General features: G+C 67.0%; 91 protein-coding genes, 1 tRNA gene, 1 pseudogene and 1 riboswitch (2 of these 94 cut by a window edge). Of the genes and pseudogenes, 56 read left to right on the top strand and 37 right to left on the bottom strand.

Annotated elements, in window-relative coordinates:
• From clpX to Q3866_RS03650, 3 genes are all read left to right on the top strand, one after another.
• On the top strand, positions 1 to 915 hold the 3' portion of the coding sequence (gene clpX / locus Q3866_RS03660) for an ATP-dependent Clp protease ATP-binding subunit ClpX (RefSeq protein WP_301829701.1). The gene continues 459 nt to the left of window position 1, outside the view; only the last 915 of its 1,374 coding nucleotides appear in the window; its start codon lies off the left edge, out of view; it ends in the stop codon at positions 913 to 915.
• Between the two features lie 3 nt (positions 916 to 918).
• Positions 919 to 1,650 carry a trimeric intracellular cation channel family protein gene (locus tag Q3866_RS03655; protein WP_301829699.1) on the top strand — a complete coding sequence of 244 codons (732 nt, stop codon included), beginning with the start codon at positions 919 to 921 and terminating at the stop codon, positions 1,648 to 1,650.
• Between the two features lie 226 nt (positions 1,651 to 1,876).
• Positions 1,877 to 2,776: a YitT family protein gene (locus Q3866_RS03650; RefSeq protein WP_301829697.1), complete on the top strand. Its 900-nt coding sequence runs from the start codon at positions 1,877 to 1,879 to the stop codon at positions 2,774 to 2,776.
• Positions 2,777 to 2,937: 161 nt separating this feature from the next.
• Here Q3866_RS03650 and Q3866_RS03645 read toward each other — a convergent pair whose 3' ends face one another.
• From Q3866_RS03645 to Q3866_RS03635, 3 genes are all read right to left on the bottom strand, one after another.
• A complete protein-coding gene (locus Q3866_RS03645) occupies positions 2,938 to 3,621 on the bottom strand; it encodes an SDR family NAD(P)-dependent oxidoreductase (RefSeq protein WP_301829694.1) in 684 nt (227 codons plus the stop codon).
• Entirely contained in the window at positions 3,621 to 4,358 is a 738-nt protein-coding gene (locus Q3866_RS03640; protein WP_301829693.1) for a VUT family protein, read from the bottom strand. Before Q3866_RS03640 ends, Q3866_RS03645 begins: the two co-directional genes overlap by 1 nt.
• Before the next feature lie 186 nt (positions 4,359 to 4,544).
• The gene (locus Q3866_RS03635) at positions 4,545 to 5,432 is read right to left on the bottom strand and encodes a LysR family transcriptional regulator (protein ID WP_301829691.1); all 888 of its coding nucleotides are present in this window, start codon (positions 5,430 to 5,432) and stop codon (positions 4,545 to 4,547) included.
• A 204-nt stretch (positions 5,433 to 5,636) separates the two neighbouring features.
• Here Q3866_RS03635 and Q3866_RS03630 point away from each other — a divergent pair, with 204 nt between their 5' ends.
• The 6 genes from Q3866_RS03630 (at position 5,637) to Q3866_RS03605 (ending at position 11,784) form a co-directional block, all read left to right on the top strand.
• Positions 5,637 to 6,518, top strand: a complete 882-nt coding sequence (locus Q3866_RS03630; RefSeq protein ID WP_301829689.1) for an SDR family NAD(P)-dependent oxidoreductase — start codon at positions 5,637 to 5,639, stop codon at positions 6,516 to 6,518.
• A gap of 122 nt (positions 6,519 to 6,640) precedes the next feature.
• Positions 6,641 to 7,900 carry an MFS transporter gene (locus Q3866_RS03625; protein ID WP_301829687.1) on the top strand — a complete coding sequence of 420 codons (1,260 nt, stop codon included), beginning with the start codon at positions 6,641 to 6,643 and terminating at the stop codon, positions 7,898 to 7,900.
• Positions 7,901 to 8,063: 163 nt separating this feature from the next.
• Entirely contained in the window at positions 8,064 to 9,098 is a 1,035-nt protein-coding gene (locus Q3866_RS03620; protein WP_301829685.1) for a Gfo/Idh/MocA family protein, read from the top strand.
• A 218-nt stretch (positions 9,099 to 9,316) separates the two neighbouring features.
• Positions 9,317 to 9,508: a hypothetical protein gene (locus Q3866_RS03615; RefSeq protein WP_301829683.1), complete on the top strand. Its 192-nt coding sequence runs from the start codon at positions 9,317 to 9,319 to the stop codon at positions 9,506 to 9,508.
• Between the two features lie 350 nt (positions 9,509 to 9,858).
• Positions 9,859 to 11,016 carry a double-cubane-cluster-containing anaerobic reductase gene (locus Q3866_RS03610; protein WP_301829681.1) on the top strand — a complete coding sequence of 386 codons (1,158 nt, stop codon included), beginning with the start codon at positions 9,859 to 9,861 and terminating at the stop codon, positions 11,014 to 11,016.
• Between the two features lie 9 nt (positions 11,017 to 11,025).
• A complete protein-coding gene (locus Q3866_RS03605; protein WP_301829680.1) occupies positions 11,026 to 11,784 on the top strand; it encodes an acyl-CoA dehydratase activase in 759 nt (252 codons plus the stop codon).
• Positions 11,785 to 11,893: 109 nt separating this feature from the next.
• Here Q3866_RS03605 and Q3866_RS03600 read toward each other — a convergent pair whose 3' ends face one another.
• Positions 11,894 to 12,694: a glucose 1-dehydrogenase gene (locus Q3866_RS03600; protein ID WP_301829678.1), complete on the bottom strand. Its 801-nt coding sequence runs from the start codon at positions 12,692 to 12,694 to the stop codon at positions 11,894 to 11,896.
• A gap of 284 nt (positions 12,695 to 12,978) precedes the next feature.
• Positions 12,979 to 13,060, top strand: a riboswitch (TPP riboswitch).
• 73 nt (positions 13,061 to 13,133) lie between these two features.
• Between Q3866_RS03600 and Q3866_RS03595 the strand changes: the two genes are divergently transcribed.
• From Q3866_RS03595 to Q3866_RS03580, 4 genes are read left to right on the top strand one after another with little or no spacing between them, the layout of a single operon-like run.
• Complete coding sequence (locus tag Q3866_RS03595; protein ID WP_293824812.1) at positions 13,134 to 13,442, top strand: MTH1187 family thiamine-binding protein; 309 nt, start codon at positions 13,134 to 13,136, stop codon at positions 13,440 to 13,442.
• Positions 13,443 to 13,446: 4 nt separating this feature from the next.
• Positions 13,447 to 14,217, top strand: a complete 771-nt coding sequence (locus tag Q3866_RS03590) for an ABC transporter permease (protein ID WP_301829675.1) — start codon at positions 13,447 to 13,449, stop codon at positions 14,215 to 14,217.
• Complete coding sequence (locus Q3866_RS03585) at positions 14,217 to 15,266, top strand: ABC transporter substrate-binding protein (RefSeq protein ID WP_293672992.1); 1,050 nt, start codon at positions 14,217 to 14,219, stop codon at positions 15,264 to 15,266. Before Q3866_RS03590 ends, Q3866_RS03585 begins: the two co-directional genes overlap by 1 nt.
• A 2-nt stretch (positions 15,267 to 15,268) precedes the next feature.
• Positions 15,269 to 16,099: an ABC transporter ATP-binding protein gene (locus Q3866_RS03580; RefSeq protein ID WP_301829672.1), complete on the top strand. Its 831-nt coding sequence runs from the start codon at positions 15,269 to 15,271 to the stop codon at positions 16,097 to 16,099.
• A 108-nt stretch (positions 16,100 to 16,207) separates the two neighbouring features.
• On the opposite strand, the gene Q3866_RS03575 is transcribed toward Q3866_RS03580, so the two are convergent.
• Positions 16,208 to 17,329: a Gfo/Idh/MocA family protein gene (locus tag Q3866_RS03575; protein ID WP_301829670.1), complete on the bottom strand. Its 1,122-nt coding sequence runs from the start codon at positions 17,327 to 17,329 to the stop codon at positions 16,208 to 16,210.
• A 184-nt stretch (positions 17,330 to 17,513) separates the two neighbouring features.
• Between Q3866_RS03575 and Q3866_RS03570 the strand changes: the two genes are divergently transcribed.
• From Q3866_RS03570 to Q3866_RS03560, 3 genes are all read left to right on the top strand, one after another.
• Positions 17,514 to 17,589: transfer RNA gene (locus tag Q3866_RS03570), tRNA-Thr, on the top strand.
• A 392-nt stretch (positions 17,590 to 17,981) separates the two neighbouring features.
• On the top strand, positions 17,982 to 18,650 hold the full coding sequence (locus Q3866_RS03565) for an HAD family phosphatase (protein WP_301829668.1): 669 nt from the start codon (positions 17,982 to 17,984) through the stop codon (positions 18,648 to 18,650).
• Positions 18,651 to 18,653: 3 nt separating this feature from the next.
• Positions 18,654 to 19,679 (top strand): DMT family transporter, encoded by a 1,026-nt coding sequence (locus Q3866_RS03560; RefSeq protein ID WP_301829666.1) that lies wholly within the window; start codon positions 18,654 to 18,656, stop codon positions 19,677 to 19,679.
• A 373-nt stretch (positions 19,680 to 20,052) separates the two neighbouring features.
• Here the strand turns inward: Q3866_RS03560 and Q3866_RS03555 are convergent, their stop codons facing one another.
• Positions 20,053 to 21,117, bottom strand: coding sequence for a low specificity L-threonine aldolase (locus tag Q3866_RS03555; protein WP_301829664.1), 1,065 nt, complete (start codon positions 21,115 to 21,117; stop codon positions 20,053 to 20,055).
• 243 nt (positions 21,118 to 21,360) lie between these two features.
• Between Q3866_RS03555 and hisS the strand changes: the two genes are divergently transcribed.
• The 3 genes from hisS (at position 21,361) to Q3866_RS03540 (ending at position 25,242) form a co-directional block, all read left to right on the top strand.
• Positions 21,361 to 22,683 (top strand): histidine--tRNA ligase, encoded by a 1,323-nt coding sequence (gene hisS, locus Q3866_RS03550; protein ID WP_301829662.1) that lies wholly within the window; start codon positions 21,361 to 21,363, stop codon positions 22,681 to 22,683.
• Positions 22,684 to 22,688: 5 nt separating this feature from the next.
• Entirely contained in the window at positions 22,689 to 23,414 is a 726-nt protein-coding gene (locus Q3866_RS03545; RefSeq protein ID WP_301829661.1) for an RluA family pseudouridine synthase, read from the top strand.
• Between the two features lie 199 nt (positions 23,415 to 23,613).
• Positions 23,614 to 25,242, top strand: a complete 1,629-nt coding sequence (locus Q3866_RS03540) for a 4Fe-4S dicluster domain-containing protein (protein ID WP_301829660.1) — start codon at positions 23,614 to 23,616, stop codon at positions 25,240 to 25,242.
• 209 nt (positions 25,243 to 25,451) lie between these two features.
• Here Q3866_RS03540 and Q3866_RS03535 read toward each other — a convergent pair whose 3' ends face one another.
• Both Q3866_RS03535 and Q3866_RS03530 read right to left on the bottom strand, forming a co-directional pair.
• Complete coding sequence (locus tag Q3866_RS03535) at positions 25,452 to 26,726, bottom strand: O-acetylhomoserine aminocarboxypropyltransferase/cysteine synthase family protein (protein ID WP_293824824.1); 1,275 nt, start codon at positions 26,724 to 26,726, stop codon at positions 25,452 to 25,454.
• A 279-nt stretch (positions 26,727 to 27,005) separates the two neighbouring features.
• On the bottom strand, positions 27,006 to 27,698 hold the full coding sequence (locus Q3866_RS03530; RefSeq protein WP_301829659.1) for an HAD family hydrolase: 693 nt from the start codon (positions 27,696 to 27,698) through the stop codon (positions 27,006 to 27,008).
• Positions 27,699 to 27,944: 246 nt separating this feature from the next.
• Between Q3866_RS03530 and Q3866_RS03525 the strand changes: the two genes are divergently transcribed.
• The 7 genes from Q3866_RS03525 to Q3866_RS03495 all read left to right on the top strand — a co-directional run bounded on the left by Q3866_RS03525 (position 27,945) and on the right by Q3866_RS03495 (position 42,312).
• Complete coding sequence (locus tag Q3866_RS03525; protein WP_301829658.1) at positions 27,945 to 30,692, top strand: phosphoenolpyruvate carboxylase; 2,748 nt, start codon at positions 27,945 to 27,947, stop codon at positions 30,690 to 30,692.
• Between the two features lie 538 nt (positions 30,693 to 31,230).
• Positions 31,231 to 32,004 (top strand): hydrogenase nickel incorporation protein HypB, encoded by a 774-nt coding sequence (hypB, locus tag Q3866_RS03520; RefSeq protein ID WP_301829657.1) that lies wholly within the window; start codon positions 31,231 to 31,233, stop codon positions 32,002 to 32,004.
• A gap of 70 nt (positions 32,005 to 32,074) precedes the next feature.
• Positions 32,075 to 34,858, top strand: coding sequence for an FAD-dependent oxidoreductase (locus tag Q3866_RS03515; protein WP_301829655.1), 2,784 nt, complete (start codon positions 32,075 to 32,077; stop codon positions 34,856 to 34,858).
• 84 nt (positions 34,859 to 34,942) lie between these two features.
• Positions 34,943 to 35,287, top strand: coding sequence for a hydrogenase maturation nickel metallochaperone HypA (locus Q3866_RS03510; protein ID WP_301829653.1), 345 nt, complete (start codon positions 34,943 to 34,945; stop codon positions 35,285 to 35,287).
• Positions 35,288 to 35,437: 150 nt separating this feature from the next.
• Positions 35,438 to 40,084: a glutamate synthase large subunit gene (gltB, locus tag Q3866_RS03505; RefSeq protein WP_301829651.1), complete on the top strand. Its 4,647-nt coding sequence runs from the start codon at positions 35,438 to 35,440 to the stop codon at positions 40,082 to 40,084.
• A 1-nt stretch (position 40,085) separates the two neighbouring features.
• Positions 40,086 to 41,567 carry a glutamate synthase subunit beta gene (locus Q3866_RS03500; RefSeq protein WP_301829649.1) on the top strand — a complete coding sequence of 494 codons (1,482 nt, stop codon included), beginning with the start codon at positions 40,086 to 40,088 and terminating at the stop codon, positions 41,565 to 41,567.
• Between the two features lie 226 nt (positions 41,568 to 41,793).
• On the top strand, positions 41,794 to 42,312 hold the full coding sequence (locus Q3866_RS03495; protein ID WP_301829648.1) for a hypothetical protein: 519 nt from the start codon (positions 41,794 to 41,796) through the stop codon (positions 42,310 to 42,312).
• 244 nt (positions 42,313 to 42,556) lie between these two features.
• Here the strand turns inward: Q3866_RS03495 and Q3866_RS03490 are convergent, their stop codons facing one another.
• Positions 42,557 to 43,693, bottom strand: a complete 1,137-nt coding sequence (locus Q3866_RS03490; protein ID WP_301829647.1) for a 5-methyltetrahydropteroyltriglutamate--homocysteine S-methyltransferase — start codon at positions 43,691 to 43,693, stop codon at positions 42,557 to 42,559.
• Between the two features lie 464 nt (positions 43,694 to 44,157).
• On the opposite strand from Q3866_RS03490, the gene Q3866_RS03485 reads away from it, so the two are divergent.
• Entirely contained in the window at positions 44,158 to 45,117 is a 960-nt protein-coding gene (locus tag Q3866_RS03485; RefSeq protein WP_301829645.1) for a hypothetical protein, read from the top strand.
• 263 nt (positions 45,118 to 45,380) lie between these two features.
• On the opposite strand, the gene Q3866_RS03480 is transcribed toward Q3866_RS03485, so the two are convergent.
• Together Q3866_RS03480 and Q3866_RS03475 are read right to left on the bottom strand one after the other, a co-directional pair.
• Positions 45,381 to 46,514, bottom strand: coding sequence for a 5-methyltetrahydropteroyltriglutamate--homocysteine S-methyltransferase (locus Q3866_RS03480; RefSeq protein WP_301829643.1), 1,134 nt, complete (start codon positions 46,512 to 46,514; stop codon positions 45,381 to 45,383).
• Positions 46,515 to 46,719: 205 nt separating this feature from the next.
• Positions 46,720 to 48,033, bottom strand: a complete 1,314-nt coding sequence (locus Q3866_RS03475) for an O-acetylhomoserine aminocarboxypropyltransferase/cysteine synthase family protein (RefSeq protein ID WP_301829641.1) — start codon at positions 48,031 to 48,033, stop codon at positions 46,720 to 46,722.
• 608 nt (positions 48,034 to 48,641) lie between these two features.
• On the opposite strand from Q3866_RS03475, the gene Q3866_RS03470 reads away from it, so the two are divergent.
• Positions 48,642 to 49,184 carry an aldo/keto reductase gene (locus tag Q3866_RS03470; RefSeq protein WP_301829639.1) on the top strand — a complete coding sequence of 181 codons (543 nt, stop codon included), beginning with the start codon at positions 48,642 to 48,644 and terminating at the stop codon, positions 49,182 to 49,184.
• 155 nt (positions 49,185 to 49,339) lie between these two features.
• On the opposite strand, the gene Q3866_RS03465 is transcribed toward Q3866_RS03470, so the two are convergent.
• A complete protein-coding gene (locus Q3866_RS03465) occupies positions 49,340 to 50,263 on the bottom strand; it encodes a LysR family transcriptional regulator (protein ID WP_301829636.1) in 924 nt (307 codons plus the stop codon).
• A gap of 181 nt (positions 50,264 to 50,444) precedes the next feature.
• On the opposite strand from Q3866_RS03465, the gene Q3866_RS03460 reads away from it, so the two are divergent.
• Positions 50,445 to 51,662 (top strand): iron-containing alcohol dehydrogenase, encoded by a 1,218-nt coding sequence (locus Q3866_RS03460; RefSeq protein ID WP_301829634.1) that lies wholly within the window; start codon positions 50,445 to 50,447, stop codon positions 51,660 to 51,662.
• A gap of 193 nt (positions 51,663 to 51,855) precedes the next feature.
• Here the strand turns inward: Q3866_RS03460 and Q3866_RS03455 are convergent, their stop codons facing one another.
• Together Q3866_RS03455 and Q3866_RS03450 are read right to left on the bottom strand one after the other, a co-directional pair.
• A complete protein-coding gene (locus Q3866_RS03455) occupies positions 51,856 to 54,324 on the bottom strand; it encodes an FtsX-like permease family protein (RefSeq protein WP_301829632.1) in 2,469 nt (822 codons plus the stop codon).
• 2 nt (positions 54,325 to 54,326) lie between these two features.
• On the bottom strand, positions 54,327 to 55,097 hold the full coding sequence (locus tag Q3866_RS03450; protein WP_301829629.1) for an ABC transporter ATP-binding protein: 771 nt from the start codon (positions 55,095 to 55,097) through the stop codon (positions 54,327 to 54,329).
• A 266-nt stretch (positions 55,098 to 55,363) separates the two neighbouring features.
• Between Q3866_RS03450 and Q3866_RS03445 the strand changes: the two genes are divergently transcribed.
• Complete coding sequence (locus Q3866_RS03445; protein ID WP_301829627.1) at positions 55,364 to 56,815, top strand: radical SAM protein; 1,452 nt, start codon at positions 55,364 to 55,366, stop codon at positions 56,813 to 56,815.
• 163 nt (positions 56,816 to 56,978) lie between these two features.
• Here the strand turns inward: Q3866_RS03445 and Q3866_RS03440 are convergent, their stop codons facing one another.
• The 3 genes and pseudogenes from Q3866_RS03440 to Q3866_RS03430 all read right to left on the bottom strand — a co-directional run bounded on the left by Q3866_RS03440 (position 56,979) and on the right by Q3866_RS03430 (position 58,824).
• Positions 56,979 to 57,146 (bottom strand): hypothetical protein, encoded by a 168-nt coding sequence (locus Q3866_RS03440; RefSeq protein WP_301829711.1) that lies wholly within the window; start codon positions 57,144 to 57,146, stop codon positions 56,979 to 56,981.
• A 34-nt stretch (positions 57,147 to 57,180) separates the two neighbouring features.
• Positions 57,181 to 57,264: pseudogene (locus tag Q3866_RS03435) on the bottom strand (acylphosphatase); the annotation flags it as partial.
• Positions 57,265 to 57,591: 327 nt separating this feature from the next.
• Positions 57,592 to 58,824 (bottom strand): iron-containing alcohol dehydrogenase, encoded by a 1,233-nt coding sequence (locus Q3866_RS03430; protein WP_301829625.1) that lies wholly within the window; start codon positions 58,822 to 58,824, stop codon positions 57,592 to 57,594.
• Between the two features lie 87 nt (positions 58,825 to 58,911).
• Between Q3866_RS03430 and Q3866_RS03425 the strand changes: the two genes are divergently transcribed.
• The 3 genes from Q3866_RS03425 (at position 58,912) to map (ending at position 61,468) form a co-directional block, all read left to right on the top strand.
• On the top strand, positions 58,912 to 59,229 hold the full coding sequence (locus Q3866_RS03425) for a hypothetical protein (protein WP_301829623.1): 318 nt from the start codon (positions 58,912 to 58,914) through the stop codon (positions 59,227 to 59,229).
• Positions 59,230 to 59,520: 291 nt separating this feature from the next.
• Positions 59,521 to 60,393, top strand: a complete 873-nt coding sequence (gene fba, locus Q3866_RS03420; RefSeq protein ID WP_301829621.1) for a class II fructose-1,6-bisphosphate aldolase — start codon at positions 59,521 to 59,523, stop codon at positions 60,391 to 60,393.
• A 190-nt stretch (positions 60,394 to 60,583) separates the two neighbouring features.
• Entirely contained in the window at positions 60,584 to 61,468 is an 885-nt protein-coding gene (map, locus tag Q3866_RS03415; protein WP_301829619.1) for a type I methionyl aminopeptidase, read from the top strand.
• 116 nt (positions 61,469 to 61,584) lie between these two features.
• On the opposite strand, the gene Q3866_RS03410 is transcribed toward map, so the two are convergent.
• Entirely contained in the window at positions 61,585 to 62,286 is a 702-nt protein-coding gene (locus Q3866_RS03410; protein WP_301829618.1) for a hypothetical protein, read from the bottom strand.
• 94 nt (positions 62,287 to 62,380) lie between these two features.
• Here Q3866_RS03410 and Q3866_RS03405 point away from each other — a divergent pair, with 94 nt between their 5' ends.
• Positions 62,381 to 62,968 (top strand): NUDIX hydrolase, encoded by a 588-nt coding sequence (locus Q3866_RS03405; protein WP_301829616.1) that lies wholly within the window; start codon positions 62,381 to 62,383, stop codon positions 62,966 to 62,968.
• A gap of 9 nt (positions 62,969 to 62,977) precedes the next feature.
• Here Q3866_RS03405 and Q3866_RS03400 read toward each other — a convergent pair whose 3' ends face one another.
• From Q3866_RS03400 to Q3866_RS03390, 3 genes are read right to left on the bottom strand one after another with little or no spacing between them, the layout of a single operon-like run.
• On the bottom strand, positions 62,978 to 63,517 hold the full coding sequence (locus Q3866_RS03400; RefSeq protein ID WP_301829614.1) for a methylated-DNA--[protein]-cysteine S-methyltransferase: 540 nt from the start codon (positions 63,515 to 63,517) through the stop codon (positions 62,978 to 62,980).
• A complete protein-coding gene (locus tag Q3866_RS03395) occupies positions 63,514 to 64,065 on the bottom strand; it encodes a DNA-3-methyladenine glycosylase (protein WP_301829709.1) in 552 nt (183 codons plus the stop codon). The genes Q3866_RS03400 and Q3866_RS03395 overlap by 4 nt, the downstream gene beginning before the upstream one ends.
• 3 nt (positions 64,066 to 64,068) lie before the next feature.
• Positions 64,069 to 64,233 carry a hypothetical protein gene (locus Q3866_RS03390; protein ID WP_301829612.1) on the bottom strand — a complete coding sequence of 55 codons (165 nt, stop codon included), beginning with the start codon at positions 64,231 to 64,233 and terminating at the stop codon, positions 64,069 to 64,071.
• Positions 64,234 to 64,368: 135 nt separating this feature from the next.
• Here Q3866_RS03390 and Q3866_RS03385 point away from each other — a divergent pair, with 135 nt between their 5' ends.
• Complete coding sequence (locus Q3866_RS03385) at positions 64,369 to 65,001, top strand: flavodoxin family protein (protein WP_301829610.1); 633 nt, start codon at positions 64,369 to 64,371, stop codon at positions 64,999 to 65,001.
• Positions 65,002 to 65,093: 92 nt separating this feature from the next.
• Here Q3866_RS03385 and Q3866_RS03380 read toward each other — a convergent pair whose 3' ends face one another.
• The 4 genes from Q3866_RS03380 to Q3866_RS03365 all read right to left on the bottom strand — a co-directional run bounded on the left by Q3866_RS03380 (position 65,094) and on the right by Q3866_RS03365 (position 69,591).
• On the bottom strand, positions 65,094 to 66,239 hold the full coding sequence (locus tag Q3866_RS03380) for an aldo/keto reductase (RefSeq protein ID WP_301829608.1): 1,146 nt from the start codon (positions 66,237 to 66,239) through the stop codon (positions 65,094 to 65,096).
• A gap of 94 nt (positions 66,240 to 66,333) precedes the next feature.
• Positions 66,334 to 66,972, bottom strand: a complete 639-nt coding sequence (locus Q3866_RS03375) for a TetR family transcriptional regulator (protein ID WP_301829605.1) — start codon at positions 66,970 to 66,972, stop codon at positions 66,334 to 66,336.
• A 213-nt stretch (positions 66,973 to 67,185) separates the two neighbouring features.
• Positions 67,186 to 68,589 (bottom strand): MATE family efflux transporter, encoded by a 1,404-nt coding sequence (locus tag Q3866_RS03370; protein WP_301829604.1) that lies wholly within the window; start codon positions 68,587 to 68,589, stop codon positions 67,186 to 67,188.
• Positions 68,590 to 68,667: 78 nt separating this feature from the next.
• Positions 68,668 to 69,591 (bottom strand): LysR family transcriptional regulator, encoded by a 924-nt coding sequence (locus Q3866_RS03365; RefSeq protein WP_301829603.1) that lies wholly within the window; start codon positions 69,589 to 69,591, stop codon positions 68,668 to 68,670.
• Between the two features lie 167 nt (positions 69,592 to 69,758).
• Between Q3866_RS03365 and Q3866_RS03360 the strand changes: the two genes are divergently transcribed.
• Positions 69,759 to 71,120, top strand: a complete 1,362-nt coding sequence (locus tag Q3866_RS03360) for a Na+/H+ antiporter NhaC family protein (protein WP_301829602.1) — start codon at positions 69,759 to 69,761, stop codon at positions 71,118 to 71,120.
• Positions 71,121 to 71,388: 268 nt separating this feature from the next.
• Here the strand turns inward: Q3866_RS03360 and Q3866_RS03355 are convergent, their stop codons facing one another.
• Together Q3866_RS03355 and Q3866_RS03350 are read right to left on the bottom strand one after the other, a co-directional pair.
• Complete coding sequence (locus Q3866_RS03355; protein WP_301829600.1) at positions 71,389 to 74,070, bottom strand: NTP transferase domain-containing protein; 2,682 nt, start codon at positions 74,068 to 74,070, stop codon at positions 71,389 to 71,391.
• 81 nt (positions 74,071 to 74,151) lie between these two features.
• Positions 74,152 to 75,717 carry an amidohydrolase gene (locus Q3866_RS03350; RefSeq protein WP_301829598.1) on the bottom strand — a complete coding sequence of 522 codons (1,566 nt, stop codon included), beginning with the start codon at positions 75,715 to 75,717 and terminating at the stop codon, positions 74,152 to 74,154.
• Positions 75,718 to 76,331: 614 nt separating this feature from the next.
• On the opposite strand from Q3866_RS03350, the gene Q3866_RS03345 reads away from it, so the two are divergent.
• From Q3866_RS03345 to Q3866_RS03305, 9 genes are all read left to right on the top strand, one after another.
• Positions 76,332 to 76,679, top strand: a complete 348-nt coding sequence (locus Q3866_RS03345; protein ID WP_293673037.1) for an Asp23/Gls24 family envelope stress response protein — start codon at positions 76,332 to 76,334, stop codon at positions 76,677 to 76,679.
• Positions 76,680 to 76,771: 92 nt separating this feature from the next.
• Positions 76,772 to 78,433 (top strand): DAK2 domain-containing protein, encoded by a 1,662-nt coding sequence (locus Q3866_RS03340; RefSeq protein WP_301829595.1) that lies wholly within the window; start codon positions 76,772 to 76,774, stop codon positions 78,431 to 78,433.
• Positions 78,434 to 78,505: 72 nt separating this feature from the next.
• Positions 78,506 to 80,650 (top strand): ATP-dependent DNA helicase RecG, encoded by a 2,145-nt coding sequence (gene recG / locus Q3866_RS03335; RefSeq protein ID WP_301829593.1) that lies wholly within the window; start codon positions 78,506 to 78,508, stop codon positions 80,648 to 80,650.
• Positions 80,647 to 81,222, top strand: coding sequence for a 16S rRNA (guanine(966)-N(2))-methyltransferase RsmD (rsmD, locus tag Q3866_RS03330; RefSeq protein WP_301829592.1), 576 nt, complete (start codon positions 80,647 to 80,649; stop codon positions 81,220 to 81,222). Before recG ends, rsmD begins: the two co-directional genes overlap by 4 nt.
• 3 nt (positions 81,223 to 81,225) lie before the next feature.
• Positions 81,226 to 81,759 (top strand): pantetheine-phosphate adenylyltransferase, encoded by a 534-nt coding sequence (gene coaD / locus Q3866_RS03325; protein ID WP_293673284.1) that lies wholly within the window; start codon positions 81,226 to 81,228, stop codon positions 81,757 to 81,759.
• Between the two features lie 187 nt (positions 81,760 to 81,946).
• Entirely contained in the window at positions 81,947 to 82,444 is a 498-nt protein-coding gene (locus Q3866_RS03320; RefSeq protein WP_301829590.1) for a MarR family winged helix-turn-helix transcriptional regulator, read from the top strand.
• Positions 82,441 to 84,264: an ABC transporter ATP-binding protein gene (locus Q3866_RS03315; protein WP_367881365.1), complete on the top strand. Its 1,824-nt coding sequence runs from the start codon at positions 82,441 to 82,443 to the stop codon at positions 84,262 to 84,264. The genes Q3866_RS03320 and Q3866_RS03315 overlap by 4 nt, the downstream gene beginning before the upstream one ends.
• On the top strand, positions 84,251 to 86,083 hold the full coding sequence (locus tag Q3866_RS03310; protein WP_301829589.1) for an ABC transporter ATP-binding protein: 1,833 nt from the start codon (positions 84,251 to 84,253) through the stop codon (positions 86,081 to 86,083). Before Q3866_RS03315 ends, Q3866_RS03310 begins: the two co-directional genes overlap by 14 nt.
• A 285-nt stretch (positions 86,084 to 86,368) precedes the next feature.
• A complete protein-coding gene (locus Q3866_RS03305) occupies positions 86,369 to 87,931 on the top strand; it encodes a C69 family dipeptidase (RefSeq protein WP_301829587.1) in 1,563 nt (520 codons plus the stop codon).
• A 58-nt stretch (positions 87,932 to 87,989) separates the two neighbouring features.
• Here Q3866_RS03305 and mnmA read toward each other — a convergent pair whose 3' ends face one another.
• The 3 genes from mnmA to Q3866_RS03290 form a co-directional block, all read right to left on the bottom strand.
• Positions 87,990 to 89,078: a tRNA 2-thiouridine(34) synthase MnmA gene (gene mnmA, locus Q3866_RS03300; protein WP_301829585.1), complete on the bottom strand. Its 1,089-nt coding sequence runs from the start codon at positions 89,076 to 89,078 to the stop codon at positions 87,990 to 87,992.
• Positions 89,071 to 90,264: a cysteine desulfurase family protein gene (locus Q3866_RS03295; protein ID WP_301829583.1), complete on the bottom strand. Its 1,194-nt coding sequence runs from the start codon at positions 90,262 to 90,264 to the stop codon at positions 89,071 to 89,073. The genes mnmA and Q3866_RS03295 overlap by 8 nt, the downstream gene beginning before the upstream one ends.
• 102 nt (positions 90,265 to 90,366) lie before the next feature.
• The gene (locus Q3866_RS03290) at positions 90,367 to 90,951 is read right to left on the bottom strand and encodes a hydrolase (protein ID WP_301829582.1); all 585 of its coding nucleotides are present in this window, start codon (positions 90,949 to 90,951) and stop codon (positions 90,367 to 90,369) included.
• Between the two features lie 149 nt (positions 90,952 to 91,100).
• Here Q3866_RS03290 and Q3866_RS03285 point away from each other — a divergent pair, with 149 nt between their 5' ends.
• Complete coding sequence (locus tag Q3866_RS03285) at positions 91,101 to 91,526, top strand: Rrf2 family transcriptional regulator (protein WP_293673277.1); 426 nt, start codon at positions 91,101 to 91,103, stop codon at positions 91,524 to 91,526.
• Positions 91,527 to 91,955: 429 nt separating this feature from the next.
• Here Q3866_RS03285 and Q3866_RS03280 read toward each other — a convergent pair whose 3' ends face one another.
• Both Q3866_RS03280 and Q3866_RS03275 read right to left on the bottom strand, forming a co-directional pair.
• Positions 91,956 to 92,243 (bottom strand): hypothetical protein, encoded by a 288-nt coding sequence (locus Q3866_RS03280; protein WP_301829580.1) that lies wholly within the window; start codon positions 92,241 to 92,243, stop codon positions 91,956 to 91,958.
• A 147-nt stretch (positions 92,244 to 92,390) separates the two neighbouring features.
• On the bottom strand, positions 92,391 to 93,836 hold the full coding sequence (locus tag Q3866_RS03275) for a cation:proton antiporter (protein ID WP_301829578.1): 1,446 nt from the start codon (positions 93,834 to 93,836) through the stop codon (positions 92,391 to 92,393).
• Positions 93,837 to 93,978: 142 nt separating this feature from the next.
• Here Q3866_RS03275 and Q3866_RS03270 point away from each other — a divergent pair, with 142 nt between their 5' ends.
• Both Q3866_RS03270 and Q3866_RS03265 read left to right on the top strand, forming a co-directional pair.
• Positions 93,979 to 95,415 carry a Sapep family Mn(2+)-dependent dipeptidase gene (locus tag Q3866_RS03270; RefSeq protein ID WP_301829576.1) on the top strand — a complete coding sequence of 479 codons (1,437 nt, stop codon included), beginning with the start codon at positions 93,979 to 93,981 and terminating at the stop codon, positions 95,413 to 95,415.
• Between the two features lie 10 nt (positions 95,416 to 95,425).
• The gene (locus tag Q3866_RS03265; protein WP_293673269.1) at positions 95,426 to 96,109 is read left to right on the top strand and encodes a YoaK family protein; all 684 of its coding nucleotides are present in this window, start codon (positions 95,426 to 95,428) and stop codon (positions 96,107 to 96,109) included.
• Positions 96,110 to 96,166: 57 nt separating this feature from the next.
• Here the strand turns inward: Q3866_RS03265 and Q3866_RS03260 are convergent, their stop codons facing one another.
• The gene (locus Q3866_RS03260; RefSeq protein ID WP_301829574.1) at positions 96,167 to 98,707 is read right to left on the bottom strand and encodes a tetratricopeptide repeat protein; all 2,541 of its coding nucleotides are present in this window, start codon (positions 98,705 to 98,707) and stop codon (positions 96,167 to 96,169) included.
• A gap of 111 nt (positions 98,708 to 98,818) precedes the next feature.
• On the opposite strand from Q3866_RS03260, the gene Q3866_RS03255 reads away from it, so the two are divergent.
• Positions 98,819 to 99,202, top strand: coding sequence for a hypothetical protein (locus Q3866_RS03255; RefSeq protein WP_301829572.1), 384 nt, complete (start codon positions 98,819 to 98,821; stop codon positions 99,200 to 99,202).
• A gap of 92 nt (positions 99,203 to 99,294) precedes the next feature.
• Here the strand turns inward: Q3866_RS03255 and Q3866_RS03250 are convergent, their stop codons facing one another.
• The 4 genes from Q3866_RS03250 to Q3866_RS03235 all read right to left on the bottom strand — a co-directional run bounded on the left by Q3866_RS03250 (position 99,295) and on the right by Q3866_RS03235 (position 103,207).
• Positions 99,295 to 99,957, bottom strand: coding sequence for a DUF1015 family protein (locus tag Q3866_RS03250; protein WP_301829570.1), 663 nt, complete (start codon positions 99,955 to 99,957; stop codon positions 99,295 to 99,297).
• A 97-nt stretch (positions 99,958 to 100,054) separates the two neighbouring features.
• Positions 100,055 to 101,218: a phosphoglycerate dehydrogenase gene (locus Q3866_RS03245; RefSeq protein WP_301829569.1), complete on the bottom strand. Its 1,164-nt coding sequence runs from the start codon at positions 101,216 to 101,218 to the stop codon at positions 100,055 to 100,057.
• A 42-nt stretch (positions 101,219 to 101,260) separates the two neighbouring features.
• A complete protein-coding gene (gene serC, locus Q3866_RS03240) occupies positions 101,261 to 102,358 on the bottom strand; it encodes a 3-phosphoserine/phosphohydroxythreonine transaminase (protein ID WP_301829567.1) in 1,098 nt (365 codons plus the stop codon).
• A 195-nt stretch (positions 102,359 to 102,553) separates the two neighbouring features.
• A complete protein-coding gene (locus tag Q3866_RS03235; RefSeq protein WP_301829565.1) occupies positions 102,554 to 103,207 on the bottom strand; it encodes a transcriptional regulator in 654 nt (217 codons plus the stop codon).
• Positions 103,208 to 103,372: 165 nt separating this feature from the next.
• On the opposite strand from Q3866_RS03235, the gene Q3866_RS03230 reads away from it, so the two are divergent.
• From Q3866_RS03230 to xdh, 7 genes are all read left to right on the top strand, one after another.
• The gene (locus Q3866_RS03230; RefSeq protein WP_301829564.1) at positions 103,373 to 104,068 is read left to right on the top strand and encodes a transcriptional regulator; all 696 of its coding nucleotides are present in this window, start codon (positions 103,373 to 103,375) and stop codon (positions 104,066 to 104,068) included.
• A 496-nt stretch (positions 104,069 to 104,564) separates the two neighbouring features.
• A complete protein-coding gene (locus tag Q3866_RS03225; protein WP_301829562.1) occupies positions 104,565 to 105,947 on the top strand; it encodes an NCS2 family permease in 1,383 nt (460 codons plus the stop codon).
• A gap of 59 nt (positions 105,948 to 106,006) precedes the next feature.
• Positions 106,007 to 107,281 (top strand): amidohydrolase family protein, encoded by a 1,275-nt coding sequence (locus Q3866_RS03220; RefSeq protein WP_301829560.1) that lies wholly within the window; start codon positions 106,007 to 106,009, stop codon positions 107,279 to 107,281.
• 658 nt (positions 107,282 to 107,939) lie between these two features.
• Positions 107,940 to 109,295 (top strand): putative aminohydrolase SsnA, encoded by a 1,356-nt coding sequence (ssnA, locus tag Q3866_RS03215; RefSeq protein WP_301829558.1) that lies wholly within the window; start codon positions 107,940 to 107,942, stop codon positions 109,293 to 109,295.
• Positions 109,296 to 109,484: 189 nt separating this feature from the next.
• On the top strand, positions 109,485 to 112,487 hold the full coding sequence (ygfK, locus tag Q3866_RS03210; protein WP_301829556.1) for a putative selenate reductase subunit YgfK: 3,003 nt from the start codon (positions 109,485 to 109,487) through the stop codon (positions 112,485 to 112,487).
• A 133-nt stretch (positions 112,488 to 112,620) separates the two neighbouring features.
• Positions 112,621 to 113,151, top strand: coding sequence for a 4Fe-4S binding protein (locus Q3866_RS03205; protein ID WP_301829554.1), 531 nt, complete (start codon positions 112,621 to 112,623; stop codon positions 113,149 to 113,151).
• Between the two features lie 13 nt (positions 113,152 to 113,164).
• A protein-coding gene (gene xdh / locus Q3866_RS03200; RefSeq protein ID WP_293673256.1) for a selenium-dependent xanthine dehydrogenase crosses the window boundary here: on the top strand, positions 113,165 to 115,343 show its 5' portion. It continues 599 nt past the right edge of the window; only the first 2,179 of its 2,778 coding nucleotides appear in the window; it begins with the start codon at positions 113,165 to 113,167; its stop codon lies off the right edge, out of view.

The raw sequence follows: 115,343 nt of genomic DNA, 5'->3' as shown, positions 1-115,343 counted from the left end.
CTGCTGGGCCCCACGGGCACGGGCAAGACGCTGCTGGCCCAGACCCTCGCGCGCTTCCTCGAGGTGCCGTTCGCCATCGCCGACGCCACGACCCTCACTGAGGCCGGCTACGTGGGCGAGGACGTCGAGAACATCCTGCTCAAGCTCATCACTGCCGCCGACGGCGACGTCGAGCGCGCGCAGGTGGGCATCGTCTACATCGACGAGATCGACAAGATTGCCCGCAAGGCCGAGAACCTCTCGATCACGCGCGACGTGTCCGGCGAGGGCGTGCAGCAGTCGCTGCTCAAGATCCTCGAGGGCACCATCGCGAGCGTTCCGCCCCAGGGCGGCCGCAAGCACCCGCAGCAGGAGCTCATCAAGATCGACACGACGAACATCCTGTTCATCTGCGGCGGCGCCTTCGTGGGCCTCGACAAGATCGTGGCCGACCGCGTGGGCAAGAAGGGCATTGGCTTTGACTCCGAGCTCGCGACCAAGGTCACCGAGTCCGAGGACGAGCTCATGGGCGAGGTCACCCCGCAGGACCTGCACCGCTTTGGCATGATCCCCGAGTTCGTGGGCCGCATCCCGGTTATCTGCTCGACGCGCCAGCTCACCGAGGACGACCTCGTGCACATCCTCACCGAGCCGCGTAACGCCATCGTGAAGCAGTACCGCCGCATGTTCGAGCTCGAGGGCGTCGAGCTGGAGTTCGAGGATGACGCCCTGCGCGAGATGGCCCACCTGGCCCTCGAGCGCAAGACCGGTGCCCGCGGCCTGCGCGCCATTTGCGAGAAGACGCTGCAGCAGACGATGTTTGACGTCCCGAGCGACCTCACCATCTCGAAGGTCGTCGTGACCAAGGCCTCCGTGGACGGCGACGAGCAGCCCAGGCTCGTCCACACCCACAAGGCCGGCCACCGCGCAGAGTAGCGGGTGGACGCGTCGCTCCTGGTGGGGCAGGCCTCGACCGTCCTCACCGTTCCGGTTGTCATCGACTACGCGTCGGTGGTCGTCGGCGTCCTCACGGGGGCGCTGTTCGGCTGCCGGCGCAAACTCGACGTCGTGGGCGTCACGGTGGCGGGCTTTCTCACGGGCTTCGGCGGAGGCATCGTGCGAGACCTGCTGCTGGGCGCCCAGGACGTTTACTTCATGTCGCACCCCGACCTCATCTGGGTCTCGTTTGCGATCTGCCTGCTCACGTTCTACTTCCGCGGGATCTTCCTCGACCTCAACCGGTCGATCCTGCTTGCGGACACTCTGTCGGTGGCGCTCTTTGCGCTCGCCGGCTCGAGCAAGACGTTTGCCTTTGGGCTCGACCCGCTCTACGTGGTGATCATGGGCGTCATCACGGCGGTGGGCGGAGGGGCCCTGCGCGACTCGTTCACGGGCATCACGCCGGCCATCTTCCATGGGTCCAACTACTACGCGATGGCCTGCCTGGGAGGCTCGTGCGCGTTCGCGGCCCTTGCGTTCTCGGGGGTTAACCTTGTGGTCGCGGGCTTCGCGTGCGTGTTTGCCGTGCTCCTGCTGCGCTACCTGTCGATTCGCTTCGACTGGCGCACGCGCGAGGAGGCCGACTTCACGCCCCGTGTGGCCCAGGCCGCCCGCACGATGCGTCAGCGGCTGCGCACGCGCTCCCGCTCGCGCTCGAGGCGCCGCAGGTAGGCGCGCTTCCGCTGCGGATGAGTTGGGGCCGGCTGGGTCGCCCGCGTGGGCGCACTGCGGCTTGCGGGGTCCTGCGTACGGATGGGCTGCCGGCCCCGCGCATCTCTCGCACGACACAACATATGACGGGGACGTTGGCGTCCGGGCACTCCACTTGGCTGGATTGCCCGGACGCTTTTTGGTCGCGACAATAGAGGGCTGTGAACCAAAAGGTGAAAGGTCTTGCATGTCGGTCGATCTCAAAGCCATCAGTAAGAGAAACCTCGCCCGCGACCTTGGGCTCATTGCGGTGGGCTCGCTGTTGTTCGCGGTGGGCCTCAACTGCTTCATGGAACCCAATGGCCTGGCGCCCGGAGGCATCTCGGGCCTGGCCATCACCCTGCGCGCCGCGGTGCTCGCCCTGGGCGGCCCCAACCTGCCCGTGGGCATGCAGACCCTCGTGATGAACGCGCTGCTCATGATCGTGGCGGCGCGCGTGGGTGGGGCGAGCTACGTGCTGCGCTCGCTTGCGGGCATCGTTCTGTCGAGCGTGTTCATCGACCTTCTCGCGCCAGTGCTTCCGGTTCTGGCCTCCGACGACCTGCTGCTTGCGGCCCTGTGGGGAGGCGTGGTCTGCGGCGTGGGGCTGGGCATCGTGTTTCGCGCGGGCAGTAACACCGGCGGCACCGACATCATCTGCCAGATCCTCGCGCGCCACACGCCCATTCCCGTGGGCACGTGGGTCACGATCACCGACCTGATGGTCGTCGCCATCTCTGCCTCGGTCTTCTCGCTCGAGAACGCCATGTACGCCACCATCGCGATGTTTCTTATGGGTAAGGTCATCGACATGGTTATCGACGGCCCCAGCCGCGAGCGCGTGGCGTGGATCATCTCGCGCGAGCAGGAGGCCATCGCCCGCTCGATCCTCGACGACCTCGACCGCGGCTGCACCGAGGTGCTGGCTCGTGGCAAGTACACGGGCGAGAGCCGCCCGATGCTCTTTGTGATCCTGGGGCGCGAGGACGTGACGCCGCTCAAGACGATCGTGGCCGAGATCGACCCCGACGCCATCGTGGTCATCACCGAGGCGCACGAGGCCTTTGGCGAGGGCTTCCGCAAGATCGAGGGCGACCGCGGGCTGTAGCGCCTGCGTTCCGACGACCGAGCACCCACTTCTGCGTGCCGGCAGAGTCGAGCACCCACATTTACGTGCTAGCAGGCCGCTGAGCGCGTAAATGCGGGTGCTCGAATGATTGGGCGCGGTGGTGGCCTGAGCCTCGTGGCCTAGCTACTTCTGCCGCCTCGCTACTCGCTGGGCCAGACGAACTCGCTGCGCCCGGCCTCGCCGCCGTCGACGAGGAGGTTCTGCCCCGTCATGAACCGGTTCGTGACGCCTACGAAGTAGACCCACTCGGCAATCTCGGCGGGCGTGGCCCAGCGGCGCAGCGGCGTGAGGTCCATGATGCGGCCCCACATGCGCTCGTCGTCCATTACACAGCGGTTGAGCTCGGTGAGCACACCGCCGGGGTCGACGCTGTTGCAGATGGCCTGCGGGGCCAGGCGGTTCGCGACGTTCTTGGTGTAGGCGAGGATGCCGCCCTTCGAGGCCGCGTAGGCCGGAAACTCCGAGCCCGTGTGGCCGCTGGCAGACCCCACGTTCACCACCGAGCGGATGCGCGGCGCGGGCGTGGCGGCGAGGCCCTCGCCCACGAAGGCGTAGGCCTCGGTGACGTTCATCGTGCCGATGAGGTTCACCGCGATGTCGTCCGCAGAGCCCTGAACGCCGGCGTTGTTGACGATGAGCTCGGGATCGAGGTTGGCGGGCAGCTGGTTCTTCTCGGCAACGTTGGCGAGGAAGTGCTGGTAGTGCTCGTGCTCGATCGTCGAGGGCTGGATGTCGATGCCCCAGACGCGGTGCCCACGCTCAAGGAAGAGCCGCGCGCAGGCAAGGCCAATCCCCTGCGAGGTGCCGGTGATGAGGACGTCCACTAGGCCCGCGCCTCCCTCTCGCTGGCATGAGTCCTCACGTACTCCTCGCCCACGCCCTCGCGCTCCCAGGCGCTCGCGACCCTGAAGCCAACGGGGGAGAGGAGCACCTCGCAGGCGAGCTCGGCCAGGGCTCCGGTGACGGAGCAGGTGAGGACCTGCAGCCAGGACCAGCCAAAGAACACGTGGGAGACGACGATGGCAAAGACGAGGTTGTCGACGAGTTGTCCCACGCCTGTGCTCACGTAGCTGCGCAGGGCGAACGTGGCGAAGCTGCCGTTGTCGGTCAGGTGGCCAATGAACTGGTTCACGTGGGAGTTGACGAACGACGAGCAGAGCATTGCGAGCGAGCTGCCGAGCACGACGTACCACGAGCCGCCGATGGTGGCGTTGAGCGCGGCGTTGACCTCGAGCGAGCCCGTGTCGTAGTAGGCGCCCCACATGCCGGGGGCGAGGCTCACGAGCCAGAACAGGGCGCTGACGGCGAGGTTGATGCTAAGGGCGAGCAGCGACACCCTGACGGACGCCTTGGGCCCGAAGCGCTTGCAGATCATGTCCATGCACAGGAACGACACCCACGAGAGGGTGAAGCCGCAGTCGAGCGCGAGCCACGGGAGGCTGATGAGCTCCTTGTTCGCGAGCAGGTTCATTAGGATGACGCTCACCACGAAACAGGTGACGGTGGCAGACGGGATGCTGCGCAGCAGGACCTTGTAGTCCTCAAGGGTACGACGGAACATGTCTTCTCCTTTGGTTTTAGCTTGTAACGCGCTGGATATCGGAACCGAACAGCGCGGGCGCTCCTTGGCGGCGCCGGCGAACCATCATAGCGCAGGGCGGGAGTGCTAGGGAAGTGTGGACGGTGTGGGGCGAGCGCCGGCGCGGTTCGTGTGCCTACGACTCGCCTCCCTGGCATGGGCGGGTTGCTAGTCCTGCTCGGCCACGACGCGCTCCATCGCGGCGACGAAGCGGGCCACCTGCGGGGAGGGGTTGGGCGGGTAGCACAGAAAACATGGCACCTGGATGCCGCAGTCGAGCGGGATGCCCACAAAGCCGGGGTGCACCTCGGACCACGCGCCGCTCGTGAGCACGCCGTCGCCACGCTCCTCGGCCTCGTTGAACAGGGCAAAGTCAAAGCTGTCGGCCTCGATGACGCGTACGTCGCGGTCGATGGCGAGAAGGTCGCACAGCTGGTCGGTGGCGTCGTTGCCGTGGCGCAGGATGTGGATGCTCATGCCGTCGAGGTCGTCGAGCGTGAGGCGCTTGCGGTCTGCGAGCACGTGGGTGCGCGGCACGTCGATCTTGAAGGGTGTCGTGAACAGCGGCAGAAGGCGGCACGAGCCGCCCCAGCGAAACGTCGAGTAGCTCGACTGAACCACGTCGACCTCCTCGCCCAGGCGCGTCATGACGCTCGTGCGGGGGTCGTAGAGGTCTCCCACGGTCACGATCTCGAGGCGCAGGCCGCTCTCGCGCTGCTGCACGCTTGGCCACATCGAGAGGGTGTTGCGCCCCGGGCACATGAGCGACACGCCCAGGCGCACGGCCTCGCCGCCGCTGTCGACCTCGCGGGCGCGCCGCAGGGCCGCCTCGCTGCGGCGTATGATCTCGCGGGCGTCCTCGACGAGGCGGGCACCCGCCGGCGTGGTGCGCACGCCCGCGTGGGAGCGCTCGAACAGGGTCACGCCATGCTCGGCCTCGAAGCCAGAGACCTGCTTCACGAGCGCCGGGGTCGAGATGCACAGGCGCTCGGCCGCCCTCGAGAAGCTTCCCAGGCTTGCGGCGGCGACGATGGCGTCGAGTCTTCTGTCGTACACGAATGCCTCCCATAGTGCGATAAAAGCGCAGCTCACGAATGGTATAAACCTGTGGTTATCACAATTCTAACAATTGAGTAATTCACGCGCGAGGTTTGTCTCGGTAGCGTTTATCTCGTCTTTTGTATGGGCGGGACGCATGTCCCCGCCCGCGGGCGGGCCAGGGGGCTGGCGTACGCGCGGGTGCGAAAGAGGAGGAAACGTATGAACAACTGGCTTAACCTCGAGGGCGAGGTCTGCGCCGTCACCGGAGCGCTCGGTGGCATGGGCGTCGAGATCTGCCGCGAGTTCGCCCGCAACGGCGCGAACATCGTGCTGCTCGACCTCGACGAGGAGAAGGTCAAGGAGGCCGCCACGGCGCTGTCCGAGGAGTTTGGCGTCCACGCCGAGGGCTTCCGCATGAACGCCTGCAGCGAGGACGAGGTCCAGGCTGCCGTTGACGCCACGATCGCCGCCTTTGGCCGCGTCGACGTGCTCGTCAACACCGCCGGCATCCTGCGCTTCGCGCCGATGGAGGACCTGCCGCTGTCCGACTGGAACGACGTCATCAACGTCAACCTCACCGGCTACTTCATCACCTCGCAGCGTTTTGGCCGCGAGATGATCAAGGCCGGCCGTGGCCGCCTCGTGCACATCTCCACGGTCGCCAGCCACTCGCCCGAGACCTTCTCCGGCGTCTACAGCTCCACCAAGGCCGGCGTCAACATGCTCTCCAAGATGCTCGCCGTCGAGTGGGGCCCCTACGGCGTGCGCTCCAACTGCGTCGAGCCGTGCTTCGTGAAGACGCCGATGAGCGCAAGCTTCTACGCCGACCCCGAGGTCGAGAAGAGCCGCAGCCGACTCATCGCCACGCGCCGCATCGGTGAGGTGTCCGACATCGCCAACGCCGTCATGTTCCTGGCCTCCACCCGCTCCGACTTCACCACGGGCGACGCCATCAAGGTCGACGGCGGCTTCTCCAACATGATGGGCGACCTCACCGCCAAGCCCGGCGGCCGCCGCGCCTTCGCCGAGAACTACCTCAAGGGCCGCGGCGTTGACCTGTGGACCGACGAGGCCGGCGTCAAGACCCCGTCCGACCAGTAGGTTCTTTGCCCCTTGGGACGATATAGCCCGGAGCTTTATCGTCCCAAACCGCAGGAAACGTGGGACGAAATTGCTCCGGGCTAATTTGTCCCATCTTCGCTAACCAGATCAGAAAGGCTCGAATGGCTTCCGAGAACTCCAACAAGGGTCGTGGCGTCGTCCTCACCGCCGCCTGCGTCACCATGTTCTTCATCAGCTCCATCGCCCTGTACTCCGTCGTGAGCAAGAACCTGCTCGCCGTCTACCCCGACTGGTCGGGTGCCCTCACCTGGGCCTTCCCCGTCTTCCAGACGATTATGGCCGTCACCGGCATCTTCGCCGGCCGCATCTCCGACAAGATCGGCCCGCGCAACGTCGTCATTGCCGCCGCCGTCTGCTATGGCGTGGGCTGGTTTATGTCTGGCACCGTGACCGCCCCGTGGCAGTTCTACCTGTGGTTCTCCGTCGTCGCTGCCATCGGCAACGGCTTGGGCTACAACCCCGCCCTCACCACGGGCCAGAAGTGGTTTATCGACAAGAAGGGCCTCGCCTCCGGCATCACCCTGGCCGCCTCGACGGCTGGCCCCGCCGTGCTGTCGCCGGTGCTCGCCTCGCTGCTGATTCCCAGCCTGGGCATCTTTGGCGCCCTCAAGGCCCTGGGCGTCATCTTCTTCGTGACGATTCTCGTCTCGGCCCTGTTCCTCAAGGCCCCGAAGGCCGGTTGGCTGCCCGAGGGCTACGTTGCCCCCGCCGCCGGCGCCCACGCCGGCACCTTTGGTGACCTCACCCCCGGCGAGATGGTCAAGACCCCGCGCTTCTGGGTCCTCATCGTGACCTTCGCCTTCGCTGCCACCGCCGGCACCCTGCTCGTTGGCAAGGTTGCCTCGATCAGCGCCGTGCAGCTCTTCGACGACCCCAACTCCGCCGCCGCGGTGGCCCTGGGTGGCCTCGTCGTCACGGTGAACACCTGCGCGAACCTCGTTGGCCGTCTCTCCTTTGGCCAGATCATCGACAAGATCGGCGCCTACAAGTCCCTGCTCGTGAGCCTCGTCGTGACCATCGTGGCCCTCGTCATCATGTCGATGAGCTTCACGCAGGCCATATTCTTCGTGGCGCTCGCCCTGCTTGGCTTTAGCTTTGGCGCCCTGCTCGTCATCTATCCGCCGCTGACCGGTGGCGCCTTCGGCACCTCCAACCTGGGCGTCAACTACGGCATCATGTTCCTGGGCTACGCCGCATCCACCTGGATCAGCCAGCCCATCACCGCCGTGCTGTACCACGCCGAGGCCGGCAACGCCGCCTACCAGCAGTCCTTCTACGGCGCCATCGTCATCGCCGCCGTGGCCGTTGCCCTCACCGTCTACATGATGGTCTCCGACAGCAAGAAGAAGGCCCAGGCCTAGGGCTTGCCCCGTTCCATTCCGCGTGCCCGTGCTCGCACCTCCCGCTCGGGTATGCACGCACTCTCTCCCCGGTCGGCCGATAGCCCCTCGGCCGACCCCCGCAGGTAACCGGTGCCGCGGGCGCATGAACTCGCGGCACCGTACGATGCTTAAGGAGGCATCCATGTCCAATCCCGTTCGCATTGCCGTCATCGGCGCCGGTGCCATGGGCCGCAATCACATCCGCTTCGTGACCGAGGAGCCCGAGGCCGAGCTCGTCGCCATCGCCGATGCCTTCGAGGGCGCCCGCGCCGCTGCCGACGCCGCCGGCGTACCCTTCTTCACCGACCCCGCACAGATGATGGACGAGGTGAGCCCTGAGGCCGTCATCATCGCCACGCCCAACGGCCTGCATCTCTCCGTTGCCCGCGAAGCCATCAAGCGCAACATCGTCCCGCTGGTTGAGAAGCCCATCTCCGACAACCTCGAGGACGCCGAGGCCTTCGCCGCCGAGGCCGAGGCCGCCGGCGTACCCGTGCTCGTGGGCCAGCACCGTCGCCACAACCCGTTCGTCAACAAGGCCAAGCAGATCATCGAGAGCGGCGCGCTGGGCAAGCTCACCGTCTCCTCGTTCCACTACATGATCTACAAGAACGACGAGTACTTCGACGTCGAGTGGCGCCGCAAGAAGGGCGCCGGCCCCATCCTGGTGAACCTCGTCCACGACGTCGACCTGCTCCGCTACCTGCTGGGCGAGCCCGTTGCCATCCAGGGCATGCAGTCGAGCGCCGCCCGTGGCTTCGAGACCGAGGACTCCGCCGTTGTGAACGTGCGCTTCGCCGACGGCTCGCTCGCCTCGATGACCATCTCCGATGCCACGGCCAGCCCCTGGAACTGGGAGGCCACCGCTCGAGAGGACCCGCAGTACCGCCCGTTCGACGCCGACGCCTACTTCATCGGCGGTACCAAGGGTGCCCTGTCGCTGCCGCGTCTGCAGGTCATGAGCTATGACGGCGACTCCAGCTGGCACAAGCCGCTGCAGATGGAGCAGCCCGCCGTTGATCCGGCCCTGCCGCACAAGATGCAGCTCAAGCACTTCGTGCGCGTCGTCCGCGGCCAGGAGGCCCCCGTCGTGACGCCGGCCGACAACGTCAAGACGCTGCGCGCTCTCAACGCCGTGAAGCGCGCCGCCGAGACGGGCGAGCTCGTCGAGCTGTAGGGCTTTGACGTTGCGAGCTTGCGACCCATAGCATGCCGCCTGGGGCGGGAGGAACGTTTCCTCCCGCCCCTCTTTTGTGTGCGTCGATGGCTGGGGCGCTGCCAGATGTCTCAACCGCGGCTGTGGCTACGGCGAGTAATTTAACGGATAATTCCCATTTGGTTGGGCGGCGTGCCGTATACTGTGCATAAGCCAGTCTCAAGTATATGGGGGACGTCATGATTCCAGATGAGCTGATCGTTGTTTCGCAGTCGCTCCTCCTTACGATGACGCCGTGGCTGCTGCTTCTCATTCCTCTCTACTTTGTCGTGAGGAGTGCCGTGCGCTCGGGGGTCAGGCAGGCTCTGAAAGACGGCCCGTACAAGAAGGACTCCCCGAAGGACCCCGAGGACACGGGGGAGCGTCTGTAAGCCCGGCTGTCGTGCCAAGACACGCGCCGCGAGGCCAATTCCTACCTGGGAGCGGGGTGACAAAGGGTTCTGACCCCTTTGTCGCGGGCGTTGTGTAATTCGCGGATAACGGTGGAGGGGAAGAGGAACCTGTCATGAGGTTCTGCGCCCTTCTCGCGCTATTCTCGGACATAAAATAATGCAGCAAAACTGGGACAATAGGTCTCCGGGGACTATTGTCCCACTGTGCCGTCTGGCGAATATGTTGTAGGCGTGCGGCTATAACGGCTCACTCATTGTTAGGCTTGCATACATTGGGTAAGCGCCGCGGGGAGGCAAGCTTGGCTCTCACGCTAGGGAGAGGAACGCATATGACCCAGGTTCAGGAACTGCCGCGTACGTTCGAGGAGTTCAACGAGCAGCGCAAGGCGAGCTTCATTCGCGTCAAGGACTTCAAGCAGGCGGGCAACCGCATCGTGGGCTACCTGTGCAGCTATACCCCACTCGAAATCATCGACGCGGCGGGCGCCTCGAGCGTGGCCCTCTGCGGTACGTCCGACGAGGTCATCCCCGAGGCCGAGCGCGTCCTTCCGGCCAACCTCTGCCCGCTCATTAAGTCGACGTATGGCTTTGCCTACTCGCAGAAATGCCCGTTCACGTACTTCTCCGACATGATCATTGGCGAGACCACCTGCGACGGCAAGAAGAAGATGTTTGAGCTGCTCGGCGAGCTCAAGCCCGTGCACGTGCTGCACCTGCCGCAGAGCCGCGAGCGCGCCTACGAGCGCGAGGGCTGGCGCGAGGAGTGCCGCCTGCTCAAGGAGCGCCTCGAGGAGCTCTACGGCATCACGATCACCGACGACGACCTGCGCGAGGCGGCCCGCCGCCGCAACCGCCTGCGCGCCGCCCAGCTCAAGATGTTTGAGCTGCAGGCCCAGCAGCCGTCCGTGATGGGCGGCGTCGAGCTCATGAGCACGATGTTTGCCGGCACCTTCAGCTTTGACCTCGAGAACTTCACCGCCCAGGTGGAGCAGAAGGCCGCAGACCGCCAGATTGCCTACGAGGCCGGTGAGCGCCCCGTCAGTGCGGGCGCCAAGCGCATCCTCATCACGGGCTGCCCGGTGGGCGGCGTCATCAACAAGATCGGCCGCACCATCGAGAACAACGGCGGCACCGTGGTCTGCATGGACGACTGCTCGGGCGAGCGCACCTGCCGCATGATGGTCGACGCTGAGGCCGACGACATCCTGGGCGCCATCGCCGACCGCTACCTCGACATCAACTGCTCGGTCATGACGCCCAACGACGGGCGCATGGACAACACCCTTGCCATGTGCGAGAAGTACCACGTCGACGGCGTGATCGAGAGCGTGCTGACGGCCTGCCACACCTTCAACGTCGAGAGCGCCAAGATGCAGAGCGCCGTCGAGGGCGCGGGCATCCCGTACATGAAGATCGAGACCGACTACAGCACGGGAGACCAAGGCCAGATCGACACGCGCATCGCCGCGTTCATCGAGACGCTGTAGGAGGCGCGCATGCGGGGCATTGGCGTAGACATTGGCTCGACGGCTACCAAGGTTGCCGTGATGGAGACGGGCGAGCTTGCGCAGACGCTGCTCATGCCCACGGGCTTCTCGTCGGTCGACGCGGCCGGGCGCGTGAGGGATGCGCTGGCCGAGAAGGGCGTCGACGTGGCGGCCGAGGACGTGCGCGTGGTGGCCACCGGCTACGGGCGCATCGCGGTGCCCTACGCCACCAAGGTCGTGACCGAGATCACCTGCCACGGCCTGGGCGCGGCGCACCTCTTTGGGACCGACGGCACCGTCATCGACGTGGGCGGCCAGGACACCAAGGTGATCCAGCTTGCGAACGGGCGCGTCACTAAGTTTGCGATGAACGACAAGTGTGCGGCCGGCACGGGGCGTTTCCTCGAGGTCATGGCAGACCGCCTAGGCATCGACCAGGTGGAGCTCGCGAGCCTGGCGCGCGCGGGCGAGGACGTCAAGATCTCGAGCATGTGCACGGTGTTTGCCGAGTCGGAGGTCATCAGCCTCGTGGGTCGCGGCGAGCCGCGCGAGAACATCGCCCACGGCATCATCGAGAGCGTGGTCTCGCGCGTGGCGTCGCTCGCGGGCCAGGGGTCGCACGCCCCCTACTTCCTCACGGGGGGACTCTGCGAGAACGACTACGTGGTGGAGCGTCTGGGAGCGCTTCTGGGCAGCGAGGTCACGACCTGCCCCGAGGCCCGCTACGCCGGGGCAATCGGCGCCGCGCTCAAGGCCTGCGAGCTGTAGGTTCTTCTCGGCAGCTTGAGACGTAAGAAGGCCGGGGTGGCCGCTCTTGTGCAAGCGGCCACCCCGGCCATTTTGAGTGGGACAGTTGCTCAGGCAGGTATTGTCCCAGCTAGTTCACGGAGACACCTCCGTCGACCTTGACGCAGGCGCCGGTCATGAACGAGGCCTCGTCGGAGGCGATGAACAGCACGACCGAGGCGAGCTCCTCGGGCTTGGCCTGACGGATGTCGGAGTCGAGGCCGGCCATGGCGCGACCCATGCCAAACTGGTTGATGCCGGAGCCTGCCATCATCGAGTCGGCGATCTCGGTCTCGACGCCGCCCGGGCAGACGGCGTTGCAGCGGATGCCGGAGTTGGCGTACATGTAGCCGGTGTTCTCGGTCATGCCAACGAGGGCGTGCTTGGAGGCCGTGTAGGCCACGCCGGCGCGAGCGCCGTTGGTGCCGCCGATGGAGGCGACGTTCACGATGCTGCCCTTCGTCTCCTGCTCGAGCATGACCTGGACGGCCTTGCGCATGGCGTACATCGGGCCCTTGACGTTGACGGCGAAGACCTGGTCCCAGCGCTCGTCGGCGATGTCGGCGATGGGCTCGAAGCCGTCCATGATGCCGGCGTTGTTGACGAGGATGTCGAGCTTGCCGGTCTGGGAGACGGCGAAGTCGACCATGCCCTCGTTGGCCTCGCGGCTCGAGACGTCGCCCACATAGGGCAGGACCCTGCCGGGAAGGCCGGCCTCGGCGACCTCGGCGGCGAGCTGCTCGAGGCGCTCGGCGCGGCGGGCAACGGCCACGACCGTGGCGCCCTCCTTGGCGAAGTCGTAGGCGATCTGGCGGCCCATGCCGGCGCTGGCACCGGTGACGACGACACTCTTACCCTCAAAGCGCATGACGAATCCCTTCTGTGGGGTCACGGACGCCCCTGTCCGCGACATTAATATGTTAAGTATCAAGAAATAGGAACGCCCGCCCATCCTGGGTTGGGTGGGCGGGCGCCTATGAGGGCTAAGCGGTTGTGCGTAGGCCGCTGGGACGATAAAGCTCCGGGCTATTTCGTCCCAAACTGAGACATTGACCTACGGGGTCGCCGCCCCGCCTGATGGCTACTGTCCCAACTTGTCGCGTGGAGCCTCCACGGTACCACGGTGTGGGGCCTGTCTCTTCTTATGTAAACGTGCTAGACTGGGCCGCGATCTAAAGGGGAGCTGGCGGCACGCCGGCTGAGAGGGGCCCATCCCGGTCCGACCCTTGACCTGATCTGGGTAATGCCAGCGTAGGGACCCCAAACGTGCGCGTATGAGGCTCCCGCCAATGGCGAGGGCCTTTTTGGTCCTCGCGGAAAGCGAGGTTTGCATGGAATGTAGCGTAGCCATCCAGGTGCTGCCGATGGACTCGGCCACCGACGAGGACACGATCCGCGTCGTCGATGCCGTGATCGCCAAGATCCAGGAGTACGACGTCAACCCCTACGTGGGCCCGTTCGAGACGGCCATCGAGGGTGATTACGACACCTGCATGGAGGTCCTGCGCCAGTGCCAGCTCACCGCCGTCGAGGCGGGGTGCGGCCAGGTCATGACCTACGCCAAGATCAACTATAAGCCGGGCGGGGCCGTGCTCTCGACCGAGAAGAAGGTTGGCAAGTACCACGAGCAGGAGCAGTAGGGCCATGGCTCGTCGCGCGCCCGCCCGCTGGGTTGCCCCCACCATCACGCTCGTGGCGCTTGTCGCCCTCTGGCAGCTCGTCTGCTCGGTGGGCCTCGTTCCCAGCTACCTGCTGCCCAGCCCGGTGCAGGTGGTCGAGGCCCTCGTGGCAGACCTGCCCCTGCTGCTGAGCCACTCGGTCACCACCATCGCCGAGGCCGTCATCGGCCTTGCCCTGGGCGTTGCCGTGGGCTTCGCGGTGGCGGTGCTGATGGACCGCTTCGAGGTGGTCTACCGGGCACTCGATCCCATCGTGACTGTCTCGCAGACGATCCCCACCGTGGCCATCGCGCCGCTGCTCGTGCTGTGGTTTGGCTACGGGCTCATGCCTAAGGTGCTGCTCGTGGTGCTGGGGACGTTCTTTCCCGTGACCGTTTCGCTCGCGAGCGGCTTCAGGAGCGTCGACCCCGACGCCATCGATCTCATGCGCTCGATGGGTGCCAGTCGCGCGCAGATATTTCGCTATGCCAAGCTGCCCGCCGCCATGGGGCAGTTCTTCGCGGGTCTGCGCATCAGCGCCACCTACGCGGTGGTGGGTGCCGTGGTCTCCGAGTGGCTCGGCGGCTTCGTGGGCCTGGGCGTCTACATGACGCGCGTGCGCAAGTCCTACTCGTACGACAAGATGTTCGCCGTGATCCTTATCATCTCGGCACTGTCGCTCGCGCTCATGGGCCTCGTTTCGGCCCTGCGCCGTGCGTGCATGCCGTGGGAGAGGGTAGAGAGGAAAGACCAGTAATGACTATGAACAAGCTCGTCTCGCGCCGCGGCTTCGTTGCCGGCGCTGCCGCCGTCTGCGCCGCCGGCCTTGCCGGATGTGGCGCCTCGGGTGCCGCCGCCCCCGCGACCGACGCCGCCTCCACCGACGCCGCCGCGACGTCGGGTGACCTCACCAAGCTCACCTTCGTGCTCGACTACACGCCCAACACCAACCACTCGGGCGTCTATGTGGCCATCGCCAAGGGCTACTACGCCGACGAGGGCCTCGAGGTCGAGGTCGTCCAGCCGCCCGAGGACGGCGCCGACGCCCTGGTGGGCACCGGCAAGGCCCAGGTTGGCATGAGCTACCAGGACGTCATGGCCAACTACCTTGGCTCCGATGACCAGCTGCCCGTGACGGCCATCGCCGCCACCATCCAGCACAACACCTCGGGCATCATGAGCCGCGCCGGCGACGGCATCACGCGCCCCAAGGGCATGGAGGGCAAGCGCTACGGCACCTGGGACCAGGACGTCGAGAAGGCCATCATCAAGAGCGTCGTCGAGACCGACGGCGGCGACTTCTCCAAGGTCGAGCTCGTGCCGAGCGGCGACGAGGTGAGCGGCCTCAAGGCCAACCAGTTCGACTGCGTGTGGGGCTACGAGGGCTGGGGCCTGCAGAACGCCAAGGTCCAGGACTACCCCTGCGACTACTTCTCGTTCCGCAGCATCGACTCAACGTTTGACTACTACACGCCAGTCGTCGTCGCGAACAACGACTTCCTCGCCCAGCAGCCCGAGGTGGCCCGCGCCTTCCTGCGCGCCACGAAGAAGGGCTACGAGTACTGCGTGACCAACCCCGACGACGCCGCCCAGATCCTGTGCGACGCCGCCCCCGAGACCGACGCCGAGCTCGCGAAGGCCAGCGCCGAGTACCTCGCCGACCAGTACACGGCCGACGCCTCGAGCTGGGGCATCATCGACCCGCAGCGCTGGGCCGCGTTCTACACCTGGATGAACGACAACCAGCTCACCCCCGTTGCGCTCGACGTCAACGGCGGCTTTAGCATGGACTACCTGGAGCAGTAGAGATGGATCTTCGAGACACGCAGAAGGTCGCCACGGCTGGCGCGGACGGCGCGGCCGGCGCTGCGGACGGACGCGAGCCCGCGCTCGTCGTGCGCGACCTGACCCTTGCCTGGACCGACGGCACCTCGCCCACGGTGGCCGACGTGTCGCTCGAGCTCGCGCCGGGCGAGATGGTGTGTCTCGTGGGGCGTTCGGGCTGTGGCAAGTCGACGCTGTTCCACGGCATGGCGGGCCTCACCGAGCCCGTCTCGGGCAGCGTGCTGCTGCATGGCGAGGACGTCACGGGCAAGCCGGGGCGCATCTCGTACATGCTGCAGAAGGACCTGCTGCTGCCCCAGCGCACGATCATCGACAACGTGTGCCTGCCTCTATTGGTTGCGGGCACGCCCAGGCGCGAGGCGCGCGCCAAGGCCGAGCCGCTCTTTGGGCGCTTTGGCCTCGAGGGTACGCAGGACAGCTACCCGGCCGAGCTCTCGGGCGGCATGCGCCAGCGTACGGCGCTCCTGCGCACCTACCTCATGGACAACGACGTGGTGCTCATGGACGAGCCGTTCAGCGCGCTCGACGCGCTTACGCGCCGCGACATGCGCGCGTGGTTCCTCTCGATGGTGAGCGACCTGGGCATCTCGTGCATGCTCGTGACCCACGACGTCGACGAGGCCGTGGAGATGGCCGACCGCATCCTGGTGATGAGCGGCGCCCCCAAGGAGGGGCGCCCGAGCAAGATCGTGGGCGAGGTCGATGTCGCCTGCGAGCGCGAGGGACGTGGCGAGTGGATGCTCACGCCCGAGTCGCTCGCGACGAAGCGCCGGGTGCTGGAGCTTCTGGGATAGCGCGTGGGGCGTGCTTCTCGGCAACGCGTACGTAAATGACGAGAGGGGCCTGCCTGGTCTGGCGGGTCCCTCTCGCTTTGTCTGTTGTGACCTTATCGGCCTTTTGCCCTACTCGATGTGGAAGTCTGCGGGGAAGTGGATGAGCCCCTGGTGGCGAATCTCGTCGCAGATGGCCAGGGCGTCGAGCGTGACGTCGGTGAAGCTCGAGGCGGCGCCGGTGGGGGCCATGCTCGCGCCCCACAGGGTGTCGATGCGCTCGCCGTTTACGAGGCTCACGAAGTCGCGCACCTCGTGGACCATGTTGTTGGCGCATGGCTCGATGGTGAGCCTCTCGGTGACGTTGCCGACGCTGTTGGTCGTGGTGGTCGCGGCACCGCGGATGGCCTGGCCGCGCACCATGACCTCGGCGGACTGGGGCACGCTCATCGCGTCGAGCGTGAGGGTGCCGAGGTCGCCCTCGATCTGGCAGGGGAGCAGGTCGGTCGAGATCTTTGAGTAGGCGATCTCGACGACGAGGCCGGGCGTGCCGGAGTGCCTGCCGTAGCTGCACAGGACCGAGCCCGCGCCGTCGATGACGCCACCTGTCGACTCGGTGCGGGCGTCCGAGATGAGCGTGGGGGCGGCGACGATGCGGTCGGGCGCGCCAAAGAGGGCCACCATGGGCTCGATGCAGTAGACGCCGAGGTCCATGAGGGCGCCCGAGGCCATCTTGGCGTCGAAGATGTTGGTGTGGCGGCCGGCCTTGACGTCGTCGTAGCGGCTCGAGTACTTGCCAAAGCGGAAAGTGGCGCGGCGCAGCTGGCCCAGCTTGGGCAGGGCCGCCCAGATCGTGGCCCAGGCCGGGTCGTGGACGGGGCGCATGGCCTCGAGTGCCAGGACGTGGTGGAGCTCGGCTGCGGCGTAGAGCGACTGGGCCTCGTAGCGGTTTGAGCAGAAGGGCTTCTCGACCAGGACGTGCTTGTCTCCGCGCACGCAGGCGAGGGCCTGCTTGTAGTGCAGGGCGTTGGGCGTGGCGATGTAGACGGCGTCGACGTCCTTGCAGTTGGCGAGCTGCTCGAGCGAGGTGAAGGGGCGCGAGCCGCCGTGCCTCTCGGTGAACTCGCGCGCGCTCACGGCGTTGCGCGAGAGCGTGCCCACGTACTCGATGCCCTCGACCTGGCCTACGGCGTTGATGAGGTCGTCGCTAATCATCGACGTGCCGATGGTCGCAAGTTTGATTGTGTCGCTCATGATGGCTCCCCTGGTCGTTATCCTTCCGAGTGCGATTCTATGGCCTGGGGGAGCCGTGGGCGTCGGCGTATTTGCGAGTGGTGGCTGCTAAATTATTTCTCGTAAATGGCTTGCGCGAGTGCGGGTGTATACGGTATAGTCTGTCTTCGCTGCGGCACGCCACGTGTGCGGCGGTCATGGAGTTGCCAGCTTAGCTCAGTTGGTAGAGCACCGCTCTCGTAAAGCGGGGGTCACCAGTTCAAGTCTGGTAGCTGGCTCCATCGAAATTCGCAGGTCAGGGGACATATCCTCTGGCCTGTTTTTTGTGTCGCGATCGTCTGTTTTTGCCCAGAGGGGTGAAATTTCACTCCGCGTCCATGTCCTCGCCTGTCGTTTCTTCTCGTCCTAAGCATTCTCTTGCGTGCCTATTGCGCCTTGTTTGTCCGTTCGCGTGCCCAACGCGACTAGATGGCGGCTCTGGAGGGTCGGTTTAGTCGCGTTGGGCACGCAATGCCGCTCGATTGTCGCGTTGGGCACGCAATCCTGCTCGATAGTCGCGTTGAGCACGCGAGGCAGCCCTGCGTGCTCGCGGCACACCCGCCATGCCCAGTGGTCCCCCCTAAACATCCTGCTAGAATAGGTCATCGTTGACCATGCGACCACGGGAGTGACTATGCCTCGTCCTGAGAGAATCGACTGCGTCCTGTTCGACTGCGATGGCGTGCTCATCGACTCCGAGCCCATCGCCGCCCGCCGCAACGTGGTGATCTTTGGCGAGCTGGGCATCCCCGCCACTTTTGAGGACTGCCTTACGATGTGCGGCCAGGACGGCAAGACCACAATCCCGGCCATCGGCGCCAAGTACGGCGCCGACGTCACGGCCGACGAGTTCGCCGCCAAGAAGACCGAGTGCATCGAGCGCGGCCTCATCGACAGGGTGAGCTACAACAACCCCGAGGCGGCCGCCCTGCCCGGCATTCACGATGTGCTCGCGCGCCTGCGAGCCGCCGGCGTGCGCTGCGGCCTCGTCTCCACCACGGTCTCGAGCCACATCCTCGTGGGCCTCGACCGCTTTGGCCTGGCCTCGTGCTTCGACTGCATCATCACCGGCGACATGGTCGAGCGCCACAAGCCCGACCCCATGCCCTATGCCACGGCCATGGAGTACCTGCACGTGGACCCCGCCCGCACCGTGGTGGTCGAGGACTCGCCAGCGGGCATTCGCTCGGGCCTCACCGCGGGCTGCTACGTGCTGGGCTTCACCGGCTCGGCCTACGTCAAGCAGGACGTAAGCGCCGCTAACGAGGTGCTGCTCAGCTATGCCGACTTTGACCTGGTGTAGCCCGTGAGCTCAAACGATTCCGCCAACAACTTCATGTTCGAGAAGAGTGCGGCCGAGAAGGGCGCGCCGGGTGCTGCCACCGCTCACGTGGCCGAGAAGGTCGTGGCCGAGAAGGGCGCCCGTGCGGGCCGCCTCGTCGACGCCCCCTGGTTCAACAAGCTCCTCATTGTTGCCTGCGCCCTTGCCTGGGGCTTCTCGTTCTTCGTGATGAAGGACGTCACGGCGCAGTTCCCGGTGTTCTGGCTTCTGCTCGTGCGCTTTGGCCTGTCGGCCCTGCTCATGCTCGCCTGTTTCTGGCGGCGCATCTGCGGCAACCTCTGCGCGCCGGTCGTGCGCACGGGCGTGCTCCTTGGCGTGTTCTACGGGCTTGCCTACGTGTTCCAGACGTACGGCATCGTCTACACCACGCCAGGCAAGAATGCGTTTCTCACTGGTGTGTACTGCGCGCTCGTGCCGCTGTGCGCGTGGGCCCTGGGGCAGGGCAGGCCGCGCCGCATGAGCGTGATCGCCGCGGTCGTAACGCTTGTGGGCGCGGGGTTCGTGGTGCTCGACCAGGGCCTGCCGCTGAACGTTGGCGACGGCCTCACGCTCGTGGGCTCGGTCTTCTATGCGCTCGAGATGGTGGTCGTGGCGCGCGAGGGACGCGACCGCGACGTCTGGGCGCTCACGTTCTGGCAGTTTGCGACCGTCGCCGTGATGATGGCGGCGGGTCACCTGCTGGTCGAGACGGCGCCCTCGGCCGCCTCGTTCACGGCGGGCAACGTCGTGGCGCTCGTGTTTCTTGCTGTGGTGTGCTCGTTTGGGTGCCTGGCGCTGCTCAACTACGCGCTTACCAAGGTTGACCCGGCGGCGGGCTCGCTGCTCTCGAGCCTCGAGAGCCCCAGCGGCGTGGCCTTCTCGGTGGCCTTTGGCTACGAGACGCTCACGCCGCGCCTGCTCGCGGGCTTCGCGCTCATCTTCCTTGGCATCGTCCTGTCCGAGGTGGGCGAGAAGCTCGTCCTCATGCTGCCCGGCCGCAGCCGCGGGTAGCGCTGCGTGGCGAGGCGTGGCCACCTCTCCCTTAACCACAGATTCCTAGGAATATGCGCTTAAGGCTGTCCGCTAAATATGGTTAACGTCATTTTCCTAGGAAAATGAGAAGAGAAACGCTGGGATGAGAAGAGAAACGCCGGGGGAGGTTGGGCGCCTTCCCCGGCGTTCTGCGTTCGGACGATGTACTGGGCTCGCGGGCGGCCGCGCGGTCGATGGCGCAGGCCCTCGTCCTGTGCTCCCGGAGTCCAGCGGAGACCATCGCCCCGGCTGCGCGGTCGATGGCGCAGGTCCTCGCCCTGTGCCCCTTGCGCGTTTCCGCACGTGACAAGCTCGAGAAGCTCGGTGGCGCGGGAGCCCCCGTTCTGCGTCCCTACGCCAAGCTGGTGGCGAGCTCCAGCAGCTCGGTGACGTCGGCGGCTTCGGTGGCCCAGGAGCACACGAAGCGGATGACGCGGTGGTCGTCGGGCAGCACGTAGAACGTCTCGCAGCCGCAGGCCTTCTCGAACGCCTGCTCCTGCGCCTTGCTTACGGCAACAAACACCTGGTTGGAGGTCGAGTTGCCGTAGAGCTCAAAGCCCCTCTCGACCAGGCCCTCGCGCAGCTGCTGTGCGCATTCGTTGGCATGCGCGGCCAACTGCCAGTAGAGCGCCTCCTCGCCGTCCTGCTCGGCAAAGGCGGCCTCGAACTGCGCACCCAGCAAAAAGCCTTTGGCGAGCAGGCCACAGCGCTCCTTCTGCAGGTAGGGGAAGGCCTCGCGCAGGCGCTCGGCCGCCGCTCCGTGGCCGCAGATCACGACGGCCTCGCCCATGAGCATGCCGTTCTTGGTGCCGCCGATGTAGAAGGCGTCGACCTTGCTCGCGATGTGGGCGAGCGTAAGGTCGTTGCCGGGCGCCGTGAGGGCGCTGCCCAGGCGCGCGCCGTCCAGGAAGATGCCCAGGTCGTGGCTGCGGGCCCAGTCGCAGATGGCGTCGAGGCGCTCGGCGCTCCAGACGCCGCCCAGCTCGGTGGTGTCGGTGATGTAGATGGCCGCGGGCCTCGTCATGTGGCGGCCCGTCGAGGTCTGCGTGCACCAGACGCGCTCGGCCGCCTCGGGCGTGAGGAAGCCGTCGGCGTCGTCGGTGGGCAGGGCGGTGCGGCCGCAGGCCATGAGGGCGCCCGTCTCGTGCACAACGATGTGGGCGTCGGGCGTGCAGATGACGCCCTCCCAGTCGCGCAGCATGCCGTTCAGGCAGATGACGTTGGCGCTCGTGCCGCCAATGCAGAACTCGACGGTGGCCTCGGGCGTGCCGCAGGCGGCGCGAATGAGCTCGCGGGCGTGGTCGCAGTGCTCGTCGCCCTCGGTGTAGCCAACGTTTTGGTGGCTGCCGGCGGCCACGAGGGCCTCCATGATCTGGGGCGCGGCGCCCTCGGAATAGTCGTTGCGGAACAGGTGCATGGCGTCTCCTCACTGTTTGGCTTGGGCGGTAGCTATGATAGCGCGCCCGCGCCCGGCGACGCGCCCGTCCGTGGCGGCGTCAAGGCCGTGGAAGCGCCCGTCTGTGTTCCCACCAAAGCCTCGTACGCGCCCGCCTATGCCTCCGCCAAAGCCGCGGACATGTCGCCCGCCCCCGTGCTGCGGCGCCCGCCCCCGCGCGGTATACTCAACAGGTTAAACCGCGACTGAGAGGGACGTGCAATCATGGCTAACAAGGCGGAAGGCACCGAGGACCTGTACGGCGCGCGCATGCGTGCCTGGGAGCGCATGCAGGCCGTTGCGCGGCAGACGTTTGCGCCGTACGGTTTTGCGGCCATCGAGACGCCGGCGATGGAGCAGGTCTCCACGTTCGTGCACGGTATCGGCGAGTCGACCGACGTGGTGCGCAAGGAGATGTTCCGCGTCTTCTCAGGCGCCCTGCTCGATCGCGTCTTCGCGGCCGGCAACGACGCCGGCCTCAAGCCCAAGCAGCGCCTCGCCATGCGCCCGGAGGGCACGGCTGGCGTGGTGCGCGCCGCCGTCGAGAACAACTTCGTGCCGCAGGGCGGCGCCCCGGTGAAGCTGTGGTACGCGGAGCCGATGTTCCGCGGCGAGCGCCCGCAGAAGGGTCGCCTGCGCCAGTTCCACCAGGTGGGCATCGAGTGGCTGGGCGCGCCCGACCCCGCGGCTGATGCCGAGTGCATCATCATCCTCATGGACTTCTACCGCGCGCTGGGCATCGACCCCTCTCACCTGCACCTCGCCATCAACTCGATGGGCGACGCCGCGTGCCGCCCGGCCTATCGTGAGAAGGTGCGCTCCTTCATCCTCGACCACGCCGACGAGATGTGCGACGAGTGCCGCGAACGCGCGGAGATAAACCCCCTGCGCGCCTTCGACTGCAAGAACGACCACTGCCGCGAGGTCATGGCCGCAGCCCCGCTGGCCCATGAGAACCTATGCGAGGAGTGTGCCACCCACTACGAGCAGGTGAAGCGCTACCTCGACGAGGCGGGCATCGCCTACGAGGAGGACCCGACGCTCGTGCGCGGCCTGGACTACTACACGCGCACCGTCTTCGAGGTCGACTACACGCCCGACCCAGCGATTGGCGCCATTGGCGGCGGCGGCCGCTACGACGGCCTGATGGAGCTCGAGGGCGGCAAGCCCACTCCGGGCATCGGCTTTGCCGTGGGCTTCGAGCGCGTTATGCTGGCCCTCGAGGCCGAAGGTGTGAACCTGGGCGGAGGCGAGCCGGGCTGCGTCTACGTGGCCGGCACCGAGGCCGACCTGCGCCCCGCCGTCTTCACGGCCACGCTGGCGCTGCGCCGCGCCGGCATCCGCACCGAGGCCGACTACCAGGGCCGCTCGCTCAAGGCCCAGTTCAAGCAGGCCGACAAGCACGGCGCCGTCCTGTGTGTGGTGCTGGGCCCCGAGGAGGTCGAGGCCGGCACCGCGACCATCCGCGACATGAAGACCCACGAGCAGGTGAGCGTGCCCGCCGCCGAGCTCGCTGAGCGTGTGGCCGAGCGCCTCGCCCAGGCCTAAGCCTCGTGAGCTCGCAAGATAAGACCAACGGGGGAGTCGGCGTCGCGCTTGCGGCGCCGGCCCTCATCTATGAGGACGAGTGGCTGCTCGCGGCCGACAAGCCCGCCGGCGTCATCGTGCATGGTGACGGCACAGGTACCGCCACGCTCACCGACGCCGTGCGCGCCCACCTCCTGGACGAGGGGCGCGAGGAGGCCGCCGCGCAGCTCCAGGCCGTGCAGCGCCTCGACGCCGACACGACGGGCCTCGTGCTGTTCTCGCTCTCCAAGGAGGCGCAGCCCAGGCTTGACGCCCTCGTGGCGAAGCACGACGGCATCGAGAAGCGCTATCTCGCCATCGTGCGCGGGGAGGTATCGCCCACGCTCACCCGCATCGACACCGCTCTTGCCCGCGACCGCCATGACGCACGTCGCATGCGCGTCGACGCCCGCGGCAAGCCCTCGCTCACGCTCGTGCGCCCGCTCGACGTCGCGGGTCCGCGTCGCGCCCGCGTGAGCCTGGTCGAGCTCACGCTCAGGACCGGGCGCAAGCACCAGATCCGCGTGCACCTCGCAAGCCGCGGCTATCCCATCCTGGGAGACGCTCTCTACGGCGTGCCGGCAGACCGCTCCGGTCGCGCCCCGCTCATGCTCCACGCCGCCTCCGAGGCGCTCACGCATCCCGTCACGGGCAAGCGTCTTGAGCTTGCCGTTCCGTATCCCGAACGATTTGCCCCTTATTTTTCGAGGTAACGGGCCTTTTCGTGTGGAATGGGCGAGAAGCGCAAATGAGGGACACCCCAGCGCGCATCCGCCCAAGTTGACTGCTAATATATGGTCGTTTGACTGAGGCGCGCCTGGGGAGGCGCGTGACTACGTCTGCGCGGGCGCGCATGGGGATGCGTGGCCGCGCCGGGCCAAGCGGGGCCCAAAACTGGAGGAGAGGACTTTCATGGCTGGAACTATGCGTGGCGTCTACACCAACCTAACCGACATCCGACGCAGGGTGTTCACCGAGGTCGCCAAGGTGGCCTACGGCTCTGCCAAGGATCTGGCGACGACCGAGGACCCCGTTCCCGAGGCGGTCCACGAGCTGCGCCAGCTGCCCTACAAGCTCATTCCCGGCAACGTCGCAACCTACCGCGAGTCGGTCTTCCTCGAGCGTGCCATCGTCCAGGAGCGCATCCGCCTGGCGATGGGCCTGCCGCTGCAGGACCTCGACCGCCCGGAGACGGTCTCCGACGGCATCAAGAAGGCCGCCGTGTCGGAGACCTATTACGAGCCGCCGCTGGTCAACGTCATCAAGTTTGCCTGCAACGCCTGCGAGGACAATGTCTACCGCGTGATGCCCAACGCCTGCCAGGGCTGCCTGGCGCACCCCTGCCGAGAGATCTGCCCCAAGGGCGCCATCTCGTTCAAGGACAAGAAGGCGTTCATCGACCACGACAAGTGCATCAAGTGCGGCCGCTGCGCCAACGTGTGCCCCTACCACGCCATTCACCACCACGTGCGCCCCTGCGCCGACGCGTGCGGCATGCACGCGATTGGCTCTGACGAGCACGGCCGCGCAGAGATCGACTACGAGAAGTGCGTGAGCTGCGGCCAGTGCCTCGTGAACTGCCCGTTTGGCGCCATCGCCGACAAGAGCCAGATCTTCCAGACGATCATGGCCATCAACGCGGGTGACGAGGTCATCGCCGAGGTGGCGCCCGCCTTCGTGGGCCAGTTTGGCGGCAAGGGCAACGTGGACAAGCTGCGCGAGGCCTTCAAGGAGCTGGGATTTGCCGGCATGGAGGAGGTGGCCCTGGGCGCCGACCTGTGCACGGTCGAGGAGGCTGAGGACTTCCTCGAGGAGGTTCCCGAGAAGATCCCGTTCATGGGCACCTCGTGCTGCCCGGCCTGGTCGGTCATGGCCAAGAAGGAGTTCCCCGAGCACGCGGACTGCATCTCGATGGCCCTCACGCCCATGACGCTCACCGCCCGCCTTATCCGCAGGCAGCACCCCAACGCCAAGATCGTCTTCGTGGGGCCCTGCTCGGCCAAGAAGCTCGAGGCCATGCGCAAGAGCGTCAAGAGCGAGGTCGACTTCGTGCTGACCTTCGAGGAGATGGCCGGCATGATGGAGGCCAAGGGCATCGACTACGCGAGCCTCGCCGGCGAGGGCGGGGACTTTGAGGTCGCGAGCGCCGACGGACGCGGCTTTGCCGTTGCCGGTGGCGTGGCCAACGCCGTGGTCAACGCGATTCACCGCCGCTACCCCGACCGCGAGGTCAAGGTCGCGAACGCCGAGGGCCTCGAGGACTGCCGCAAGCTGATGAAGCTCGCCACCAAGGGCAAGTACAACGGCTACCTCATCGAGGGCATGGCCTGCCCGGGCGGCTGCGTGGCCGGCGCCGGCACCCTCCAGTCGATCGCCAAGTCCTCCGGCGCGGTGAAGATGTACGCCAGGAAGAGCACGCGCAAGAACGCCACCGAGAACGCCTACCGCATGCTCATCCCCGAGCTCGAGCGCCCCGAGGACGGTGCTCACGAGCTCGAACAGGTTGCCGAGACCGACGAGGCGCAGAAGCCCAAGGCGTAAACATCTAGCTGGGGTTTATTGCTCGAGAAGCAAGCGCGAGGGCCGCGGGCGTCACGTGACGCTCGCGGCCCTCTTCTCTGTTGCGGGCTGTTTTGTTTGCGAGGGGCTGTCGGCGCCCGCGACGGCTCGGTGGCTTGCGGGCCCGCCGCTCTTCTCGGCTCCGCCATCCCTCTCGCACTTGTCGCCGGGCGGGTCGCGGAGATGCGCCGCTAGGCCTGGTCGAGCGCCTGGGCGATGTCGGCGACGAGGTCCTCGGTGCCCTCGAGGCCGCAGCTCATGCGCACCATCGCGGGGGAGATGCCGGCGGCCACGAGCTCCTCGTCGGTCATCTGACGATGGGTCGAGCTCGCGGGGTGCAGGCAGCAGGTGCGCGCGTCTGCCACGTGGGTCTCGATCGCGGCGATGTTGAGGGCGGCCATGAAGCGTTCGGCAGCCTCGCGGCCGCCGGCCAGCTCGAACGACACGACGCCGCACGAGCCGTTGGGCAGGTACTTCTGCGCGAGCTCGTGGTAGGGGTCGCCGGCCAGGCTCGGGTAGCGCACGCCCGAGACCTTAGGGCTGCCAGCGAGGAACTCGGCCACGGCGGTGCCGTTCTTGCAATGCTGCGGCATGCGCACGTGCAGGCTCTCGAGGCCAAGGTTCAGGATGAAGGCGTTCTGCGGGCTCTGAATCGAGCCAAAGTCGCGCATGAGCTGCGACGTTGCCTTGGTGATGAAGGCGCCCTCACGGCCGAACTTCTCGGCGTAGACGATGCCGTGGTAGGACTCGTCGGGGGTGGTGAGGCCGGGGAACTTGTCGGCGTGGGCCATCCAGTCGAAATTGCCCGAGTCGACGATGGCGCCGCCGACGCCCGCGCCGTGGCCGTCCATGTACTTGGTGGTGGAGTGGGTCACGATGTCGGCGCCCCACTCGATGGGGCGACAGTTGACTGGCGTGGGGAAGGTGTTGTCGACGATGAGGGGCACGCCGTGGGCGTGGGCGGCCGCGGCGAAGCGCTCGATGTCGAGGACCGCGAGGGCGGGGTTGGCGATCGTCTCGCCAAAGACGGCGCGCGTGTTGGGACGGAAGGCCGCCTCGAGCTCCTCCTCGGTGCAGTCGGGCGCGACGAAGGTGCTTTCGATGCCCATCTTGGCCATGGTGTGGGCGATGAGGTTGAACGAGCCGCCATAGATGGCCGAGCTCGCGACGATGTGGCTGCCCGCCTCGCAGATGTTGAACAGGGCAAAGAAGTTCGCGGCCTGGCCCGAGCTCGTGAGCATGCCGGCCGTGCCGCCCTCGAGCTCGGCGATCTTGGCGGCCACGTGGTCGTTCGTGGGGTTCTGCAGGCGCGTGTAGAAGTAGCCCGAGTCCTCGAGGTCGAAGAGGCGACCCATCTGCTCGGAGGTGTCGTACTTGAAGGTGGTGCTCTGGATGATGGGGACCTGGCGCGGTTCGCCGTTGCCGGGACGGTAGCCGCCCTGGACGCAGGTGGTGTCGATGGACATGGGTAACCTCCGTGTGCGGGTTTAGTTGCGCTTCTTATCGTATGCCTAAAACCCTATGGAGATTGGGAATTACTTGCGAGGGGGAGAAGTGCGCTGAAATAAGCGAGCGACCGCCTTTGTGCGAAGGCGTCCGTTCTGTGGGCTAGGCCCAAGCGCTGCTTTCAAACAGGAGGGCATGAAACCCTTCGTTCGCACTCAGTACAGCTCAAGGTGTTCCCCATGATCTGCGAGCTTGCCGGGGGAGCCGGGACGAAGGGCTCTTGACCTCGGCCCGGAGTTCTAGCCGCGAATCGCGTGGGCAAGCTCGTCTGCCGTAGAGGCAATCGTGGCGGCGCCGGCAGCGCGCAGCTGCTCGAGGGTCCTGAAGCCCCAGCTCACGGCTATGCAGGGAAGGCCTGCGTTCGCGGCGGTCGCCACGTCGACCTCGGAATCGCCCACGTAGACGGCGCGCCCGGCCGCAGCATCCGCCTGGGCTGCGGCGCCCAGGCGGGTGAGCGCCGTGTCGACCATGATGCGGTTGGGCTTCTTGGGCACCGTGTCGCTCGAGCCCATTGCCACGTCAAAGACGCCGGGGTAGTAGCTGTCCATGAGCTCGCGCACCGCGTAGTTGGACTTGTTGGAGACCACGGCGACGCGTCTGCCCTCGTCGCGAAGGCGCGCGGCGAGCTCGACCATGCCGGGGTAGGGGTGGGTGTGGTCGTTCTTGTGGGCGGCGTAGTAGTGGTCAAACGCGCTGATGACACGGGTTGTGAGCTCGGGCGATGCACTGGCGGGCAGGGAGCGCTCGATGAGCTTGGCGCGCCCGTTGCCCACGCGCGCCTGGGTCTGCGCGAGCGTCGCGGGCGCCAGGCCGCAGGCGTCAAGCGCGTGCGCCAGCGCCAGATGCAGGTCCTCGATGGTGTTCAGCAGCGTTCCGTCGAGGTCGAAAATCACGGTGGCGTAGCCGGTTGTCCCAAGCTTGGTGTCTGACACGGATGCTCCTTACGGTTGTCTGCGAACCCAGATTATGGCGCGAATGCGCGCTGATGTCCCGCGTCATGGCCACCCATCGACCCAATGGATGCGCTCGCGGGCTGGTGCTTGCGGACGCACATCAATTGCGTTCCACGCGGGTTACGGCGGGTACCTCCCTCCTTTCAGCTGCTATCATGGAAAGGAAACATGCGCGGGTGCACAGGGCTTGTGCATCCGCGTGCATGAGAGCCTGAGGAGGTACCTTTGTCAGCAAACAACACCAGCTCCGGGCGCGACAAGCAGCGCTACGAGGCACAGGCGGCCGCGGCGCGTACGTTTGCCGAGGTAGACCTGCCCGAGAGCCTGCGCGACAACCTCGAGCTGTTCCTGCGCCTCCTGCGCGAGGTGCTCACCGAGTACTCGCCCGAGCTCCGCGCAACGTTTGACGAACTGCTCTCCGACCTCATCGCCGCCGACGAGCGCGGCGTCGTGAGCGCCACCGGCGCCTCCGAGGAGGACGAGAACTTCCGTCACGCCTACGAGCTCATGCGTGGTCTCACCGTCGAGCAGCAGACCATGGTCACCCGCGCCCTCACCGCCTACTTCCACCTCGCGAACCTCTCCGAGGAGAACTTCCGCGTGCAGACCCTGCACGAGCGCGAGCGCGAGGTGTCGCTTGACTCCGAGACCGACGAGAGCAACGCCCTCGCCGTGGCCTACCACCAGCTCATCGAGGAGGCCGGCCCCGAGCGCGCCTACGAGCTGCTGAACCGCCTCGAGTTTCACCCGGTCTTCACCGCGCACCCCACCGAGGCGCGCCGCAAGGCCGTCGAGGGCAAGATCCGCCGCATCGCCCGCCTGCTCGAGGACCACCCGCGCCTGGGCGGCTCCGACCTTGCGGAGAACGAACGCCACATGCTCCAGGAGATCGATGCGCTGCTGCGCACGAGTCCCATCGCCCTCAAGAAGCCCACGCCGGTCGAAGAGGCCGACACGATTATCGACATCTTCGACAACACGCTGTTTGACATGGTGCCGCAGGTCTACCGCCGCTTCGACGACTGGGTGCTGGGCGACGACGCCGGCTGCGTGGCCCCGGTGTGCCCGGCCTTCTTCCACCCCGGTTCCTGGATTGGCTCCGACCGCGACGGCAACCCCAACGTCACGGCCAAGGTGAGCCGTCAGGTGGCGGCCAAGTTCTTCACCCACATGGTGGCGACCCTCGAGGACAAGTGCCGCCGCATCGGCCGCAACCTCACGCTCGACGCCGAGCACTCCAAGCCCTCGCCCGAGCTCGTCAACCTGTGGAACCACCAGGTCGAGATGAGCGAGGTGCTCACCGCCCGCGCCCAGCTCATCAGCGAGTCTGAGCCGCATCGCGCCGTCATGCTCGTCATGGCGGATCGCCTGAAGGCCACGATCGCGCGTAACTCCGATACGATGTACCACTCCTGCGACGAGTTCCTGTCCGACCTGCGCATCGTGCAGCGCTCGCTTGCCCAGAGCAACGCCTGCCGCGCCGCCTACGGCCCCGTCCAGACCCTCATTTGGCAGACGGAGACCTTTGGCTTTCACATGGTCGAGATGGAGTTCCGTCAGCACTCGATCGTGCACAGTCGCGCGCTGGCAGACATCCACAAGCACGGCCGCAACGGCGAGCGCGGGCCGCTCGACCCGATGACCCGCGAGGTGCTCGACACCTTCCGCGCCCTCGGCTCGATCCAGAAGCGCTACGGCGCCAAGATGGCCCGTCGCTATATCATCTCGTTCACCAAGAGCGCCCAGAACGTGGCCGACGTCTACGAGCTCAACCGCCTGGCCTTCGCCCACGCCGAGGACGTGCCCACGATTGACGTCATCCCGCTGTTCGAGCAGCTCGAGGACCTCGAGAACTGCGTCGACGTGCTCGACGACATGCTCGAGCTGCCCGACGTCCAGCGCCGCCTGTCCGAGACGGGCCGCAAGATGGAGGTCATGCTCGGCTACTCCGACTCATCGAAGGACGCCGGCCCCACCACGGCCACGCTCGCCCTGCACTCCGCCCAGGAGCGCATCGCCCAGTGGGCTCGCCGCAACCAAATCGACCTTGTGCTCATGCACGGCCGCGGCGGCGCCGTGGGCCGCGGCGGCGGCCCGGCCAACCGTGCCGTGCTGGCGCAGCCCGCGGGCTCGGTCAACTGCTTCTTCAAGCTCACCGAGCAGGGCGAGGTCATCTTTGCCCGATACGGTAACCCGGTCCTGGCCCAGCGCCATATCGAGAGCGTCGCGGGCGCCACGCTGCTGCAGAGCGCTCCCTCGGTCGAGAAGACCAACACCGAGATGACCGAGAAGTACGCCGACATGGCCGCCAAGCTCTACGACGCGAGCCACGACCACTTCGTCGAGCTGCTCAACACGTCCGACTTCACGCCGTGGTTCTCGACCGTGACGCCGCTCGTCGAGATCGGCCTGCTCCCCATTGGCTCCCGCCCGGCCAAGCGTGGCCTGGGCGCAAAGTCGCTCGACGACCTGCGCACCATTCCGTGGGTCTTCAGCTGGAGCCAGGCGCGCATCAACCTGGCCGCGTGGTACGGCCTGGGCTATGCCTGCGAGAAGCTTGGCGACCTCGACCTGCTGCGTGCCGCCTACAGGGAGTGGCCGCTGTTCACGACGTTCATCGACAACATCGAGATGTCGATCGCCAAGACCGACGGCCGCATCGCCCGCCACTACTTGGCCCTGGGCGACCGCGACGACCTCGCCAAGATGGTCCTCGACGAGATGGCCCTCACGCGCAAGTGGACGCTGGCCATCGTGGGAGACGAGTGGCCGCTGCAACACCGCCGCGTGCTTGGCCAGGCCATCCGCGTGCGCAACCCCTACGTTGACGCCCTGTCGATCTCCCAGGTGCGCGCCCTCACGGCCCTGCGCGAGCACGAGGCCGAGCTCACGGCCAAGGAGCGCGAGCGCTACATCTCGCTGATCCTCTCCGCCGTCGCCGGTGTCTCCGCGGGCCTGCAGAACACGGGGTGATGCCCCGCGCATCTGCGCCCCACCCATGGCATTGCCAAGCCCGTCTCGCCCTGCGCGAGGCGGGCTTTTTGTGTGGTCGGGGTGGGTGGTGTTGAGCCTCGACACAATCCGGGTGAGCGGGGTAAATCCGCTCGGGCGAGACGCGACCGATTGCACGACCTGCCTGGCTCTAATGGTCCAGCGACTCGTCGTGCCACAGCACACGCTCGTCGATGTACTCGAGCAGGTGCGGGATGCGGCAGCGCCGCGCCGCCCACCATCGCGGGGATGATGAGCCACTTGCCGCGGCGCTCGGTGTCGGGTACGGGCTCCATGTCCTGGTCTGCGATGACGGTGCCTCTGGGCTGGAGCTCGCCGGTGCTGTTGCGAGGGATGGGAGCGGCCCCGCAACTTGTAAGGGTTTTGCCCCGCTCCTACCTTCTGGCGATGTGACGTGGGGAAACGTCCGTCTCTCCCGTACACTGTGAACAATTATGTAAATTGGTTTAGGCCGGGGTTCACGCGGGGTTACGTGGCCTCTGGCCAAAAGGGGAGGAACATGGACCAGACACCTACGCCCGCCGACGAGCGGGCCGTGCGCGTCATCGAGGTGAAGCAGAGCGTGTTCGCGGCCAACGACCGCGCGGCCGACGGCCTGCGCGAGCGTCTGCGGCAGCGCGGCACCTTCCTGCTCAACCTCATGAGCAGCCCGGGCTCGGGCAAGACCACCACGCTGCGCCGCACCGTCGAAGTGCTCGCGGGCAAGTTCACGATGGGCGTCATGGAGGCAGACATCGACTCGGACGTCGACGCCCGCACCATGGCAGACGCGGGCGTCATCGCCGTGCAGCTACACACGGGCGGCATGTGCCACCTCGACGCCGGCATGTGCGCGGCCGGCCTCGCCGAGCTCGACGCCGCTGCCGCCGAGGCGGGCGTCGATGCCATCGACCTCGCGGTTCTCGAGAACGTGGGCAACCTCGTGTGCCCCGCCGAGTTTGACACCGGCGCCTCCGTCAACGTTGCCATCCTCTCGGTGCCCGAGGGTCACGACAAGCCTCTCAAGTACCCGCTCATGTTCGAGGTCTGCGACGTGGTGCTTGTGAACAAGATTGACGTGGCGCCCTACTTCGATTTCGACATGGACGCCCTCGAGGCAAACGTCCACCTGCGCAACCCCAAGGCCAAGATCTTTGCGATGAGCGCCAAGACCGGCGAGGGCGTCGAGGCCTGGACCGGCTGGCTTGCCGAGGCTGTGGCCTCCTGGAAGGCCGGCACCTTCTCCAAGGACGCCCCCGCCAACGAGGACGCCCCGCACTACCCAAGCGTCTAGCGAACGAATCGCGAAGAAGCGTGACAAGGCCCCAACCCCTTTGTCACATCCGTGCCCATAAGGAGACAAGATGATTCTCAACGGACCTGGCATTTCCTACACCGAGCCCGACATCGGCTCCGAGTTCGTGCCGCCCATCCCCGAAAACCCGCGTCCCGCGATCGTGGCCCTCTGCGAGCACTGCACCAACCGCATCCTCGGCAGGAAGGAGCTTCTGCCCTACGAGTACTGGAGCTTTGCCGAGGCGGCCACCGACGAGCAGGCCACCATGCTCTGCAAGCTCAAGATGCGCGTTCCCTACACACTCGACGCCGCCGTGAGTGCCACGGGCATCGCCGCCGAGAAGCTCGAGCCCATGCTCGACGACCTCTCCTACGTGGGTCTTCTCGAGTACAACTGGGAGAACGACGCCCACGAGAAGCAGTGGGTGCTTCCCATGCTCGTGCCCGGCTCCGCCGAGTTCCTCAACATGCGCCCCGCCGAGCTCAAGGACCACCCCGTCTACGCCAAGTTCTTCGAGCAGGCCTCCAAGGGCCCTCTCTCCAAGGCCACGCCCATGGTGCCGCCCGGCGGCGCCGGCATCGGCATGCACGTGATTCCCGTCGAGCAGGCCATCGAGCACGAGAACCAGTCCATCTCGATCGAGCACATAAAGCACTGGCTCGACAAGTACGACGGCAAGTACGCCGCGAGCACCTGCAGCTGCCGTGCCAGCCGTGACACGCTGGGCGAGGGCTGCGGCGACGACTTCAACGACTGGTGCATCGCCGTGGGCGACATGGCCGACTACGTGGTCGAGACCAACCGCGGCCGCTACATCACGCGCGAGGAGGCCCTCGAGATCTTCCAGCGCGCCGAGGACAACGGCTTCGTGCACCAGATCACCAATATCGACGGCGAGAACAAGATCTTCGCCATCTGCAACTGCAACGTGAACGTCTGCTATGCCCTGCGCACCTCGCAGCTGTTCAACACGCCTAACCTCTCGCGCTCGGCCTACGTGGCGCGCGTCGAGTCCAGCAAGTGCGTGGCCTGCGGCCGCTGCGTCGAGGTCTGCCCGGCCGGCGCCGCCAAGCTCGGCCAGAAGCTGTGCCTCAAGTCCACCGGCAAGGCCCCCAGCTATCCCGTGCAGGAGCTGCCCGACGCCGCCAAGTGGGGTCCCGAGAAGTGGAGTCCCGACTACCGCAACAAGAACCGCGTCGAGACGCACGAGACGGGCACCGCCCCCTGCAAGAGCGCCTGTCCCGCCCACATCGCCGTCCAGGGCTATCTCAAGCTCGCGAGCCAGGGCCGCTACACCGAGGCCCTTGCCCTCATCAAGCGCGAGAACCCGCTGCCGGCCGTCTGCGGCCGCATCTGCAACCGCCGCTGCGAGGACGCCTGTACCCGCGGCCGCATCGACGAGGCCATCGCTATCGACGAGGTCAAGCGCTTCATCGCCCAGCAGGACCTCAACGCCGAGACCCGCTACATCCCCTCGCAGGTGCGCCCCAAGGTGCGCGGCGACTTCGAGGAGAAAGTCGCGATCATCGGCGCCGGCCCCGCGGGCCTCACCTGCGCCTTCTTCCTAGCCGAGAAGGGCTACAAGCCCGTCGTGTTCGAGAAGAACGCGCGCCCGGGTGGCATGCTCACCTACGGCATCCCGGCCTACAAGCTGGGCAAGGACGTTGTGCAGGCCGAGGTCGACGTCATCGAGGCCATGGGCGTTGAGTTCCGCTATGGCGTCGAGGTGGGCCGCGACGTGACGCTTGCCCAGCTGCGCGAGCAGGGCTTCTCTGCCTTCTACGTGGCCATTGGCTGCCAGGGCGGCCGCCGCGCCAACATCCCCGGCGAGGACGCTGAGGGCGTCACCGTGGCCGTCGACTTCCTGCGCAAGGTTGCCGAGACGCAGCTCGACGGCGGCGTGGCCGAGCCCGTGAGCGGCAGGGTCGTCGTCGTGGGCGGCGGCAACGTCGCCATCGACGTGGCCCGCACCGCCGCCCGTCTGGGCGCCGAGAGCGTCGACATGCTCTGCCTCGAGGCCCGCGACATCATGCCCGCCTCCAACGAGGAGGTCGCCGAGGCTGAGAACGACGGCGTGCGCCTGTCGTGCGGCTGGGGCCCGGCCGAGGTCCTCGCGCAGAACGGCCACGTTACCGGCGTGCGCTTCAAGCGCTGCACCAGCGTCTTTGACGATGAGGGTCGCTTTGCCCCCACCTACGACGAGGCCGACACGATCGACGTCGCCTGCGACCAGCTCGTCCTCTCCATTGGCCAGAGCATCGAGTGGGGCAACCTCCTCGAGGGCTCGGCCGTGGAGCTGGGCCGCGGCCAGGGCGCGGTGGCAGACCCCAAGACCTACCAGACCGCCGAGCCTGACATCTTCGTGGGCGGCGACGTCTACACCGGCCCCAAGTTCGCGATTGACGCCATCGCCGCCGGTCACGAGGCGGCCGTCTCGATTCACCGCTTCGTGCAGGGTGGCACGCTCACCATTGGCCGCAACCCGCGTAGCTATCGCGAGCTCAACCGCGACGACATCGAGCCGGGCTCGTATGACACCACGAGCCGCCAGGAGCCCGCAATCGACCACGAGCGCGAGCGCACGGCCCCGTTCGAGGAGTACGCCCAGGGCTTCACCGAGGAGCAGGTACGCGCCGAGACCGCCCGCTGCCTGGGCTGCGGCGCCTCGATCGTCGATGCCAACAAGTGCATTGGCTGCGGCCTGTGCACGACCAAGTGTGCCTTCGACGCCATCCACCTCCACCGCGAGCGCCCCGAGTGCTCCACGATGGTCAAGTACGAGGAGAAGATTCCCTCGCTGCTCAAGTACGCTGCCAAGCGTCAGTTCAAGATCATGTTCAACCGCAAGTAGCGGCTGAGCGTTCGCCATGGGGTGCCCGCTGCCGCCATCGCACGCGGCGCGGGCGCCCCGCTTTTGTGTGGAAGGGGAGTGCGCGTGCACGAGCTGGGAATCGTGTTCTACATCATCGACGACGCCAAAAAGGCGGCCACGGACAACGGCCTCACGAGCGTCAAGAGCGTGACGCTCACCTTGGGCGAGGTCTCGGGCGTGGTGCCCGAGCTGCTCGAGGACGCCTGGACGTGGGCTTGCAAGCGCGAGCCCATGATGGAGGGCTGCGAGCTTGTGGTCGAGCCGCTTGCCGCTGTGACCCACTGCGGTGGCTGCGGGGCCGACTACCCAACTGTGGCGCACGGCCGCACCTGCCCGCATTGCGGCAGCGACGACACCTACCTCTTGCGCGGCCGCGAGGTGGTTCTCTCCCAGATCGAGGCCTACTAGCAGGCCGGGGACAGGGGGACGGGTCTTTTGTCCCCGCACTTGTTACAAGATTCTTTCTCGCGTGTTGCCGGTTGTTGGATGTAACGGACGCGACACATCCGCTACGTAAGGTTGCAAAGGCCTGAACCCACACGGAGAAGGACTAAGACCATGGAGTCTCACCAGCAAGACGCAACCAACGAGGGGCTGTATCGCCCCAGCTACGAGCATGATGCGTGCGGCATTGGCGCCATCGCCCAGCTCAAAGGCGTGCGCAGCCACCAGACGCTTGACGATGCCCTGTCGGTGCTCGTGAACCTCGAGCACCGCGGTGGCAAGGGCCTCGAGCGCAACACCGGCGATGGCGCCGGCGTGCTGTTCCAGGTGCCCCACCGCTTCTTTCGCAAGGAGGCGCAGAAGGAGGGCCAGCTGCTGCCCGACGAGGGCGACTACGGCGTGGCCATGCTCTTCTTCCCCCACTCCGACGAGTGCGGCGAGACCGATGGCGTGGCAGACCCCGAGGCCGTCGCTGCCGCCATCCGCGTCTTCGAGGAGGGCTGCGCCGAGTGCGGCGTGCCCCTGATGTTCTGGCGTCGCGTGCCCGTTGACCCGCATGACCTGGGCGACACGGCCAAGGCCTGCATGCCCACCATCCTCCAGGCGTTCCTGCGCCGTCCCGAGGGCGTCGAGCGCGGCCTTGCCTTCGAGCGCAAGCTCTACGTGTGCCGCCGCACCATCGAGCGCGCCGCCGACGCCAACCCGGCGCTCGCAAACAAGATCTTCTACGTCTGCTCGATGAGCGCCCGCACCATCGTCTACAAGGGCATGCTCGTCGCCACGCAGATGCGCCGCTTCTTCACCGACCTCAACGACGCCGCCGTCGAGACGGCGCTGGCCCTTGTGCACTCGCGCTACTCGACCAACACGACGCCCAGCTGGGAGCGCGCGCACCCCAACCGCTACATCATCCACAACGGCGAGATCAACACCCTGCGCGGCAACGTCTCCTGGATTCGCGCCCGCGAACCAAACCTCTACAGCCCGGCGCTGCAGCACGACCTCGAGCGCGTGCTGCCCATCATCAACCGCGAGGGCTCTGACTCCGCCATCCTCGACAACGTGCTCGAGTTCCTCACGATGAACGGGCGGCCGCTCGACCGTGCCGTGACGCTCATGATCCCCGAGCCGTGGGATCACAACCCCAACCTCTCCGAGAAGCGCCGCGCCTACGACGCCTACCAGTCGATGCTCATGGAGCCCTGGGACGGCCCCGCCGCGATCGCCTTCACCGACGGCCGCATCCTGGGCGCGGCGCTTGACCGCAACGGCCTGCGCCCGGCGCGCTACTACGTCACCCGCGACGACCGCATCATCCTGTCGTCCGAGGTGGGAACCATCGACGTGGAGCCCGAGAACATCCTGCGTGCGGGCTGCCTGGGCCCGGGCGAGATGCTCGAGGTCGACCCCGCCCAGGGTCGCGTGATCTGGAACGACGAGATTCGCGACAAGTACGCCAACGAGAAGCCCTACCGCGACTGGCTGGGCGACGAGACCCTCGACATCCACGACCTTCGCGAGCCCGACGCCGCCGAGCTGCCGGCCGAGTCCGACGCGGGGCTGCCCCTCACCGAGCGCCTCGCCAAGCACGGCTACCACTACGACGACGTCGACGAGCTCGTGCGCCCCATGGCCACGGCCGCCAAGGTGCCGCTCGCCTCGATGGGCGTCGACGCGCCGCTCGCGGTGCTGTCGGGCAAGACGCGCAGCTTCTTTGACTATTTCCACCAGCTGTTTGCCCAGGTCACAAACCCGCCCATCGACGCCCTGCGCGAGAGCCTCGTGACGAGCTCGGTGCTTTACCTCGGCAACCACGGAAACCTCCTCGAGGACTGCCGCGACACCTGCCGCCTCGTGCGCCTGCAGGGGCCGCTGCTCACTCACGACGCCTTTCGCCGCATTTGCGCCATCGAGCGCGTGGGCTTCCGCGCCCAGGTCTTCCACGCCACCTACCGCCGCGACGCCGGCGAGGGTGCGCTTGAGGCCGCACTTGCCCGCCTCAACGACGAAATTGCCGAGGCCGTGCGTGGCGGTGCCAACATCGTCGTGATCTCTGACCGCGCCGCGGCCGGCGAGGTGCCCATCCCGAGCCTGCTCGCCCTGGGCAGCGTCCACAACCACCTCATCCGCACCGGCCTGCGCATGCTCGCCGATATCGTGATCGAGACCGGCGACGCCGTCTGCGCCCACGACTTCGCCTGCCTCGTGGGCTACTCCGCGAGCGGCATCTACCCCTACATGGCCCACGAGTGCATCCGTGACCTCGTGGCCAAGGGCCAGATTGGCCTCGATGCCGACGAGGCCGTGGCCAACTACGACCGCGCGGTGACGGGTGGCATCACCTCGATCATGTCCAAGATGGGCATCTCGACGATGCAGGGCTACCACTCCGCCCAGATCTTCGAGGTCATCGGACTGTCCGACGAGCTCGTCGACCACTACTTCACCTCGACCACCACGAGCGTGGGCGGCCTGGGTATCGACGGCGTCCAGCGCGAGTGCTCCGAGCGCTACGACGCGGCCCTGGCCCTTGCCAAGACCCCCTCGCCCGACCAGCTGCCGAGCCTGGGCCTCACGAAGTGGCGCCCGCTGGGAGGCGAGCAGCACCTCATCGAGCCGCAGGCCATCTACCTGCTGCAGCGCGCCTGCTCCGAAGGCAGCATGGATCTCTTCCGCCAGTACAGCGCCCTCATCCACCGCGCAGGCCGCGCCGTGACCCTGCGCGACCTCATGGACTTCGACGCGAGCGGGCGCACGCCCGTGCCGCTCGACGAGGTCGAGCCCGTGAGCGAGATCGTCAGGCGCTTCAACACCGGCGCCATGAGCTACGGCTCCATCTCGAAGGAGGCCCACGAGACCCTCGCCATCGCGATGAACCGCCTGCATGGCCGCTCCAACACCGGCGAGGGCGGCGAGGACCCCGCCCGCGAGGTGCCGCTGCCCAACGGCGACTCGCGCAAGAGCGCCATCAAGCAGGTGGCCTCGGGCCGCTTTGGCGTCACGAGCCGCTACCTTTCGAGCGCCATCGAGATCCAGATCAAGATGGCCCAGGGTGCCAAGCCCGGCGAGGGCGGACATCTGCCCGGCAAGAAGGTCTACCCCTGGATCGCCGAGGTGCGTCAGTCGACCCCGGGCGTGGGCCTCATCTCGCCGCCGCCCCACCACGACATCTACTCGATCGAGGACCTCGCCGAGCTCATCTTCGACCTCAAGAACGCCAACCCCGGCGCTCGCATCTCGGTGAAGCTCTGCGCGCTGGCCGGCGTGGGCACCATCGCCACGGGCGTCGCCAAGGGCGGTGCCGACAAGATCACGATCAGCGGCCACAACGGTGGCACGGGTGCGGCCCCTCGCGACTCAATCTGGCACGCGGGCATCCCGTTCGAGATCGGCCTTGCCGAGACCCAGCAGACCCTGCTGCGCAACGGCCTGCGCTCGCGCGTTGTGCTCGAGACCGACGGCAAGCTCATGGACGGCCGCGACGTCGCCATCGCCGCTCTTCTGGGCGCCGAGGAGTTTGGCTTTGCCACGATGCCCCTCGTCGCCATGGGCTGCCTCATGCAGCGCGACTGCCAGCGGGACACCTGCCCGGCCGGCATCGCCACGCAGAACTGCAAGCTGCGCGGGCGCTTCACCGGCTCTCCCGAGCAGGTCATCAACTTCATGGAGTTCACGGCCGCCGAGCTGCGCGAGATCATGGCGCGCCTGGGCTTCCGCACCGTCGACGAGATGGTGGGCCACCCCGAGTGCCTGCGCCAGGTTGCCGTCGAGGGCAGCTGGAAGGCCAACACCGTTGACCTGTCGCGCGTGCTGGCCAGTGCCACGAACGAGTTTGGCCGCAAGATCCCCGGCGCGGAAGGGCGCCACTTCCTGCCGAGCATGGCGCCTGACCTCGAGCTCGACCGCGCGCTCGACGCCACGCTGCTCGTGCCCTACACCGAGGCTGCCCGCAGGCACCTTGAGCCCATCCGCTTCCACGCCGACATCGACAACGTGAACCGCTGCGTGGGCACGATGCTCGGCCACGAGGTCACCGCGGCCCACCCCGAGGGGCTGCCCGACGGCTCAATCACGGTCGACTGCACGGGTGCTGGCGGCCAGAGCTTTGGCGCCTTCCTGCCGAAGGGCGTCACGCTCAACATCGAGGGCGACGCCAACGACTACTTTGGCAAGGGCCTCTCGGGCGGCATCGTCTCGGTGCGCCCGCCCGAGCGCGCCAACTATAAGTTCGACGAGAACATCATCGTGGGCAACGTCGCCTTCTACGGCGCCACGAGCGGCAAGGGCTTTGTGAACGGCCTCGCCGGCCAGCGCTTCGCCGTGCGCAACTCCGGCGCCACCGTGGTGGTCGAAGGCGTGGGCAACCACGGCTGCGAGTACATGACGGGCGGCATCGCCCTTGTGCTGGGCGAGGTTGGCCTCAACTTCGCCGCGGGCATGAGCGGCGGCGTGGCCTACGTGTTCGACGAGTTTGGCACCCTTGCCAGTCGCTGCAACACCGATATGGTCGACCTCAAGGCCCCGACGGCCGATGAGCTCGAGCTCATCCGCGGCCTGGTCGAGGAGCACGTGCGGCGCACCTCGAGCCCGCGCGGCATCAAGATGCTCTACCGCTTCGAGACGTACAAGAACAAGTTCGTGAAGGTGATCCCGCGCGACTACGAGCGCGTGCTCGACGCCGTCGCCGCGGCCGAGGCGCAGGGCAAGACCCACGAGGAGGCCCTGCAGGTGGCCTTCGACCAGATCACGGGGAGGAACTAGCATGGGCAAGCCAGGAGCGTTTCTCGAGCGGGGGCGCCAGGGTCACGGCACGCGCCCGGTTGAGGAGCGCACGAAGGACTTCGACGAGCTCTACGAGCCCCTCTCCCGCGAGCTGCAGCAGCTGCAGGCGAGCCGCTGCATGATGTGCGGCGTGGCCTTCTGCCAAAGCGGCGTGTCGTTTGGGCACGCCCGCCCCAGCGGCTGCCCCCTGCACAACCTCATCCCCGAGTGGAACGACCTCGTCTATCGAGGCCAGTGGGAGCAGGCCGCCGAGCGCCTGGCGCTCACGAGCTCCATGCCCGAGTTCACGAGCCGCGTGTGCCCGGCGCTGTGCGAGGCGGCCTGCAACCTGGGCCGCGCCGACGAGCCCGAGACGATCCACGACAACGAGCGCGCAATCAGCGACTGGCAGTGGGAGCACGGCGGCCCCGCCCGCTTTGAGCCTGCGGCCGAGGGTGCTGCGCGCGTGGCCGTGGTGGGCTCGGGCCCGGCCGGCCTCGTGAGTGCCTGGGAGCTCGCCCGTCGCGGCGCCCGCGTGACGGTCCTCGAGCGCGACGACCGCGCCGGCGGCCTTCTCATGTACGGCATCCCCAACATGAAGCTCGACAAGTCCGTGGTGGAGCGCCGTGTGGCGCTCATGGCCGAGCTTGGCATCGACTTTAGGCTGGGCGTCGACGCGAGCGACGTGGCCGTTGCCGCAAGCCTTGCCAAGGAGTTCGACGCCGTGGTGGTTGCCGCGGGCGCCCGTGCGCCGCGTGGCCTTGGCGCGGCTGGCTTTGACGAGGGACTCGCGGCCGGTGGCGTGGTCTACGCCGTCGACTACCTCACGAGCGCCACGAAGGCCGTGCTGTCTGGCGCGGAGCCCGCCATCGACGCCGCCGACAAGGACGTTATCGTGATTGGCGGTGGCGACACGGGCAACGACTGCCTGGGCACCGCGGTGCGCCAGGGTGCGCGCAGCGTGCGCCAGCTCGAGTTCATGCCGTGCGCGCCCGAGACGCGCATGGCCTCCAACCAGTGGCCCGAGTGGCCCAACGTCAAGAAGACCGACTACGGCCAGCAGGAGGCCATCGCCCTCATGGGTGGCGAGATGCGCGAGTGGGCCGTCGACACGCTCGAGGTGCTGCGCGGCGAGGATGGCTCCGTGAGCGGCATCGAGGTCGTCGACCTCGACTGGACCGGCGGCAAGCCCGAGCGCGTCGAGGCGTCGCGCCGCACGATGGACGCGCAGCTCGTGCTCATCGCCTGTGGCTTTACGGGCCCCGAGCGCTCGGTGTTCGAGGCCCTGGGCGGCCAGATTGCCGCCCAGGGCCGTCCGCTGCCGGTCATGGCCGGCACGGGCTCGCACCGTGTCGCCACGGCGGGCGAGGGCGCCGCGGTCTATGCGGCCGGTGACGCCCGCACGGGCTCGTCGCTTGTGGTCTCCGCCATGGCAGACGCCCTGGCGTGCGCCGGCGAGGTTGCCGAGGCGCTGGGGTTGTAGGGAGCCTGATGCCTGTGGTCGCTGCCAGTCCCGGCCGCGGGGCCGCGTGGCCGCGGGGCCGCGTGGCGTGCTGGCTGTGGGGGCGGCACTCGCTTGCGAACGCTTCGTGTTTGACTTGTGGGGACCAGCCGCGTGCGTGCGGCTGGCCCCATTTTTGCTGCGGCTGGCTGGTACCATCGCGCTGACACGACGAGCGCCGGCGCGTCCGGCGAGAGGGGAGAGCGCGATGAGCGAGCAGGTTGTCCACGGTCAGGTTGAGGCCATGGCAGATGCGGAGCAGATCCTTCGCGTCGAGCGGGCGCGCGAGGTGCTCGTTGCCCAGCTCGTGGGCCTGGGCGCCACGATGTGCGCCGCGATGGATGCACATGAGGGCTTCGTGCCGTGCGAGCACGCCTTTGGCGTGGTCATCGAGGGCGCTGCTGCGGTATGTGCCTGCGAGGACGAGGCGCGTCTCGAGGAGCTTACCGCTGCCGTGCGCGCCCGCTCCGAGCACGTGGCCGAGCACCGCGGTGTGGCGATGGGCGCGTCCGCGCACGTTGACATGACGGACGTAGACGCTGTTTCGCTGCTGCTGTGCGTGCTTGGCGGAGCCCCTCGCATGGCGCGTGCGATGCGTGCGGGCGTCATGTCGCAGGAGGCCAATGCGGCGCTCGTGCGTGCGCTGGCGTGCCTGGGCGAGAGGGGCCGGGACCTGGCGCCGTGCGTCCGCGAGCTCTCCGGCGCCATCGCGGGGCTCGCGCTGTAAGGCATGGGTGTAGCCGCGGTCGTCGAGCTCCTCGCGTTGATGGTGCTGGCCGCGCCCGTGTGGCGAGAGATGCCCTGCGTCGGCAGCGTTATTCGCACCTGTCGAGCTTCTCGCACGGATCTTGCGCTTCTCGGCATATTCGAGTGGATGTGATTCTCGGCGTCGAGCTAATCGGTTCAAAAGGAGGGGCGGACAACCTTACTGGCTGTCCGCCCCTCTCGCATACATGAGTTGTGGGCTGGCCCTACTTGGCGTCGGCCCAGACGCGCTCGGCCACGCGCTTGACCAGAGCGACCTTGGCCCACTGCTCCTCCTCGGTGAGCTTGTTGCCGCACTCGCAGGAGGCAAAGCCGCACTGCGGGGAGAGGCAGAGGTGGTCGAGGGGCACGTACTTGGCCGCCTCGTTGATGCGCTGAACCAGCAGGTCCTCGTCCTCGAGGCCCGGTTGCTTGGAGGTCACGAGGCCCAGCACCACGTACTTGCCCTCGGCCACGTGGGCAAGGGGCTCAAAGCCGCCAGCGCGCGGCGTGTCGAACTCGAGGTAGAAGGCGTTGACGTTCTCGTCGGCGAACAGGTACGGCGCGATGGGGTCGTAGCCGCCCTCGAAGGCGTAGGTGGAGTGGTAGTTGCCGCGGCAGACGTGCGTGTTGATGACGAGGTCCTCGGGCTTGCCCTCGATAGCGAGGTTGTTGAGGCGAACGCCCAGCTCGGAGACCTTCTGGATGTCGACGGGGCTCATGCCGGTCTTGGCCACGAAGTCCGCGTCGCAATAGATGCCCCAGGTGCAGTCGTCGAACTGGATGTTGCGGCAGCCGGCGGCGTAGAGGTCGGCGATGACGGTGCGGTAGGCGGCGGCGATGTCGGCGACGAGCTGCTCGTCATCGGCGTAGACGGCGCGCAGACTCTCCTGCTGGCCGTCGCAGCGGTCGAGCGTGACCTCGGAGAAGGTCTGGATGGGCGCCGGGATGGTCTGGCGGGCAACCTGGCCGTCCTCCTCGAGGGCCTTCACGAACTTGAAGTGCTCGACGAACGGGTGGTTCTCGCCAGAGATCTTGCCCGTGACGACGGCGGTGTCGGCCGTGGTCTCCTCGTCGTGGAACATGTAGCCCGTGCGCGAGGTGCGGCGCTCGATGCCCTGCAGGCCCCACATGAAGTCGAGGTGCCAGTAGCTGCGGCGGAACTCGCCGTCGGTGATGACGTGCAAGCCGGCGGCCTTCTGCTTGGCGATGAGGTCGCGGATGGCCTCGTCCTCGACGACCTTGAGCTGGGCGTCATCGATCAGGTGCGCGGCGTGGTCGGCGCGGGCCTGCTTGAGGACGTCCGGGCGCAGGAAGCTGCCGACGACGTCGTAGCGGAAGGGCGAGTTCCAGTGATAGGACATGGGGTCTCCTTTGGTCGTGCGCCGCTGGGGCGCTTATCCGAGTGGTTTGCTGGTGATTAGTATTCCATGGCTTGCGGCTATCTGGTACTACGCGTCTTGTATGTCATTCCATAGACGTAGGCTATGGGATGTATGTGCGGGGCAAGCGCGGTGCCGGGCGTGCCGCTGGGCTGAGGCGCGCCATCGGTTTGGCACGTTTGAGGCCGCCGAGACGTGCATAACCGATGGGACGTTGAGGCGAGGTCGTGCCGCCATCGGTTTGGCACGTTTGAGGCCGCCGAGACGTGCATAACCGATGCGCGTTGCGGTCGCGCTCGAAAACATGCCGTTCGGCGGATTTGTCCCCTGGTCATTTTTTGGCAAGAAATGGCGGTTGACCTCGTGTGTTAGACCCCTGTTAGATGCCTGTTAGATTCCTTGAGTGCCTGGCTTGCTATCCTCGCCCTACAAAGAGGGGAGGGGTCATGGCGCCGAGAAGAACGGCCGAGATAGATCGTCTGCTTGATGAGGCCCAGGGCAAGGGCGCCTGCCTGTCCGTTCACGACCGGGCGCTGAGGGCGGCGCTCGAGCGTAGGGTGGGACATGGCCTTGTCTCTCCGCGCCCGAGCCTGTATGCCCGAAAGGCGTATTGGGAGGGCCTGCCGCGCAGGCAAAGGGAGCTCCACATTCTGAGGGGCCAGGCGGGTCGCCATCCCAACTGGACGTTTTGCTTTGCGAGCGCGGCCCTGCTGTACGGGTTGCCGATATCGTTCGGCCGCCTCAAGAAATGCCACGTGCTGGGCACCGGAACGGCCCACAGCTCGCTCGCGCGGCGCCACTACGTGAGACGCAGAGGAGTCGTGTTCGATGGCGTGCGCGTGACCTCGTTCGAGGACACCATCGTCGACTGCCTGCTTACGCTGGGCTTTGACGAGGGGCTGGTCATCGCGGACGCGGCGCTGGCTCGCCTCGGTGTAACACGCGAGGGCCTGGCCGAGCTCGTCTTGCGCTTGGGAAAGGGACGTTCCGGGTTGGATGACGCGCTCGCGTGCGTTGCCTGGGCCGACGCGCGCAGCGAGAGCGGTGGCGAGTCGATGGGTCGTGCGGTGATGATCCGCCATGGCTTCATGCTGCCTGAGCTGCAGGTTGTTGTGGGCAATGCGAATTGCGAGGGCGAGTCGTGGCGCTGCGACTACCTGTGGCACCTCGCGGATGGCACGACGGTGGCGGGCGAGCTCGACGGGCACGAGAAGTACGTGAACCCCGAGATGACGAAGGGGCGCGACGCCGTGGCGGTGATGAGCAACGAGCGCATGAGGGAGTCGCAACTCACGCTCTACGTCGACAGGATCATGCGCTTCTCGTATGCCGATATAGTGAACGAGGAGCGGCTGGTGGCCAAGCTCGAGAAGTTCGGCATCCCCCGCGTGTCCCAGGGCGGTTGAACGTGGCCGCGCCGCCATCGGTCCGGCACGTTTGGGACCGCGCTGCCATCGGTTTGGCACGTTTGGGGCGGCCGAGGCGTGCGCAACCGATGGCGCGTTGGGGGCGGGGCTGCAGAGCCATCGGTCCGGCACGTTTGAAGCGGCCGAGACGTGCGCAACCAATGGCGCGTTGGGGCGGCCGAGCCCCCGGCACCCCACTCCACACAAAAGGGGCCGAGACGCGCGTGGCGTCCCGGCCCCAAGCGGGTGCTATGTGGCTCGCCCTACGCCTCGTCGGCGTCGTCCCACACGGAGCGGGCGATGTCGCGCACGAGCGCGAGCTTCTCCCACTGCACGGACGGTTCGATCGAGTTGCCCTCCTCGGTGGAGGAGAAGCCGCACTGCGGCGAGAGGCACAGACGCTCGAGCGGCACGATTTTGGCGGCCTCGGCGATGCGCTCGCGGATGCGTTCGGGGTCCTCGAGCTCGGCTGTCTTGGTGGTCACGAGGCCCAGGATGACGCGCTGGTCGGTGTTGGCGGGCAGGTGGCGCAGCGGCTCGAAGCTACCGGAGCGCTCGTCGTCGTACTCGAGGAAGAATCCGTCGAAGCCGCGGATGTTGAGCAGGCGGCGGGCGATGGTCTCGTAGGTGCCCTCGTAGAGCCAGTGGCTCATGAAGTTGCCCTTGCACATGTGGGTCGTGATGACCATGTCGTCAGGCCTGCCCTCGAGTGCCTCGTCGGTGATGTCTCCAAAGATGTCGATGAGCTCGTCGGGGTCGTAGCCGCAGGCCTCGATCTTGGCACGGAAGCGCGGCGAGAACAGGGCGCCCCAGCTCGTGTCATCGAGCTGCAGGTAGCGGCAGCCCGCGTCGTGGAAGGCCTTGATGGCGTCCTGGTAGGTCTTGGCCAGGTCGTGGCGCAGCTCGTCGAGGTTGGCGTAGACGGGGTTGGCGGCGTACTGTGCCGAGAGAACCACCGAGTCGAGCGTAATCATGTTGGGGCCCGAGATGGTCTGCTTCACGGGCGTGTCACCGGCGAGCTTCTGCGTGCGGCGGAAGCCCTCGATGAAGGGGTGGTTGGGGTCAAAGGAGAGCGGGGAGTCGACGTAGGTGCCCTGCATGACCTTCTCGATGCCAAATCCGGCGGTCTTGAAGTCGTAGACCTTGATGCCGTTGAAGCCGGCGAGCCAGTCGAGGTGCCACCAACGGCGGCGGAACTCGCCGTCGGTCACGGCGTGCAGGCCCACCTGCTTCTGGGCCTCGATGATCTTGGCGACCTCGACGTCCTCGACTTCGCGGAGTTGCTCGAACGTGATGTCGCCGGCCTTCCAGGAGGCGCGGGCGTCGTGGATGGCCTGCGGGCGCAGGAAGCTGCCCACGATGTCGTAGCGGAAGGGTGCCTTGAGCTTGTCTGCCATGGTGAGTCCTCTCTGGGACGGTTGGGCTGGGGATGTGCAGCCAGTATCGCATGCGCGTCAGCGATTGAGCGCGTCTCTTTCCCAATGGCGGTGCATAGCGTAAGGCTATGGGAGGGGATGACAGGTTGTCTGCTTCCTCGCGCCCTGTCACGAAAAGGGCGGGCTCCCGGAGGAACCCGCCCGATGGCTGCCTATGGGGCAAGGACTAGCCCTCGCGGACGGCCGCGAAGCCGCGCTCGAGGTCGGCGATGATGTCGTCGATGTGCTCGGTGCCGATGGAGAGGCGAATCGTGGACTGCGTGATGCCCACGTTGGCGAGCTCGGCGTCGGTGAGCTGGGAGTGCGTGGTGCTGGCCGGGTGGATCACGAGGCTCTTGACGTCAGCGACGTTGGCGAGCAGCGAGAACAGCTGCAGGTTGTCGATGAACTTCCACGCGGCGTCCTTGCCGCCCTTGATCTCGAACGTGAAGATCGAGGCGCCGCCGTTGGGGAAGTACTTCTCGTACAGCTCGTGGTCGGGGTGATCGGGCAGGCTCGGGTGGTTGACCTTCTCGACGAGCGGGTTGTTGGCGAGGTACTCCACGACCTTCTTGGTGTTCTCGGCGTGGCGGTCAAGGCGCAGCGAGAGGGTCTCGGTGCCCTGGAGCAGCAAAAACGCGTTGAACGGGGAGAGGCAGGCGCCCTCGTCGCGCAGCAGGATGGCGCGGATGTAGGTCACGAACGCGGCCGGGCCACAGGCGTCGGCGAAGGAGATGCCGTGGTAGGAGGGGTTGGGCTCGGCGATCTGCGGGTACTTGCCGGAGGCCTTCCAGTCAAAGTTGCCGCCGTCGACGATGACGCCGCCCAGCGAGGTGCCGTGGCCGCCGATGAACTTGGTGGCGGAGTGGACGACGACGTTGGCGCCGTGCTCGAGCGGACGGAACAGGTAGGGGGTGCCGAACGTGTTGTCCACGACGACGGGCAGACCGTGCTTGTGGGCAATCTCCGAGATGGCGTCGATGTTGGGGATGTCGGCGTTGGGGTTGCCGAGGGTCTCGAGGTAGACGACCGTCGTGTTGTCCTTGATGGCACCCTCGACCTCGTCGAGGTTGTGGGCGTCAACGAAGGTGGTCTCGATGCCAAACTGCGAGAGCGTGTGCTCGAGCAGGTTGTAGGAGCCGCCGTAGATGGTCTTCTGGGCCACGACGTGGTCACCCTTGCGGGCGAGGGCCTGGATGGCGTAGGTGATGGCCGCGGCACCGGAGGCGACGGCCAGGCCGGCGACGCCACCCTCGAGGGCGGCGATGCGGTCCTCGAAGACGCCCTGGGTGGAGTTGGTCAGGCGGCCGTAGATGTTGCCGGCGTCGGCCAGGCCAAAGCGGTCGGCACCGTGCTGGGAGTTGCGGAAGACGTAGCTGGTGGTCTGGTAGATGGGCACCGCGCGGGAGCCGGTGGCGGGGTCGGCGCTCTCCTGGCCAACGTGGAGCTGGAGGGTCTCGAAGTGGAAGGTCTTCTCGACCTCGGGGGTGATGTCGGACATGGTGTTCCTCCTTGTGGGATGGTGATGCTTGGATGATTGGCCGGTCGCAGTTCAATCCCGGGTACAGAAAAGCGCCCGGCAGCTTTGGGCTCCCGGGCGCGAACGAAGACGCTGGTGCGCGCAGGCCTGCGAGCGTGTGCTCGTGGCGCTAGGCGCGGGCGTACCCCTGCAGTGCCCGGGAGCTCAGCATTCGCATGCACATCATCATGTTGGTCTTGTTGGTCATCGTTCGGGCACCTCCTCGTTTTCGTCGCCTGCTGATGAGTTTATACGGCGCTCGAATACATACGTCAATACCCTAGTGGAAAAGTAGGTATTAACGTTTTGTTACGCCGAGGTGAGGGGGCGCGTTTTGCGTGCGCCAAGGATTTGACGAGGATCGCGTGGGCATGGCGTGCGGCTGTTGCGTGGGCATGGCGTGCCGTGCCGTGCCGATGCTCTTCTCGGCAGCCGTTATGGCGGCAAGGCGATGGCGCGCCGCTCCTTCGACATCGCCGTCGCCGCTTACCGGCGTCGCGTCATTTGTTGCCGCCTCGGCATTACGTGCGCATCTTGCGCGGGACACCATGCATCGGTGAAGGGTTTGATGACGAACCAAGGGAGGATCCATGCGCTGCATCGAGTTTGGGCAGGCAAAGACCAAGGTCTCCGAGGTCATGGTGGGTCTCATGCGCATCGACCAGATGAGCGTGGCCAAGGTCACAGAGCTGGTCGAGACGGCGCTCGACGAGGGCATCAACGCGCTCGACATCGCCGACGTCTACGGCCACGGCGCCTGCGAGAGCCTGCTGGGCGAGGTCTTTGCCGCGAACCCCGGCCTGCGCGACCGCGTGTTCCTGCAGTCCAAGGTGGGCATCCGCAAGGAGGACGATGGCTTTACCTGGTACGACTTCTCCAAGGAGCACATCATCGAGGCCGTCGACGCAAGCCTCTCTCGCCTGGGCGTCGACCACGTCGACTCAATGCTGCTGCAAACGTGCCATATCGATGGGGAGATGCCGCCAGTTGAACGTGCCATCGTTTGCGTACGTTCGCACGGCATGAAACGTGCAAAAGCAATGGCGATGCGCTCCGGCTCCAACGCGCCATCGGTTGCGCACGTCTCCGCGGCTCCAGACGTGCCATATCAATGGAAGGTTGCTACCAGCTGAACGAGCCATTGGTTACGCACGTCCAGACTGCCTCAAACGTGCATTACCGATGGCGACGTGCGAGAAGTGCCGTGGTGGCGGCATGCGAGAAGTGACATGGCGCCGTGCGAGCGCCGCCACGCCGGCGCACCGCCTGCGCGTCTCGGCCGGATGCGCTAGCTCAGCACCTCGTAGCCGTCCTGGGCGATGAGGGCGCGCAGCTCGTCGAGGTAGCGCCTGGCCATGGGCGAGAGACGGGCGCGGTCGTTGGTGAGGTATCCCAGCTGCATGGTCTCGTCGGTGACGAGCGGCACCGAGACGATGTCGCTGCCGTTGAGGTTGCTGTTGAGCATGCCCGAGCAGATCGTGTAGCCGTCGACGCCGCGTAGCAGGTTGAACAGGGTGGCGCGATCGGTCACGACGATGCTCTTGCGGTGGCTCTCGAAGGGCAGCAGCTCCTCCGAGAAGTACAGCGAGTTGTGGGTGCCCTGCTCGTAGCACAGGTAGGGGTAGGCGTCGAGCTCGTCGAGCGTCACACGCTCAGCGTGCGCCAGCGGGTGGTGCTGCGAGAGGAACACGTGCGGCTGCGCGTCGAACAGCGAGGTGTAGGTGAGGTGGTTCTCGCGCATGAGCTTGCGCAGGACCTTCTCGTTAAACGAGCTCAGGTACAGCACGCCCAGCTCGCTGCGGTAGCCCGCGACGTCCTCGATGATCTCGTAGGTGCGGCTCTCGCGCAGGGTCATCTCGTACTCGTCGGCCTCGACGCTCTCGAGTAGGCTCACGAACGCGTTGACCACGAAGGCGTAGTGCTGCGACGAGATGGCAAACAGGCGCTTGGAGGGGCGCGCGTGCGCGTAGCGCTGCTCGACGAGCTCCGTCTGCTCGAGGATCTGGCGCGCGTAGGAGAGGAACTCCGAGCCGTCGGGCGTGAGCGAGATGCCGCGTGCCGAGCGGTTGAAGATGACGATGCCGAGCTCGCCTTCGAGCTCGCGCACGGCGGTCGAGAGGCTGGGCTGGGAGATGTAGAGCTGGCGCGCGGCCTCGGTGATCGAGCCGCACTCGGCGATTTTTGCGACGTAGCGCAGCTGCGTGAGAGTCATGGGCGCTCCTCGTGTGTGACTGGAGCGATTCTAGCGCGTGCGCCGGCCGTTTGCGCCCACGTCGCGACTCCTAAACGCCGCGCGCGGGGGTACCCTAGTGACGACGAGAGGGGTCTGCGGCACCCGCCGCACTCGCTGTTGGCGCAAGGGGAGCGCCACCACTCACGTTTGGAGGAATCGCATGGCAGAGCATTACAACTTCTTTGCGCCCACGAGGGTCCTGTTTGGCCCGGGCAAGCTTGCCGAGCTGGGAGACCAGCAGCTTCCCGGCAAGAAGGCGCTCGTGGTCACGACCGGCGGCAAGTCGGTCAAGGCCAACGGCTACCTTGACAGGCTCTACGGCCAGCTCGACCGCGCGGGCGCCGCCCACGTGCTGTTCGACCGCATCGAGCCCAACCCGCTGAGGCAGACCGTCAACGCCGGCGGCTGGCTCGCGCGAGAGCAGGGCTGCGACTTCGTGGTTGCCCTGGGCGGCGGCTCGGTCATGGACGGCTCGAAGGGCATCTGCGTGGTCGCCGCGAACCCCGGCCGCGACGAGGCCGGCAACGAGGTCGCGGGCGACATCTGGGACTACGTCATGGGCGGCACGGCCAAGGGCCTGCCCATCCCCAACGACCCGCTGCCGCTCGTGTGCGTGACGACCACGGCCGGCACGGGCTCCGAGGCAGACGCCGGCGGCGTCATCTCCTGCGAGGAGAATGACGAGAAGCTGCGCCTGGGCAGCCCCAAGCTGTTCCCGCGCCTCTCGGTGGTCGACCCCGAGCTCATGCTCACGGTCCCCGCCCGCCTCACGGCCTTCCAGGGCTTTGACGCGCTGTTCCACAACGTCGAGTGCTTCATCGCCAACAACCACACCCTTATGGGCGACATGATCTGCCGCGAGGGCATTCGCAACGCCGCCGCCTCGCTCGCCGCCTGCGTGAGCGACGGCACCAACCTCGAGGCGCGCACGCAGCTCGCCTTTGCCAACACGCTGGGCGGCTACGCCATGGTGTGCTCGGGCTGCTGCGGCTGCCATGGCACCGAGCATGGCATGAGCGCGCACCACCACGACCTGCCGCACGGCGCGGGCCTCATCATGATCGCGTGCGCCTACCACCAGCACATGATCGACGCCCACGCCTGCGACGATCGCTACGTCGAGATGGCCCGCCTCATGGGCGCGAGCGAGGGCGAGGTCGCCGAGCAGGGCCCGTCCGCCTTCGTGACCGAGCTGGCGCGCCTCAAGCGCGAGTGCGGCGTGGACGGCCTTGCCATGAGCGAGTGGGGCATCACCCGAGACGAGCTGCCCGCCATTGCCGAGAACGCCATCACGACCAACGGCGCGCTCTTTGGCCACGACCCGGTCGAGCTCTCGGTCGACGACGTTACCGCGATTCTCGAGGCAAGCTGGAAGTAGGCATTCGCCGCGTGCGGGGGCGGGCTGGCGCAGGTGCCAACCCGCCCCCTTTGTGAGAAGGGAAGCTCGTCGAGACCTTCACGCAGGCCACCTACGCGGCGACGCCGGGCCTCGACGAGCTGTAGGTGGGCGGCGAGTGGGGCGAGTCGGCGCTCGGCCCCCCGCCGCGCGCGTCGACCCACACCCTGCTGCGCTACTCCTGGACCTTGAGGGCGAGCGACATCGGCATGCGGCGGATCGAGCGCAGGTGGAGAAGCGCCGCGACGACGTAGGTGGCAAAGCCCGTGAGCACGCACTGGGCCATGGCGCCCGCGGGGACGAAGATCTCGATGTTGCCGTTGTAGGCGTAGAGCATCGAGCGGAAGATCGCCGTGAGCGCACCGATGAGCAGCGGCTGCGTGAGCAAAAGCGACGCTACGACGCACCACGTGATCGAGCGCACGTAGAGGTGGCTCACCTCGCGGCCGCGGTAGCCAAAGACCTTCATGTACGAGATGCTGCGCGCGCTGCGGTCGATGACGGCCTTCGTGAGCAGGTAGATGAAGATGAGGAAGATGAACACGGCGATGCCCATCAGCAAGTACATCATGTCGCCCATCGAGTCGGTCATCTGCTCGCCGATCTTGTCCATGTCCGCGGGCGTGAGCTCGCTCGCGAGCCAGCGCGCGTCGATGTCGAGCGGTTCGTCGCTCGCTATTGCGTTGAAGTAGCCGCTCGCGTTTCCCAGCAGCGTGTTGAAGGTGTCGAGTCCAAGGTAGACGTTGAGGTCGGACTTGGTGCCCCAGGTGTCGTCGATCTTGAGGCGATAGGTCGTGTCCGTGTACTTGTCCCAGAGGGTAATCGTGTCGCCCGCGCCCAGGCCGTACTTGTCTGCGATGCCCGCGCCCACGACGACGCGCCCGCCCGCGACGTCGAGCCCCTTCCAGTAGCGGGAGTCCTCACGGATTCCATAGACGCTCAGGCCCTCGTAGCCCGCGTCTTGTCCGCGGTCATATTGCAGCTGGTAGATGCCGTAGCTCTCGGCCTGCTCGATGGCCTCGCTCGAATTGACGGCGAGGTTCACCGCGTGGTCGTCCTCGTCGATGCGCGCGAGGCTGCGCACGAAGTCGGCGCGCTCGTCGCCCGTGAGGCCCAGCTCGTCGATGTCCGAGACCGAGGCCAGGCGGTCGTACGCCTCCCAGCTTGCCCGCGCCTCGTCCGTGCCCGTGAGGTCGACGGGACGCTTCAGGGTGTACTGGTGGGCGGCCACCATGCCGCTTCTCAGGTTCTCCGAGTAGTGGTTCATCGTGGGCATGATCGCGAGGCCAAAGAGCAGCAACATGCTCGCGAAGGCGATGCCAACGAACAGCGTGGCGAAGTTGCCGAGGTTTCGCAGGAACACGCGCAGGCGGAAGCGCGCGACGAACCCCAGCCGGGCGGGCAGGCGCACGCCACGCCTCGTGCCGCCCCGCCCCAGCTCGTGGCGCAGGAACTGCAGCGGGGTCCTTCCCATCTTGCGCAGCAGGCCCACGAGCGTCACGCCCACGAGCAGGGCGAACGGCACGGCGGTGCACATGGCAAAGACGCGCCAGCTCCAGGTCATGTGGTAGGGCGGCAGGCTGTAGGAGTTGTAGTAGAGCCCCTTCATGGGCTGCTCGAGCAGCGTGAGCCCCAGCCCCGTGCCGCAGGCGCAGGCGAGCGCGCCCACGAGGGCGGGCGTCGCCAGGTAGTGGGCCACGATCTCGCGCGTGCGCCAACCGCTCGCGAGCAGGGTGCCAATGATGGCGCTCTCCTCCTCGATCTGCGCGCCGCTGAGCACCACGAAGACGAAGCCCATGATCACGATGATGATCGCCATCATCATCTCCCACATCGAGGAGTCGCCCTCGACGTCGTCGGCGGCATATCCTATGCCCTGGTTGGCGTCGGCGTCGATGAAGTCTGAGACACGCGCGTCGTGGTCGGCGAGCGCCTCCATAACGTCGGCCTCGGCGTCCGTGCGGCGCGCGGCAGACATCGTGCGGTCGCCAAACACGATGGCATAGGTGTACGAGACGGGCGCCACCTCCTCGAGCGCGGAGAGACCCTCGTCGCTCACCTCGGCCACGCCAAACGACAGGGCGTTGATCGTGAAGTCGCTGTTGTTCTCGAAGAGGGCCTGCTGGTCGGGCAGGGTCATGATGCCCACCACGGAAAGCTCGCGGCCAGCGAGCTTAACCGTGCCGCCCACGTGGATGCCGTTGTGGCTCGCGAAGACGCGGTCGACGGCGACCTCGCTGGCGGTCTGGGGCGCGCGACCTTGCGCATAGGCCGCGACGTCGACTTGCGTGCGGTGGGCGTAGGCGCGCACGGTTGCCTCGCGCGCGGCGGCGCTGCCGTCTACTTGCTCCAGCGCGGCGTCGACGCTCGTGATGGGCACGACCTCGGCGCCGCCATAGCCTTGCGCCGCGTCGCGGGCGGCGTCGAGCTGCTCGTCGGTTGCCTCGTAGTCGAGCGTGAAGCGGGCGTCCTCGATGACGTAGTCGTCGCGCATCGTCGACATGATGACGTTGATGGAGCTCGCCGCAAGCAGAAATCCGCTCACGAGGGCGATGGACCCCGCCATGAGCAGAAAGATTCCCAGGTACTTGCCCATGTTGTTGCGAAGCTCGCGCGGGAGCCTCTTGGTCAGCGGGTTTCTCATGGCTACCACTCGAGCTCCAGCGCGTGGGCGGGCGCGGGGTTGACCTCGTCGGAGACGATGAGGCCGTCGCGCAGGCGCAGCACGCGGCTGGCCATGCGCGCGATGGCCGCGTTGTGCGTCACCATGACGATCGTGCAGCCCCAGTCACGGTTGACGCGCTCCATGAGGTCGAGGATCTCCTTGGAGGTGTGGTAGTCGAGCGCGCCCGTGGGCTCGTCGCACAGAAGCAGGCCCGGGTTCTTCACGAGCGCGCGGCCAATCGCGCAGCGCTGCTGCTGGCCGCCCGAGACCTGTCGGGGGAACTTGTCGCGTTGCTCCCACAGGCCCAGCGAGGCGAGCAGGTCGTCCATGGGCAGGGGGTTGCTCGACAGATAGGCCGTGACCTCGATGTTCTCGCGAATCGTGAGGTCGGGCACGAGGTTGTAGAACTGGAACACGAAGCCCAGCTCGCGACGGCGGTACTCGCCCACCTGCTTGGGGGCGAGCTCCGTGAGCTCGCAGCCACCCACGCTGATGGTTCCGCCGTCCGCGCTCTCGAGCCCGCCGATGAGGTTGAGGAAGGTCGACTTGCCCGAGCCGGAGGGTCCCAGCATGACGCAGATCTCGCCGCGGCCCACCGTGGTGGTGAGGCCGTCGAGCACCTGCACGCGGGCATCGCCCTCGCCATAGTGCTTCTTGAGGTCGCGTACGACGAGGTAGGGCTCGCCGGCGGCTTCCCGGGTGGTGGGCGAGGGGGTCGCACCTGTGGCGCGGCGGCGGGTGAGAGGTGCCATTGCTGCTCCTAGTTGGCTTGCGTGGCTATAAGTTAGCCAAATCTAACGAATTAGTTAACGCAAGTATACTCCGCGGCTCAAAGGGGTAGGGGCGGGCTTTGACTCGGATTTAAGAATCTTGTTTACATAAGACAAAATGAGGGTAATATGCTGCAAGGTTTACATAAGTAATGGCAGCTGCGCACGCCGGGCGGGGAGTCCCAAGAGGGGGCGGCCCGGGCGGTTGCCGCCAAAGGGTGCGCTCGAAGCGCACGTGAGGGAGAGAAATGGGACTTACGCAAGCCGCCGAGCGTGCGGCGCTCAACAAGCTCGTCGACTACCTTGACGAGAACCCCGAGGAGCACGTCGACAAGATCATGGACCTCGTCAACAAGCTCGTGCCGGACAACGTCTTCCCCGCTCAGCGCCAGGCGTTCACCGACGCCATCAAGAGCCGTGGCAACTGGTACCAGCTCATCATGAAGGTCTTCCAGCTCAACCCCGAGATGCGTACCAAGCTGCTCAAGGCCCTGCTCATCGACGGCAACCTGCTTGCCTGGCCGCAGCAGGAGAAGGCGCGCGAGAAGTACCAGCGCAACATCCCCTGGGCCATCCTGCTCGACCCCACGAGCGCCTGCAACCTGCATTGCACCGGCTGCTGGGCCGCCGAGTACGGCCACCAGCAGAACCTCTCGCTCGATGACATCGACAGCATCGTGACGCAGGGCAAGGAGCTTGGTACCCACATCTACATCTACACGGGCGGCGAGCCGCTCGTGCGCAAGCACGACCTCATCGAGATCTGCGAGAAGCACCCCGACTGCGCCTTCCTGTGCTTCACCAACGCCACGCTCATCGACGAGGCCTTCTGCCAGGACATGATCCGCGTGGGCAACTTCGTGCCCGCCATCTCGGCCGAGGGCAACGAGCACACTACCGACGCCCGCCGCGGCGAGGGCACCTACGTCAAGATCGAGCGTGCCATGGACCTGCTGCGCTCGCACAAGCTGCCGTTTGGCATCTCCTGCTGCTGGACCAAGGCAAACGCCGACACGGTCGCTACGGAGGAGAACATCGACTGGATGATCGAGAAGGGCGCCCTGTTCTGCTGGTACTTCCACTTCATGCCGGTGGGCCGCGCCGCCACGGCCGACCTCATCCCCACGCCTGAGCAGCGCGAGAAGATGTACCGCTTCATCCGCGAGATGCGCGAGAAGAAGCCGCTCTTTACCCTCGACTTCCAGAACGATGGTGAGTACGTGGGCGGCTGCATCGCCGGCGGCCGTCGCTACCTGCACATCAACGCCGCGGGCGACGTCGAGCCGTGCGTCTTCATCCACTACTCCAACGTCAACATCCACGACGTGAGCCTGCTTGACGCCCTGGGCAGCCCCATCTTCATGAAGTACTACGAGGGCCAGCCCTTCAACGGCAACCACCTCAAGCCCTGCCCGATGCTCGAGAACCCCGACACGCTGCCCAAGATGGTGGCCGAGAGCGGCGCCCACTCCACCGACCTGGTGGAGCAGGAGACCCCCGAGCAGCTGCGCGAGAAGACCGTCGAGGCCGCCAAGGCCTGGTCGCCCATCGCCGACCGTCTCTGGGAGGACGAGTCGGACTCGATGTACGCCAAGCGCCACAGCGCCGACGGCTCGCAGGGCATGGCGGCCTCCGACATGGCCAAGTTCGCCGCCCAGGGCCACCGCGGCTACGTTGACGAGCCCACGGCCACGAAGTAGCGAGCGCGCCCAACCCGTTCGATTAAAGCGAGGGGCCGTCTTTCCTGGGGGAGACGGGCCCCTTCTCGTATGACGTGTGCCATTGGGGACGGGTCCGTTTGTCCATGACAGCGGGAACGTGCCTTCTGTCATATGACCTCAAACACGTCCCCGCTGTCATACGCTAGATGCGCACCTCGAACTGGGGGCTGTCGCCAAGATCGCGGCAGCCGCGCCGCTCGCACGAGGCAACCGAGAAGCCCAGGCCCAGGCGGCGCAGCATCTCGTACTTGCTGCGGGCGTCTGCGTACTGGTCGCGCAGACGCCCGCAGCACGTCGCAGACGGCCGCACCCGTGCCCTGCAGCTCGCAGGAGACGTTGCCGTCGTCCTCGTTTCTCACCCAGCCGGCCACGCCCGACTGGCGGGCGAGTGCTTGGGTAGTCCAGCGAAACCCCACGCCCTGCACCATGCCGGTAAAGACGAGGGCGAGGCGAACCTCCTCGGGAACGTCCCAGCGCTCGATGACCTCGTCGATGTCTATGGGCGTTTCCATGGGTGCTCCTTGCTGACTGAACGTTTTGCGAAGGCTGCCGATTTGGCCAAGGGCGCCTCGTCGGAGCCCCTCGCTCACGTCCTCGCCGCTGCGCGGCTGCGGGATGACTCGCTTAGGACTCCGACGAGGTGCCCAGCTATGCGTCGCTCAGTGTCATGGCCTCGTGCGGGTTTTAAGCGAGCATCCCGCAGCCGCAACGCGGCGAGGACGCGAGCGAAAGACCCGCACGAGGCGCGCTAGACCTTACAGGCAGCTCTCGTAGATGGCGCGGGCGTCGGCCATCGTGAGCCTCTGGATCTGGCCAAACTCGGCACCCTTATTAATCTCGAGCGTCTCGAGCAGGGCGTCGATGTCGTCTGCGGTGACGCCCAGCTCGCCCAGCGTGCGCGGCATGCCCAGCGAGCAGAAGAAGGCCTGCAGCTCGTCGATGGTGGCGAGCACGGCGTCCTCGATGGCCTCCTCGGGCGTGGCGTCGATGCAGTCCTCGACGACGTCGACCGGCTCGATGTCGAAGATGCGCGCGCCCAGCGTGAGGAAGCGCTCGGGGGCAGACTGCCAGACGTAGCGCATCCAGGCCGGCATGATCACGGCGAGGCCGGCGCCATGGGCGATCATGGGGTCGTGAGCGGAGAGCTCGTGCTCCATGCCGTGGCTCTCCCAGCCGCCGGCGCGCTTGCCGTCGACGCCGCGGCCACAACCGGCGAGGTCGTTGTGCGCGAGCGTACCCGCCCACATGAGGTTCGCGCGGGCGTCGTAGCAGGTGGGGTCATCGAGGACGCGCGGCGCCTCGTCGACGATGGCGCGGATGAGCCCGCAGTCGAGCTCGTCGGTCACCGGCACGGGGCCGCTCGTCGAGAAGAAGCGCTCGAAGATGTGGGCGCACATGTCGGTGATGCCCGCGGCGGTCTGGTAGGCGGGCAGCGTGAAGGTGAGCTCGGGGTCCATGATCGAGACGACTGGGCGGTTGAGTTCGGTGGAGAGGCCCTTCTTGAGCAGGGTCTCGTCGTTGGTGAGCACGCTCGAGGCGCTGGCCTCGGAGCCCGCGGCCGGGATGGTGAGGACGCAGGCCACGGTGGGCTTGCCGCCCGCGACGGGCTCGGCGGCGTGGGTGTAGAGGTCCCAGACGTCGCCATCGTAGGGAACGCCGAGGGCGATGCCCTTGGCGGTGTCGATGACCGAACCGCCACCCACGGCCAGGATCACGTCTGCCTCGAAGGCGCGGGCCGCCTCGATGCCCTCGCGGGCGTGGGCGAGGCTCGGGTTGGGGCGGGCGCCGCCAAACTCGCTGTGTGCGATGCCGGCTGCGTCGAGCGAGGCCAGCACGCGGTCGAGCGTGCCCGTGCGCACCACGGAGCCCTGGCCATAGACGACGAGGGCGCGCCCAAGGCCGCGGCTGGCGAGCTCGGCGCCCGTGCGGTCCGTGACGCCCCTGCCAAAGACGACCTGGGTGGGCATGGAGAAGCTGAAATCGTTCATGGGTGGTCCTCCCGTTTGCGCTGGTGGGTCGCGTGCTGTGCTTGCGCTATTGTAAGGCGTGCAACCGATGCGACGAGGAGGCAATCGATGGGCGACAACGGAATCGGAAGGGCGCTGGTCTGCGCCGTGCTGGGCGTGGCACTGGCCGTGGGCGGCCCCTATGCCCTTGCAGGCGTCGACGTCGCTTGGCAGCGCATCGTGCTCATGTCGCTGCTCCTTCTGTGCGTCGTGGTGCTCGTGGCCTGCGTCGTGCTCGCCATGGTGGCAGAGATCTGCTTTCGTGCCGACAGCGCCCGCGCCGACCGCGTGCTGCTGCTCGCCGACGCCTTCCTCATGGGAAGCGTGGGCTGCATCACCATCGTCGCGGTCTTCTCGTTCGTGCTTGCCGTGATACGGCTGGCCTAGGCCCGCGCCGTCCCTGGCCGAGGCCGGGTACATCTGTCTGGGTGCTCCTTGCGCCCCGCGTATGTCCTGGCGTGCCCCGACGCGCCGCCGCACGCCCGTTGCGCCCGGGGTGCTCCTCGAGCCCTTCTCGCACGGCTCTTCTGTGTGCGCCCGGTGTGCGCAAATGACTACGGATTGCGGAACAACTTGCCCATCTAGCAGCAAATTTGCATAATTGGGCTGCCGGGTGTGGCCTGCATGGGGCTATACTCGGGTGCGGTTAGTGTAGTCGCCAAGCTATGGAGGTAACACATGCTCGTTAACGCTGCGCACATGCTCCAGTCCGCCGAGAAGGGCCACTACGGCCTCGGCGCGTTCAACACCAACAACGTGGAGTGGACCTACGGCATCCTCACCGCCGCCGAGGAGCTCCAGAGCCCGCTGATCATCCAGTGCACCGCTGGTGCCGCCAAGTGGATGACCAGCTTCAAGCTGTGCCACGACGTTGTCGTCGACATGATGGACACCCTGAACATCACCGTCCCGGTTGCCCTTCACCTCGACCACGGCTCCTACGAGGACTGCTTCAAGGCCATCGAGGCCGGTTTCTCCTCCATCATGTATGACGGCTCGCACGAGAAGGACTTCGAGACCAACCTCGAGCACACGGCCGAGCTCGTGAAGCTGGCCCACTCCAAGGGTCTCTCCATCGAGGCCGAGGTTGGCGGCATCGGTGGCACCGAGGACGGCGTGACCTCCGCCGGCGAGCTGGCCGACCCCGACCAGTGCAAGCAGATTGCTGACCTGGGCGTCGACTTCCTGGCCTGCGGCATCGGCAACATCCACGGCCTGTACCCGGCCGACTGGAAGGGCCTGTCCTTCGACCAGCTCCAGGCCATCAAGGCCAAGACGGGCGACCTGCCGCTCGTTCTGCACGGTGGCACCGGCATCCCCGTCGACCAGGTCCAGAAGGCCATCTCCATGGGCATCTGCAAGGTCAACGTCAACACCGACCTGCAGGTCGTCTTCGCCAAGGGCGTGCGCGAGTACGTCGAGGCCGGCAAGGACCAGCAGGGCAAGGGCTACGACCCGCGCAAGATGCTCAAGCCTGGCCGTGACGCCATCGTCGAGCGCACCAAGGAGCTCATCCGCGAGTTCGGCTCCGACGGCAAGGCCTGGAACTAGTCATTCCTCGCGCAAACGGCGCATCTGGCCGGCCCGCTCGTCGCGGGTCGGCCTTTTTTCATGCCCGGGGACACAGGGACGGGTCTTTTGTCCCCGCACGGTGGTGACAAAAGACCCGTCCCTGTGTCCCCGCACTGTTGTGAGATGCGCCAAAGTGGGATACTTTTGTGCCGACGAAAGGAAGTTAACCATGTATGACAATGGTCCAGTCCCTGGCCGCAACGACGAATGCTGGTGCGGCAGCGGCAAGAAGTACAAGAAGTGCCACGCCCGCATCGACGAGCGACTGCAGGAGTGCTACCTCAACGGCCAGGAGGTCCTCGACCGCACGTGCCTCAAGACTCCTGCCGACATCGAGGGCATCAAGGCTTCGGCGGCCATCAACATCGGCGTGCTCGACTACGTGGCCGAGCACATCCGTGCCGGCGTGACCACGGCCGAGGTCGACCAGTGGATCTATGACTACACCGTCGAGCATGGCGGCATCCCGGCCGACCTCAACTACGAGGGCTTTCCCAAGAGCGTCTGCACCTCGATTAACGACGTGGTCTGCCACGGCATCCCGAGCGAGCACGACGTGCTCAAGGATGGCGACATCGTGAACGTCGACTGCTCGACGATCCTCAACGGCTACTTCTCCGACTCCTCGCGCATGTTCTGCATCGGCGAGGTGTCGCCCGAGCGCCAGAAGCTCGTCGACGTGACGCGAGAGAGCATCCAGCGCGGCCTGGCGCAGGTGAAGCCCTGGAACACTCTGGGCGACATGGCCCACGCCGTGCAGTCCTACGTCGAGGAGAACGGCTTCTCCGTGGTGCGCGAGTTTGGCGGCCACGGCATTGGCAAGGAGTTCCACGAGGACCCGTTCGTGTCCCACGTGGGCGAGCCGGGCGAGGGCGTGGTGCTGGCCCAGGGCATGTGCTTCACGATCGAGCCCATGGTCAACGCCGGCGGCCCCGACATCGACATGGACGACCCCAACGGCTGGACGGTGCGCACGGCAGACGGCTCCGACTCCGCCCAGTGGGAGGTCCAGGTCGTGGTGACCGAGACGGGCTACGAGCTGCTGAGCTGGTAGCTTGCGAGCGCAGCGTGTTTTTCGAGGGGCTTCCCGGACTGGCTGGGAAGCCCCTCTCTTTGTCTGGGGTGCGGTGGGTGGTTGGTGCCCAGAGGGCTACGCCCCCTCGGGGGCGCTTAGCCGGCGATGCTCTCCCAGTAGAGGTATGCGGCCTGGGCGGGGTCATCGCATCCGAGCCAGGTGAAGTAGTCCTCGGCGTCTGCCTCGTAGTCGTCGGGGTTGTCATAGTCGTTGGGGTCTGGGAGGTCCGGAGCGCCGGACGACACGTCGCTTCTTGCGCCAGAGGCATCGAGGATGGGAAGGGCATCGGCGTTGAGCGAGGTGCTCTCGGGCCAGTAGTTTGTGCCCTGGTTCCACCTGGAGACGTCGATGACCTCACCGTCTCGCACGACGGCCTCGAACACGCGCTCGCGCTTCTCGTTGCGCGAGCGCCAGTAGTAGGGCGTGCCGCCGTCGAGCAGGCCACCGTCGATGACGTCGCCCGTCTCGTCGGGCTCTCCGAGGTAGGTGCTGCCAATGAGGGTGGCGGGCATGCCCTTCCAGGGCATCGCGTGCGCAACGGGAATGCCACGGGGGTTCGTCGTGGGGAGGTCCTCGGTCTGTGCGACCTCGGTGGTGGAGGGCTGCGTCATGGCGTCTATCCTTGCCTGGTTGTCCGCAAGCTGCCGCTGCTTCGTGGCGAGCTGGCTCTCTGCCAGCCTGATGTTCACGTAGGTGGGCGTCGGCTTTGGCTTCGGGGCCATGGCCAGGCTGCATGCGGAGCTGGCGGGCCCGGCGATTGCGATGCCGAGAAGACCGAACAGCGTGCTGTGCCTCATGGTGTCCTCCAATCCTTGCGTCGAGTCTAGCGCCAGCTGCGGACAATATGTATCCTCGCAGGTAATGAGCACTGCAAGGCGAAAAGGAGACGGTATGGGACTTGCAGAGGACGTCATGGCGTACCAACCCGTGAACGAGCAGGAGCACGTGGACCGAGAGCTCATTCTGGGACGTCTCGCGCACGACCCGCACGTGGCGGACCGCAGCTCGCTCGCGCACCTCACGACGAGCGCCTGGACCGTGGATGCGGCGGGCGAGCGGGTGCTTCTGTGCTACCACAACATCTACGACTCGTGGAGCTGGGTGGGCGGGCATGCGGACGGCGAGCTTGACCTTGCCGCCGTCGCGGCCCGCGAGCTCGCCGAGGAGACGGGTGTGACCCGCGCCCGCCTCGTGGACGCGGGTGCGGGCGGCATCGCCTCGCTCGAGGTGCTCACGGTGGATGGCCACGTGAAGCGAGGGCACTATGTGGGGTCTCACCTTCACCTCAACGTGACGTACCTGTTCGTTGCAGACCCCTCGCTGGCCCTGCGCAAAAAGCCGGACGAGAACAGCGACGTGCGCTGGGTTGCGCTCGATGAGGTCTTCGCCCTCTCGAGCGAGCCCTGGATGTGCGAGCGCGTGTACGAGAAGCTCATCGCCAGGACGCGCGAACTCCGCGACGCGGGCCTGCTGGGCTGAGACGAGCCCCTAGAGCGCCGTGCCGCGTGTGGGGACCGTGAGCCCCGTGAGGGCAACGCCCTCGTGCTCAAGAAGGGCCACCTTGGCCTTGATGCCCCCGCCAAACCCCGTGAGGCTTCCGTCCGCGCCCACGACGCGATGGCAGGGGACGATGATGCCGATGGGGTTGGCACCCACCGCGCCGCCGACCGCGCGCGGCGACGTTCTGGAGCCGCACATGTCCGAGACGCGCCTCGCCACCCAGCCGTAGGTGACCGTCTGCCCGTAGGGGATGGTGAGAAGCGCCTCCCAGACGGCCTGTTGGAACGTCGTGCCGCGCGGTGCGAGACAAAGCCGTGTGGGGTCTGGCGCCTCGCCCGCGAAGTATCGGTCAAGCCAGGAGCGGGCTTGGCAGAAGACGGGCGCCTGGTCGCTGCGCTCGGCGCCGTCCCAGCAAAACTTGGCGGCGTCCCTGCCGGACGTGAACTGGCAGGCGCACAGGCTCGTGCCGTCCTCGCTCCCAAGCACGAGCGGAGCGATGAGGGTGGGCTCGTACGTCGAGTACATCATTTGCTCGATTCCTTCCTCCTTGCCTTGTCACGTGAGCGCCTGCGTGCCTTTCTCTGCGCATCCGTGAGCGGGGCGTAGTCCTTCTCGAACCCTGGGAACTGGCCACCGGCGATGGCCCACAGATACAGGCTCGCAACGCTGCCATACGGGCTGTACCTGCGTCGATAGCGCTCGAATTGCTCGCGGGTGACCTTGCGGTGGTGATAGACCATGCGCATGCCGCGCTGGATTGCCAGGTCGTCGAAGCTCAGGACGTCTGGCCGCTCAAGGCAGAAGAGCAGAAGCATCTCTGCCGTCCAGACACCGACGCCCCTAAGCGAGCAGAGCGCCGTTATGGCATCGGCGTCGTCCATGCGCTCCACGGCCGCGAGGTCGAACTCATGGCAGTTGACCTTCCTTGCGAAGTCCTTGATGTACTCGGCCTTCTTGAACGTCATGCCGCATGACTGCAGCTCCTCGGCACTCGCTCGGTCTACGCGCTCGGGACATACGCTTCCGAGCGACGCGCGAAGCCGCTCCCATACCGTGCGCTGCGCCGCGCTCGAGATCTGCTATCCCACGATGTGGTGGATGACGGCGGAGAAGAGGTCCTCGTCGGTCTCTCTAAGTATGTGGCCGCACGTCTCCTCCACGGCCGCAATCGCCCGGCCCAGCCGTCTATCTCTTGAGGAGAGATAGTCCGTGGCCTCGCTCGTGTAGCTGAAGTACGTGGGCATCGTGGCCTCCGTCCGATCGCCTGTTGGCCTATATCATACATATGTTCGATTCTGCTGCAATAGAAATCGTGCGCCGGGTATACTCGACACAACCAACGGCGCCGCCGGGGAGCGGCGTGAGGAGAGGAGCCTCGCATGAAGGTCATGCTCGTGAACGGAAGCCCGCACAAGTATGGGTGCACGAACCGCGCGCTCGAGGAGGTTGCCCGCGCGCTCGAGGCGGACGGCGTGGAGGCGGAGATCTTCTGGATCGGCGCCAAGCCGCAGGGCGGCTGCGTGGCGTGCGGCGCCTGCGGCAAGACGGGGGAGTGCGCGTTCGGGGAGGTTGTGAACGAGTTCAGGGCAAGGGCCGCCGAGGCCGACGGCTTCGTGTTCGGTGCTCCCGTGCACTATGCCCACGCCGCGTCCTCGCTGCTGGGGTTCATGGACCGTCTGTTCTACTCGAACGGGCGCGCCGGCACGCCCAACGTGCTTGCCCACAAGCCGGCCGCAGCCGTGGTGAGTGCCCGACGCGCCGGCACCACGGTGTCGTTCGATGACATTAACCGCTTCTTCACCATCTCGCAGATGCCCATTGTGAGCTCGTACTACTGGAACAACGTCCATGGCAACAGCGCCGAGGACGTCGAGCAGGACGAGGAGGGCCTGTCGGTGATGCGGCAGCTGGGCCACAACATGGCCTGGATGCTGCGCTGCATCGAGGCGGGACGTGCCGCGGGCATCGAGCCCGTGGCCGAGCCGCGCTCCTGGACGAACTTCATCCGCTAGCGGCTTTCTGCTTCATGGGAAGGCGCGTCCGGGGCACCTGGCCGCGGACGCGCCGATGGGGACGCTCGCTATGGTCGTGCGCGGGGATCGGCCTACCTGGCAGGCCCGAACACCTCGACAGAGCGCGCGAGCTCCTCTCGGATCTTGATGTGCTGCGGGCATGCCTGCTCGCACTTGCCGCAGCGCGGGCAGTCGTCCGCGGGCAGGTGCCCGTGCTTCTCGACCTGCCAGGAGCGCTCCTTCTTGGCGGTCTCGGGGTTGTCGTAGAGCGTGAGCATGTTCATGGCCGTGAAGGTGCCGGAGATTCCGATGTCCTTGGGGCACACCTTGGCGCAGTAGTTGCAGCGCGTGCAGGGGATGAGGGGAATCTTGGCAAGCTCGGCGCGCGCCTCGTCGAGCGCCGTGCGCTGCTCGTCCGTGAGTCCCTCGAACGTCGCCATGTAGGAGAGGTTGTCGCGCATCTGCTCCACGTTGCTCATGCCGGAGAGCACCGTGATGACGCCCGGCAGGCTCGCGGCGAAGCGGATGGCCCAGCTGGCGACGCTGGAGCCCGGCTCAGCCTGGGTGAGGACGCGGGCAACCTGCTCGGGCGGGTTCGCGAGCATGCCGCCCTTGACGGGCTCCATGATGACAACGGGCTTGTGGTGCTTGCGCGCCACCTCGTAGCAGCGGCGGCTCTGCACGGCGGGGTTGTCCCAGTCTGCGTAGTTGATCTGCAGCTGCACGAACTCCATCTCGGGGTGCGAAGTGAGCAACTCGTCGAGCTCCTCGGGCGTGGAGTGGAACGAGAAGCCCGCGTGGCGGATGACGCCCTCGCGCTTCTTCTCCAAGATCCAGTCCCACATGCCCCAGTCGTCAAAGAAGTGCGTGCGGAACTCGCCCAGGTTGTGGAGCAGGTAGAAGTCGAAGTAGCCCGCTCCGGTCTTCTTGAGCGAGGTCTCGAGCTGGGTGATGGCGTCGTCGCGGCTCTCGCAGCTGATCCAGGGCGCCGCCTTGGTGGCCAGCTGGAAGCTCTCGCGTGGGTAGCGCTGCACGAGGGCTTGGGCGATGGCCTCCTCGCTGCCGGCGTAGGCCCAGGCGGTGTCGAAGTAGGTGAAGCCGGCGTCTATGAACAGGTCGACCATCCGCTTGGTCTGCTCGACGTCGATCGCCTCTCCCGCCTTGGGGAGGCGCATGAGGCCAAAGCCCAGCTTCTTGATGCCCTGCGCCCCGTCCGGTCCAATCGAGTACTGCGCCATGCTGGCTCCTCTCCCGTTGTGCCCGGCAGGCCCGTCCCCGCGTGCCGCCCGGCATGTCTGTGCTGGTCGCGGGCGTGCGGGCCCGCGCGAAACCCTAGTTCCTGCGATACCACGCGAGGCACATGGCGATGAAGTCTGCCATCTGCGCCCCGAAGTCCACCGGCTCACGCACGACGCCCAACTGGGCCACCGCCTCGCGCACGAGCGGGTTGTTGAGGCACGACCCCGACAGCCCCACGGCGTGGTGGTAGATAGTGTTGGCAAGCTCCTCGCAGCGCTCAGCCGGCACGCCCAGGGCGCGCGAGAGCCGGGCGTTCGTCTCGTCCAGGTGCTCGTAGTAGCCGCGCTTGAAGGCCATGAGGGCCTCGACGCTCACGTTGGTCTCGATGACGGTGAAGAGCAGGTCTGCGTAGCGGAAGTAGCGGCGGTGCCGGCAGCAGACGTCGGTCCACGCGGCCGCCGCGTCTTCTGGCGTGGGAAGCGACGCCATGGCGTCGAGCAGGTCCGCTGTGTAGGCGTCGCGCAGGTCGGCCATGATGAGCAGGAAGATCTCTTCCTTGGTGCGCACGTACTTGTAGAGGTTCGCGCGCGACCAGCCAAGCTGCTTGGCGATCGTGGTGAGTGTGATCTGGTGGTAGGGATGCTGCTCGAACAGCTCTCCCGCCGCGCCCTTGATCTGCTCCACGCGTCGGCACTTCTGCTCGGCGCTTCTCGCGCGCTGAAACTCGGTCATGCTGCGTTCTCCTCGCAAGTGACGGTGTGTAGCCTTATGGTAGCGCAACGGGCGCGTTGCGAGGTACGCGCGGGCAAGGCCGCGAACGTAAGACGGCGGGCGTGCGGGGGAGACCGGCGTGATGCCGCGCCGCGCACGTACGTGGCCGGAGAGCCGATAAGGCGGGTGCGGTCCGCGGCTTGGCGCGTTGGGTCCGCGCCGGCCGATTGGTGGCTACGCGCGCCTGAGGCCGTAGACGCGGGCGGGGCGGCACACCATGAGGGCCACGAAGACCGAGAAGCACGTGAGCGCGAGGCTGATGGGGTAGATCATCATGACCGTCGCGAACGTGGGGTGCGCGGGGAACACGAAGAGCACCCACAGGAAGCGCGAGCCGCAGACGCACACCGTGGTGATGAGCGCCGGCGTGAGCGAGATGCCAAACCCGCGTAGGTAGCCGCTGATGTTCTCGTAGGTGAGGCTGAAGACGTAGGACGGGATGATGTAGCAAACGCGCACGTAGCCGATGCTCACGACCTGCGGGTCGCCGTTGAACAGCGACAGGATCTGGCGGCCAAAGACTACCAACACGGCAATCATCGCGCCGCAGACGAGCAGGTCCTCGGCAAGCGCCACCTTGAACGAGGCGAGGCAGCGGCCGATGTTTCGCGCGCCAAAGTTCTGGCTCACGAACGTGGTGCAGGCCTGGGAGAACGAGTTCACGAGGTTGTAGCAGACGTACTCGAGCGAGAGCGCCGCGCTCGAGGCTGCCATGACCTCGGTGCCCAGGCTGTTGATGCTCGACTGGATGACAACGTTGGCCACGGCAAAGACCGCGCTCTGCAGGCCTGCCGGAAGGCCGATGCGTACGATGCGGCCCAGCACCCCGCGGTCGATGCCAATCTGTGAGGGCGTGATGCGCACGGGTGCGTCGATGCGCATGAGGCGCCAGAAGAGGATCGCCGCGCTTGCCGTGTAGCTGATGACGGTGGCGATGGCGCTTCCCGCCACGCCCCAGCCCAGCCCCGGGATGAAGGCGAAGTCGAGGGCCACGTTGAGCACGGCCGAGAAGGCGAGCGTCTGCAGGGGCATCTTGGTGACGCCGATGCTGCGAAGGATCGCCGCCTCGAAGTTGTAGAGCAGGATCGAGGGCATGCCCAGCAGGTAGATGCGGAAGAAGAGCAGCGCCAGGTCGAAGGCGTCGGGCGGGACGTTGAGCAGATGGAGGAGGGGTGCTGCGGCGAGCTCACCCAGGATGGTCACGACGACGCCGAGTGCCGCCATGGCGACCGAGGTGTGCGAGGCGCGGCGTACGGTGGCCTCGTCGCCCGCGCCGATGGCGTTGGCGATTACGACGTTGGAGCCCAGCGCCACGCCGATGAACAGGTTGAGGATGAGCGACGAGATGGGCGTGTTGGAGCCCACGGCCGCCATGCCGAGCGCGCCGCCGTCTCCGGTGAAGTGGCCCACCATGACGACCGAGATGAGGTTCGAGAGCTGCTCGAGGATGCCGGTGAGGGCCACGGGCAGGGCAAAGAGCGGGATGTTTCTCCACAGCGACCCCGTGAGGATCTGCAGCTCCCCGTGCCTGCGCCCCTGCTCGCGCTCGCTCTTGTGCGCCTCTGCCTCTGCTGCCATACCACTCCCGTTCGACTGTCTGCGTGCCCGTCTAGTCTAGTGACGCGGCGTTACTTGTGGTGGCGCGAACCTTAAGGTTTACATACTCTCCACGTGCTCGAGGGCAAGCTCCACGAAGCGCTCGGCCACGGGCCAGCGCCACGAGTCTGCCGGCAGGGCGTAGTCGATGGCGTAGGTGGCGTCCTGCCCCAGGTCAAAGACCGTGAGGCCGCGGGCCTGCTCGGGCGTCCTGGTGTCGTCGAGCAGGTCCTTGGGGCACACGCAGACGCCCACGCCGCGCAGGGCCAGCGACAGCAGGGTCGCCATGTTGCGCGAGTAGGCGCGCACCTTGGGGCGAAAGCCGGCGCGCGCGATGAGCTCGAGGCCCAGGCGGCCCGTGATGTCCTCGGGCGGGCTCAGCACGAAGGGGCATCCCGAGAGCGGGCTCACGTCGCCGCGGCCCAGGGGCTCGGCGAGCGCCTGGGGGTCGACGCCGTGACACTCGAGCAGCTCGGTGGTGGCGAGAAGCACCATGCGCTCGCGGAAGAGCGGGTGCGACTCGATGCGCGCGCTGCTTGCCGGCAGCACGCCAAACGCCACGTCGACCTGGCGGGCGAGCAGGCCGCGCAGGATGCCCTCGTTGGTGTCCTCGCGCAGGTCGACGCACACGTTGGGGTACTGCTCGCAGAAGCGCTCGATGACGGGCGGCAGCACCGTGCGCCCGCGCGTGAACGAGATACCCACGCGCAGGGTGCCCGCCTGCAGGTTGTCGGGGCCCGCCACCTCGCGGCGCATGTCGTCGAGCTCGCGGGTGAGGCGCTTGGCGTGGACGAGGAAGGTCTGCCCCTCGTGCGTGAGGCGCAGGGGGTTGCTGCGCACGATGAGCTTGCAGCCCAGCTCGCGCTCGACGCCGGCGATGTGGGCCGAGAGCGTCTGCTGGGTCACGTGCAGCGCCGCCGCGGCCCGCGTGAAGCTGCCCTGCTCGGCAATGGCGCAGAAGTACTCCATGGTCTGGAAGTTCACGTTGACCCCCTCTGTCTCACAAGAATCGTTTGTATCAGCTATCGAGAATAACAGTTTGAAACCGTGTTCGTCTGGGTCGATAGTGCTCTATGCGCGGTCGTCCTACCTTCCAAACATCCCTCCGGCCGCGCGCATCTGCCCACCTCGTCCCTGAGGAGCCGCGCTTCATGCTCGAGCTGGTTGTCCTTGCCGTCTTCTGCCTTCAGCTCATCGTCTTCGTCGCCGCCGGAGTGGCGGTGACGGTTCCGCTCTCCGTGGGATTCATCCTCTTCTATGGCTATGGGCTCATGCGTGGCCACGACCCGGCCGAGCTCGTTCGCATGGCCCTCTCGGGCGTCTCGACCGCGCGCGGCGTCATCGAGAGCTTCGTGCTCATCGGCATCCTCACCGCCCTGTGGCGCGCGAGCGGCACCATCTCGCAGGTCGTGGTCATGGCGTCGCCCCTCGTGACGCCCGCGGCCGCCCCGCTTGCGACCTTTGCCCTCACGTCGCTCATGTCGTTTCTCATGGGCACGGCCTTTGGCACCGCGGCCACGATGGGCGTCGTCTGCATGACGATGGCCCACTCTATGGGTGCAAACGCGCTGCTCTGCGGTGGCGCGGTGCTCGCCGGCGCCTACTATGGCGACCGCGTCTCGCCCATGAGCTCGAGCTCGCTGCTCGTGCGCTCGATTACCCACACGTCGCTTGGCGGCAACTTCCGCGCGATGATGCGCTCCTCGCTTGTGCCGCTCGTCGTCGCGGCCGCGGCCTATGGCGTGCTGGGGGTGGCGCTTGCGCCTGCGACCTCGGGAGATGCGGGCGCGGTGTCGGGGGTGCTCGCGTCCTACTTCAGCCAGGGCGTCGTGGCCCTGCTGCCCGTGGTGCCCGTGCTCGTGCTGCCGCTTCTCAAGGTGGGCATGAAGCGGTCGATGGCCGCGAGCATTGCCCTGGCGGCCATCGTGTGCGTGCTCGTCCGCGGCGTGGCGCCTGCCGAGCTGCTCCAGGCGAGCGTCTTTGGCTACGTGCCAGCCGATCCTGGCGTGGCGCGCATCATGAGCGGCGGCGGCATCTTGTCGATGGCGAACGTCACGGCCATCGTGTGCCTGAGCTCGAGCTTCGCGGGCCTCTTCGAGGGAACCGGCCTGCTCGACGGCGTGCGCGGCCATGTCGACGCGCTCGCCGACACCCTCACGCCCTTTGGGGCGGTGCTCGCCGTGGTGGTGCCCGCCTCGATGGTGGCCTGCAACCAGACGCTGGGCACGATGCTCGCCCACGAGCTGTGCGCGGGCGTCGAGGGGAGCGACCGCGAGCTCGCCCTTGACCTCGAGGACTCGGCCGTCGTCGTGTCGCCGCTCGTCCCGTGGTCTGCCGCCTGCAGCGCGGTGGCGAGCATGTGCGCCGCCCCCGCCACCTGCTGGCTTGCGGCCTTCTACCTGTGGCTCATTCCCGTCTGGCACCTCGCGGCCTCGCTTGCGGGCCGCCGTGGATCGCGCGCCTCGAAGGTCTCGCGCGGCCTCGTGCGCCTCACCCTGGGCGCCGCGGCGTAGCGCTCGCCCGGCCGCCTGTCTCGCTGATTTACGTGGCTCGTTAACGGCCCGGTGTGTCGTTCGATTTGCTGACGCCCCGATTGCCCCGCGCTTCTCGCCCTTCTCGCAGACGCCCCATCGGTTCTGCACGTTTTTGAATTACGTCTCATTGGTTTTACACGTCTGGAAGGCCGGGGACGTGTCAAACCAATGGCGCGACCCGCACTACGTGCTAAACCAATGGCGTGATTCGTACGACATGCCAAACCGATGACGCGATGGGGCGCCGCTACTTCGTGCGGTAGCTCGGGTCGACCTCCTGCAGCTCGGCAAACGAGTCGATCTCGACGATGTGGGAGGGGTCGCACTCGCGCACGTGCACGTCGTAGGCGTCCGCGCGCACGCGCAGGGGCACGTCGTCCCAGAAGATCTGGCGTTCCTCCTCGCCCTGCTCGAACACCTCGGGCAGGTCTGCCGCGAGGCGCGCGCCGTCCGCGCCGTCCCAGTAGGAGAGGCCCACCATCTGCCAGCAGGGCCCGTCACTTCCCTTGGCAAGGCGCGTGATGCGGCCCTCCTCGGTTGTCTTGAACATCCAGTCCTCGGTCTTGTCGACCGGAAACGCCAGGTAGTTCGAGCGGTACTGGTACTTGCTGATGTAGCTCGGATCGGTGAGATACAGGTCGCTCTCGAAGGCGTAGGCGTTTGCGAAGTGGTCCTTCGCCGCCACTGCCGACGAGATGTTGTTCGTCTGGTCGAACAGCGGGTTGTCGATGAAGGTGACCTGAGGGTACTTCTTGAGCAGCACGTCAAACTCGTCTGCGAGGTAGCCGCGCACCACGTAGATCTCCTCGATGCCCACGGCGATGACGGCGTCGAGCAGGCGCTCGATGAAGCGCTTGCCGTGCACGCGCACGAGCGGCTTGGGAGTGTTCACCGTGATGGGCAGCATGCGGCTGCCAAAGCCCGCGGCGAAGAACACGGCACGGCGGGCGCGGTAGGGCTCGAGCGCCATGAAGCCGGCGGTCGTGATCTCGTAGGGACGGGCCGCCTCGTCCTCGTCCTGACCGGACGCCCTGCGCACGAATCCCTCGATGGCGAGGTTCTCGAGTACGCGCGCGTCGGCCTTGTCCGAGCGCCCCGCCTCGCAGGCGACGAGCGCGTCGAACTCGGGGCGGGTGAGGGCGCGGCGGCGGCTGCAGCTCTCGTCGATCATCTGCTGGGCGGCGCGGCCAAAGTCGCGGGCCGCGTCGTACCAGATGCGCGTCCACTTGCCCACCGGAGAGCCCTTGCACTCCTTGAAGAGGGCCCACACGTACCAGTACCAGCCCACGACGGCCGTGGCGGCGATGCAGTGCAGGCGTTCCTCGGCCGTGGGCTCGCGGCCAAAGTAGCTGGGCAGGATCGCGAGGGCCTCGTCGAGCGTGTAGCCCGAGCCCTGCGCGATGAAGTTGCCGATGTCGCAGCCGTAGTCGCCCGTGGCCGCGTACTCCCAGTCGATGAGGCAGATGTTGTCACCCCTCACCAGCAGGTTGGGGCCGTAGAAGTCGTTGTGGCACAGCACGGGCTTGCCGGCGCCCGCGCGAAGCGGCCCCACGAGCTTGGCGATCTGCTGGTTGCGCGCCTCGAAGTCGGGCGGCAGCGGCCAGCCCTCCGCCTTGAGCAGGCGCACGATCTTCTTGGCCTCGTCGTAGAAGTCGAACTTCCAGGGAGACGTCACGCCCGACTCGTGGAGCTTGCGGGCGATGCGCATGGCGTGGGCCACCTGAGCGGGGTTGGCATAGTCGAACTCGGTGCAGCCCGAGATGAAGCGGCTGATCTTCCAGCCCTGGTGCCAGTCCTCGTAGACGAACGACGTGTCGAGGCCCAGGCGGCTCGCCGCCTCGAGTGCGAAGGCCTCGGCCTTGCGGTTCACAATCTCGTCGGTGCCGGCGCCGGGGTGTCGGTAGACGTAGCGCTGGCCCTTGCACGAGAAGAGCACCGAGAGGTTGGTGAGGCCCGCGTCGAGCGGGCGCACGTCGGTGATGTCGCCGCGCTCGCAGTCGAGCGTGGCGCAGATGTTGTCGAGGATTGTGGAGTCGACGTTCTCGAAGAAGTCGGCGTCGAAGGAGCGCAGGTCTCCCAGGTAGTCGAACTCGTTGATGACGCCCGGGCCCACCTTGCGCGCGTACATGGGCAGCTCGCCGGCGTGCTCGAGGAAGACCGTCTCCCACAGCTTGCCCAGGGTGTCGGGCGCGTAGTACTCGTCGGCGAGGATCTTGAGGTAGTCACGGGCAAAGGCCTCGTCGAGGTAGGCGGGGCCGTCCATGCGCCAGGTGTGGTCGACCCCCTTGCGGCTGCCCACGATGCGCTCGCCCGCGCCCAGCTCGATCGCCGTCTTGGCGTCGTGGCCCAGGCCCTGGCTCTCGACGGCCGTGGCGCACGAGCGCCACTCGTAGGCGCTGAAGAGGTTCTCAGCGTAGTACTGGTCCGACGGGCAGACGTAGGTGTTGCCCAGCCACTCGCGGGCGGCGAAGAGCGACGCGTGGTTGTTGCGCGTGGCGTACTCGGTGGTCTGCACGAGCGTGACGCCCAGCTTGTCCTCGAGGTAGTAGAAGCTCTCCTTCATGGGGCCCACGACGACGTGGATGTCCTCGACGCCGGCCTCCCTCAGCTGGCGGATGAGGCGCTCGATGAGGACCTCGCCGCGCACGCGGAAGAGGGCCTTGGGGCGCTCGAACGAAAGAGGCGCGAAGCGCCTGCCCATGCCGGCCGCCAGGATGATGGCCCCGCGCACGCGGTGGCGTTCGAGCAGATCCGCGCCCGCGTCCGTGAGGGCGAGGTCTTCTGCGAGAAGGCCGCGGCCCCGCAGCTCGCGCACGGCGCGGTTGGCGGAGCCGAGCGACAGGCCGGCGTTCGCGGCGAGCTCGCGCTGGGTCGTGGCGGGCTTGGTCGCGAGCGAGGCGAGGACGTCGAACTGGATGCGAGAGATCATGGGCTGTTCCTTGCTTGGGGTGGTTGGGGAGGGTGCGTGACGTGGCGGCATCGGCCGCGCTCGGGCTGGCGCCGATGCCTGCTAGCAGCTGCCGTGGCCGGCGATGCCGCGGGCGATGGCAGCGGCGACGCCCTGGCGCTGGGCCGCGTACGGCCTGCCCTCGAGCAGCAGCTGCTCCACGCGGATCCGGTCGAGCTCGCGCGGGTCCGTCTCGTAGGGGTCTGCCGAGAGGACCGTCATGTTGGCGAGCTTGCCGGGCTCGAGCGAGCCCCAGTCGCGCTCGTCGAACGTGGTCCAGGCGCCGTTGTAGGTGCACATGCGCAGGGCCTCGCGCACGGTGAGCGACTGGGCGGGGTTGCTGTGGTTGCACGCGCGGCTCATCCACAGGATGGGGTCGGGGTCGGTGCAGGGGGCGTCGGAGCCTGCCGAGATGGTGATGCCGCGGTCCCAGAGGTCGCGCAGGGGGTTGAGGCGCGCCGCGCGCTCGGCGCCCAGGATCTTCTCGAGGTAGGCGTCGGGCTCCTGTGGCCAGTCGATGAACGAGGTCTGCATCGGCAGCTGGATGTGGTGGCGCGCGCAGAGCTCGAGGCCCTCCTCGGTGGGCAGGCAGGCGTGGATGATGCCGTGGCGGTGGTCTGGCCTCGGGTGGTCCTCGAGCGCGGCGGCGAGCGCGCGGGTGGCCTGGTCGAAGGCGGCATCCCCGATGGCGTGCATCTCGATCTGCAGGCCCGCGCGGTTCGCCTCGACGCAGAAGCGCGTGACCTCCTCGTCGGTGTAGTAGAGCACGCCGGTGTCGCCCGTGCCCTCGTAGGGCTCGTCCAGCGCCGCGTCGGTGGAGCCAAAGCAGCCGTCGAGCGCGCAGGCGAAGCAGCCGCCGATGCGCGGCAGGTGACGGCTCGTGGCCACGCGCACGTCCATCGACTGGGGGAACACGCGTACGGCAAAGCCGCCCTGGGCGCTCTTGGCGAGCCAGCGCTCGAGCGAGATGTCGAGGTTTCCGGCAAAGCCCACGCCGCTCACATCGTGGACCATGCCGATGCCCTTGCCCGCGAGGTAGTCCATGGCGCGTTGGATGTTGCCCACGAGCTCGGGGATGGAGAGCGACCCCGTGATGAAGTCCGAGACGGCAAAGAACGCCTCCTGGTTCATCTCGCCCGTCTCGGGGTGGTAGCCGCGCAGGCCGCTCACGCGCTTCTCGACCCTCTCGAGCAGGCGCGAGTTGACGACGCAGGCGTGGCCGTCGTACTTCACGAGCATGAGGGGCCGGTCGGGGCAGACGGCGTCGAGCTCGGCGCGGCTCACGAGGCGGCCCTCCTCCACGGAGTAGGGCGAGGCGCCAAAGGCGATAAGGGTCTTGGCGGCGCTGTTGTGGGCAAAGTCGGCGACCATCTCGCAGATCTGCTCGTTGGAGCGTGCGTCCATGACGTTGAGGCCCGCGTTGAAGGTGGCGAAGCTCGCGAGATGCTCGTGGGTGTCGACGAAGCAGGGGACGAGGGCGCGTGGTCCCAGGTGCTCGACGGGGGTTCTCTCGTAGCGGGCGGGCAGGTCGTTGCCCACGTAGGCGATGCGGCCGCCCTCCTCGACGAGGTAGCGGCAGACGTCGTCGTGCTCGTTGACGGTAAGGATGTGACCCTCGTAGACCTTCATGCGTCTCCTGACGTTTGGCGTGACGCGTCTGCGTTTGACGCGGTGGTTGATCGCTTGTTCGCGAATGTAAGCGTTCCGTAAACGGTGAACATGCTAGTACGTGAACGCGCCCGCGACCGCGCTTCTCGGCCAACGGTGCCTGCGCCGGCTGGGAAGACCATGGGCGACAAGGACATGACCGAGCAACGCCGCCGCCAACGGGGTGCCGATCGCTAGCCATGAGACCCTCTCGCCAAAGACCCCTCTCGCCAAGGACCCCCCTCAAATTCCTAGGAATATGTCAATATGAGTATCCGCTAAATGCTGTTTTCGCCATTTTCCTAGGAATTTGTGGTTGGGAGAGCGGGGGACTGCTCGCCTGGTATTTGTGGTTGGGAGAGCGGGGCTGCTCGCCTGGCATCGTGACAACCGGGAAGGAGGCTGCCCGCGGTATCTCTCCTTTACATAACGTCGCATATGCAGGGATGTTGTTGAGATGGAAACACGATGCGGGTGCCGCGCGCGTGCGTGGCGCTATACTTCTGTACACATATGAAGTTCTCAAGTGCGGCGCCCCAGTCTCGGCGCCGCTGGTGGCGGGCGCGCCTGCGTCCGCCTTCTGAGAGGAGAGACGCATGGCAACTACCATCCCCGGCAGCCTCCGGGTCTCCAACGACGTCATCGCCGACCTTGCCGGCTACGCCGCGCTCGAGTGCTATGGCGTGGTGGGCATGGCCTACACGGACGCCCAGGACAACATCGTGCGCCTGCTCTCGCTCGGCAGCCTGCGCAAGGGCATCGACGTGAGCACCTGCGAGGGCACCGTCAAGGTCGACCTGCACACCGTGCTCGAGCAGGGCGTCAACATGGCGAGCGTCTCGCGCAACCTCCAGAGCGCCGTGCGCTTCACGCTCAAGGAGATCGCCCAGATTGAGGACGCGGACGTTACGGTCCACGTCGAGGACCTGCGCGCCAACAAGTAGCAACACAGAAGGCCCGGCCTCGCGTCGGGCCGCCGCACGTTACTGGCCCGCACCGCGCCCGGCCAGCCTACGATTTGGAGAGAATCTCACCTATGATTGCCAACACGATTCGCTCGTGCTTCCCCGTGGCCGCACAGGCCGTCGCCGACAAGTCCGAGGACATCAACAAGCTCAACGTCTTCCCCGTGCCCGACGGCGACACCGGCACCAATATGTCGCTCACGCTGGGCACCGTCGTGCGCGAGGTCGCCGCACTGCCCGCTGGCGCCGACATGGAGGCCGTCGCCAAGGCGATCACCCACGGCTCGCTCATGGGCGCGCGCGGCAACTCCGGCGTCATCACGAGCCAGATTCTGCGTGGCATGGCCGAGGGTCTCGTGGGCGCGCACGACCCCGTGACCACGGGCGACATCGCGAGCGCCTTCCGCAACGCCGTCAAGGTCGCCTTCAAGGCCGTGCGCAAGCCGGTCGAGGGTACGATCCTCACCGTCATCCGCGACATGAGCGCCCGCGCGGACCGCTGCGACAAGGAGAAGATGCCCGTTCCCGAGATGCTCGAGGCCCTCGTCGTCGAGGCCTACGAGAGCGTTGCGCGCACGCCCGACCTGCTGCCCGTCCTCAAGGAGAATGGCGTCGTCGACTCGGGCGCCTACGGCTTCGCCACCTTCGTCGAGGCCTTCGTGAACGCGGCCCTGGGCAAGAGCGGCGTCTCCATCGACTTCGACACCACCGTCGCCACGGCCGACGGCGCCCACAACGCCGCCGACGCGCGCGTCGCCATCGAGCTCAATGACGACTGGGAGGGCTCGGAGTACCGCTACTGCAACGAGTTCCTCTTCAAGGCCGAGGAGGGCTTTGACCCGGACGCCGCCCTCACGCACCTCGCCACGCTGGGCGACTGCGAGCTCGTTGTGGGCTCCTTCCCCGACTTCAAGGTGCACGTGCACTCCAACGAGCCCAACCGTGTGCTCGAGTACATGCTTCAGTACGGCCAGGTCTACGAGGTCTTCATCCACAACATGGACATGGAGGCCCACGACCGCACCGCCAAGATCGCCGACGACCAGGCGACCGCCCGCGAGCCGCGCAAGCCGCTGGGTTTCGTGGCCGTCGCCGCCGGTGACGGCGAGGCCGAGATTCTCAAGTCCCTGGGCGTCGACGTCGTGGTCTCCGGTGGCCAGACGATGAACCCCTCCACGGCCGACATCCTCGACGCCGCCGCCGCGACCAACGCCGACAGCGTCATCGTGCTGCCCAACAACGGCAACATCCGCATGGCCGCCGAGGCCGCCGCGAGTGCGAGCGAGGACTTCGAGATCGTCGTCGTTCCCACCAAGACGGTGCCCCAGGCATTCGCTGCGATGTTCGCGGTCGACACCGACGCCACCGCCGCCGAGAATGCCGAAGCCATGGTCGAGGCCATCGCCGAGGTCCGCGACGGCGAGGTTACGCACGCCGTGCGCGACTCCCAGGCGGCCGACGGCACGCCCATCCACGACGGCGACATCATGGGCATCGCCGGCGGCGACATCGCCATCGTGGGTTCCGACGTCGAGCAGGTGACCCTCGACCTCATCAGCAAGATGCAGGAAGAGGAGGAGGGCGACACCCTCACGATCCTTGCCGGCCAAGACATGGACGACGAGCGCTTCGAGGCCCTGTGCGACCGCATCGAGGACGCCCAGCCCGACCTCGAGGTCGACGCCCACCGTGGCGGCCAGCCGCTCTACCCCGTCATCTTCTCGATCGAGTAGGTCGCAAGGAACGTGGGGGCGGCTGGAGAGCCCGGCGTTGCCGGGACCCTTCCTACCATAGGCGAGGCGTCGATGCGCCTCGCACGCACGCGGGCGTGGGACGCTGATGTCTCACGCCTGCGTTTTGCTCGCGGGGCACGCGCCGAGGCCCTCGAGCGCATTGGCGTGCGCACCGTGCGCGACGCCCTGCTCCACGTGCCGCACCGCTACCTCGACTTCACGCGCGTGACGCCCGTGGCCGCTGCCGATATCGGCAGCGAGGCCACGGTGGTGGGCGCCGTCGACAAGGTGACGCTCAAGCGCCCGCGCCCGCGCCTGCAGATTGTCGAGGTGGCGCTCGTCGACGCCTCCGGCGTGCTCATGTGCGCCTTCTTCAAGCAGCCGTGGCTGGCCGAGCAGATCCATCGCGGCGACACCCTGGCGGTCTCCGGCAAGGTCACGTTTGCCTATGGCTTCAAGCAGATGACCCCGCAGTTCCACGAGGTCGTGGCCAAGGAGGGCGAGGCGAGCGTGGGCTCTGCTACGTTCGCTCGTATGCTGCCGGTCCACGGCGTGACCGAGGGGCTCTCGGCGGCCTGGATGCGCCGCATCGCGTCTGCCGCCGTGGCCGACTACGCCGACGCCTGCGACTACCTGCCCGCGAGTCTCGTTGCCAGCCACCGGCTCATGACGCTCGCCCGGGCGCTTCGCGAGGCGCACTTTCCTACCTCGCGCGTTGGCGCCGAGCATGCCCGCCGCCGCCTCGCCTTCGACGAGCTGCTCTGTCTGCAGGTGGCCCTGCTCGCGCGCCGTGCCATCGAGGTGGCAGACGTGCGCCCCCACCAGCACGTCGTTGACGGCCCGCACAGGGACGCACTGCTCGCGGCCCTGCCCTTCTCGCTCACGGACGAGCAGGACGCGGCCGCTCGCGACATCCTGGCCGACATGGCCGCGCCCCGCCCCATGAACCGCCTACTTCTGGGCGACGTGGGAACGGGCAAGACGGCCGTGGCGGCCGTGGCGCTCGCCGCCTGCGCAGACTCGGGGACCCAGGCCGCCGTCATGGCGCCCACCTCGGTGCTCGCGCGCCAGTATGCCGAGAAGCTCGGCCCCGTGCTCGACGCGGCGCAGGTGAGCTGGGCACTCGTGACGGGCGCCACCCCCACCCCCGAGCGCGCCGGCGTCGCGGGGCGCCTGGCAGCAGGCGAACTCACGGTCATCTTTGGCACCACGGCCGTGCTCGGCGACGACCTACAGTTTCATGACCTGTCGCTCGTCGTGGTTGACGAGCAGCACCGCTTTGGCGTGGGGCAGCGCGCCCGCCTGCGCGCCAAGGGCGAGGCGGCCGACCAGCTCACGATGACGGCGACGCCCATCCCGCGCACGCTTGCGCTCTCGGTCTACGGCGACCTCGACTGCTCGCGCATCACGCACCGCCCGCACCCGGGCGTGGGCGTCACCACCAAGCTCGTCACGCCCGAGAACGCCGACATCGCCCACACCGCGATCGCCGACGCCATCGCGGCGGGGCACCAGGCCTACGTGATCTGCCCGCTCGTGGACGACGCCGACGAGGGCGACGAGCTCGACGACGTGCCGCAGGCCGAGCTGGCCCAGACCTCGGCCAAGCCGCACTCGGCACTTGCCACCCACGAGCGACTACAGCGCGTGTTCAGGGGCTCTGAGGTGGGGCTGCTCCACGGACGCATGCCCACGGCCGAGAAGGACGAGGTCATGGCAGCCTTCCGCGCAGGCACCATCGACGTGCTCGTCTCGACCACGGTGGTCGAGGTGGGCGTCGACGTGCCCAACGCCACGGTCATGATGATCTGGGACGCCGACCGCTTTGGCCTGGCGACCCTGCACCAGCTGCGCGGACGCGTGGGCCGCGGCAGGTGCGCGGGCAGCGTCTACCTGGTGAGCGCGGCGCGCGGAACGAGCCCGGCGGCCAAGCGCCTGCGCTCGCTCGAGCGCACGAGCGACGGCTTCGAGCTTGCTGAGACGGACCTGCGCCTGCGCCACGAGGGCGAGGTCCTGGGATACCGTCAGAGCGGCGGCGTGACGCTTCGCCTCGTCGACCTCGTGGCCGACGCGGACCTCGTGGCGGCGGCCCATGCGGACGCCGAGGCAATCGTAGAGAGTGACCCGGCGCTCACCGACGCGCGCCACGCGCCCCTTTCGCGCGAGGTGCGCCGTCGGTTTGGCGCCTACTTCAGGGGAGAGAGGGCAGACAGATGAGAATCGTTGGAGGCAAGTGGAAGGGTCACCCCATCGAGGCCCCCGACGGGCGCGACGTCACGCGTCCCACGACCGACCGCGTGCGCGAGGCCGTCTCGTCGATGCTGCTCAGCGCCCGCGGCCTTTCGCTCGACGACGTGCGAGCGCTCGACGCCTTCGCCGGCTCGGGGGCGCTTGGCCTCGAGCTCTTGAGCCGCGGCGCCGCCCACGTCACCTTCGTCGACCTCGACCGCGGGGCCTGCGCGCGCGTGCGCAGAAACGCCGGCACCCTTGGCGCCGCCTCCGCCACCTTCGCGGTGGTACGCGGCGACTCGTGCCGCCTCGCGGCCGCGGGCAGCCTCGCGGGCGCGCCGTTCGACATCGTTTTGCTCGACCCGCCCTATGCCACCGAGGTGGACGTCGTCGCCGGCCTCGTCGGGGCGCTCGACTGCAGCGGGCTGCTCGCGTCCGACGCCATCGTTCTCTACGAGCGCTCCGCGAGCCGCCCCACGATCGAGCCGGCCGGGTTTGTGCCGCTCAAGCAGAAGCGCTATGGTCAGACGGCCGTCGACCTCCTTGGAAGGGAATCCTAGAGCATGAGCATGCCGACCCAGCACATCGACCGCATCGAGCACGTGGTCGTGCCCGGTACGTTCGACCCCATCACCTATGGCCACATCGACGTCGTGCGCCGCGCCCGCCGCATCGCCGGCCGCGTCACGGTGGCCGTTGCCGCGAGCCTGGGCAAGAACGGCACGGGACCGGTGCTGTCGCTTGACGAGCGCGTCGAGCTCGCCCGCCGCGCGCTTGCCGACGAGGGCGTGAGCGAGGGCGTCGACGTGCGCCCGCTCACGGGCCTGCTCGTCGACTTCTGCCACGAGGTGGGGGCAGGTGCCGTGGTCAAGGGCCTGCGCGCCATGACCGACTTCGAGTACGAGTTGCAGCAGGCAGACCTCAACTTTCGTCTGGCGCCCGACGTCGAGAGCATCTTCGTGATGAGCAACCCCGCCTATGGCTACGTCTCGAGCTCAATCGTGCGCGAGCTGGCGGGGCTGGGCGCCGACGTCTCGATGCTCGTGCCGCCCTGCGTGGTAGAGAAGCTGGGCGAGCACTTCTCGCACAAGGCATAAGCCGCGCTTTTATCGAACGTGTTTGTGTGGGGGAGTCGGAGCCTGCGGGTCACGGCTCCCTTCTTTGTGAGGAGACGGTGCGTTGCCCCCGTGACCTTGCGGCCCTATGAGAATCGTGGTTGCTAAACGTCCGAAATCAGACTATCATAGCAAGCCGTTAGTCTGATTTCGGATGATTTGGAGCATTGTGGAGTATGTAGACGAATCGCGGGCGCTCGATGCCAACGGCCTGGTCTGCATGGACGTGTGGAGTCGTAGCTTTGACTTGCTCTACCGCAAGAGCGACCAGCTCTACCACGAGATAGCCGTCAACTGCGGCATCTCCGAGAACGCCTATTGGCTCATGTACGTCATCTACACCTGCGGTGACACCGCCCCGATGCGCGAGCTCGTCGAGCGCTGCTGCAGCCCCAAGCAGACGGTTGCCTCGTCGCTGCGCGCGCTCGAGGGCAAGGGCTACGTCGAGATCTCCTTCTGCGAGGGCAGCCGCAAGAACAAGCAAGTGTCGTTCACCGAGACGGGCCGGGAGTTTGCGCGCACGCAGATCGTGCCGGCGAACATCGCCGAACGCCGGGCCTTCCAGACCCTCGAGCCCGTCGAACGCGCCGAGATGCTGCGCCTGGTCGAGAAGTACGCCGCGGCCATCGAGCAGGAGCTTGCGAACATGAAGGGAAGGGACAAGTGAGCAACAACGATACGACCATCGAGGCCGAGCTCAGGCGCATCGCGCGCGAGGAGGGCCTTAAGGGGCACGGCGCGGGCCTGCGTCTGCTCGCGCGCCTCATGGCCCCCTACAAGGGGCTCGTCCTCGCGACCTTCGTGGCGATGCTGTTCGACCTCTCGGGCATGCTGCTCATCCCCACGCAGCTCTCGGCCATGATCAACACGGCCGTGACGACGCACGACACGAGCGAGTTCCTCGTCCATGGCGGCCTCATGCTGGCGGCTGCGCTCGCAGGATCTGCCGGCTACATCGCCTCGACGTGGCTTGCCTCGCGCCTGTGCGCCAACGTGGGCCGCGACCTGCGCTGCCGCGTCTACGAGGCGTCGCTCAAGTTCCCGGCCGAGGACTTCAACCGTATCGGCACGGGCTCGATGATCACGCGCACGCTCTCAGACGCCAACGTGGTGCAGCAGACGCTGCTCATGACGATCCTCATGATCTTCCCCGTGCCCGTCATGTGCGTCATCGCCTGGGGCCTGGCCTTCTCGACCGATGCGGTCATGGGCTGGATCTTGCTTGCTGTGGCGCTCGTGACGCTTGCTCTCTCACTTGCCGCCGTACTCGGCACCGCGCCCGTCTTCGAGAAGCTCCAGAGCTTCATCGACGCGATGAACGCCCGCCTGCGCGAGGCCATTGGCGGCGTGCGCGTCGTGCGCGCGTTTGGCCGCGAGGAGCAGACGACGGCCACGCTCAACGAGACCTTCGAGCGTTACGCCACGAACGCCATCCGCGTGAACCTGGTCTTCGCCACGACCGACGCCCTGACGTTCTTCCTCATGAACGTCGTCGAGTCGCTCATCATGTGGAACGGCGCGAACCGCGTGGGCGCGGGCGCCATGCAGATCGGCTCCATCTCGGCCCTCATCGAGTACGCGATGCTCATCCTGTTCTTCATGATGATGGCCCAGTTCGCCATCGTCTCGGTGCCACGCGCCCTTGCGTGCCTGGACCGCGCCGTCGAGGTGCTGGCGGTGGAGCCGGCGATCGTCGACGGCCCGCGCGAGCTGGGTGCGGGCAGCGAGATGCGGGCAGACGTGCCCGTGGCGCGCTTTGTCCACGCGAGCCTGCGCTACTCAGACGCCGACGAGGAGACCCTGCACGGGCTCGACTTTGCCCTTGCGCGCGGCCAGGTCACCGCGATCATTGGCAACACGGGCTCGGGCAAGTCGACCATCGCCAAGATGCTGCTGCGCTTCGCCGACGTCACGGATGGCTCGCTCGAGTTCCTTGGCACCGACGTGCGCGAGCTCACCCAGGCGAGCCTGCGCGAGCGCATCTCCTACGTGCCGCAGAAGGCCTGGCTCTTCTCGGGCACCATTGCCGAGAACCTGCGCCAGGGGGCGCCCGAGGCAGACGACGCGCGCCTGTGGCATGCCCTCGATGTGGCCCAGGCAGACTTCGTGCGCGAGCTTCCGGGCGGCCTCGACGCCCGCGTGTCGCAGGGCGGCACGAACTTCTCGGGCGGCCAGCGCCAGCGTCTGGCCATCGCTCGCGCCCTCGTGCGCGAGGCCGACCTCTACGTCTTCGACGACTCGTTCTCGGCCCTCGACTACAAGACCGACGCGGCGCTGCGCCACGCCCTTGCGCCCGAGCTCGCCTGCGCCGCCACGCTCATCATCGCCCAGCGCGTGAGCACCATCCGCGACGCCGACCAGATCGTCGTGCTTAGAGACGGGCGTGTCGTGGGGCTGGGCCGTCACGACGAGCTCATGAAGACCTGCGACACCTACCGCGAGATTGCCGAGTCCCAGGAGAGGGGAGGCCACCATGACCAGCGCTAACGACGAGCTCGAGTACCAGGCGCCCGAGGCGCCCGAGGAGCTTGCGGTTCCCGAGCACGCCGGACGTACCGCAAGGCGTCTGTGGGAGGCGGCCGCAGGGCAGCGCTGGCGCGTCGTCGTGGCCGTCGTCTCGAGCGTCCTCTACGTCGCCGCGAGCCTGGGGGCCGTTGCCTACTCGGCCGACCTCATCGACACGCTGTGGGCCAACATCCAGGCGTGCCGGGGCGCGGGCGAGGCGTTCTCCGTGGCGCTCAACAACGGTGGGGCGCGCATCCTCACGTTCTTTGGCATCTGGACGGTGGCCTGGGCCTTCTACGCCCTGCAGGCCCTCGTCATGGCGAGCTTCGCCGAGCGCCTGAACCTGTCGCTGCGCCGCCGCATCTCGTCCAAGATCGAGCGCCTGCCGCTTGCCTACTTCGACGCCCACCAGCCCGGCGACACCATCAGCCGCGCCACCAACGACCTCGACAAGATCTCTGAGTCGATGCAGCGAGGCCTGCTGCAGCTCGTGACCTCGGTGGTGTTCGTGATTGGTGCCATTGCCGTGATGCTCACCTACAACGTGCGGCTCACGCTCGTGTTCGCCGCCTTCACGGCGGTGGCCCTGCTCGTCACGAAGTTCTTCGCCTCTCGCGCCCTGGCCGCCGGAAGCGCCCGCCAGGACGCCCTGGGCGCGCTCACGAGCCAGGTCGAGCAGGCCTACTCGGGCCGCTCGGTGATCCTTGCCTTTGGCAGCGAGCTCAGCAGCGCTGAAAAGGTCGCGGCCGACGCCACGCGCCTTGCCAACGCCAGCGCCCGCGCGGACTTCCTCACGAACGCCGTCGGACCTGCCATCCGCTTCCTCATGCGCCTGTGCCAGGTGACGATTGCGGTGCTCGCGGGCACCATGCTCGTGGCGGGTCAGCTCACGGTTGGCGCCTTCCAGGCGTTCTTCCAGTTCGTGACGCAGGGCTCCGAGCCCCTCACGCAGCTGGGCCTCACGGTCAACATGCTGCAGGGTGCGCTTGCCGCCGCCGAGCGCGTGTTTGCCCTGCTCGACGCAGACGAGGTCGAGGCAGACCCCGCGAACCCCGCGACGCTCGCGCACCCGGTGCGGGGACGCGTGGCCTTTGAGCACGTGCGCTTTGGCTACAGCCCGACCAAGCCCCTCATGCGCGACGTCTCTCTTCTGGCCGAGCCCGGACAGAAGATCGCCATCGTGGGCGCCACGGGCGCCGGCAAGACCACGCTCATCAACCTGCTCATGCGCTTCTACGAGGTCGATGGCGGCCGCATCACGCTCGACGGCGTCGACACGCGCACGATGCGCGCGGCCGACCTGCGCGCCGAGTTTGGCATGGTGCTACAGGACGCGTGGCTGTTCGAGGGCACGGTGGCCGACAACATCGCCTACGGCCGGCCCGACGCCACGCGCGAGGAGGTCGTGGCCGCGGCCAAGGCGGCCCACGTCGACTTCTACATCCGCACGCTGCCCAAGGGCTACGACACCGTGCTCGCCAACGACGCCGAGAGCGTGAGCGCGGGCCAGCGGCAGCTCCTCACCATCGCCCGCGCAATGCTCGCCGACCCCGCGATTCTCATCCTCGACGAGGCCACGAGCTCGGTTGACACGCGCACCGAGCAGGCCATCGTCCATGCGATGGAGACGCTCATGGCCGGGCGCACGAGCTTCGTGATCGCCCACCGCCTCTCGACGATCGTCGATGCCGACCTCATCCTCGTGATGGACCACGGCACGATCATTGAGCAGGGCACCCACGAGCAGCTCATGGAGGCAAACGGCGCCTACGCAAGCCTCTATCTGAGCCAGTTCGCCTAGCGAGCGAAATAATGGTGACAATGGGGTCAGGGCCCTTTGTCACCCTTTCTGAAAATGAGGGAGCGCCCGTGCACCCCCCCCTCGCTCACCGTTTGTGGCTGGTTCGCGTGCCTGATGCGACAAGATGCCCCCTCGCGTGCTCAACGTGACTAAATCGAGCTCCGTAGCTTCAATCTTTGTCGCGTTGGGCACGCGTCTTGTTTGGGCAGCGGAGGGCTGCGCCAAGTGCTACCCTCGGGTGCGGACACAAACTCGCGCACGCGAGGACAACCCAAGGGAGGAACCATGCCCTGCACCACCATTCTCATTGGCAAGAAGGCGAGCTACGACGGCTCGACGATCGTTGCCCGCAACGAGGACTCCGGCAACGGCACGTTCGAGTCGAAGCGCTTCGTCGTAGTCGACCCGGATTCGCAGCCGCGCCACTACACCTCGGTCATCTCGCACGTCCAGATCGACCTGCCCGACGACCCGCAGCGCTATACCGCCGTTCCCAACGCCAACCTCTCCCAGGGCATCTGGGGCGAGGCTGGCTTTAACGAGAGCCAGGTGGCCATGAGCGCCACCGAGACGCTCACCACCAACGAGCGCGTGCTGGGTGCAGACCCGCTCGTGGCCCTCAGGCCCGCCAAGGGAAAGCCGGGCGAGCCGGGCTATGAGCCCGAGGTCGCCGGTGGCATTGGCGAGGAGGACTTCCTCACCATCGTGCTTCCCTACATCCACAGCGCCCGCGAGGGCGTGCTGCGCCTGGGCGAGCTGCTCGAGACCTACGGCACCTACGAGATGAACGGCACCGCCTTCTCCGACGCCGACGAGATCTGGTGGATGGAGACCGTGGGCGGCCACCACTGGATCGCCCGCCGCGTGCCCGACGAGGCCTACGTCACGATGCCCAACCAGCTGGGCATCGACGAGTTCGACCTCGATGACGCCTTTGGCGAGCAGAGGGACTGCCTGTGCTCGGCCGACCTGCGCGAGTGGATGGCCGCGAACTACCTCGACCTCACGTTCTCCGACGCCGACCTCGGCCTCGCGGGCTCCGATGACGAGGACGCCGCTGGCACAGACGGCGTGCACGCCCTCTTCAACCCGCGCGAGGCCTTTGGCTCGCACACCGAGCGCGACCACGTCTACAACACCTGCCGCGCCTGGGTCATGCAGCGCGCGCTCAATCCCTCCGACATCTGGGACGGCCCCGACGCCGACTTCACGCCCGACTCCGACGACATCCCCTGGTGCCGCGTGCCCGAGCGCAGGCTCACGATCGAGGACGTCAAGGACGTGCTGTCGAGCCACTACGAGGGCACGCCGTATGACCCCTACGGCAACCTTGGCACGCCCGAGCAGGCGCACCGCTACCGTCCCATTGGCATCAACCGCAACTCGCAGCTCGCCGTCCTGCAGATTCGCCCGTACGCGCCCGCTGCCTGCCGCTGCGTGCAGTGGATGGCCTACGGCTCCAACGCCTTCAACACGCTCGTGCCCTTCTACGGCCTCGTGAGCGACACGCCGGCCTACCTGCGCGACACCACCGACACCGTGACAAGCGAGAACTTCTACTGGGCAAACCGTCTCATCGCTGCAATCGTCGACCCCCACTTTGGCGACAACATCAACGCCATCGACAACTACCGCGAGGTCACGATGGCCTACGGCCACCAGGTGCTGCGCGAGTGCGACGCGGCGGTGGCGGGTCTTGCCGAGGGCGCCGACGTCGCCGAGCTGCTCGAGGCTGCCAACGAACGCGTGGCCGAGAGGCTCCGCGAGGAGACCGGCAAGCTCCTGGGGAAGGTCCTCTACACGTCGAGCATGAAGATGCGGAACGGTTTCTCGCTGTCCGACCACTAATCCGGTCGATACCGCGAACGTGGCGCGCCTGGCTCCCCGTGGGGCCGGGCGCGTCGCTTTATGCGGATACGTCCTGGGCCAGGATGGTGCCGCCGCCCAGGCACTCATCGCCCTCGTAGACGACGACGGCCTGGCCAGGCGTGATCGCGCGCTGGGGCGTCTCGAACTCGACCCTCACGCGCCCGTCTGCCAGCGGCGTGACGAGGCAGGGTTGGTCGGGCTGGTGGTAGCGCACCTTGGCGGCTGCCCGCAGGGGAGCGACGGGCACCTGTCCCGCGACCCAGTTCCAGTCGCCGGCGACAAGCTCGCTCGAGAGGAGCTGCTCCTGCTCGCCCAGGGTCACGGTGTTGGCCGTCGTGTCGATACCAACCACGTAGACCGGGTGGGCGCAGGCCACGCCCAGGCCCTTGCGCTGGCCGAGGGTGTAGCGCAGCGCCCCCGCGTGCGTGCCGATGACGTTGCCCTGTGCGTCGAGGACGTCGCCGGGCCGCGCCGCGCGGCCCGTGCGCGCCTCGATGAAGCGCAGGTGGTCGCCGCCGGGCACGAAGCAGATACCCTCGGAGTCCTTCTTGTGCGCGCTCGACAGCCCCATACGCTCCGCGAGGTCGCGCACCTCGGACGCCTTGTGGAGGCCGCCCAGCGGAAACATCACGTGGGCGAGGCGCTGCTGCGTGAGGCCAAAGAGGAAGTAGCTCTGGTCCTTGGCCGCGTCGACGCCCTTGAGCAGGTGGTAGCCGCGCGCGTCGTGCGTCACGCGGGCGTAGTGGCCGGTCGCGAGGTGGTCGCACCCCAGCTCGAGCGCGCGGTCGAGCAGGGCGCCAAACTTGAGGTGGCGGTTGCAGGCCACGCAGGGGTTGGGGGTGAGGCCCGCCTCGTAGCCCGCCACGAATGGGTCGATGACCTCGCGGGAGAACTGGTTTGTGTAGTCGAAGGTGTAGTGGCGGATGCCCGCGTCCCAACAGGCCTGGCGGGCGTCCGCCACGTCGTCGGTGCTGCAGCAGGTGCGCTCACCGGGACGGTCGTCCTCGTTGCTTGCGAGGCGCATCGTGGCGCCCAGGCAGTCATAGCCCTGCTCCACCAGCAGGTTTGCCACGACGCTCGAGTCGACGCCGCCGCTCATGGCAACGAGCACGCGCCCCCTACCCACGGCCCACCTCCCTGGCGCGGGTCCGCAGGGTGGCTGCGACGTCTGCGATGGCCGCGGCCGCCGCGTCGACGTCTGCCTCGTCGTTCTCGGCCGCATCGAGCGAGATGCGCAGGTAGGTGCGCGCCTCCTCGTCACCCACGCCCATGGCGGCGAGCACGTGGCTCTTCTCGACGGCCCCCGCCGCGCAGGCAGACCCCGCGCTCACGCAGACGCCGCGTCCGTCGAGCAGAACGAGCGCGCTCTCGTGGTCGACGCCCGCGAGCGTGACGGCCACGATGCCGCCCACGCGCCGCTCGGGCAGGGAGGGCCCTAGGACGCGCGCGCCGTCGATGCGCTCGAGCTGGGCTACGAGCCGCTCGCGCAGGGCCTCGAGCCTCGCGCGGTCTGCCTCGAGGTTGTTTGTGGCCTCCCTGAGCGCCGCCGCCATGCCGCAGGCGCTGGCGACGTCGGCGGTGCCAGCGCGGTGGCCGCGCTCCTGTGCGCCGCCGTGGACGAGCGAGGCCGGCACGATGCGGTGGGAGCACAGCAGCGCCCCGGTGCCGCGCGGCCCGTGGAACTTATGGGCCGAGAGGGTGAGCAGGTCAAAGCCGTCGCGCGTAAAGTCGAGGGGGAGGTGCCCCGCGGCCTGCACGGCGTCGGTGTGAAACAAGATGCCGCGCTTGCGGCACATGCGGCAGACCTCGCGTACGGGCTGCACGGCCCCCACCTCGTTGTTCGCGTACATGAGCGAGACCAGGGCCGTGTCCTCGCACAGGGCCGCCTTGACGTCCTCGACCGCCACCACGCCGTCTGGCTGCGGCTTTACGAGCGTTATCTCGAAGCCTCCGCCATAGGGGCCGTCTGCGCTCGCGAGCCAGTCGAGGCAGCGCAGGACGCTGGGGTGTTCAATGGCCGAGGCCACGATGTGCCGCCTGCCCTCGCGCGCGCCATGGGCGGCGCCCGTGAGCAGGGCCTGGTTGTTGGCCTCGGAGCCTCCCGAGGTGAACTCGACCTCGCTCGGGCGGGCATGGAGGCACTCGGCCACGGTGCGTCGCGCTCCCTCGAGGGTCTGGCGTGCGGCGTCTCCCGCAGCATGCTGGCTCGCGGGGTTGGCGAAGGCGTCGCCCGTGCCTATGAGGCGCATGGCGTCGAGCGCCGCCGTGCTTGGCCTGGTGGTGGCCGCGTTGTCGAGGTAGATGAGGCTCATGGCTTCCCGTTTCGGTTGGGACAGTTAAGCCCGTAGCCTTATTGTCCCAAACCGCAGGTAACGTGGGACAGAAAGGCTACGGGCAGATGTGTCCCAGGGTGGTTAGTTCTGCTCGACAGCCTTGCCGTGCGGGGCGGAAGGCGCGTTGCGCATGGCGAGGATGGTGCGCTCCATGAGCTCGGGGAGCTCCCAGCCCAGCGCCTCGGCGCCCTGGACGATGACCTCGCGCGAGCAGCCCGCGGCGAAGCGCTTGTCCTTGAACTTCTTCTTGAGCGACTTGACCTCGAGGTCGTCGACGCTCTTGGAGGGGCGCATGAGGGCGGCCGCTCCAATGAGGCCCGTGAGCTCGTCTACCGCGAACAGGACCTTCTCCATCTCGCTCGTGGGCTCGTACGGCGTGTCCGTGAGGCCCCAGCCGTGGCTTGCGCACGCGCGCACGACAACCTCGTCGATGCCCGCCTCGCGCATGATCTGCTCCTCGCGCACGCAGTGCTCCTCGGGCCAGCGCTCAAAGTCGAGGTCGTGGAGGGTGCCCACAACCTGCCAGAGGTCTGCCTCGTCCTCGTGGCCCAGCTGGGCGGCCATGTCTCGCATGACCTCGCCCACGATGCGCCCATGGGTGCGGTGGAACTCGCCCTCGTTGTACTCGTCGAGCATCTCGAGCGCCTGCTGTGGAGTGGGAACCATGAACCCTCCTGTCGTCGGTCATTTCTCTCCATGATACGATTTTCCCATTATCCTATAGTATTGATAGGAAATTGATACGGCCCGGCGCGCAGCCGACGGCGGGCCCGCGGCGCCCCTGGCGCGAACACGTCGGCGCCAAGGAGGATGGAATGCTCGTTTCTACGAAGGGCCGCTATGCCCTGCGCGTGATGGTTGACCTCGCCGAACATGAGGGCGAGGGTTTCATCCCGCTTCGCGACATCGCCGCGCGCCAGACCATCTCCGACAAGTACCTCGAGAGCATCCTCAAGGCGCTCGTGCGCGACCATCTCATCGAGAGCCTGCGCGGCAAGAACGGCGGCTACCGCCTGGCCCGCGCGGCCGAGGACTACACGGCCGGCGAGGTGCTGCGCTCCACCGAGGGCTCGCTCGACCCCGTGGGTGGCATGGACGACCTCGTGCGCTTTCGTGCCGAGGAGCCTCGCTGCCACGAGATGTGGGAGAAGCTCGGCGCACTCATCGGAGACTACCTCGACGGCATTCGGGTGAGCGACCTCGCCACCGTCTCCCTCGCCGGCAACGACTACGTGATCTAGCTCGGTATGTCAGCGGGGACGTGCTTTCTGTCATATGACAAAAGACACGTCCCCACTGACATATGACAAGAGGCGCGCCCCCATTGTCATACGCCTCCCGGTGCCGCTCGTCCCCTCTATTTTTGTTGCGCAACAAATAGTTGAGCAGCGGTATTAGCAGAGGATTGAACTTTTCAAGCTGCGCTCGAGTCGCACGAGCCGTCTCTCCAACGACCAGATCGTCGAGATGGTGTGCGGTCCTTCTGGCAAGCCGCTCGAGGACGCGCTGGCCGCGTGCCACCAGGAAGTGAACCTCTACCGCAACGCGCTCACGAGGCCGGCGGGGTCTGCGGGGATGGGGTCATACGAGCGTGCCGAGTCGGTCATGGTGCTGTTCATCGCGGCGGGCTGCTCGGCCAACGTGCACGCGAGTGTTACGTACGCGCTCGACTACGCCAACACGACCTGCGCCGGTGGCACGTCGACGCCGCTGCACGTGGCCGTGGCGGGCCTGAGTGGCGCGGACGAGCGCGCCGCTGCGACGTCGTCGTTGGGCTCTCCGGTCTGGTCGCCCTGCTCGGCTACGAGCTCGCTGGCTTCACCAGTCCGGTCGCTGGCGGTTGCCGCTTCGTCTGCCTGCGCCTCGTTGCCTGCGTCTTCCTCGGTGGGTGCGTATGCCTGCTCGGATGCATCTGGCTTTTCACCCAGCTGCTGGGTGACCTTCTCGTCTTCTTCCATGGTCCCTACTGGCTCGTGGACGTTTGGTAATCCTTAAGCTAGGGGAGTTTCGGACAAAAACGTTGAGCAACAAATGCGAGTGGTAGGTGCGCAAAGCGAGCGTGCCGCTTGCGTGCCGCGAGGCAAAACCGCGCGGCCCGAAGCTGCCTACTTGCGGCGGCTCTCGCGCAGCTCGTCTATCTCGTGTTTGTTCTGCTCGTGAATGCGCCGCAGCTCGCGGGCGTGGCGCTCGCGGAGCTCCTCGGCGCGGGCCAGGTAGTCGGCCGCGGAGAGCCGCACGCCCTCGCGACGCAGCTCAGCGCGCTCGGCATGGAAGGCGCGCTCGGCCTCGCGCAGGCGCTCGTGGTGCTCGTGCACGATCTGGCGCGCTGTCTCGGGGCTTGCGGCGATACGCTGAGCGGCCTCGACGGGGCTCGCCGAGATGGCCACGCGCGATATGTTCGTGAGCACGGGAATCACGAGCACCGACAGCGCGCCTGCGCACACGAGCACGCTTGCCATGGCGCTGGGCATGGCGCCGGCCCCAACCGCGGCCTCGGTGAGTGCCACGATGAGCGGCAGCGCCATCGTGCAGTAGAGGGCCGCCGAGACCTTCTCGCCCGCGGGCATGTCGCGCGTCTCGGGAAACGCCCGCAGGCACAGCCCCACGGGAAGGGCGCGCACCAGCAGGAGCAGCGCCACGAAGGTGGCGAGCAGCGCGGGGTTGGCGCCCACGGCCGCCACGTCGATGTCCATGGCCGAGTAGACAAAGAAAACGGGGATGAACAGGCCGTTGCCCATGGCCTCGACCTTGGCGAGCAGCCCCTTGCCCTGTTCGGGCGGCAGCACGCGGCGCAGGATGAATCCGGCGGCAAACGCGGCCAGCACCGCATCGAGGTCAAGTGCCGCCGCCAGGGCGAGCAGGGCCACGAGCAGCAGTAGCGTGGCGCGCAGCAGTGCCTGCGAGCTTGTCTCGGCATTGTCGGACAGAAAGCGCACAAGGCGTCCCCCCAGGTTGCGCACCCGCTCGCCGCCGCGTGCCACCATGACGCACACCACGACGAAGCCCACGAGCACGGCGATGTTGGCCGCCATCGAGCGGGTGGGGGAGAGCATGATCGACATGGCCACTACGGGCAAAAGCTCGCCCATGGCGCCGTACGACTCGATGACGCCGCCCACCGCGGTGCCGCCCAGCTCGCGGTCGCGCATGATGGGAACGAGCGTGCCGTAGGCGGTGGTTGTGAGCGCGATAGCGAAGGCGGCCGAGCCCGCCATGGAAAGTTCCAGGTCGAGAAGGGCCGTGGCCGCTGCGGCAAGCGCCATGCAGATGGCCCAGCACACGGCGCCGTGCCTGCCCGCACGCCCCGCGAGCTCGCGCAGGTCGAGGTCGTAGCCGGCGATGAGGAACAGGATGCCCATCCCCAGGCGCGACATGAGCGCGAGCCCCTGCGAGGCGTGGACGACGCCCAGGCAGTGGGGTCCCAGTGTCGCACCCGCGGCCACGAAGAACACGACCTCGGGGATGGGCCGGCCCGGGATGAGGCTTGCCGCAAACGACGACAGTACCACGACGGCGAGCATCGTGGCGAGCATTGCGAGCTCCGTAGTCATGGGCCTCCTCTTGGTTGGTTTGGACCCTTCTGTTTTACCCAATATGGCGGACACGTCCGCATGATTTCGCGCGCGAGCCATTCGGTCGTATTATGTAATGCGGAAAACTACGCGTGCGCGCACGCAGATGACGGGAGTTGCCATGACCGATACCAATGCCCAGCTCAAGGCCCAGATCGACGAGTTTGTCGACCGCGTGTGGCCCGAGGTGCTCGACGACATCGAGTCGCTCGTCTCGCACAAGAGCGTCGAGGACCTCTCGCAGGCCGCCGAGGGCGCCCCCTGGGGCCCGGGCCCGCGCGAGGCGCTCGACGAGGCCCTCTGCATCGCCAACGTCTGCGGCCTCGAGGCCCACGACTGCGAGGGCTACCTCGGCTTTGCCGACGTTCCCGGTGCCTCGTCCAAGCAAATCGCCACGATTGCCCACGTTGACGTCGTGCCCGAGGGCACGGGCTGGCACACCGACCCCTACCAGATGGTCCGCCGTGACGGCTGGCTGCTTGGCCGCGGCGTCACCGACGACAAGGGCCCCGCGGTGCTGTCGCTCTACGCCGGCCGCTTCTTTGCCGAGCAGGTCGAGGTCACGGGAGAGCCGCTGCCCTACACCCTGCGCGTGATCCTCGGCGCCAACGAGGAGACCAACATGGGCGACGTCGAGTACTACCTCGCCCACTATCCCGAGCCCGACTTCCTCTTCACGCCCGACGCCGAGTTCCCGGTGTGCTGCGGTGAGAAGGGCCTCTATGGCGCCACCGTCCGCTCGGCCACGATCGCGGGCGAGGCGCCTGGCGCGCGTATCGTCAGAATCGAGGGCGGCACGGCCACGAACGCCATCCCGAGCCTCGCCGAGGCCGTCGTGCGCGCCGGTGCCTCCGAGCTGCCCGCGGCAGACGGCATCGAGGTCGTCGAGGCGGGCGAGGGCCTCGCGCGCGTCACCGCCCATGGCATCGGCGGCCACGCGAGCATGCCCGAGGGCACCAGGAACGCCATCGGCATGCTGTGCTCTTACCTGCTTAAGGCGGGCGTCTGCTCTGACGCCGAGCGCGCGTTCCTCGAGCTCGAGGGCACCATCCACGCGAGCACCGACGGAACGAGCCTGGGCATTGATGCCACCGACGACGTCTTCGAGCCGCTCACCTGCATCGGCGGTACCATCCGCACCACCGGGGACGGCCGCATCGAGCAGACGCTCGACGCCCGCTATCCCAAGTCGACGACCGCCGAGGCCATCAGCGAGCGCCTGGGTGCGCTTGCCGCCGCCCATGGCTGCGAGTTCGAGGCGGGCCGCGCCGTCGTGCCGTTCTATGTGAGCCCCGACTCGCCCGAGATCCAGACGCTCGTGCGCTGCTACAACGAGTACACGGGCAAGGACACCAAGCCTTTCACGATTGGCGGCGGCACCTACGCCCGCCACTTCAGGAACGCCGCGAGCTTTGGCCCCGAAGAGCTCGACCTGCCCACGCCCGAGTGGGTGGGCCAGATCCACGGCCCCGACGAGGGCGCCAGCGAGGAGCAGCTCAAGCTCTCGCTCAAGATCTACATCTACGCAATTGCCGAGCTCATGAAGCTCGACCTCTAGGGGGACGGTTTTGGATCGCGCAAAGCAAATCTCGGAGTCCGTGGAGCTGGGCATTCTTCTCGCGCTTGCCGGCGGCTTCATGGACGCCTACTCCTACATCGCCCGCGATGGCGTCTTTGCCAACGCCCAGACTGGAAATATCCTGCTCGTGGGCGTAAACCTCTCCGAGGGCGACCTCATGAAGGCGGGGCGCTACTTCTTCCCGGTGCTGGCGTTTGCCCTGGGAATCATGCTCGCAGACCTTATTCACGAGCGTTTCTCAAGCGTGTTTCACTGGAGGCAGCTCACGGTCTTCTGCGAGGCGGCGATCCTTCTGGGCGTGAGCTTCATTCCGGGCACGATGAACCTCGCGGCGAACTGCTTTACGTCGTTTGCCTGCGGCATGCAGGTCGAGAGCTTCCGCAAGATCCACGGCCACGGCATCGCCACCACGATGTGCATCGGCAACCTGAGAAGCGCGCTGCAGAGCGTCGACGACTACATCATCACGCACAAGAAGGGCTTCCTCGAGAACGGCCTGCTCTACTTTGGCGTGATCCTCACGTTCGTGCTGGGCGCCGTGCTGGGCAACGTCTGCATCCACGCGCTGGGTCTGCATGCCATCGCGGTGGCGTCGGCGTTGCTCGCCGTGTGCTTCTGCATCATGTTCATCGATCGCGAGGCCAACAGCAAGCGCGTCCAGCGCCTGGGCTAACGGCAACCTCTCCAATGAAAAACGAGACGAAGGGACTGTCCCCTCGTCTCGTTTTTGCTATCTGTCGGGCTCGTGCTCGATCGACTCCATGACGCCGTTCATAACGTCGTCGCCGGTGAGCGACCCCAGCAGCGTCGCAAAGCTGCGCGCGACGGGGAAGACCTCGGCGTCGAGCGAGCCCTGCGCGGCCTCGACGAGCACGCCGATGACGCGCTCGGTGGGGGCGAGCGGCACGCTCGCGGCCTCGAGCACCTCGTCGACCTCGTCGCCCTCGACGGGGCGCTCGCCCTCGAGGGCGCGCAGCGCGTGGAGCTCGAGCGCGGCGGCGCCCGCGCAGGTGGCGCGGCTCACGGCGGCCTTCTGGTAGCAGGCGTCTGCCACCTCGATGTTTCCCAGCTGCCACTCGAGGTAGGCGAGGCGGTAGTAGCCCACGCCCACGCCCTGCGGATCAAAGGCCACCTCGAGCCAGCCCCGCAGCTCCTCGGCCGCGGCCTCGTTGTCGTCCAGCAGCTCGTGGCAGCGCACGATGCGCAGCATCGCGGCCATGTCGAGCGGGTCGAGCTCCTGGGCGCGGCGGGCAAAGGCGAGCGCCTCCTCGACGCGTCCGCGTTCGAGCAGCGCGCTGCTCATGAGGAGCTGCGCGCCGTAGTAGGCGTCGGGCACGAGCTGGGTCTTCTCGCCCTCGGTCGCCATCAGGCGGTTGTAGAGGGTGCGCGAGACGTAGCTCATGAACTGGCGCCAGGTCCTGCCATCCCCGTCGCGGTAGGTGTCGAGCGCGTCGATGGGGGCGAGAAGGTCACAGAGCACCTCGATGGCCTCGCTGGCCTTGCCCTGCTGCAGCAGGTCGGTCGCGCGGTCGCAGCCACGCGACAGCTCGTCTCCCTCGACGAAGTCTTCGACGAAGGCGAGCTGGTCTGCGGTCGAGAGCGAGCCCTCGATGATGTGGCGCGCGCACCTTTTGCCCGCCTCGACCACCGTGGGGTCGGCGTCGTTCTCGGTGAGTCGCAGGATGCGGCGCACCGAGCGCTCGGTGGAGCCACCCAGCTCGCGCACGACGCGCTGGGCCATGAGCTCGCGGCGGGCACTCTCGTTGATCGACATCTCGCTCACGTGGTCGACGCCCAGAAGGCGTGCCTCGAAGCTTGGCAGCACGCGGCTCGACAGGTCGACCGACTCGTAGCGGCCGCGCGGGCAGAAGCGCTCGGAGTCGAGCTCGAAGCCCTGCTCGGTGCCCGAGAGCCTGCCGTTGATGGTGGGGCAGCGAACGCCCAGGCGCGCGCAGACCTCGGCGGCGTCGAAGTCCTCCGAGAGGTCGAGCTCACGCAGCTGCTCGCGCGAGACGTCTCCCGAGAGCAGGCATGTGTGGTGGCTGGGCGTCTCGAGCGTCACGGCCACGAAGGCGTGGCAGATCCTGCGCGAGCTGCGGAAGGCGTGCGCGGCGAGTAGCAGCGCGCAGCGTTGGGCGTAGTCGGCCGCCAGCCGGTCGCGCATCTGGGCCGAGCAGCGCACGATGCGCCCCAGCTCGGGGGAGTAGACGCTTGCGGGCTGGGCCGCGGCCGGCACGAAGGAGCACACGATCGCGGCGTCGCCTCCCATGAGATTCACGCGGAACTGCGCGGTGAGGCGAAGCGGCAGGCGAAAGGTCTCGATGCCCGCCGAGATGGTCTGGCGTACGCCCCACTCGCCCATGACGTCGCTCATGCTCGCGCGCGGGATGGGTGTGGAGCCCAGCTGCGCGCAGATCGACGAAGCGAGCGCCTGGTTGAAGCGGTAGCAGTCCTCGATGGTGACCTCTTCGGGCTCCATGGTCCCCTGCGCGTGCTTGCGGAAGTGCTCCCAGGCAAAGAGCGCCCGGTTGAGGGCACCCTCGGTGGCAAGGACGCGCAGCATGTCGGCCCAGGCCACCGTGTCGTCGACGACGCGCAGGTAGAAGGTCTTGCTGCGGCCCGTGTAGACCACCACGACGTGGGGGAGATGGGCATCGGGGTCGAGGATGCCGGCCTCCCTCAGGCCGCGGGCGAGGTAGGCGCGGATGGCGTCGGCGTCAAAGTTGTCCTCGCTGCCAAGGTCGGGGCGGTAACGACGGGCGATGCGCTTGAGCACCGCCCAGGGCCGCGGGTTGCGCGAGAGCCTGCGGGCAAGCCGCTCCATGTCGAGCAGATCGACCTCCTCGCCCTCGTTTGCCTCGCCGTCCTGGCCGGCGTCCTTGGGGACGTCGCCGCCATCGGAGTCGCCCTCGTCCTCGTGTTCGAGGTAGTCGACGATGGCATCGAGGTCATCGTCATCGAAGGGCTGCTCGGGGCTGGCGCTCGAGCGCGGGAAGGGTCGCGGTTCGTTGGCGGAGGGGACTGCGCCGCCGTTCTCAACGGTGGCTGCAGCGTTCGGGGCGGGGGAGGCTGGCGTGGCGCCGGGAGCTGCCGCCTTGGTGGCCTTCTCGGTCTGCTCGAGGCCCTGGGGTGCCGGCGGGCGCACGTCCGCGGGGGTCTCCATGCCGCCGTTGCGCCTGCGATTGCGCGCGCGCCTCACCAGGGCGAGGGCGAGCACGGAGGCGCCTGCGGCGATGGCCGCCGCCACGATGTCGAATCCATGGGTGCCCAAGCGTCTCTCCTCTCGGCTCGCGTGCCGGCAGCCCGTACCTGTATCCTTACTACTATACCCATGCGCGCCGGCGCCCCTCGCGCCGCGCCTCGCCACACCCAGGGAGGACCCATGACCCAGGACATCCAGGCACTCGCCGCTCAGGTGGTCGAGGCCATTCGCGCAACGCCCGAGCTCGCCCAGCGCCTCGTCGAGGCGCCTGCGGCAACCGTCGAGAAGATCTGCGGCGGCAACCCCGGGGTAGACCTCACGTCGCTCTTCATGGCCGTCCTCGACAAGCTCGAGGGACTCGACGTCGACCTCTCGCGCCTCGATCTGTCGCGCCTCGACCTCGACGCGCTCGACCTCTCGAGGCTCGACCCCGCGCGCCTGCTCAGCATCGCCACCAAGCTTGGCGTCGACGTCTCGAAGGTCGACATGGGCGCCATCGCGAGCAAGATGCTCGCGGGAGGTGGCCTCGGCGGCCTTCTGGGCGGCCTCTTCGACGGCAGATAGAATGCCGCCTGGGACAAATTAGCCCGGAGCTTTATCGTCCCAAACCGCAGGAAACGTGGGACAGAAAAGCTCCGGGCTTTATCGTCCCAGGCCTAGGCGAAGCGATGCATGAGAAGTCCCGGCAGCGGCAGGGCGCTGCCGTCGGACGTCTCGAGCTCCTCTTGCGTCACCAGCAGGGCAAGCGGGTGCAGCACCGGCGCGCGCTCGTCCAGGCTCCCGCGCCTCTCGCGCATGGCGTCTGCCACGAGCGCCGCTGCCGCAGCCTGCTCCTCTCCCGCCACGACATGTCCCTCGAGCTGCCCAAACGTGGCGCAGATGGCCTCGACGGCCTCGGGGCGGCTCACGCGCCACAGCACGAGCTGCTCGCCTGCGCGCTGCAGGTTGTAGAGCGGGGTCGAGGTGCGCGCGGCCCCCAGGATGTAGGAGAGCACCACGTTCGCGGGGTAGGCAATCGTGACGGGCGCGTCGTGCGCCCCCAGCGCCTCGAGGTGGGCCGCCACCCGCTGGGCCTCGTCCTCGTACGCCTGCCCGCAGGCGACGCTCCCGCCCAGCTCGGACAGGTCGCAGCAGCACGCCACGGCCGTCGTCACCGCGCCGTTGGCGGCGTGGGCCACGAGGTAGAGCGCGCGCGACACGTCGCAGGTGTAGTCGCCCGCCGCGATGGCGGCGTCGAGCTCGGCGGCCGTGGCAAACGCGCGAGCCGCGGCAACGTGATCTGGCTCGGGACGCGTGCAGGAGAAGGGCGAGACGAGCATGGCGCTCCTTTCATGGGAAGGCGACCGACGCACCCGCTCGGGCTTGCCGGCCGCCTTGGCTGGGACAGTTGCTCAGGCACCTATTGTTCCGGGGACGTTACTTGATGACGCGGACGCGGTAGACGGCCGGAATCTCCTTGAGGGCGGCAATCGTCGTGTCCTCGAGGTGCTCGTCGGTGTCGAACATCGTGTAGGCATTCTCGCCGGCGCTCTCGTTGACCATGCGCTGGACGTTGGCGTTGTCCTTGGCGAGGATGGCCGTGATCTGGCCGATCATGTTGGGGACGTTGGCGTGCAGGCACGCGATGCGGCTCGCGGCGCGCGCCTTGCCCATCGAGCAGGCCGGGTAGTTCACCGAGTTGGCGATGTTACCGTTCTCGAGGTAGTCCTTGAGCTCCGAGATCGCCATGTCGGCGCAGTTGGCCTCGGCCTCGCCGGTCCCCGCGCCGGAGTGCGTGGTGATGAAGGTGCTGGGCATCGCGACCGTCTTGGGCGTGGCGAAGTCCGTGGCAAACCACGAGAGGCGCCCGCCCTGCAGTGCCGCGTCGACCGCGTCCTCGTCGACGATCGTCTCGCGCGCGTAGTTGATGAGGACGGCGCCGGGGTTGAGCAGACCCAGGACCTCGGCGTCGATCATGCCGATGGTGTCGGCCTTGCTCGGCACGTGCACGGTGAGGTAGTCGCAGCCGCGGCACAGGTCCTCGAGCGTGCCCACGCGCTGCACCTCGCGCGACAGTACCCAGGCGTGCTCGACCGAGATGAACGGGTCGTAGCCAAAGACCTGCATGCCAAGGTCGACGCAGGCGTTTGCCACTTTGGAGCCCACGTTGCCCAGACCCACGACGCCGATGCGCTTGCCCTTGAGCTCGCGGCCCACGAAGGCCTTCTTGGCCTTCTCGGCGTCGACGAGGATGTTGGGGTCGTCGGCGTGGGCGCGCACCCACTTCATCGACTGTACGACGCCGCGGCTCGACAGGATGAGCATCGCGATGACGAGCTCCTTGACGGCGTTGGAGTTGGCACCCGGCGAGTTGAAGACCACGACGCCCTTCTTGGCGTACTCGTCGACGGGGATGTTGTTGACGCCGGCGCCGCAGCGGGCGATGGCGCGGATGGAGTCGGGCAGATCGTAGCCGTGGAGGTCGGTGGAGCGCATGAGGATGGCGTCGGCACTGGCCGTCTCGTCGACGAAGTCGTAGCCCTCGCCAAACTCGACCTTGCCGTCCTTGGTGATGTCGTCGATCGTCTTGATGTGACGCATGGGGTCTCCTTCTCTGCGCGAGCGCGTCGCGCGAAGTGGCTGCTAGTTGGTGTGGGCGGCCTCGAACTCGCCCATGTAGTCGACAAGGGCGCTCACACCCTCGACGGGAACGGCGTTGTAGACGCTCGCGCGCATGCCGCCCACGAGGCGGTGGCCCTTGACGCCCACGAGGCCGCGCTCGGTGGCGCCCGCGACGAAGGCGGCGTCGAGCTGCTCGTTGCCGGTGCGGAACGTCACGTTGGCGATGGAGCGGCTGGCGGGCTGGGCGTGGCCGTGGAACAGGCGGCTGTGGTCGAGGTAGTCGTAGAGCATGCCGCTCTTCTCGCGGTTCATGCGCTCCATGGCCTCAAGGCCGCCCTGCTCCTCAATCCAGTGGTAGACCTTGCCGCACAGGTAGATGCCAAAGGTGTTGGGGGTGTTGAGCATCGAGCCCTTCTTGGCCTGCAGGCGATAGTCGAGGTAGGAGGGGCAGCAGGGGAGTGCCGGTCCGTCCTTGATGAGGTCGTCGCGCACGATGACCACGGTGACGCCCGCGCATCCGGCGTTCTTCTGGGCGCCCGCGTAGACGAGGCCGTAGCGGCTCACGTCGATGGGCTCGGCGAGGAAGCAGCTCGAGACGTCCGCGACCAGCGGAATCTCGCCGGTCTGGGGCAGCTCGTGGTACTGCGTGCCAAAGATGGTGTTGTTCTGGCAGATGTAGACGTAGTCGTAGCCCGTGGCCTCGGCAAGCTCGCCCACGCCCGCAACCTCGGGGATGCGGTCGAAGCCGGTGTACTCGCTCGTGGCCAGGATGTCGGCCTCGCCGTACTTCCTGGCCTCCTCGCACGCCTTGTTGGCGAAGTTGCCGGTGACGAGGTAGCCCGCGCGCCCGGCGCCCATGAGGTTCATCGGGATGCCGGCGAACTGCAGCGTGGCGCCGCCCTGCAGGAACAGCACCTTGTAGTTGCTCGGGATGTCGACGATGCGGCGCAGGGTGGCCTCGGTGTTGTCGAAGATCTTCTGGTACGCACTAGATCGATGACTCATCTCCAGCACGCTCATGCCGCTGCCCTGGTAGTCGAGCATCTCGCTGGCGATTTGGGCCAGTACACTCTCGGGCAGGGCCGCGGGTCCTGCTGCGAAGTTGAAGACTCGAGCCATGGTTCCTCCTTGCCGCCCCGTGGGCGCTTGGTTTGCCTCCGCTTTCAGGAAGGCACGTGTGCAAGTGTCATTAGGATACCCGCGTTGCGTGGAGGCGGCGCGTTACGCCTTGGTAACGAATGGCGCCCGCGAGCCTAGCGTGCAGCTCGCGGGCGCCGTGCTGGGACAGTTGCTCAGGCATCTATTGTCCCGGGGCTAGTCCTGGGCCTTGGCCTCGTCGAGGTAGGAGTAGAGGGTGTACTTGGAGATGCCAAAGTACTTGCAGACCTTGGGGCCGGACTTCGTGATGAGGAAGGCGCCCGCGTCGTTGAGGTAGCGGATGGCGCGCACGCGCTCGTCCTTGCTCATGAGGGCGGCGGGCTTGCCCACGAGCTGCACGCTCTGCTCGATGAGGTCATCGAGCAGGTCTGCCACCGAGCGCACGATGGGCTCTGGGTCGCCGATGGGGTCGTCGCCGGGACCCGTGCCGGTGATCGAGTTGAGGGCGTCTGCCGCGGCGGAGAGCACCGTGATGTCATAGTTGATGCCCAGGATGCCCACGGGAATGTCGTCCGCGTTGCGGATGAAGACGGTCGAGGAGCGCAGGATGCGGCCGTCGGGCGTCTTGGTGAGGTAGGCCAGGCGGTCGGAGAGCTTGTGGACCTTGCCGGCCTTCACGGCGTCGAGCACGATGTGGCTGGGGCCGTCGCCCACGCTGCGCCCCGTGACGTGGCCGTTCTCGATGGCGACGATGGACTTCTCGGGGTCCTTGGTCTCGAGGTCATGGACGACGACCTCGCAGTTGGAGCCAAACTGAACGGCGATGGCGTGTGCGAGACGAGCATAAAAGTCAGTCTGTGCGGCGTCCATGTTTTACCTTTCGCCAAAATAGCGAGGACAAGTTGGCGGGTTGTATGCGGGCGCTGTGCCGTTCGCCCGTTCCGATGTTTCGTTCTACCTGCAAAAACTAACACAAAGTTAGTATCGGTCACAAGATATAATAAGTTACGTCGAATCGATTCTGCGGGAGGCTCCGTGAACGAGAAGGTTGCACAGCTCATGCCGTTCATCGACTTTCTGGGCGCTGCCCTAGGAAGTGCGACAGAGGTTGTGCTGCACGACCTCTCCGACCCCGACCACTCGGTCGTTAAGATCGTGAACGGCCACGTCTCGGGCCGCACGGTGGGCGCGCCCGCCACGGCCTTCTCCCTCAAGATGGCCGAGCAGCTCCAGCACTCGGACGACTGCTTCGTGAGCGACTACGTGAGCACCACCGCAGACGGCCGGCCCCTGCAGAGCTCGTCGTACTTCATCCGCGACGACGAGGGCCAGATCGTGGGCATCATCTGCGTCAACATCGACCCACAGCCCTTCCGCACGCTCGAGGACGGCATCAAGGCCTTCATGGAGGCCTACCGCCACGGCGGCTCCGAGGAGTACCACGACACCAACCTCGACGCCGTGCGCAGTGCCTACAAGGCGTCGAGCGTCGAGGCCCTCTCCATCGGTGGTGCCGAGACGGGCGTGGCCGAGCAGGTCCGCTCGCTGCTGGGGGCGCTCGGCAAGACGTCGAGTGAGCTTGACCAGGCCGGCCGCATCGACATCATCCGCAGGCTCGAGGCAGCCGGCACCTTCCTTATCAAGGGTGCGGCCGCAGACGTCGCCGGCGAGCTGCACGTCTCGGTGCCGAGCATCTACCGCTACCTGCAGCAGGTCCGCCGCCAGGGGTAGGGACCCGCGCCTTCCTCTCCTGGTCTGCATCCTCATGCGCAGCTAACATTCTCGTCAATCTTCCAAGTGCGTGTCCAACGCGGGTAATACTCGGGCTCTAGGGCCCATGGCTACCTGCGTTTGGCACGCGCTTTCGATAACTGGCTGCGTTTGGCACGCACCATGTGCGGCTCTCGCGCTCGGCGCGCTGGACCTCAGGCCGGCCGCCCCAAATATGGCCCCAACCGGCGTTGTTGCTTTAAATGCTCATCCATTCGTGGCCATTTTCCTACCGTTTGCAACAACTATTTATTATCAAGCGTGATGAGAAATTATATTCAAGACACCCGATGCGGAGAAGGTCGCACCTTTCGCGAAGGACCACGCCCCTCTCCGTGACCAACGGCACGAAACTCGCAGGTGGGCGTACGCGTACGGTACGAGCCACCTGCGGTGCCGGGGCTTCAACGACACGCGGGCAAAAGCCGCCCGCCTTGGTCTAAGGGAGAAACCCACCATGGAAGAAAAGCTCGACAAGTTGTTCCACCTCAAGGAGCGTGGGACCAACGTCCGCACCGAGGTCCTCGCTGGCCTCACCGCCTTCGTCACTGCCGCCTACGTGCTCGCGGTGAACCCCTCCGTTATGAGCGCGACGGGCATGGACTCCGGCGCCGTCTTCACGGCAACGGCGCTCGTGTGCTTCCTCGGCACGCTCGTGATGGCGTTGCTCACCAACTACCCGTTCGTGCTGGTTCCGAGCATGGGCCTCAACGCCTACTTTGCCTACACCGTGGTGCTGGGCATGGGCTATAGCTGGGAGACCGCGCTTGCCGCCATCTTCCTTGAGGGCGTCGTCTTTGCCCTCATCTCACTCACGAGCCTGCGCGACAAGATCTTCAACGCGATTCCGCTGAACCTTAAGTACGCAATCTCGGCGGGCATCGGCCTGTTCATCACGATCATCGGCCTCAAGAACTCCGGCCTCGTCATCAGCAGCTCCGCCACGCTCGTCTCGATCTTCTCGTTCACCGGCAGCATGGCCGACGGCACCTTCAACACGGCTGGCATCTCGGTTGTCCTGTTCCTCGTTGGGCTTGTCATCACCGGCATCCTCATGGCCAAGAACGTCAAGGGCAACATCCTGCTTGGCATCCTCATCACCTGGATCCTTGGCATCGTCTGCCAGCTCTGCGGCCTCTACGTTCCCAACCCTGACGCCGGCTTCGCGAGCCTGCTGCCCGACTTCTCCAACGGCCTCGCCGTTCCCTCGATCGCCCCGACGTTCATGAAGATGGACTTCTCGCACATCGCCGACCTGGGCTTCCTCGTGGTTGCCTTTGCCTTCCTGCTCACGAGCCTGTTCGACACCGTCGGCACCCTCATTGGCCTGGGCGCCAAGGCCAATCTCCTCGACGAGGATGGCAACATGCCCGGTGTGCGCGGCGCCATGATGGGCGAGTCCGTCGCCACGATGATCGCCGGCGTCCTGGGCAACTCCGCTACCTGCTGCTCGGTCGAGGTTGCCGCTGGCATTGCCGAGGGCGGCCGCACCGGCCTCATGGCCCTCACCACCGGCGTGCTCTTCCTGCTCTCGATGTTCCTCTCGCCGATCTTCCTGGCCATCCCGTCCTTCGCGACGGCCCCGGCCCTCGTCCTCGTTGGCTCGATGATGGCAAGCTCGGTGCTCTCAATCGACTTCTCCGACCCCTCCGAGTCCATCCCCGCCTTCCTGTGCTTCGTGGGCATGCCCTTCTGCTACAGCATCGTCGAGGGCATCTCGCTGGGCATCATCTCCTACGTGGGCATCAACCTGTTCTGTGGCAAGGAGAGCCGTAAGAAGATCAGCCCGATGATGTACGTCCTTGCGGCCATCTTCATCCTCAAGTACGTGCTTATCTAGCATCTAGCCAAGCCAAGCAACCGGCGGGCGCCGCGCGCTCGCCTTCGATGGGAGAAACCATGGACAACTCGTTCGTTCTCAAGGGCAACGTCTGCTACAACACCACCCCGCAGGAGGTCTCCTGCACCGCCAACGGCTACGTCGTCTGCGTCGACGGCAAGAGCGCCGGCGTATTCGCCGAGCTTCCCGAGAAGTACGCGAGCCTGCCGCTCGTCGACTGCGGCGACCAGCTCATCATCCCGGGCATGAGCGACATCCACATCCACGCCCCGCAGTACGCCTTCCGCGGCCTGGGCATGGACCTGGAGCTGCTCGACTGGCTCAACACCCACACCTTCCCCGAGGAGGCCCACTACGCCGACCTCGAGTACGCTGGCCGCGCCTATGACATCTTCGCCAACGACGTGCGCCGCAGCGCCACCACCCGCGCCGTCGTCTTTGGCACCATGCACGTCGAGGGCACCGAGCTGCTCATGGACAAGCTCGAGCAGACGGGCGTCGTGAGCTACGTGGGCAAGGTCAACATGGACCGCAACGGTGGCGAGAACCTCGAGGAGACCACCGAGGCCTCCGCGGCCGACACCCGACGCTGGCTCGCCGATGTCGAGGGCAAGTACGAGCGCACGATGCCGATCATCACCCCGCGCTTCACCCCGAGCGTCACCGACGAGCTCATGACCCAGCTTGCCGACATGGCCCGCGAGCACAACCTGCCCGTCCAGAGCCACCTGTCCGAGAACCCCTCCGAGTGCGGCTGGGTCAAGGAGCTCTGCCCCTGGAGCGAGTGCTACGGCGACGCCTACGACCACTTTGGCCTGCTCGGCAACCGCACCGTCATGGCGCACTGCATCTACTCCGATGACCGCGAGGTCGAGCTGCTGCGCGCGAGCGGCACCTACGTCGCCCACTGCCCGCAGAGCAACGCCCAGCTCTCGAGCGGCATCGCCCCGATTCGCCGCTACATGGACCTGGGCATGAACGTGGGCCTGGGCACCGACGTCGCCGGCGGCGCCAACCTCTCAATGTTCCGCTGCATGTCCGACGCCGTAGCCGTCTCCAAGCTGCGCTGGCGCCTTGTCGACGACAGCCTGGCCGCGCTCACCACGCAGGAGGCCCTGTGGCTCGCCACCGTGGGCGGCGGCTCCTTCTTTGGCAAGGTCGGCTCCTTCGAGGAGGGCTACGAGTTCGACGCCCTTGTCCTCGACGACTCCGCCATCGCCACCCCGCGTGACCTTGACGTGTGGGAGCGCGTCGAGCGCTACGTCTACCTCGCCGAGGAGGGCGGCAAGATCGCCCGCAAGTACGTCCGCGGCCGCGAGATCAACCTCGACTAGACCTGAGCCATATCGCTCCTTCAACCTGCCCCCGACGGCCCTTCCCCTTCGCCGTCGGGGGCATTTCTGTGCGCGCCATGTGGCCTGTTGTCGCGCGTGCCAAAGGGGCCGGGCCTGTTGGCTCATCTCGCACATGACTGAGGGGTGCACACATGACAGGGGACGTGCCTTCTGTCATATGACAAAAGGCGCGTCCCCTCCGTCATATGACCGGCTTTCCGTTCGTGTCGGTCGCATGCCATGGGGAGAATCTGCAGGCGCATTTGGCACGTCGGGAGGCGCCAGGCCCGGCGGCGTGGCCCCGAACATGCGTTGTTCTCAAAACCAACTAACGAAACCGCAGCTAACAATATGTGTTCAAGGTTTGTGGGCAACTACCGTTCACCGATTTGCCCTCGAGCGGTCACTAATTCGCAACCTTCCATAAACCCGCAGTTATTACAAATAGTTAGGTTTGATAACATTCTGTTTGCCCACTGCCGTTAAGCTGAGTTCTCGAGCCCAACGGCATTGCTTTGGGGACAATTGCACCATGCGATTTGCATGGTCGCATGCGCGAGTGCGGGGGAGGGCCCGCCTCCGAAATGGTTCGGCGCGCGAGGCACGGTACCACTGGTCAAAGGTGACAAACCCCGCCTGAGACAACGAAGGGAGCACCATGCTTATTGTCGGCAACGGTCGCGTCATCACCCGAGATGCGGATAAGCCCTATCTGGAGCACGGCGCTGTCGCCATCGAGGGCGACACCATCAAGGCTGTTGGCGACGAGGCTGAGCTCAAGGCCGCCAACCCCGGCTACGAGTACGTCGACGCCCACGGCGGCGTCATCATGCCGGGTCTCGTGAACTGCCACACGCACATCTACTCCGGCCTCGCCCGTGGCCTTGCCATCGACGGCTGCAACCCCACCAACTTCCTCGAGAACCTCGAGCAGCAGTGGTGGAAGATCGACGACAACCTCACGCTCGACGGCACGCGCGCCAGCGCCTACGCCACGATCCTCGACTCCCTGCGTGACGGCGTCACCACGATTTTCGACCACCACGCGAGCTTCTGCGAGATTCCCGGCTCCCTGTTCGCCATCAAGGACGTCGCCGAGGAACTCGGCATGCGCTCCTGCCTGTGCTACGAGGTCTCGGACCGCCGTGGCGACCAGAAGCGCGACGAGTCGATCGCCGAAAACGCCGAGTTCGCCAAGTGGGCGCACGAGCAGCGCGTCAACGACGACAACAAGATGATCGCCGCCATGTTCGGCGGCCACGCCACCTTCACCCTCTCCGACGAGACGATGGACAAGATGGCCGAGGCCAACAACGGCCTCACCGGCTTCCACATCCACGTCTGCGAGGGCATGAACGACGTCTGGGACTCCCGCCTCAACCGCGGCGGCATCAGCCCCATCGAGCGACTGCTGCAGCACAACCTGCTTGGCCCCGACACGATGCTGGGCCACTGCATCCACGTGACGCCCGCCGAGATGGACATCATCAAGGAGACCGGCACCTGGCTGGTCAACAACCCCGAGTCCAACATGGGCAACGCCGTGGGCTGCGCCCCCGTGCTCGAGTTCTTCCGCCGCGGCATCCCCGTGTGCATGGGCACCGACGCCTACACCCACGACATGCTCGAGAGCCTCAAGGTCTTCCTCATCATCCAGCGCCACAACGCCGCGATGCCCAACGTGGGCTGGGGCGAGGCCATGACCATGCTGTTCAAGAACAACTACGCGATGGCCTCCAAGTACTTCGACCGCAAGATCGGCGCCCTCACGCCCGGCGCCGCGGCCGACGTCATCGTCATGGACTACCCGGTCTTTACGCCCTTCTCCGACGAGAACATCGACGGCCACATGCTGTTCGGCATGATGGGCAAGAACTGCCGCACCACGATCGTCAACGGCAAGGTTCTCTACAAGGACCGCGAATTCGTGGCCTTTGACGAGGAGCGCATCAACGCCTGGACGCTCGAGCAGTCCAAGAAGCTCTGGGGCACGCTCAACAACCGCACCTACTAGGTAACCTCGGGCCGGCTCGCCGGTCCGTGAGCCCGGCGCCCCCTGCGGGCGTCGGGCAAACCGCGTCTGGGCCGGGGAGCCCGGGCGCGGCAGACGACCTCCGCGGGGCCGTCGCGCGCGGGTGTCACCCGCGCGTTATTCAACTCGCCCATGCCGCGCGGTCTCGGCTGGGCAGGAGAGGAGCTCACAATGAGCGACATCATGAGGCCGATCCCGTTCGCACAGCTTATGGACTGGATCCTCACCGAGAACACCGAGAAGGGAAGCATCTTCGGCGTTCGCAAGATCGTGCGTCACGAGGGCGGCGCCGACCCGATCTTCGCCGAGAAGATCGAGACCCCCTTTGGCCCGGCCGCGGGCCCCAACAGCCAGCTCACGCAGAACATCGTTGCCTCCTACGTTGCCGGCGCCCGCTTCTTCGAGCTCAAGACCGTCCAGGTCATGGACGGCGCCGAGCTGTCGAAGTGCGTCGCCAAGCCCTGCATCGTGGCTGAGGACGAGTGCTACAACTGCGAGTGGTCGACCGAGCTCGAGGTCCCGCAGGCCATGAGCGAGTACATCAAGGCCTGGTGGGCCTGCAAGCTGCTCGCCCGCGAGCTTGGCCTGGGCGACCCCAACGGTTTCGTCTTCAACATGAGCGTGGGCTATGACCTCGAGGGCATCAAGAGCGCCAAGGTCGACGCCTACATCGAGGGCATGAAGGACGCCTCCAACACCGCCGTCTGGGCCGAGTGCCGCGACTGGGCCCTCGCCAACCTCGACCGCTTCGAGCACGTCGACGCTGACTTCGTCAACTCCGTGAGCCCGCACGTCTCCAGCTCCGTCACCGAGTCGACGCTTCATGGCTGCCCGCCCGACGAGATCGAGCGCATCGCCACCTACCTCATCACCGAGAAGGGCCTCAACACCTACATCAAGTGCAACCCGACCCTCCTGGGCTACGAGTACGCCCGCGAGCGCCTCAACAGCCTTGGCTTCGACTACATCGCCTTCGATGACAAGCACTTCGTCGAGGACCTGCAGTGGGCCGACGCCGTGCCGATGTTCAAGCGCCTCATCGCCCTCACGCAGGAGCGTGGCCTCGCTTTTGGCGTCAAGCTCACCAACACCTTCCCGGTCGACGTCACCCGCAAGGAGCTGCCGAGCGAGGAGATGTACATGTCCGGCCGCTCGCTGTACCCGCTGACGATCCACCTGGCCCAGAAGATCTCCTCCGAGTTCGACGGCAAGCTGCGCATCTCCTACTCCGGCGGTGCCGACGCCCAGAACATCAAGAGCCTCTACGGCGCGGGCATCTGGCCTATCACCATGGCCACGACCGTCCTGAAGCCCGGTGGCTACGAGCGCTTCAGCCAGATCTCGCACGTCCTCGAGGGCGTCGAGCGCAAGGACGAAGTCGACGTCGCCGCCGTGACCGCCCTTGACGAGGCCGTCGCGGCCGACCCCAAGTACAACAAGCCCATCAAGCCGGTTCCGAGCCACAAACTCGACTGGCCGCTGCCGCTCACGAACTGCTTCACCTCGCCCTGCCGCAACGGCTGCCCCATCGAGCAGGACATCCCGGCCTACCTGGCCGCCGTTGACGAGGGCCGCCTGGCCGACGCCCTGGCCATCATCGCCGAGCGCAACGCCCTGCCCTTCATCACCGGCAACCTCTGCCCGCACCCCTGCGGCACCAAGTGCATGCGCGCCTTCTACGAGCCCGAGGGCGCTGCCATCCGCGCCTCCAAGCTCAAGGCCGCCCGCGGCGGCATCGACGAGCTGCTGGCCTCCATCAAGGCCAACAAGCCCGAGGTCGTCGAGGGTGCCCAGGGCAAGAACGTCGCCGTCATCGGCGGCGGCCCGGCCGGCATGGCCACCGCGTTCTTCCTGACGCGCGCCGGCGCCAAGGTCACGATCTTCGAACGCAAGGACACCCTGGGTGGCGTCGCCCGCCACATCATCCCGGCGTTCCGCATCGCCGACGAGGACATCGACCGCGACGTCGAGCTGTGCTGCGCCTTTGGCGCCGAGGTCAAGCTCGGTGTCGAGGTCAAGAGCGTCGACGAGCTCAAGGCTGCCGGCTACACCGACGTCGTGGTCTGCTGCGGTGCCTGGGCTCCCGGCCACGTGGGCCTCGAGTACGGCGAGGAGATCGACGTCCTCGACTTCCTCGGTGCCGCCAAGCGCGGCGAGGACCTCTCGAGCCTCGGCTCCGACGTCGTCATCGTGGGCGCCGGCAACACCGCCATGGACGCCGCCCGCGTCGCCAAGCGTCTCCCGGGCGTCGAGAACGTCCGCATCTGCTACCGCCGCACCAAGCGCTACATGCCCGCCGACGAGGAGGAGCTCGCCGAGGCCCTCTCCGAGGGTGTCGAGCTCGTCGAGCTCGTTGCCCCCAAGGGCGTGCGTGACGGCGTCCTGACCTGCGACAAGATGGTCCTGGGCGAGCCCGACGAGTCTGGCCGCCGCAGCCCTGTTGCCACCGGCGAGACCATCGAAGTCCCGGCCACCGCGGTCATCTGCGCCGTGGGCGAGCACATCGAGGGCGACCTCTACGAGGCTGCCGGCGTCGAGACCGACCGCCGTGGCCGTCCGGCCGGCTGCGCCACTGGCGTCGAGGGCGTCTGGGCTGCCGGCGACTGCCGCCGTGGCCCCGCCCGCTTCGTCGACGCCATCGCCGACGCCCAGCAGGTTGCCAAGCAGATGTGCGGCGTCGACTTCTCCAAGTACTCCGAGGCCAACGTCCGTGCCGGCCACGAGGCCAGCTGCTACGAGCGCAAGGGCGATCTGCGCCTGGGCTGCGCCGGGTGCCAGAACAGCTCTGGCTGCCTTGGCTGCGCCACCGTCTGCGAGGCCTGCTGCGACGTCTGCCCCAACCGCGCCAACGTCTCCATTACCGTCCCGGGCCTTGCTCAGCACCAGGTCGTCCACGTCGACGGCATGTGCAACGAGTGCGGCAACTGCGCCGTGTTCTGCCCGTGGAGCGGCCGCCCGTTCAAGGACAAGCTCACGCTGTTCTGGAGCGCCGAGGACATGGGCAACTCCGAGAACCGAGGCTTCCTGCCCCAGGCCGACGGCACCTTCCTCGTTCGCCTCGAGGACGGCATCGGCTCCTACGACGTCGATGACGCCAACTGCGGCCTGCCCGAGGAGGTTCGCCTGACGATTGCCGCCGTGCGCGACAACTACGCCTACCTGCTCGCCAAGTAGCATGCGTTAGGCGGCCGGGCGTCCCTCCCGCGTCCGGCCGCATCTTCTAGGGAGTTATGGACAGTATTGGACGCGCGGGCGCGGACGCATGTGCCTGCGCCCGTGCGTCCCGCGAGAAACGAAAGGCCGTGCCATGGCCTACGACAAGCATAAGTACGATCAAGCGAAGACCCCCACCAAGCCGGGCGCGCCCAAGCGTCCGAGAAAGCCCCGTCCGGTTGCCGTCGTCATGTGCAATGGCGGCTGCGACCTGCAGGGCTGCAAGCAGGGCTGCATCGGTTGCGCCACCTGCGTGGGCGTCTGCCGCAAGAATGCTATCCACATCAACGAGCGCGGCGTCGCCGTCGTCGACCGCGACGCTTGCATCGGCTGTGGCCTGTGCATACGCTCCTGCGAGCAGAAAGTCATCCAGCTCGTCGAGCGCGAGTTCACGATCACGGCGCGCTGCTCCAACACCGAGAAGGGCTCCGACGCCAAGCTCGAGTGCGACAACAGCTGCATCGCCTGCGGCGCCTGCGAGCGAGCCTGCCCGTCCGGCGCCATCCACGTGGTCGACAACCACGCCGTGATCGACTGGGCGCACTGCATCGCCTGCGGCATGTGCGCCACCAAGTGCCCCAGAAACGTCATCCGCGATGCCTTTGGCATCGTGGCCGAGAAGTAGGGAGGAGAAGACGATGGCATCTGAGTACACGCTGCACATCAACGGCAGCGACTACACCACCACAGAGAACAAGCCGCTCCTTCGCTACCTGCGCGACGACCTCAAGCTCACGAGCGTCAAGGACGGCTGCTCCGAGGGCGCCTGCGGCACCTGCACCATCATTGTTGACAACCAGGCCGTCAAGTCCTGCGTCCTCACCACCAAGCTCGCCCAAGGCCACGACATCGTGACCATCGAGGGCCTCACCGAGGAGGAGCAGGAGGCGTTCGTCTATGCCTTCGGCGTCGCCGGCGCCGTTCAGTGCGGCTTCTGCATCCCGGGCATGGTCATGTGCGGAGCGGCCCTGTGCCGCCGCGAGCCCGACCCCTCGGGCCCCATGATCGCCCAGGCCATCAAGGGCAACGTCTGCCGTTGCACCGGCTACAAGCGCATCCTCGTGGCCATCAAGCTCGCCGCCGCCATCCTGCGCGGAGACGAGAAGATCGACCCGGCCGCCGAGCGTGGTGACAACTACGCCGTGGGCGAGCAGATCTTCCGCGTCGACGTCCGCCGCAAGGTGCTTGGCTTTGGCAAGTACCCCGACGACATGGACGAGCGAGACTTCCCGGGCATGGCCTACACCTCGGCCATCCGCTCCAAGTACCCGCGCGCCCGCGTGCTTTCGATCGACGCGAGCAAGGCCGAGGCACTTCCCGGCGTCCTGGGCGTGCTCACCGCCGCAGACGTGCCCCACAACCAGGTGGGCCACCTCATCCAGGACTGGGACGTCATGATCGCCGAGGGCGACATTACCCGCTGCGTGGGCGACGCCATAGCGCTGGTCGTGGCCGAGGACGCCAAGACCCTCGAGCGCGCCAAGAAGCTCGTGAAGATCCAGTACGAGGAGCTCGAGCCCATCCGCTCCATCGAGGAGGCCAAGGCCGAGGGCGCGCCCAAGATTCACGACAGCTTCTTCGCCTTTGGCAACACGGTCGAGCTCAAAGACAACGTCTGCCAGAGCCGCCACGTCACCCGAGGCGACGCCGCGACGGCCCTCGCCAACTCGGCATTCACCGTGACACAGCGTTTCACCACGCCCTTCACAGAGCACGCCTTCCTCGAGCCCGAGTGCGCCGTCGCCGCCCCCTACAAGAACGGCGTCAAGATCTGGTCGACCGACCAGGGCGCCTACGACACGCGCAAGGAGTGCGCGCACATGTTTGGCTGGGACTCCGAGCCCGAGCGCGTCGTCGTCGAGACGATGCTCGTGGGCGGCGGCTTTGGCGGCAAGGAGGACGTCTCCTGCCAGCACCTGGCCGCGCTTGCCGCCTACAAGTTTGGCCGTCCGGTCAAGTGCCGCTTCTCACGCGCCGAGTCGCTGCTGTTCCACCCCAAGCGCCACGCCATGGACGGTACCTTCACCCTGGGCTGTGACGAAGAGGGCAACTTCACCGGCCTCGACTGCGAGATCAATTTCGACACGGGCGCCTATGCGAGCCTCTGCGGCCCGGTCTTGGAGCGCGCCTGCACGCACTCGGTTGGCCCCTACACCTACCAGAACACCGACATCCGCGGCTATGGCTACTACACCAACAACCCGCCCGCGGGAGCCTTCCGCGGCTTTGGCGTGTGCCAGTCCGAGTTCGCGCTCGAGAGCCTCATCGACCTGCTCGCCGAGAAGGCCGGCATCGACCCCTGGGAAATTCGCTACAAGAACGCGATCGAGCCGGGCGAGGTCCTGCCCAACGGCCAGATCGCGGACTGCTCGACCGCCCTCAAGGAGACCCTCGAGGCCGTGCACGACGTTTACCTTGAGAACAAGGGCCACGCCGGCCTCGCCTGCTCGATGAAGAATGCCGGCGTGGGCGTTGGCCTGCCCGACGCGGGCCGCTGCGACATCCGCGTCGAGGGTGGCCGCGCGGTCATCTACGCCGCCACGTCTGACATCGGCCAGGGCTGCAACACGGTGTTTCTCCAGGACGTGGCCGAGGCCACGGGCCTGCCCTTCTCGCACCTCGCCAACGGCGAGTGCTCCACCGAGGCGGCCCCCGACTCCGGCACGACCTCCGGCTCGCGCCAGACCGTCGTCACCGGCGAGGCCGTTCGCGGCGCCGCCTTCCTGCTGCGCGACGCGATGCTCGCCGTCGAGCGCGGTGAGGCCGTGAACGAGGAGCACATCAGCGCCAAGGGCGACGGCGTCACGCACACCTACG

The organism is uncultured Parolsenella sp. (assembly GCF_958346945.1).
Taxonomy (GTDB): Bacteria; Actinomycetota; Coriobacteriia; order Coriobacteriales; family Atopobiaceae; genus Parolsenella.
Note: the sequence above shows the minus strand (reverse complement) of the source record. Positions and strands in the feature narration are given on the sequence as shown.

Excerpts from the sequence above, each read along its gene's own strand:
- Q3866_RS03650 (WP_301829697.1), top strand. The coding sequence starts at position 1,877 with ATGTCGGTCGATCTCAAAGCCATCAGTAAGAGAAACCTCGCCCGCGAC.
- Q3866_RS03640 (WP_301829693.1), bottom strand. The coding sequence starts at position 4,358 with ATGTTCCGTCGTACCCTTGAGGACTACAAGGTCCTGCTGCGCAGCATC.
- Q3866_RS03630 (WP_301829689.1), top strand. The coding sequence starts at position 5,637 with ATGAACAACTGGCTTAACCTCGAGGGCGAGGTCTGCGCCGTCACCGGA.
- Q3866_RS03625 (WP_301829687.1), top strand. The coding sequence starts at position 6,641 with ATGGCTTCCGAGAACTCCAACAAGGGTCGTGGCGTCGTCCTCACCGCC.
- Q3866_RS03620 (WP_301829685.1), top strand. The coding sequence starts at position 8,064 with ATGTCCAATCCCGTTCGCATTGCCGTCATCGGCGCCGGTGCCATGGGC.
- Q3866_RS03615 (WP_301829683.1), top strand. The coding sequence starts at position 9,317 with ATGATTCCAGATGAGCTGATCGTTGTTTCGCAGTCGCTCCTCCTTACG.
- Q3866_RS03610 (WP_301829681.1), top strand. The coding sequence starts at position 9,859 with ATGACCCAGGTTCAGGAACTGCCGCGTACGTTCGAGGAGTTCAACGAG.
- Q3866_RS03605 (WP_301829680.1), top strand. The coding sequence starts at position 11,026 with ATGCGGGGCATTGGCGTAGACATTGGCTCGACGGCTACCAAGGTTGCC.
- Q3866_RS03595 (WP_293824812.1), top strand. The coding sequence starts at position 13,134 with ATGGAATGTAGCGTAGCCATCCAGGTGCTGCCGATGGACTCGGCCACC.
- Q3866_RS03590 (WP_301829675.1), top strand. The coding sequence starts at position 13,447 with ATGGCTCGTCGCGCGCCCGCCCGCTGGGTTGCCCCCACCATCACGCTC.
- Q3866_RS03585 (WP_293672992.1), top strand. The coding sequence starts at position 14,217 with ATGACTATGAACAAGCTCGTCTCGCGCCGCGGCTTCGTTGCCGGCGCT.
- Q3866_RS03580 (WP_301829672.1), top strand. The coding sequence starts at position 15,269 with ATGGATCTTCGAGACACGCAGAAGGTCGCCACGGCTGGCGCGGACGGC.
- Q3866_RS03575 (WP_301829670.1), bottom strand. The coding sequence starts at position 17,329 with ATGAGCGACACAATCAAACTTGCGACCATCGGCACGTCGATGATTAGC.
- Q3866_RS03565 (WP_301829668.1), top strand. The coding sequence starts at position 17,982 with ATGCCTCGTCCTGAGAGAATCGACTGCGTCCTGTTCGACTGCGATGGC.
- Q3866_RS03555 (WP_301829664.1), bottom strand. The coding sequence starts at position 21,117 with ATGCACCTGTTCCGCAACGACTATTCCGAGGGCGCCGCGCCCCAGATC.
- hisS (WP_301829662.1), top strand. The coding sequence starts at position 21,361 with ATGGCTAACAAGGCGGAAGGCACCGAGGACCTGTACGGCGCGCGCATG.
- Q3866_RS03540 (WP_301829660.1), top strand. The coding sequence starts at position 23,614 with ATGGCTGGAACTATGCGTGGCGTCTACACCAACCTAACCGACATCCGA.
- Q3866_RS03535 (WP_293824824.1), bottom strand. The coding sequence starts at position 26,726 with ATGTCCATCGACACCACCTGCGTCCAGGGCGGCTACCGTCCCGGCAAC.
- hypB (WP_301829657.1), top strand. The coding sequence starts at position 31,231 with ATGGACCAGACACCTACGCCCGCCGACGAGCGGGCCGTGCGCGTCATC.
- Q3866_RS03515 (WP_301829655.1), top strand. The coding sequence starts at position 32,075 with ATGATTCTCAACGGACCTGGCATTTCCTACACCGAGCCCGACATCGGC.
- gltB (WP_301829651.1), top strand. The coding sequence starts at position 35,438 with ATGGAGTCTCACCAGCAAGACGCAACCAACGAGGGGCTGTATCGCCCC.
- Q3866_RS03500 (WP_301829649.1), top strand. The coding sequence starts at position 40,086 with ATGGGCAAGCCAGGAGCGTTTCTCGAGCGGGGGCGCCAGGGTCACGGC.
- Q3866_RS03495 (WP_301829648.1), top strand. The coding sequence starts at position 41,794 with ATGAGCGAGCAGGTTGTCCACGGTCAGGTTGAGGCCATGGCAGATGCG.
- Q3866_RS03490 (WP_301829647.1), bottom strand. The coding sequence starts at position 43,693 with ATGTCCTATCACTGGAACTCGCCCTTCCGCTACGACGTCGTCGGCAGC.
- Q3866_RS03485 (WP_301829645.1), top strand. The coding sequence starts at position 44,158 with ATGGCGCCGAGAAGAACGGCCGAGATAGATCGTCTGCTTGATGAGGCC.
- Q3866_RS03480 (WP_301829643.1), bottom strand. The coding sequence starts at position 46,514 with ATGGCAGACAAGCTCAAGGCACCCTTCCGCTACGACATCGTGGGCAGC.
- Q3866_RS03475 (WP_301829641.1), bottom strand. The coding sequence starts at position 48,033 with ATGTCCGACATCACCCCCGAGGTCGAGAAGACCTTCCACTTCGAGACC.
- Q3866_RS03470 (WP_301829639.1), top strand. The coding sequence starts at position 48,642 with ATGCGCTGCATCGAGTTTGGGCAGGCAAAGACCAAGGTCTCCGAGGTC.
- Q3866_RS03465 (WP_301829636.1), bottom strand. The coding sequence starts at position 50,263 with ATGACTCTCACGCAGCTGCGCTACGTCGCAAAAATCGCCGAGTGCGGC.
- Q3866_RS03460 (WP_301829634.1), top strand. The coding sequence starts at position 50,445 with ATGGCAGAGCATTACAACTTCTTTGCGCCCACGAGGGTCCTGTTTGGC.
- Q3866_RS03455 (WP_301829632.1), bottom strand. The coding sequence starts at position 54,324 with ATGAGAAACCCGCTGACCAAGAGGCTCCCGCGCGAGCTTCGCAACAAC.
- Q3866_RS03450 (WP_301829629.1), bottom strand. The coding sequence starts at position 55,097 with ATGGCACCTCTCACCCGCCGCCGCGCCACAGGTGCGACCCCCTCGCCC.
- Q3866_RS03445 (WP_301829627.1), top strand. The coding sequence starts at position 55,364 with ATGGGACTTACGCAAGCCGCCGAGCGTGCGGCGCTCAACAAGCTCGTC.
- Q3866_RS03430 (WP_301829625.1), bottom strand. The coding sequence starts at position 58,824 with ATGAACGATTTCAGCTTCTCCATGCCCACCCAGGTCGTCTTTGGCAGG.
- Q3866_RS03425 (WP_301829623.1), top strand. The coding sequence starts at position 58,912 with ATGGGCGACAACGGAATCGGAAGGGCGCTGGTCTGCGCCGTGCTGGGC.
- fba (WP_301829621.1), top strand. The coding sequence starts at position 59,521 with ATGCTCGTTAACGCTGCGCACATGCTCCAGTCCGCCGAGAAGGGCCAC.
- map (WP_301829619.1), top strand. The coding sequence starts at position 60,584 with ATGTATGACAATGGTCCAGTCCCTGGCCGCAACGACGAATGCTGGTGC.
- Q3866_RS03410 (WP_301829618.1), bottom strand. The coding sequence starts at position 62,286 with ATGAGGCACAGCACGCTGTTCGGTCTTCTCGGCATCGCAATCGCCGGG.
- Q3866_RS03405 (WP_301829616.1), top strand. The coding sequence starts at position 62,381 with ATGGGACTTGCAGAGGACGTCATGGCGTACCAACCCGTGAACGAGCAG.
- Q3866_RS03400 (WP_301829614.1), bottom strand. The coding sequence starts at position 63,517 with ATGATGTACTCGACGTACGAGCCCACCCTCATCGCTCCGCTCGTGCTT.
- Q3866_RS03390 (WP_301829612.1), bottom strand. The coding sequence starts at position 64,233 with ATGCCCACGTACTTCAGCTACACGAGCGAGGCCACGGACTATCTCTCC.
- Q3866_RS03385 (WP_301829610.1), top strand. The coding sequence starts at position 64,369 with ATGAAGGTCATGCTCGTGAACGGAAGCCCGCACAAGTATGGGTGCACG.
- Q3866_RS03380 (WP_301829608.1), bottom strand. The coding sequence starts at position 66,239 with ATGGCGCAGTACTCGATTGGACCGGACGGGGCGCAGGGCATCAAGAAG.
- Q3866_RS03375 (WP_301829605.1), bottom strand. The coding sequence starts at position 66,972 with ATGACCGAGTTTCAGCGCGCGAGAAGCGCCGAGCAGAAGTGCCGACGC.
- Q3866_RS03370 (WP_301829604.1), bottom strand. The coding sequence starts at position 68,589 with ATGGCAGCAGAGGCAGAGGCGCACAAGAGCGAGCGCGAGCAGGGGCGC.
- Q3866_RS03360 (WP_301829602.1), top strand. The coding sequence starts at position 69,759 with ATGCTCGAGCTGGTTGTCCTTGCCGTCTTCTGCCTTCAGCTCATCGTC.
- Q3866_RS03355 (WP_301829600.1), bottom strand. The coding sequence starts at position 74,070 with ATGATCTCTCGCATCCAGTTCGACGTCCTCGCCTCGCTCGCGACCAAG.
- Q3866_RS03350 (WP_301829598.1), bottom strand. The coding sequence starts at position 75,717 with ATGAAGGTCTACGAGGGTCACATCCTTACCGTCAACGAGCACGACGAC.
- Q3866_RS03345 (WP_293673037.1), top strand. The coding sequence starts at position 76,332 with ATGGCAACTACCATCCCCGGCAGCCTCCGGGTCTCCAACGACGTCATC.
- Q3866_RS03340 (WP_301829595.1), top strand. The coding sequence starts at position 76,772 with ATGATTGCCAACACGATTCGCTCGTGCTTCCCCGTGGCCGCACAGGCC.
- recG (WP_301829593.1), top strand. The coding sequence starts at position 78,506 with ATGCGCCTCGCACGCACGCGGGCGTGGGACGCTGATGTCTCACGCCTG.
- rsmD (WP_301829592.1), top strand. The coding sequence starts at position 80,647 with ATGAGAATCGTTGGAGGCAAGTGGAAGGGTCACCCCATCGAGGCCCCC.
- coaD (WP_293673284.1), top strand. The coding sequence starts at position 81,226 with ATGAGCATGCCGACCCAGCACATCGACCGCATCGAGCACGTGGTCGTG.
- Q3866_RS03310 (WP_301829589.1), top strand. The coding sequence starts at position 84,251 with ATGACCAGCGCTAACGACGAGCTCGAGTACCAGGCGCCCGAGGCGCCC.
- Q3866_RS03305 (WP_301829587.1), top strand. The coding sequence starts at position 86,369 with ATGCCCTGCACCACCATTCTCATTGGCAAGAAGGCGAGCTACGACGGC.
- Q3866_RS03295 (WP_301829583.1), bottom strand. The coding sequence starts at position 90,264 with ATGAGCCTCATCTACCTCGACAACGCGGCCACCACCAGGCCAAGCACG.
- Q3866_RS03290 (WP_301829582.1), bottom strand. The coding sequence starts at position 90,951 with ATGGTTCCCACTCCACAGCAGGCGCTCGAGATGCTCGACGAGTACAAC.
- Q3866_RS03285 (WP_293673277.1), top strand. The coding sequence starts at position 91,101 with ATGCTCGTTTCTACGAAGGGCCGCTATGCCCTGCGCGTGATGGTTGAC.
- Q3866_RS03280 (WP_301829580.1), bottom strand. The coding sequence starts at position 92,243 with ATGGAAGAAGACGAGAAGGTCACCCAGCAGCTGGGTGAAAAGCCAGAT.
- Q3866_RS03275 (WP_301829578.1), bottom strand. The coding sequence starts at position 93,836 with ATGACTACGGAGCTCGCAATGCTCGCCACGATGCTCGCCGTCGTGGTA.
- Q3866_RS03270 (WP_301829576.1), top strand. The coding sequence starts at position 93,979 with ATGACCGATACCAATGCCCAGCTCAAGGCCCAGATCGACGAGTTTGTC.
- Q3866_RS03255 (WP_301829572.1), top strand. The coding sequence starts at position 98,819 with ATGACCCAGGACATCCAGGCACTCGCCGCTCAGGTGGTCGAGGCCATT.
- Q3866_RS03250 (WP_301829570.1), bottom strand. The coding sequence starts at position 99,957 with ATGCTCGTCTCGCCCTTCTCCTGCACGCGTCCCGAGCCAGATCACGTT.
- Q3866_RS03245 (WP_301829569.1), bottom strand. The coding sequence starts at position 101,218 with ATGCGTCACATCAAGACGATCGACGACATCACCAAGGACGGCAAGGTC.
- serC (WP_301829567.1), bottom strand. The coding sequence starts at position 102,358 with ATGGCTCGAGTCTTCAACTTCGCAGCAGGACCCGCGGCCCTGCCCGAG.
- Q3866_RS03235 (WP_301829565.1), bottom strand. The coding sequence starts at position 103,207 with ATGGACGCCGCACAGACTGACTTTTATGCTCGTCTCGCACACGCCATC.
- Q3866_RS03225 (WP_301829562.1), top strand. The coding sequence starts at position 104,565 with ATGGAAGAAAAGCTCGACAAGTTGTTCCACCTCAAGGAGCGTGGGACC.
- Q3866_RS03220 (WP_301829560.1), top strand. The coding sequence starts at position 106,007 with ATGGACAACTCGTTCGTTCTCAAGGGCAACGTCTGCTACAACACCACC.
- ssnA (WP_301829558.1), top strand. The coding sequence starts at position 107,940 with ATGCTTATTGTCGGCAACGGTCGCGTCATCACCCGAGATGCGGATAAG.
- ygfK (WP_301829556.1), top strand. The coding sequence starts at position 109,485 with ATGAGCGACATCATGAGGCCGATCCCGTTCGCACAGCTTATGGACTGG.
- Q3866_RS03205 (WP_301829554.1), top strand. The coding sequence starts at position 112,621 with ATGGCCTACGACAAGCATAAGTACGATCAAGCGAAGACCCCCACCAAG.